This window comes from Flavobacterium lipolyticum (assembly GCF_020905335.1).
GTDB classification, from domain to species: domain Bacteria; phylum Bacteroidota; class Bacteroidia; order Flavobacteriales; family Flavobacteriaceae; genus Flavobacterium; species Flavobacterium lipolyticum.
In genome coordinates, this window is sequence record NZ_JAJJMN010000002.1 from 1 (window position 1) to 115,343 (window position 115,343).

At 36.5% G+C, this 115,343-nt stretch carries 47 protein-coding genes and 3 pseudogenes; 35 read left to right on the plus strand and 15 right to left on the minus strand.

Annotation, left to right across the window (positions count from 1 at the left end; translation table 11 throughout):
- The 3 genes from LNQ34_RS17165 to LNQ34_RS17175 form a co-directional block, all read left to right on the plus strand.
- Nucleotides 1-4,578: MupA/Atu3671 family FMN-dependent luciferase-like monooxygenase (locus LNQ34_RS17165; protein ID WP_230000596.1), on the plus strand; the 4,578-nt coding region annotated here is incomplete at its 5' end.
- Nucleotides 4,579-4,660: 82 nt separating this feature from the next.
- Entirely contained in the window at nt 4,661-5,617 is a 957-nt protein-coding gene (locus LNQ34_RS17170; protein WP_202703863.1) for a TauD/TfdA family dioxygenase, read from the plus strand.
- A 187-nt stretch (nt 5,618-5,804) separates the two neighbouring features.
- On the plus strand, nt 5,805-7,436 hold the full coding sequence (locus tag LNQ34_RS17175) for an MBL fold metallo-hydrolase (protein ID WP_202703862.1): 1,632 nt from the start codon (nt 5,805-5,807) through the stop codon (nt 7,434-7,436).
- Nucleotides 7,437-7,623: 187 nt separating this feature from the next.
- Here LNQ34_RS17175 and LNQ34_RS17180 read toward each other — a convergent pair whose 3' ends face one another.
- The 6 genes from LNQ34_RS17180 to LNQ34_RS17205 form a co-directional block, all read right to left on the minus strand.
- Entirely contained in the window at nt 7,624-8,277 is a 654-nt protein-coding gene (locus tag LNQ34_RS17180; RefSeq protein ID WP_230000597.1) for a YceI family protein, read from the minus strand.
- Between the two features lie 97 nt (nt 8,278-8,374).
- Nucleotides 8,375-9,400 (minus strand): LLM class flavin-dependent oxidoreductase, encoded by a 1,026-nt coding sequence (locus LNQ34_RS17185; protein WP_202703860.1) that lies wholly within the window; start codon nt 9,398-9,400, stop codon nt 8,375-8,377.
- 176 nt (nt 9,401-9,576) lie between these two features.
- A complete protein-coding gene (locus LNQ34_RS17190) occupies nt 9,577-9,960 on the minus strand; it encodes a hypothetical protein (protein WP_230000598.1) in 384 nt (127 codons plus the stop codon).
- Nucleotides 9,961-9,967: 7 nt separating this feature from the next.
- Nucleotides 9,968-12,328, minus strand: coding sequence for a penicillin acylase family protein (locus LNQ34_RS17195; protein WP_230000599.1), 2,361 nt, complete (start codon nt 12,326-12,328; stop codon nt 9,968-9,970).
- Nucleotides 12,321-12,962, minus strand: coding sequence for a 4'-phosphopantetheinyl transferase family protein (locus tag LNQ34_RS17200; protein ID WP_202703857.1), 642 nt, complete (start codon nt 12,960-12,962; stop codon nt 12,321-12,323). The genes LNQ34_RS17195 and LNQ34_RS17200 overlap by 8 nt, the downstream gene beginning before the upstream one ends.
- Nucleotides 12,955-13,656 (minus strand): thioesterase II family protein, encoded by a 702-nt coding sequence (locus tag LNQ34_RS17205; RefSeq protein ID WP_202703856.1) that lies wholly within the window; start codon nt 13,654-13,656, stop codon nt 12,955-12,957. Before LNQ34_RS17205 ends, LNQ34_RS17200 begins: the two co-directional genes overlap by 8 nt.
- Nucleotides 13,657-14,801: 1,145 nt before the next feature.
- Here LNQ34_RS17205 and LNQ34_RS17210 point away from each other — a divergent pair.
- From LNQ34_RS17210 to LNQ34_RS17250, 9 genes are all read left to right on the plus strand, one after another.
- Nucleotides 14,802-23,192 carry a non-ribosomal peptide synthetase gene (locus LNQ34_RS17210; protein ID WP_230000600.1) on the plus strand — a complete coding sequence of 2,797 codons (8,391 nt, stop codon included), beginning with the start codon at nt 14,802-14,804 and terminating at the stop codon, nt 23,190-23,192.
- A 141-nt stretch (nt 23,193-23,333) separates the two neighbouring features.
- Nucleotides 23,334-26,417 (plus strand): type I polyketide synthase, encoded by a 3,084-nt coding sequence (locus LNQ34_RS17215; RefSeq protein ID WP_230000601.1) that lies wholly within the window; start codon nt 23,334-23,336, stop codon nt 26,415-26,417.
- Between the two features lie 3 nt (nt 26,418-26,420).
- Complete coding sequence (locus LNQ34_RS17220; protein ID WP_230000602.1) at nt 26,421-37,385, plus strand: non-ribosomal peptide synthetase/type I polyketide synthase; 10,965 nt, start codon at nt 26,421-26,423, stop codon at nt 37,383-37,385.
- Entirely contained in the window at nt 37,385-40,756 is a 3,372-nt protein-coding gene (locus LNQ34_RS17225) for a non-ribosomal peptide synthetase (RefSeq protein ID WP_230000603.1), read from the plus strand. Before LNQ34_RS17220 ends, LNQ34_RS17225 begins: the two co-directional genes overlap by 1 nt.
- Nucleotides 40,756-48,636 (plus strand): non-ribosomal peptide synthetase, encoded by a 7,881-nt coding sequence (locus LNQ34_RS17230; protein WP_230000604.1) that lies wholly within the window; start codon nt 40,756-40,758, stop codon nt 48,634-48,636. Before LNQ34_RS17225 ends, LNQ34_RS17230 begins: the two co-directional genes overlap by 1 nt.
- The gene (locus LNQ34_RS17235; protein ID WP_230000605.1) at nt 48,633-64,274 is read left to right on the plus strand and encodes a non-ribosomal peptide synthetase; all 15,642 of its coding nucleotides are present in this window, start codon (nt 48,633-48,635) and stop codon (nt 64,272-64,274) included. The genes LNQ34_RS17230 and LNQ34_RS17235 overlap by 4 nt, the downstream gene beginning before the upstream one ends.
- Nucleotides 64,275-64,335: 61 nt before the next feature.
- Complete coding sequence (locus tag LNQ34_RS17240; RefSeq protein WP_230000606.1) at nt 64,336-68,643, plus strand: non-ribosomal peptide synthetase; 4,308 nt, start codon at nt 64,336-64,338, stop codon at nt 68,641-68,643.
- Between the two features lie 72 nt (nt 68,644-68,715).
- Entirely contained in the window at nt 68,716-70,728 is a 2,013-nt protein-coding gene (locus LNQ34_RS17245; protein ID WP_230000607.1) for a glycoside hydrolase family 13 protein, read from the plus strand.
- 51 nt (nt 70,729-70,779) lie between these two features.
- Complete coding sequence (locus LNQ34_RS17250) at nt 70,780-72,342, plus strand: glycogen synthase (RefSeq protein ID WP_230000608.1); 1,563 nt, start codon at nt 70,780-70,782, stop codon at nt 72,340-72,342.
- Between the two features lie 738 nt (nt 72,343-73,080).
- Here LNQ34_RS17250 and LNQ34_RS17255 read toward each other — a convergent pair.
- Nucleotides 73,081-74,742 (minus strand): cyclic peptide export ABC transporter, encoded by a 1,662-nt coding sequence (locus LNQ34_RS17255; RefSeq protein WP_230000609.1) that lies wholly within the window; start codon nt 74,740-74,742, stop codon nt 73,081-73,083.
- Between the two features lie 716 nt (nt 74,743-75,458).
- Here LNQ34_RS17255 and LNQ34_RS17260 point away from each other — a divergent pair.
- The 4 genes from LNQ34_RS17260 (at nt 75,459) to LNQ34_RS17275 (ending at nt 78,938) form a co-directional block, all read left to right on the plus strand.
- Nucleotides 75,459-76,571 (plus strand): ligand-binding sensor domain-containing protein, encoded by a 1,113-nt coding sequence (locus tag LNQ34_RS17260; RefSeq protein WP_230000610.1) that lies wholly within the window; start codon nt 75,459-75,461, stop codon nt 76,569-76,571.
- A 286-nt stretch (nt 76,572-76,857) separates the two neighbouring features.
- Nucleotides 76,858-77,649 (plus strand): SDR family oxidoreductase, encoded by a 792-nt coding sequence (locus LNQ34_RS17265; protein WP_230000611.1) that lies wholly within the window; start codon nt 76,858-76,860, stop codon nt 77,647-77,649.
- Between the two features lie 66 nt (nt 77,650-77,715).
- Nucleotides 77,716-78,123 carry a GlcG/HbpS family heme-binding protein gene (locus LNQ34_RS17270; protein WP_202704027.1) on the plus strand — a complete coding sequence of 136 codons (408 nt, stop codon included), beginning with the start codon at nt 77,716-77,718 and terminating at the stop codon, nt 78,121-78,123.
- Between the two features lie 11 nt (nt 78,124-78,134).
- The gene (locus LNQ34_RS17275) at nt 78,135-78,938 is read left to right on the plus strand and encodes a helix-turn-helix domain-containing protein (RefSeq protein ID WP_230000612.1); all 804 of its coding nucleotides are present in this window, start codon (nt 78,135-78,137) and stop codon (nt 78,936-78,938) included.
- A 19-nt stretch (nt 78,939-78,957) separates the two neighbouring features.
- Here the strand turns inward: LNQ34_RS17275 and LNQ34_RS17280 are convergent.
- A pseudogene (locus LNQ34_RS17280) lies at nt 78,958-79,320 on the minus strand (ferrochelatase); the annotation flags it as partial.
- Between the two features lie 199 nt (nt 79,321-79,519).
- Between LNQ34_RS17280 and LNQ34_RS17285 the strand changes: the two are divergent.
- The 9 genes from LNQ34_RS17285 to LNQ34_RS17320 all read left to right on the plus strand — a co-directional run bounded on the left by LNQ34_RS17285 (nt 79,520) and on the right by LNQ34_RS17320 (nt 92,819).
- Nucleotides 79,520-81,919, plus strand: coding sequence for a serine hydrolase (locus LNQ34_RS17285; protein WP_230000613.1), 2,400 nt, complete (start codon nt 79,520-79,522; stop codon nt 81,917-81,919).
- A 173-nt stretch (nt 81,920-82,092) separates the two neighbouring features.
- Complete coding sequence (locus LNQ34_RS17290; RefSeq protein WP_230000614.1) at nt 82,093-82,962, plus strand: DoxX family protein; 870 nt, start codon at nt 82,093-82,095, stop codon at nt 82,960-82,962.
- 56 nt (nt 82,963-83,018) lie between these two features.
- Nucleotides 83,019-83,273 carry a two-component regulator propeller domain-containing protein gene (locus LNQ34_RS23635; protein ID WP_428979064.1) on the plus strand — a complete coding sequence of 85 codons (255 nt, stop codon included), beginning with the start codon at nt 83,019-83,021 and terminating at the stop codon, nt 83,271-83,273.
- 645 nt (nt 83,274-83,918) lie between these two features.
- Nucleotides 83,919-84,752 carry a universal stress protein gene (locus tag LNQ34_RS17295; RefSeq protein ID WP_230000615.1) on the plus strand — a complete coding sequence of 278 codons (834 nt, stop codon included), beginning with the start codon at nt 83,919-83,921 and terminating at the stop codon, nt 84,750-84,752.
- Nucleotides 84,753-85,287: 535 nt separating this feature from the next.
- Nucleotides 85,288-85,977: a sensor histidine kinase gene (locus LNQ34_RS17300; RefSeq protein WP_230000616.1), complete on the plus strand. Its 690-nt coding sequence runs from the start codon at nt 85,288-85,290 to the stop codon at nt 85,975-85,977.
- A gap of 1 nt (nt 85,978) precedes the next feature.
- Nucleotides 85,979-86,734 carry a LytR/AlgR family response regulator transcription factor gene (locus tag LNQ34_RS17305; protein WP_230000617.1) on the plus strand — a complete coding sequence of 252 codons (756 nt, stop codon included), beginning with the start codon at nt 85,979-85,981 and terminating at the stop codon, nt 86,732-86,734.
- Nucleotides 86,735-87,067: 333 nt separating this feature from the next.
- Nucleotides 87,068-88,186: an efflux RND transporter periplasmic adaptor subunit gene (locus LNQ34_RS17310; protein WP_230000618.1), complete on the plus strand. Its 1,119-nt coding sequence runs from the start codon at nt 87,068-87,070 to the stop codon at nt 88,184-88,186.
- A gap of 71 nt (nt 88,187-88,257) precedes the next feature.
- Nucleotides 88,258-91,407 (plus strand): efflux RND transporter permease subunit, encoded by a 3,150-nt coding sequence (locus tag LNQ34_RS17315; RefSeq protein ID WP_202704120.1) that lies wholly within the window; start codon nt 88,258-88,260, stop codon nt 91,405-91,407.
- Between the two features lie 2 nt (nt 91,408-91,409).
- Complete coding sequence (locus LNQ34_RS17320; protein ID WP_230000619.1) at nt 91,410-92,819, plus strand: TolC family protein; 1,410 nt, start codon at nt 91,410-91,412, stop codon at nt 92,817-92,819.
- Nucleotides 92,820-93,091: 272 nt separating this feature from the next.
- On the opposite strand, the gene LNQ34_RS17325 is transcribed toward LNQ34_RS17320, so the two are convergent.
- The 3 genes from LNQ34_RS17325 to LNQ34_RS17335 form a co-directional block, all read right to left on the minus strand.
- The gene (locus LNQ34_RS17325; protein WP_230000620.1) at nt 93,092-93,682 is read right to left on the minus strand and encodes a hypothetical protein; all 591 of its coding nucleotides are present in this window, start codon (nt 93,680-93,682) and stop codon (nt 93,092-93,094) included.
- A 75-nt stretch (nt 93,683-93,757) separates the two neighbouring features.
- Nucleotides 93,758-94,792 (minus strand): hypothetical protein, encoded by a 1,035-nt coding sequence (locus LNQ34_RS17330; RefSeq protein ID WP_230000621.1) that lies wholly within the window; start codon nt 94,790-94,792, stop codon nt 93,758-93,760.
- Between the two features lie 456 nt (nt 94,793-95,248).
- Nucleotides 95,249-95,878, minus strand: coding sequence for a nitroreductase family protein (locus tag LNQ34_RS17335; RefSeq protein WP_230000622.1), 630 nt, complete (start codon nt 95,876-95,878; stop codon nt 95,249-95,251).
- A 267-nt stretch (nt 95,879-96,145) separates the two neighbouring features.
- On the opposite strand from LNQ34_RS17335, the gene LNQ34_RS17340 reads away from it, so the two are divergent.
- The 4 genes from LNQ34_RS17340 to LNQ34_RS17355 all read left to right on the plus strand — a co-directional run bounded on the left by LNQ34_RS17340 (nt 96,146) and on the right by LNQ34_RS17355 (nt 100,102).
- Nucleotides 96,146-97,198 carry a DUF1852 domain-containing protein gene (locus LNQ34_RS17340; RefSeq protein ID WP_230000623.1) on the plus strand — a complete coding sequence of 351 codons (1,053 nt, stop codon included), beginning with the start codon at nt 96,146-96,148 and terminating at the stop codon, nt 97,196-97,198.
- A gap of 30 nt (nt 97,199-97,228) precedes the next feature.
- A complete protein-coding gene (locus LNQ34_RS17345) occupies nt 97,229-98,260 on the plus strand; it encodes a methionine synthase (protein ID WP_230000624.1) in 1,032 nt (343 codons plus the stop codon).
- A gap of 166 nt (nt 98,261-98,426) precedes the next feature.
- The gene (locus tag LNQ34_RS17350; protein ID WP_230000625.1) at nt 98,427-99,419 is read left to right on the plus strand and encodes a bile acid:sodium symporter family protein; all 993 of its coding nucleotides are present in this window, start codon (nt 98,427-98,429) and stop codon (nt 99,417-99,419) included.
- Nucleotides 99,420-99,649: 230 nt separating this feature from the next.
- Nucleotides 99,650-100,102: an Lrp/AsnC family transcriptional regulator gene (locus LNQ34_RS17355; protein WP_202703776.1), complete on the plus strand. Its 453-nt coding sequence runs from the start codon at nt 99,650-99,652 to the stop codon at nt 100,100-100,102.
- A 220-nt stretch (nt 100,103-100,322) separates the two neighbouring features.
- Here LNQ34_RS17355 and LNQ34_RS17360 read toward each other — a convergent pair whose 3' ends face one another.
- Nucleotides 100,323-102,218 carry a flavin monoamine oxidase family protein gene (locus tag LNQ34_RS17360; protein WP_202703777.1) on the minus strand — a complete coding sequence of 632 codons (1,896 nt, stop codon included), beginning with the start codon at nt 102,216-102,218 and terminating at the stop codon, nt 100,323-100,325.
- Nucleotides 102,219-102,935: 717 nt separating this feature from the next.
- On the opposite strand from LNQ34_RS17360, the pseudogene LNQ34_RS23640 reads away from it, so the two are divergent.
- Both LNQ34_RS23640 and LNQ34_RS23645 read left to right on the plus strand, forming a co-directional pair.
- A pseudogene (locus tag LNQ34_RS23640) lies at nt 102,936-103,028 on the plus strand (hypothetical protein); the annotation flags it as partial.
- A 1-nt stretch (nt 103,029) separates the two neighbouring features.
- A pseudogene (locus LNQ34_RS23645) lies at nt 103,030-103,206 on the plus strand (IS6 family transposase); the annotation flags it as partial.
- Between the two features lie 207 nt (nt 103,207-103,413).
- On the opposite strand, the gene LNQ34_RS17365 reads toward LNQ34_RS23645, so the two are convergent.
- The 3 genes from LNQ34_RS17365 to LNQ34_RS17375 all read right to left on the minus strand — a co-directional run bounded on the left by LNQ34_RS17365 (nt 103,414) and on the right by LNQ34_RS17375 (nt 108,979).
- A complete protein-coding gene (locus LNQ34_RS17365) occupies nt 103,414-104,316 on the minus strand; it encodes a leucine-rich repeat domain-containing protein (protein ID WP_202703778.1) in 903 nt (300 codons plus the stop codon).
- 56 nt (nt 104,317-104,372) lie between these two features.
- A complete protein-coding gene (locus tag LNQ34_RS23565) occupies nt 104,373-107,018 on the minus strand; it encodes an alkaline phosphatase PhoX (RefSeq protein WP_230000626.1) in 2,646 nt (881 codons plus the stop codon).
- Between the two features lie 131 nt (nt 107,019-107,149).
- Nucleotides 107,150-108,979 carry a cytochrome-c peroxidase gene (locus LNQ34_RS17375; RefSeq protein ID WP_230000627.1) on the minus strand — a complete coding sequence of 610 codons (1,830 nt, stop codon included), beginning with the start codon at nt 108,977-108,979 and terminating at the stop codon, nt 107,150-107,152.
- 938 nt (nt 108,980-109,917) lie between these two features.
- On the opposite strand from LNQ34_RS17375, the gene LNQ34_RS17380 reads away from it, so the two are divergent.
- The 4 genes from LNQ34_RS17380 (at nt 109,918) to LNQ34_RS17390 (ending at nt 114,767) form a co-directional block, all read left to right on the plus strand.
- Nucleotides 109,918-111,420 (plus strand): WG repeat-containing protein, encoded by a 1,503-nt coding sequence (locus LNQ34_RS17380; RefSeq protein WP_230000628.1) that lies wholly within the window; start codon nt 109,918-109,920, stop codon nt 111,418-111,420.
- Between the two features lie 177 nt (nt 111,421-111,597).
- Nucleotides 111,598-111,843, plus strand: coding sequence for a transposase DNA-binding-containing protein (locus LNQ34_RS23650; RefSeq protein ID WP_428979065.1), 246 nt, complete (start codon nt 111,598-111,600; stop codon nt 111,841-111,843).
- Between the two features lie 1,725 nt (nt 111,844-113,568).
- On the plus strand, nt 113,569-114,375 hold the full coding sequence (locus LNQ34_RS17385; protein WP_230000629.1) for a hypothetical protein: 807 nt from the start codon (nt 113,569-113,571) through the stop codon (nt 114,373-114,375).
- A 17-nt stretch (nt 114,376-114,392) separates the two neighbouring features.
- Nucleotides 114,393-114,767 carry a YegP family protein gene (locus LNQ34_RS17390; protein WP_230000630.1) on the plus strand — a complete coding sequence of 125 codons (375 nt, stop codon included), beginning with the start codon at nt 114,393-114,395 and terminating at the stop codon, nt 114,765-114,767.
- The last annotated feature ends 576 nt before the right edge of the window (nt 114,768-115,343 follow it).

Consider the following 115,343-nt stretch of genomic DNA (forward strand, 5'->3'; position numbering starts at 1 on the left):
GCACTTGTACCTGAGATTACCTTTAATTATTTGGGTGATTTTGGTGTAAATGTATCCAATGAGGAAGATTCCTTGTTTGAATATGCCTCAGAGCATATGGGATCAGATACTTCTAAAGAGAATAAAATGCATGCAATTCTGGATGTATCGGGGATGCTGGTAAAGGGGGAACTGGGTATATCGATCCGTTATTCAGGTTTGAGGTATGATGCGGCAACGATTAAAAACCTGGCGGGATCTTACAAGAAACATCTGGAGTTTTTAATCGCAGCATTGGCTAAAAGCAAAGAGCAGCATCTGACGCCATCGGATTTAACTTTCCAAGGATTGAGCGGGGCAGAGCTCTTAGAGCTTAACGCAGATAATACACTTGAAGATGTCTATGAGTTATCCCCTCTTCAGGAAGGCATCTACTACCACTGGCTGGCAGAAGATTCCGGTTCGCTTTATTTTGAGCAGACCTCCTACAGGGTTCGTGCCAAAGTGTTGGATATAGAAAAGTTAAAAGGAGCTTATGATGATTTAACAGCCAGACATGCTGTTTTACGCAGTAGTTTTAGTACTGAATATGCAGGGAGATCTTTGCAGATTGTAAGGAAAGAGGTAGCGAGTAATTTTACTTATCAGAAACTTGACGGTTCGGCAGACCAAGATTTGCAAGTAGCACTGATCAAACAACAGGACAGGGAAAGAGGTTTTGATTTGGGCAGTGGTTCTCAGATGCGTTTGCAGGTTGTTGATCTGTCGCAAGGGGAGTATGAGTTTATCTGGAGTCATCATCATATCCTGATGGACGGTTGGTGTGTAAGTGTGCTTATCAATGACTTTAATGAACTGTTGAGTGCCGCAATAAAAGGCAGTACAGCTGATCTGTCACCGGTAATACCTTATTCCAATTATATCAATTGGTTGAAAACCATAGACAGAGAACATTCACTGGGTCACTGGAAGGAGTACCTTAAAGGTTATGCAGAACCGGCAGAGATTCCTTTTAAGACAAGAGCTGTAGACACTACTTATGTCGAATACAGTGAACGCCTTGAAATAGGGGGAGCTGTGTTTAAGCAAGTAGACACACTTTGCACCACTTTAGGCATTACCCACAATACTTTTATGCAAGGTGTTTGGGGCTATTTATTGTCACGCTATAACAACACGAGTGATGTGGTGTTTGGGGCTGTGGTATCAGGTCGCCCGGCCGATTTAGCAGGAGTTGAAGATATGATCGGACTGTTTATCAATACTATTCCGGTCAGAGTAAAGTATGATGTTGATACTACGGCTGCTGACCTGTTAAAAATGCTGCAAGAGCAATCGATACAAGGTACATCACATCATTATATGAACCTGTCGGAGGTTCAGTCTCAGAGTGAACCGGGCATGGATCTGATCAATCATATTATGATATTTGAGAACTATGCAGTAAAGGAACTGGAAAACGAAGGCGTATTCAATAGCCGGGAAGAAGAAGCACTTTCGATAGAAGCAAAGGAAGTTTTTGAACGAACCAATTATGATTTTAATATTATAGTTGTTACATCCGCTTTTTCATTAGAATTAGATATCAGATACAATAGCAATCGTTATGATACAGCATCGCTGAGACAGTTGGTAAATCATATTGATACCGTAATCACGGCGTTTGCACAAAACGCGGATCAGTCTTTAACAGCATTGGATTATGTATCGGAAGAAGAGAAACACAAACTGCTGTTCACCTTCAACGATACAGCGGTAGCGTATCCGAAGGACAAGACGATTGTAGATTTAATTGAAGAACAGGTTGCAAAGACACCGGATGATATAGCCATAGTCTTTGAAGATACAGAACTGACCTACAGGGAACTCAATGAGAGATCCAATCAACTGGCGCATTACCTGATAGCTAATTACAGCATTCAGCCGGATGATCTGATAGGGATACAATTGGAGCGAAGTGAGTGGATGATTGTGGCGATACTGGGCGTATTAAAATCAGGAGGAGCTTATGTTCCTATCGATCTGGAATACCCTCAGGAAAGAGTTCAGGCAATTGTTGAAGATAGTAAATGTAAAATTCTACTGGATTTAGAAGAATTATTGAGGTTCCAAGAATTTCAGGAAAAGTATTCAGTAAACCAAATAATAACAGCTACCCAATCATACAATCTTGCTTATGTAATATACACATCTGGCTCTACAGGAAATCCTAAAGGAGTAATGGTAGAGCATCATAATGTCACTAATTTTTTTACTGGAATAACAAATATTTTTGGAGAAGAGAAAGGGGTCTTTTTATCTATGACCAATTTTACATTTGACATATCTGTATTGGAACTTTTATGGACACTGAGTAAGGGATACAAAGTTGTTATACAAGGAGACATCAGGCAGATTAATGATGAAACGAATAACAGTAAGCCACTAGATTTTAGCCTGTTTTATTTTGGCAATTACGAAAATGGAGAAGACAAGTATAAGTTGTTGATGAATGGAGCTAAATATGCAGACGAAAATGATTATTTGGCAGTTTGGACCCCTGAGCGCCATTTTAATGAATTTGGAGGATTATATCCAAATCCTGGTTTAATGGCTGCAGCACTGTCTTCTGTTACTAAAAAAGTTTGTATTAGAGCTGGAAGTGTTGTACTCCCACTTCACCATCCAATTAAAGTTGCTGAAGATTGGTCTGTTATTGATAACCTGAGTAATGGACGTGTGGGAGTAGCATTTGCTTCAGGATGGCATACAGATGATTTTGTGTTAACACCCGATAATTATGAAAAACGCCATAAAGTAATGTATGAATCAATTGATACATTGCGAAAATTGTGGAAAGGAGAAAGTGTAACATTTGAAAACGGAATTGGAAATTTAAAAGAGACAAAAATATTTCCCAAGCCTGTACAAGACGAATTACCTCTTTGGATTACTTCAGCCGGGAATAAGGAAACATTTATTTCAGCAGGAAAGATCGGTGCTAATATCTTAACACATTTATTAGGAAATTCCATGGAAGATCTTGCAGAGAAGATTGCAGCATACCGAGAAGCTTATGCGGAAAATGGATATGATGTCAAGAAATCGAAAGTAACTATAATGCTGCACACCTATATTGATACGGAAGCGAATATTGAGATAAATGCTCGTCAACCATTTATTGACTATATAAAAAGCTCTGCAGAACTGATTCGAAATTTAATTCCTGATCTCGATCAAAATACAGAAATAAATCGATTCTCTGAAGATGATTTAGATGATTTATATGAATACGCATATAAAAGATTTATTTCTACCTCAAGTATGGTTGGAACAAAGGAAAAATGCTTTAAAATGCTACAAAAGTTAAGTGTTATTGGGGTAGATGAAATTGCTTCATTAATTGATTTTGGAGTTGATTATGATTCGACTATGCAAAGTTTGAAACGATTAACGGAACTTAAAGATAGCTATAATAATTCACAGAATAATTATTCGGTTTATTCGCAAATTAAGAAACACAAGGTAACGCATTTACAGATTACCCCTTCTATGGGAACATTGTTGAATCAGCATTTTTCAGAAAATGAAGGTTGGAGTTCAATTACGAATATCCTTTTGGGAGGAGAACCAGCTACTGCTTCATTAGTAAATGATATTTATCAAAAATTACCCAATGCGAAACTATATAATATGTACGGTCCAACAGAAACAACAATATGGTCCACTGTAAAACCATTGGAGAAAAACACTCAAAAAATTGAGATTGGTGAGCCGATTGCAAATACCAGAATCTATATTTTGGATGATAATCGTAAGCTGGTTGCAGCAGGTGTTCAAGGAGAGATATATATTGGAGGCAAAGGAGTTTCACGTGGATATACAAGTAAAGCGCTAACCGATCTGAGTTTTATTGAAAACCCTTTTATAGGCGAAGATCGTTTATATCGAACCGGAGATTTTGGGTTCTGGTTAAACAATGGCGCTCTCTATTGTTCCGGTCGTAAGGATCAACAGGTCAAGATTCGGGGATATCGTATAGAGCTTGGAGAAATAGAGAATGCTCTGTTAAAAAATGAATTAATAAAGGAGGCCGTAGTTATATCCAAAGAGAATATATCAGGAGAAAAACAGTTGGTAGCCTACATTACTTCCAAAAAAGAACAGAACGTAGGTGAATTGAGGTTGCTTTTAAAAGAGTTTCTACCGAATTTTATGATTCCAAATCATTTTGTTCAATTGGAAGAATTACCTCTCAATGTTAATGGTAAAATTGACAAGAAATTATTGCCGGCTCCTGAAGGATTGGGATTAGCAAGTGGCGTAGAATATGTAGCTCCGCGTAATGAGACAGAAAGAAAGTTGGTAGAAATTTGGGAAGAAGTATTGCAAAGAGAAAATATTGCGATAAACGAGGACTTTTTTGCTTTAGGTGGTCACAGCTTAACAGCAATACAGCTAATCATCAGGATTGAGAAAAATTTTGGAGTTAAAATTAATATTAGAAATCTGCTCTCTAAACCTACAATTGATAGTCTGTCTGAAGAAATAAGTACTTTAAAATGGATAAAGGAAAGAAGCGGAGTAGTACTTGTTGAAGGAGACGAATTAATAATATAGAGTCAGTTGAAATTGTTCAGCCTTTTATCAATGACTCAGTATAAAATTAAAGACATAAATATATATTAAATAAAATGATGCTATGAATTTAGATGATATTAAAATTATTTCAGGAAAAAAGATGTTGCTGGAGATAGATACCAGTTATAATAATCCCTTGATATGGGCAGAAGAAAATAAAAAGGATGTTGAAAATTTTTTATCAACCAGCGGAGCACTACTGATACGTGGCTTAAATATAAATGGCAGCATTGAATTCGGACAGGTACTAAAAAGTCTGTTTGGTGAGGAATTAGTTAATTATACTTATAGATCTACTCCAAGAACGGAAGTCAATAACAATGTTTATACTGCAACAGAATATCATGCTTCAGAAATAATCCCTCAGCATAATGAAAATGCCTATTCTAATGCATGGCCTATGAGAATAGGTTTTGTTTGTATGGTTCCGGCTGCTAAGATGGGGAATACCCCTATTTCAGACAGTCGTGTTGCCTATAATGAGATCCCTAAAGAAATTCGGGAAGAATTTGAACGGAAAAAAATTATGTATGTTCGAAACTACTCAGATATGGATTTGCCTTGGCAAGAAGTATTTCAAACTGACACAAAAGCAGAGGTTGAAAAATTTTGTAAAGACAATCGTATTGATTATCAGTGGACTGCTAATGGTTTGAGAACAAAGCAAGTCAACCAGGCATCCATATTACACCCTGTTACAAATGAAAAATTGTGGTTTAATCAGGCCCATTTGTTCCACTTGAGTAGTCTGGATATAGAACTGCAAGAAGGTTTGATTGAGCTATTGGGAGAAGAGAATATCCCCAGGAACACATTTTTTGGAGATGGAACTCCTATAGATGTAGAGGCTCTCACTGTAATCCGTGATGTCTACGAAAGGACAAAGTTTACATTCGACTGGAAAAAGCAAGATCTACTCTTGCTTGATAATATGTTATATACCCATGGTCGTGAACCGTATGAAGGAACAAGACAGGTACTCGTTGGTATGGCTAAAAAGTACAGTCCCATTATCTGATCTAATAAAGGTTAATTTAGAGCGGCACATGAATAGTCACGTTAAAGTTTCGTGCTATTTTTGTTGCTACTCTTACTTTCTCTTTACGGGGAAGAAAAATTTTTGTTGCTAAAAACAACAAAAAAATCTGACGAGTTGTCAAAAAATAGTATAAATTGAATTCAAATAAAATTAAACCAAAATTGTAATGGAGGCTACTCAAAACAAGTATTATTTAAAACCGAATGTGGCGCTTGAAGCGTTGTTTGACCGATGGTATGCATGGTCGCATTTAATTTCCCCAGCTACAGCGGCAATGAATGTAAAGGACAGGCATTTAAAAATCATGGATTCTTATGTTAAAAATCCAAAGATTCATGCAGCAGCTGTTAAGAAACCTGAAATGTTGGGAGGACCTTTTATTGATTATGATGGTAAAAGGGTGGATGAAATAAAAGATTTAGCAGATCAAATAAGAGATAAAAGAGCGCATCTGTTGAATCTGGCAGATGCAGTGAATGAGTTGAATGAACTTTTGCAAGTACACGCAAAAGGATATTCTCTTACGCCTTTATACGAAAAGGTTCCTGAGATTTTAAAAGGTTATGTTGAATTATACTATGATTTAAATGACCAGCCAAATTTTAGATTTTTCGAAGCACTACTGTATAGGAGTGAATTCTATGATGATTCGGCCCAAACAATTGCGCTGCAGTTGGTAGAATCTGATACGCAGAGAAGTTTTGTACTGAGTACTCCCAGACTCGATGATGAAATAACTATTCATGCAGAAATTCCTTTTAGTCATTCTGTTATAGATCAGTTGTTCAAAATGAAAAGAACTCCCGGGGATTATGCTGAAATCAAGAAAATTTTGCAAATAAAAGAGGGACAAGAAGAGTTATTTGATAGCTTTTTTACTTTAGAAGCTCCTAAACAATATGAACAGTATACGGGGAACGGAATCAGAACAAGATATTTTGGCCATGCCTGTGTACTAGTGGAGACAAACGAGATTTCACTTTTGGTTGATCCTGTGGTTAGCTATGATGGTTATGAAAACGATGTACCCCGTTTTACGACGGAACATCTCCCGGACGAAATCGATTATGTTTTAATCACTCATAATCATCAGGATCATGTTTTGTTTGAAACTTTACTTCAACTAAGACACAGGATAAAGAACATAGTAGTTCCCTCTTCAGGAAAAGGAAATTTACAGGATCCAAACTTGAAATTGATGTTCAAGAATATAGGATTTGATAATGTGATAGAATTGGATGACATGGAGTCCGTAGAGTTGGATAAATGTGTAATTACCGGGCTTCCTTTTTTAGGAGAACACTGTGACCTAGATGTAAGATCTAAGTTGTGTGTTCATGTTAATTTGCATAATAAATACAAAGTATTATTTGCGGCAGATTCTCAAAATATAGAGCCAAAATTATATGAAAGAGTACATAACATAATGGGTGATGTCGATGTGTTGTTCTTAGGAATGGAATGTGATGGCGCTCCATTGTCTTGGTTGTATGGACCACTTTTACCTAAAAAAGCAGATCGCGACAAAGATCAATCCAGAAGATTGGCCGGTAGCGATTGTAATGAAGGAATGTTTATTGTAAATCAATTCAATCCAAAAGATGTCTTTGTTTATGCAATGGGGCTTGAACCTTGGTTAGAATTTATCAGTTCTATTAAATATACTAACGAATCAAGACCAATAGTTGAATCCAATCTTTTAATTGAAAAGTGCAGGGCCATTGGGATAACTGCGGAGCGCTTGTTTGGTGAAAAAACTATTGAATATTTTGAACTGCCGGAGCTTGTCAATAATTAAAAAAGCTAGTAAGTAAGTTCTACTTGTTCCTCCGATTTTTTATTTTAAAAGATCGGAGGGAGAAGTATTTATCGCCCATTTTAATAGCACTGAGCCACAAAATGCGGGATTAATTGTTAGCTTTTACATGGGAGTAAACAGAAGCATTTTTTGCAGCTGTTTATCTTGTGTAAATTAGGAATGGGATTTAATTTTTTGCGATAATATTTACAGTGAATTCAATAGAATCCGACATCGTTTGATCAGGTAAAAGATCAAAGAATTTCCCTGATTTATAGCGGACATTCCATTTTGTCCGGTCAATGACCAACTTGCCATTCATCTGGACAATTCCGTCTTTAATTTCAATTTTAGCCGGAAAAGAGACAGGATTTGTAATACCTTTTATCGTTAGGTTTCCTGTAACATTTTTATTCTTACCATTTATTGATGTAACCTTGATTGCTGTAATGGTAGAAGTGGGAAATTTTTGAACATCAAAAAAATCAGACGATTTTAAATGTTCAACAAGTTCATTATCACTTTTATGTCTTTTATCTGCAATTGTATTCATGTCTATTTCAGCGGTACCATCTATAAGCTGACCGTTTTTGATTATCAGTTCTCCTTCTGATATAGAGACGTATCCTGTATTGGTGTCAGAACCAATTAACATAGAGCCTTTCCATGTTACAACACTTTTTTTGGTATCAATACTATATTCTTCATTCGCACCATGCTCTGAGGAAAAAGTGCTTGCTCCCGCATTGTCTATGTTTTCTTCTTTTATAGGTCCACGGCAACCTAAGAACAAAGGAATAATAATTAAAATTAAGTAAGTGATTGATGCCTTAGGGTTCATAACTATAGAAATTATATTGATTAATAATAATTGACAAAAAAATAAACTAACTATACCTTAATATTTGCTGGTCAATACTGCTAGGATAAAACCAGACTTAATAGATTACAGGGGACTCCTGTTTTACTATCGGAATAACTTTGTTTCCAATTACCTCAATGCATTGTAATAGTTTTTCGTGGGGTAGCGAGGCATAATCCAATTGAAAACAAAATCTGGATATCCCGCCAAGTGCTTCTGATAAATGGAGAATTTTTGCTGCAACCTCTTCTGGATTTCCTACCAATAAGGCACTTCCCGTTGATTTCAAATCGATTTCAAATCGAGAAAGACTCTTTGGTAAACCATGCATTTTACTCATAGAATTAGACCAACCAGGATAGAAATCTTTAATTGCTTCCTCTGTGGTATTCGCGACATATCCCATAGAGTGTAATCCAACTTTTAATTGATCTTTACTAAAACCGGCATCCTCTCCGGCTTCGCGGTAGAGCTCCACTAAAGGAATTATCTGGTCTATTTGACCATCAATGATAGCCACCATTAAGGGTAGGCCAAGCTCTCCTGCACGAATAAAAGAGGCTGGTGTTCGCAAAGCAGCATGCCATATTGGTAGAGAAGCTTGTAAGGGGCGCGGGTAGACACTTACATTGTCTAAAGAAGGTCGAAATTTACCCGACCAGGTAATGGTATCATTGTCTCGAATTTTAAGCAAAAGTTCAAGTTTTTCTGTAAACAATTCTGCAGAATCCTTGATATTTAGTCCAAATAATGGAAATGCATCAAGAGAAGCTCCTCGACCAGCGATAATTTCGGCACGTCCTTTTGATACTAGATCCAGTGTTGCAAACTCTTGAAACAATCGAACAGGATCAACCGTACTTAATCCGGTTACTGCACTTGTAATCCGTATTCTATTGGTAATCGATGCCGCCGCCGCCATCAATACTACAGGTGCTGAATCCAGCTTGTCTTTACCATGGTGTTCACCAATTCCGTATAAATCAAAGCCTAGCTCGTCTGCAAACTTTATTCGCTCAAGTAAGTTTTCAATTGCTCGTTCATCTCTTTCCACAATTGTCCCTCCGCCAGACGAAACAAAAGTGTCAATTCCAATTTCCATAAATGTGATTTTAGATATTATTTTAAACCATTATCAATTAAAAAAGTAAATCTCCTGCATTTTCAATAGAAACGATCCATTGAAGGTGAAAGGGTACTTGGATTTTGGCGTGATGTGTTTTATGGAAGAAAGCGTTTTTCCATCACAAAAGCAGCCAGTACGATAAACGTTATTCATCATTCGGATTTTGTGAGTTGCAATTCAAGAACCTCTCTTCCGTTTCTAAATAGATATCCGGAGTACACTCCCAATCCCGTTAAAACACCTCCAATAAGACCTATTATGAGATGCAATAAATAAATATGTAATGACATGAGTTTAGCCACAGACGACATTATTTCACCTTCATAAATGATCTCGAAATAGATAGTTGATAAAAACCACGCCATAAAACCCGATATAAAGCCCCATACAAAAGAGGAAATATTCCATTTTTTAAAGGGGAGTGTTGCCCCTAATACAAACATTGGCACCGAAAAACTCCACCAAGGAAAGAAATCTAACATCCCCATGAAGATTAAAACACTAAATAGTATTGCGAAGGTTATTAATTTTTTCATTATTAATTTATTTTAAAGACCATTTATACTTTGCTTCTGCATTTCCTTCGATTAAATTACCGAAGAATTTGAGTTCATAATACTGACCATTTCTCCAGGTGTCAACGAAGTGATCGTATTCATCCGATGACGGATTTCCTGATTGTCCTCCGGCATAAACAGCATATCCTTTAGGTCTTTTTTTCATTTCCACAATCATTCTTAAAGAAGGCCCCCATCTTTTAGAAATGGCATTTAATGCTTGTGGATGTCCTCCTTGTGGTAAGCCCTTCTTGCTGAAATATTCAATATTGGACAAATGCATGATATCTATTTTATTTGTATTTCCCCAGTTCGAACGTTTGGTGGTATCATTCAGCATTTGATTAAATGAAAGAGCAATAATATCAGAAGCTGTTTCTGTTTTTTCGGTCGAAAGCAGATCGAAATATTTATTATTTGGATCGTTAGAAATCATATCTAGTAATACCAAATCATCAGGAACCAGTTTAGTCATCTTATATCGGAGTAATTCATCCCATGTATTATTTTTAATCTTAGTCCACCAAAGCTCAAATAATGGTGCCAGGTTAGAATCTTTATCATACTTGCAATTCCAAAGAGAAAATTCTTTTAAATATTTGTTTTTACCTGAAGGCATTCTTTTTAATAAAACAGGAATCGCTAACTCTGCCAGACTGTTCGTATTATCCAGTTGCATTGATTTCATGTCTTCGACAGACAGTTTTTCTTTGGCTGACAAATAGGAGTCAATTTTATTGGCTCTTAATTCCAGATAGTGGCCATAAATTAGGGGTGAGTTACTGATCTTATAAGGATTATTGTTTGCTGAAAACACATAGCCCTGATCTGGATTGTAAGAATAAGGTAACTTGTCTAATACCGCTGTAGAAAACTGATCCGATCTGGTTCCGTCCATGACAAACTTACCTTGATTCTTCCATTTTTTTGCAAGAATTTTTCCTTGATGGTGAATCGAGATATTCCCTTCAACATCGGCATAAGTGAAATTTTGCGAAGGGCATTTGTAATATTGAATGGCGCTCTTAAATTGCGTATATTTTGTTGCTTTGTTCAGCTTGATAAGAGCTAAAATTTCATTAGAAGGATCTTGCAAGGTCCAATTTAAAGCATAGCCTTCTAGCTCCGGCTCTCCCTCGCGAAAATCAGAAGGTATAGGTCCATGTTTGGTGTAGTAAACGGTGTCTAAAAATGGTTTATCACCTCTAATTTTGATTTCTTCGACAACACTGTCCGTTTTTACCCATTTACCATCATACTTGTAATAAGAATAGTTGTCTTTAACCTCCAGTTTGTAATAATCACGTACATCATCAGAACCATTTGTTAATCCCCAGGAAATTTTTTCATTAAATCCTATTACCACCCCCGGAACCCCCGGTATTGAATACCCGTAGACATTTTGTTCATTCGACTTTAATTGTAGTTCATACCAAACTGCCGGAAACGAAAGGTTTAGGTGTGGGTCATTGCACAACATGGCGAATCCCGATTTGCTTTTTTTAGGCCCAACGGCCCAACTATTACTCCCTAAATTGGGATTGTAAGCACTTGAGGATATTTGTGAAGCCGACGCAAGAAATGAATAATCAATATATTCATTCTCCGGCAGGGAGTCAAAAATTCGCTGAATAGCAAACTTTTCTTTAGTTTTCTTTAAATAGTAATCCGGAAACAGCTTATTGTATTCTTTTGATCCAAGAATCATCTGTAAGTAAGAAGCCGAAACATCTTCTTCGAAGCCCGATAAATTGGCTGACATATACTTCATGATTAAAACAGATTTTAAATTGGTCCATGGCTCCGGAGAATAATCCATAAGTTTATATTCAATAGGTAGATCAGCATATGACAAACTGTTGATCCAAGCATTTACGCCGGCCGTATAACTGTCTAGTGCTCTTTTTGTTTCCTGGTCCTTTTCGATGTGTTTTAAGGTGTTTATAGCCGAAGTAAGGATTCCGTCTCTTCTTGTTTTTCGGTCGTGGACAAAGAATTCTTTCCCCAAAATTTCACACATTCTTCCGGCAGACACATAGGACAAAAAATCCATTTGCCATAACCGATCAGATGCGCAAACATAACCTTGTGCAAAAAACATATCCTTTTGATTGGCTGCAAATATGTGAGGAACAGCTCTGTCATCGAAAATTATTTCAGTTTTCTGGCTGACTTTGATACTTATGTCTTTATTGCTGTTAGAAGTCTGTTCATTTTGAACAGCACCTATAAACGGATTTAGAAAAGTACCCAGCGGAGGTACCATATAAACTTTTCGATCCAACACTACTACTAGCATTATCAAAGCAACTAACGGAAAAAGAAATTTTACGGATATTTTATTCATTATAAAAGAGGGTTGGATCTAATTCTAGTTTATTAATTTGAATATTTGGTATTTGAGAACATAGTGCTAATTTATAATTTGCCGCAATCGATAGCGATGTTGTAAACCATTTGTTTTCAAAACCTATTGATGGTTCCAGACAGTTTTCATGATGTAAGCCTTCTACAATTCCAATTCCTTTTGCTTTTAAATAAGCTTCCTTGCGGGTCCACACAGTAAAGAAGGCGTCACTGGAATCATTAGCGTCAAGAATGAATTCTTTCTCCTGAACATGAAGATAGTCTAATACAGTAGAGATATCAAAATCGGAGCATTTTTCAATGTCTATTCCAATTTCTTTATCTGAAAATGCTACAGTTACAAAGCTACCGGAATGAGAAATATTAAATTTTTTTCCTCCGGAATAAAAAGGCTTTCCTCCGGGAGATATTTGCCAATTTGACCAAGAAAATGTTCTGTTTGAAACTTCAAAATATTTCTTCACCATTAATTTACTATACAATTTTAATCGCCTATCTTGATGATTTTGAAATCGCATAATTTCTTTGTGCATGTTATTTGGAAGTGACTTAAGCATACTCTCCATGTCAATTTGACTAACGTTTACAGTGTCAAGATACCAGAGATCAATCATCTAGATTTGTTATGATTCGTACTAATTCTGCCGGGTGATCGTGTATGAAAAAATGATTACCTTCAAGTAAATGGGACTTTAATGCAATAGAGGTGAAATGTCTCCAGTTTTCAATATCTTTTGCTGTTTCTTCTTCATCTCCCATTACCGCAACAATAGGTGTATTTACTTTAAAATTGGAGTCTAAGCGAGGGCTTTTTTCTAATATTTCAAAGTCAGACCTCATGATGGGGGAGAAAAAATTGAATAGTTCCTCGTTCTCCAATACTTCGGTGGGAACACCGCCTAAACTGATTAGTTCTTCTTTTAATTCCTTGTCACTTATTGTAGAACGACATCTGTCTTCATCGCCTGTTCCCGGACCGGCATTTCCTGCTACAATGAGTTTTTTTGGGGAATCACCCAGTTCTTCCATTTTTTTGGTTACCATAAGTCCCAATTGTGCCCCCATGCTATGACCAAAAATGATATAAGGTTTATCATTTCTCAATGAATTAATTTGATGTAGTAAGTCGTCAACTGCTTCTGATTGAGTAGATAATAAGTTTTCCTTAATTCTTTTTCCCCGGCCTGGTAATTCTAACAGATGGAAATCAAAATTTATGGGTAAAAAGGGTTTTAAAAAATTGAATGAATTGGAACTACCACCAGCAAAGTGCAATAAAAAAACTTGCATATTTTTTTTAAATATCATTTTATATTTTTTAATAGAATAGAAAGAGCCGCCATGGTCAATCTGTTATCATCGATTTTATATAATTTCATTATTAATCGATAAAATCCAAAAAACAAATCAAATGTACCTGCTGGTGTCACCCAGTATCGGTGTTCTATTTTGTTTTTTCAGCAAACCAATAACGATAGGATCGAAGAGTATACAATTAAACCAGTCGGATGAACACTTGTTATATACTCTTACATTGTCATAAGACTTTATTTTTTTATAAAGTTTTACGCACTTATAAGGATATCATTAAGGTACAATGTTACAATTATTCAAATTAAAAACAAAATTTAAATCTAAGTATATAGGTAATTTGTGAAAGTTTTTTTTGTAAGGGTAAAATGTTTCAGGAGATGCTTCTCGGGGACAAAAGTCAATAGGCAGACCCTGCATCGTGACAAATAGTAATGTGGCTTAGTATTTCTTTTCGTTGTAAGGTTGAAGATTGGTATTGTCCAATTAAAAATGCTATTGTGCCGATAACTTTAGACCTTAAAAAAATCATTTTTGCCTGATCACGCGACGAATTTCAGTGGGGTTAAATATTGTTGTTTTTTCTAATAGCAAGGCATAAGGTAGGTTGGAGATATTTTACATATGGATTGGGATAGTTAATCAAATACTACCTATATATAGTTGCTGCATGTAAAAATATTATTATTAAAAAATTTGTTGTTTTTCACTTTGCTTTTATCTAACTTAGCCACAGTCTATCAAATTTAATTTCTTGAAAAGAAAAAATAGATATACAATTGAATAGGGTTTTTGTAGTACTCCAGGTTTTAATAGAGCATAGTGTTAATGCAGTTGCACAGGAGTTTTTAGATAGTATTATCTAAGTGCAAGACCTTATTTATAGACAAAAGAACTTTTGCAAAAAGCAATAGAAGTCGAAATTTACGAATTGTAATTGAAATAATGGATTCCGACTTATTCTATGGTATTGTTTAATAAAATGATACCTATTTAAAGGCTCTTCATATTTGGTGAAAACAAAAAATAGGAAGAAAGTAAATAAGAAGCCCTGTAGTAGAACTATTTGCGTTTCTATGAGTTTTAAAAACCTTAAGTAAAATAAAGTATAGGACCGGAATTGCACAAAATTAATAAGAACTATGTTATATGATTCCGAAGTACTTTCATTATTGACTAAATTAAAGGCAAAGCAGATCGCAATAGCTCTGGATGATACTTTTGAAAATTTGAGAGTCAGAGGTGATTTGAAAAAATTAACGCCTGAAGAGAAACAAGCACTAGTTGATAATAAAGCTGAAATTATTCTTTTGTTAAAAGATAGTCTGTCGGGAATTCAAACTATTGAAGCTGCAAAAGTACAATCTTCTTACCCAATTTCTGATGCCCAACGTAGAATCTGGATATTAAGTCAATTCAAAGATGGGTCTGTTGCGTACAATATGCCTACGCATATTCATTTGAATAAGGACCTTAATATAAGTTACTTTAAGCAGGCTATAGAGGCTACCTTAGAGCGGCATGAAATGCTTCGAACGGTTTTTAGAGAAAATGAAGAAGGTGAAATTAGGCAGTGGATATTAAGCAGGGAGGATTTAGATTTTGAAATAGGTTATCGAGATTATCGGGAAGAGGAGTTTAAGCATGAGAAAGTCTTAAGTTTTATTGGTACGGATTCCTATAAGGCATTTGACCTGAAAAACGGACCTTTATTACGGGCTGCTCTGCTTCAGACAGCTGATAATGAATACGTATTCTATTTCAACCTGCACCATATTATTAGTGATGGCTGGTCAATGAAAATTCTCTATAGCGATGTGTTTTTCTATTATGAAAAATACATGGAAGGAAACAATCAAAATTTGCCTTCTTTGAAGATTCAGTATAAGGATTATGCTTGTTGGCAGTTAGACCAGATTGAGAATGATTCATTTAAAGTTTATAAAAAATATTGGTTAGATAAATTATCCGGTAAACTGGGAATCTTGGATTTACCAGGTGTCAACGTGCGGCCTAATGTGAAAACTCACAAAGGAAGAACAGTTGCTACTTACTTAGATAAAGATTTAACAAACAGATTTAAGAATTATGCATTGCAAAGATCAGGAACTCTGTTTATGAGCCTTGTATCAGTGCTGAAAGCTTTTTTGCGCAGGGAAACGGCTCAGGATGATCTTATTGTAGGAACCCCTGTTGCGGGAAGAAATTTACTGGAATTGGAAAACCAAATCGGGTTTTATGTAAATACGCTAGTATTAAGAACCCGGATAGATGAAAAAGATAATTTAGAAGATATTTTTCGAAACGCAAAGCATACCATATTAGATGCTTATGCCCATCAAGCCTATCCTTTTGATCGCTTAGTGGAAGATATAGGACAAAGTAGACAAACTAGTAGAAGTGCTATATTTGATATTTTGGTGGTGCTACAGAATACGGATGAAAAAATGAAGGAGATATCAATCTCTGAATCCAACATTGATGATATAGTTGAGATTAGAACAGGGACGAGTATCTACGATATTAAATTTGAGTTTCAGGAGAACGAGGATTATATCGCATTTTTAATTGAGTACAATCAGGATCTCTACAAGCCTGCAATAATAGAGAGGTTTATAAAACATTTTAAAACGTTTTCGAGCTTAGCCTTAACAAACCCTGCTCAGGAGATCGGATCTCTGGATTATCTGTCGGTTCAGGAAAAAGCAGAGTTGAAGTTGCTTGACAAACAAGTTTTTACAGCTGTTTCTAATACTACGATTGTAAGTCAGTTTCATGAACAGGTTAAAAGGAATAGTTTAAAAACAGCGTTGCGATGTGGTAATGAAAGTTATAGCTACGAGGAGTTAAATCGATGCGCAAATCAGGTTGCTCATTTTTTGCTGGAAGAAGCTGCTATCAAAAAGGAAGAAAAGATAGGATTAGTATTAAATAATGGATTCTACAGCATCGCTTCCAGGTTAGGAGTGTTAAAAGCTGGAGGATCCTACTTAGTTTTAATGCCGACAGCCCACGAAAACCATTTAGCATCGATGATTTCTGATTTTGAAATCCAAACATTAATCATTGAGAAGGAATTTATAGAACAGTCAAATAGGCTTCAATGGAGCTCAGCTACTCTGAAAAATTATTTATGTGTAGACAGCAATGATGTAAAAGCGGAGAAGGAGTATCGTGATAATATAATGATGAGCCAAGAACTTTGGGACCATGTGGGGAGAAGGGCTGATGATCAAATAACAAGTGGGGGATGGATAAGTAGTTATACAGGAGAAGCCATTTCGGATATAGAGATGGAGGAATATTCCATGAACGCCTATAATAAGCTCAGGAATAGTCTTCATTCTGACATGAGAGTACTGGAAATAGGATGTTCTTCCGGAATAACCTTAAGTAAGATTGCTCCTGAAGTTGCCCTGTATTACGGAACAGATTTATCTCCGATTATTCTCTCCGGAACTGAAAAAATGATTGCTGAGAACGGAATTAAAAATGTGAAATTAAAGCAACTGGTAGCGCATGAAATAGGAGAGCTGGAAGAGAAGGACTTTGATCTCATCATTATAAATAGTGTAATCCAAAATTTTCACGGGCATAATTATTTTCTTAAGGTGATAAAGGAAGGAGTTAAGTTGCTTAAAGAAGATGGAAAAATCTTTATTGGTGATATTATGGACATCAATAAGAAGTCTGAAATGCTAGAGGACTTGCATCAATTTAAACAAGATAACAAGGATAAAGGCTATACTACGAAGACTGATTTTTCGTCAGATTTTTTTGTGTCGAAAGGATATTTTGAGGACCTTATTATAACCGAAAAGAACATCGTAGAGGTGTCTGTTAGTGATAAGATAAGAACAATAGAGAATGAATTGACTAAATATCGTTATGATGTCATCTTGCAAATTGATAAGAGGCAGGTAAAAATAGTAACGGAAGAAGAAAATATTCAACAAAGAAAAATAAAAAGACAATATGACAGGACGGATCTGGTAGTAAGATCTGAAGTAAACCCGGAGATACAGGTTTCAGCAGACCAGGTAGCGACCATCATTAGTAATTTTGATACTGTCGACGAGCAAAAATCCTTGCTCATTCGTCATAGTGATGTAGTAGGGTTATTTAAAATGGATAGCACCTTATTTGACTATGGAAGTAGTAACAAATGGGCAACTTTCCTTCAAAGAACCCCTTCGATATTGGAAATTTATGGGACGCTATTGTTTGGATCTGAGCTTGTCTTGGTTCCGGAATTGCTTCAGCATAATGAATCATTATTAGAGTTTCTGGAAAAAGAAAGCGTAACACATCTGAGTGTAGAAGCCTCTGCTGTTTCTAATTTATTATTGGCGAAAGAGTTGTATAATAAAGATTTAGAAATCTGCAGTTTGATTGTGGATGATGAAGTAGTAACAGACGATAAATTTCAGGAATCTATCACGAATTCAGCATTTAGAATAATCAATAAGCGCGAAATAACAAATGATTCATTTCCGACTTTTGATTGGATTTTCACAAAAGAAGAAGAGCACGAACTATTGTTCACTTTCAACGATACAGCAGTAGCCTATCCGAAGGACAAGACAATTGTAGACTTGTTTGAAGAACAGGCTGCAAAGACACCGGATAACATCGCCATAGTCTTTGAAGATACAGAACTGACTTACAGGGAGCTTAATGAGCGATCCAATCAGTTGGCGCATTACCTAATAGAAAATTACAACATTCAGCCGGATGATCTGATAGGGATACAATTGGAGCGAAGTGAGTGGATGATTGTGTCGATACTGGGTGTGTTAAAATCGGGAGGAGCTTATGTTCCTATTGATCCGCAATACCCTCAGGAAAGAATAGACTATATTAAAGAAGATACTCAGTGTAAGGTTTGCCTGGATGAGCAAGAGTTAAGCAAGTTCAAAGAAAATCAGGAGCGTTATGCTAAAGATGCAGAGACTCGCAGGTCTCAACCGGAGAACCTGATTTATGTGATCTACACCTCAGGTTCGACAGGGAATCCAAAAGGAGTAATGCTCGAACATAGCGGTCTGGTAAACAGAATGCTTTGGATGAAACGTGACTTAGAAGTGAAAGAGGCAGATGTGTTTTTACAGAAAACACCTGTAACGTTTGACGTTTCGGTTTGGGAGTTATTCCTCCCATTGGTTTGTGGCAGTAAGCTTGTTTTTGCAAAACCGGAAGGGCATAAAGACCCGGTCTACTTAGAGGAGCTATTAGAATCACAAAAAATAAGTATTATTCACTTTGTTCCTTCGATGTTGAGTGCAGCGTTGGACACTATAAAGTGGGATAAACTGGAATGTTTGCAGCATGTAATATGCAGTGGAGAAGCTTTATCAAAAAGAATCGAATCATCCTTTAAAGCAAAGGCTCCTTTTTCGAGCTTGCATAATTATTATGGACCAACGGAAGCTTCGATAGATGTCACCGCAATAAACTTAAGCCAACACCCAACTGTGGGTCATGAAGTTTTGATAGGCAAGCCTGTTGACAATACACAGATTTACATCGTAAATGAAAAGAATTCGCTTCAGCCGGTTGGGGTTTTAGGCGAGATTCTGATTGGAGGAGATCAGGTAGCACGAGGTTATTTAAATAAGGAAGCGTTAAGTCAGGAGAAGTTTATAACAAATCCTTTTAGAGCAGGAGAGCGTTTGTACAAAACAGGCGATTTGGGTCGTTGGCTACCCGATGGCAACATTGAGTTCATAGGGAGAAAAGACGATCAGGTAAAAATAAGAGGACACAGGATAGAACTTGGAGAGATAGAACATGCTTTAGTAAAACATGAAGATGTAAACCAGGCAGTTGTTTTAGCCAGAGAGAACGAGTCAGCAGAGAAAGAACTTGTGGCGTATATCGTTTCTAATATTGAGCAGAACGCAAGTGATTTACGAACTTATTTAAAACAGTCGTTGCCGGAATATATGCTTCCGACGTACTTTGTTCAACTCGAGGCCATCCCATTAACAGCCAGTGGTAAAATAGACAAAAAAGCATTACCGAATCCTGAGGGTGCGGGACTATCAAGTGGTGTTGCCTATGTAGCGCCACGAAATGAGCTGGAAGAGAGACTGGTAAATATTTGGGAAGAAGTACTGGAAAGAGAAAATATTGGGATCAATGATGACTTTTTTGCATTGGGAGGCCATAGCTTAAAAGCAGTTCGTCTGAGCAATGAGTATCAAAAGAAAATAGCAGTTAATTTATCGTTAGAAGAATTATTTGCGCACACCAGCGTAGCTTCTCATGTGGCTCTGATAGCATCTTCAAAAAGAGAAGAATTCATTAAAATTAAAACAATAACTCCTCAGTCGGATTATGCGCTCTCAGATGCTCAAAGAAGACTATGGATTGTGAGTCAATCTGAAAAAGGATCGATAGCCTATAATATGCCTGATAGTATTAATCTAACGGGAGACTTCAATATCGAAATTCTTACCAAAGCGATAAAGGCAACAATTGACCGTCATGAATCTTTAAGAACGATCTTTAGAAAAAATGAGTCGGGTGAGATAAGACAATGGGTGCTTAACAGAGAAGAATTAGATTTTGAAGTAAAATATCAAGATTTCAGAAGTGATTTGGCTGGCCTGGAAAAAGCAGCAGCGTTTATAAATGAGGATTCATTTAAGCCCTTTGATTTGGAAAATGGCCCTTTATTTAGAGCTAATTTTATGAAAGTCACAGAGGATAGTTGTATTCTTTATTTCAATATGCATCATATCATTAGTGATGGCTGGTCAATGGGGGTATTGACTAAAGATGTCCTGACTTACTACGATGCATTTATCGGAAACAAAAAGCCGGAATTAATTCCGCTGAAAATTCAGTACAAGGATTATTCAGCCTGGCAGTTAGCGCAATTGAACGAGGTGTCTTTTCAAGCACATAAGACATTCTGGCTGAACAGACTCTCAGGAGAATTACCATTACTGGATCTGCCAAGTACAAAGCAAAGACCAAAAGTTAAAACCAACAACGGTCATTGTCTCCAAGCCTATATTAATGCAAATCTTACTGATAAATTAAGAAAATATTCGGAAAAGAATGGAGGAAGTTTATATATAGGGTTGTTGGCCTCTTGGAATATTCTAATGTACCATTACACCAACCAGAGAGATATAATAATCGGATCTTCTGTTGCCAGTAGAAATCACCCTGATCTTGAAGGTCAAATAGGTTTCTATTCTAACACGCTGGCACTTAGAACGCAGATTGAACCGGAAGAAAGTTTTCATGATTTTTTTAGGTCTGTAACAGATTCAACATTAAAGAGCCTTAACCATCAAATGTATCCTTTTATCAGGTTGGTAGAAGATTTAAATTTTCATGGTGATCCCGGTAGAAATGCCATTTTTGATGTTATGTTATTTCTTCAGAATAATGGTGAAAAAGTTAATAGAAATGAACTAAAAGAAACGGAAGTAGAGGCCATTACAGACAAAGGGCATCGCGTATCTAAATTTGATATAAACGTTGCACTTCAGGAAGTAAATGATTGTGTATCCCTGGATGTGACATTTAATCCCGATGTCTACGACAAAGACATGATAGAGGGGGTAATAAAACATTACAAACAATTATTAAATGCGCTATTAGAAACCCCTGAAGAAAAGATTTCACAAATAGAATATTTGTCTCACCAGGAAAAGTATGATCTTCTTCATTTTAATGCTGCAGAGGATTTACACTATCCCGAGAACAAAACAATTATAGCATTGTTTGAGGAACAGGTGTCAAAAACGCCGAATAATATAGCACTCGTATTTAGAAATAAAAAGTTCACTTATAACGAACTGGATAAATTATCAAACCAGTTGGCACATTATCTGGTTGAAAATTATAAGATCAAGCCTGATAATTTAATAGGGGTGATGCTCAACAGAAACGAATGGTCTATTGTTTCAATTCTGGGTATTTTAAAAGCAGGTGCAGCTTATGTTCCGATCGATGCTCAGGACCCTTCTGGCAGAAAAGATTTTATAATTAATGATGCCTCACTAGTATTATTAATCACAGAAGTTAATTTTATTCATGATATTGATTATTATGAAGGAGATATTTTTGCAATTGATGTAGAATTTGACCCGGAAAACTATGCTTCGGATAGGCTTTCTGTAGTGCCTGAAGCGGATAATCTGGCTTATGTGATCTATACTTCAGGTTCAACAGGGAAACCAAAAGGAGTAATGATTACTTCAAGAGCAGTTGTAGATTATGCTTTTGGGGTATTAGATAAAACTAACATTAGCACATGTAAGTCATTTGGGCTCGTTTCTACAATTTCAGCCGATTTGGGTAATACAGTTATTTTTACTTCATTACTAATAGGTGCAGCACTTCACGTTATTGTCAAAGAGGATATCATCGATGCACATAAAATGCGGGAATTTGATTTGGATTGTATTAAGATGACTCCTTCACACTGGAAAGCATTGCAAACCAGTGAGGACGTTTTTATGCCTAATAAATGTTTGATTCTGGGTGGGGAACCATTTTCAGAAGAAATAATAAAATATATAAAACGCAGTGTTAGTACTTGTGAGGTATACAATCACTATGGGCCAACCGAAACTACGATAGGTAAATTAATAAACAAAGTTGATAAGAGTCAAAATGTAGCTAGAGTCGCTTTAGGAAGACCCATTGGAAACAATAAGGTCTATATTTTAGATGCCAATCAACAACTTCGTCCTGTTGGTTTACCGGGTGAAATCTGTATTAGCGGAGTAGGTTTGGCTAAGGGATACTTAAATCAAAAAGAATTAACCAAGGAAAAGTTTGTCAATAATCCTTTTGTTGTCGGAGAACTTTTATACAGAACTGGAGATTTAGGAAAATGGCTGCCAAATGGAGAGATAGAGTTTATCGGAAGGATAGATGAGCAAGTAAAAATACGAGGATATAGGATAGAATTGGAAGAGATTAAACTTGCACTACTAAAATTGGATGTTATAGAAGATGCCGTTTTGATAGTCAGGGAAAATCAAAACAATGAAAACGAACTTGTGGCCTATATGGTCACCAAATCAGAGCAAAATGGGAATGATCTGAGAGCCCGTTTAAGAAAAACTCTCCCCGAATATATGCTTCCGGCCTACTTTGTAGTACTTCAGAGTATTCCGTTGACACTAAACGGTAAAGTAGACAAAGATTCCTTACCAGATCCACTAATAGCAGGTATTGATAATGGTGTAGAATATATTGCTCCCCGAAACGAAGTAGAAAGGAAAATTATTGAAATTATTGCAGACATTTTAGGAAAAAATAAAAGTCAGATAAGTGTTCATGATAACTTTTTTGATCTTGGAATCAGTTCATTGGGATTAATGAAATTATATGTTTTTATTCATAAAGAATTGAATTCAAATCTTCAGGCGGTTTCTGTATTTGAATTTACCTCGGTTAGCACATTAGCGGCATATTTAATCAATGGAGTACAATCCAACGTTGCCGTGTTGGCAAAGAGTAGTATTGCTTCTGAAATGGATGATATGATTGATTTGATTTGATTTACAGTCATCAAGTCATTTCAAAGAAGGATTTAGACATCACCATACGAAGACTCTACTATGTCTCAGTTACGAAGTAAGTAGTTTGAAGTTTTTGTATTTTGAGATGTAATTTTATTTCAATAAAGCCTGAATAATAATATGAATAATAGATCTATAAAAAAGGATATCGCGATAATCGGTATGTCGGGACTATTCCCGAAGTCAAAAAGTATAATGGACTTTTGGAAGAATCTGGTAGACGGTAAGGAGTTAATCCAATTTCATGAAGATGAAGACCTGGAAAAGGCAGGAGTAGACCGGGATCTTATCCGTAATCCGAAATATGTAAAGGGTAGTTGTTTAATAGAGGAGCCCGGAAGTTTCGATTTTTCTTTTTTTGGATACACAAAAGAAGAAGCGGCTTTGATGGATCCACAAACCAGAATCCTACACGAACAGGCTTGGAAAAGTTTAGAAGATGCAGGATATAATCCTCATAATTATTCTCAGAAAATAGGGAGTTTTTTTAGTGCAAGTGATAATATAAATTGGAGGAATTATGTATCTCTTTCCACCACATTAAATGTAAACCCTTTTTTCATTAAGCATATATCAAATGTTAACTCTGTAAGCAGATTAATTTCTTACTCCCTAAATTTAAAAGGTCCAAGTTACTTTGTTGACACAGCGTGTTCAAGTTCATTAGTGGCAGTTCATATTGCTTGTCGAAGTTTGTTAATGAAAGAATGCACCATGGCAATAGCAGGCGGGGTAAGTATTGGATCAAATACAGCTGTTGGCTATTTGTATGAGGAAGGTTCTATTCTGTCTAAGGATGGTCATTGTAAAGCATTCGATCAGGATTCTTCGGGTACAGTACAAGGAGAGGGTGCAGGGGTTGTGGTTTTAAAAAGACTGGCAGATGCCTTAACTGACAGAGATCATATTTATGGCGTAATCCGATCCACTTCTGTCAACAATGACGGTAGCTTGAAGGTAGGTTATGTAGCTCCAAGTATTATCGGACAATATGAATGTATTGATACCGCCTTAAAAATTGCTGAGGTTGATCACAAAGCTATTTCGTATATCGAAGCGCATGGAACTGGTACTAAATTAGGTGATGCGATAGAGATAGAAGCGTTGAATAGAGCTTTTAATTATGATACATCACATCAATGCAGCATAGGATCTCTAAAGACTAATTTTGGACATATGGATGCTGCTGCAGGAGTTAGCGGATTAATTAAAACAGCACTGTCTTTAGAAAAAAAAATGTTGCCGGCCTCTTTGCATTTCAAGACATCAAATCCGGATATTAAATTTAAATCAGGACCATTTTCCGTCAATGACAAGTTAACGGAATGGGAGAGCGATAAGCCTCGATTAGCGGGCGTAAGTAGCTTTGGTATTGGGGGTACGAATGCACATGCAATTCTGGAAGAACCGCCTTTATCACAATTGGCAAGCGTTCCTACAGTATATCAACTTTTCCCATTTTCTGCTAAAACAAGATCTTCTTTAGAAAGTTATGGTCATTCTTTGAAAGATTTTTTAAGGGAAAATCAAAAAGTGAATATGGCAGATTTAGCCTATACACTTAAAACGGGAAGATATAGCCATAAGTTTCGAAATTTCATTATTGGAAAGGACTCTAAGGAGGCCATTGCACAATTAGAGGAGTTAGATTTTCGCCAGACTTTCAACGATAGTAAGCAGAAAGAAATCGTATTGATGTTTTCCGGTCAGGGAAGCCAGTATTACGGAATGGGGAAACAATTGTATTTGCAGTATCCTGATTTTAAATTAATTATAGACGAAGGTTTAAGGATTTTAAATGACGAAACAGGAGTCGACTATAAAGGTATCCTGGGGTACCATGAAGAAAGTGGTTCAGAAAGAGATAAGATAAATGACACCTGTTATACGCAACCGCTGCTATTTCTGTTGGAATACGGTTTTGCTAGTTTTTTGCTGAAGTTAGGGGTTAAGCCATCACAAATGATAGGCCATAGCCTTGGTGAATATGTAGCTGCCTGTATTAGTGAAGTTTTTACTTTTGAAGAGGGGATTAGACTAGTGGTTAGACGGGCGCAGTTAATGAGTGAAGTAGAACGCGGTGCTATGTTGAGCGTTCCGCTTTCGGCTAAAGAAGCTATTGAGATGAGTCCGCCGGATATCGCTATCGCTGCAATTAATACAGAGAATTCCTGTGTTATTTCGGGGAGTTCTGCAAGTATTAAGACAGTTGAAGATTTACTTTCTGCTAAAGGAATAACATTTTCGAGACTTAGAACCTATTACGCCTTTCACAGTGCGATGATGGATCCAATTTTAGAGGCCTACGAAAGGGAACTGAAAAAAGTAAACTTTTCATATCCTAAATATTCATTCATCTCCTGCACTACCGGGGAACCGATTAAAAAAGAAGAAGCAGTTTCTCCTAAGTACTGGGTAAAACATTTGCGGGAAACCGTCAATTTTTCTAAAGGGTTAGATTTTTTATTGAAAGAAGGCAATTCCATTTTTATTGAGATTGGATCTGAAAATACCTTATTGGACTTTTTACGACATAATACAAATTTTTATTCCGGTTTAGTTTTGGCTTCCGTACTCAAACATCCGACAGCCACAAAAGATGATTCTTATTATTTATTAAAAGCATTAGGGACTTTGTGGAGAAGTGGAGTACCTGTTAATTGGGATGAATATTATTCCGGTCAATCAAGAAATAAAGTTTCAGCGCCGACTTATTCATTTGATAAAATAGTTTTTCCAGCCAGAGTGAATCCAATGCAAATACTGATCAACTTGTATACCTCTGGTTCGATAGATAAGCTGAATAATGGAGAGGTTATTTCGCAAGTTGGCCGGGCTTTAGAATCGGATAAGGAAGCGTCAGAGATGTTTTTAGAAAACTTAGAAAGACCGGATATAGAAACTTTGTATGCTGAAGCCAAAACAGAAATAGAAAAAGAATTAGCAGAACTATGGAAATCTTCCTTTGGATATGATAAGATAGGTGTAAATGATGACTTTTTTGAGCTGGGAGGAGATTCATTGAAGGCAATCACATTACTGAAAAGAGTTCACAAATCCTTTGATATTGAGATTACCGTGGGCGATTTTTTTGAAAATAGTAGCATAAGAAAACTTGCGAGAGAGATTGATTTAGCATTAGAAGTTAAAGAATTAAATAAAGCTGAGAACAAATCGGCGACGTCCAACCAAATACGATTGTAATTTATGAAAGAGTTGATTAGCGAACTTAAATCAAAAAATATTTTTTTATCCGTAGATAAAGAAGAGTTAGTTATTGATTTTGATGGCGATAACTTATCTCATGATTTAATCTCTAAGATAAAAGATAATAAGTTAGCGCTTATTAATTACTTAGGAAAGTATCACAACGATCGTAAATACACTGAAATTCCTGTACTTTCTTTAAATAATCATTATTCAATCTCTGATGCCCAAAGAAGACTCTGGATTTTGAGCCAATATGAAGGAGCCTCAGCTGCTTATAACATGATGGTAAGTATAACGTTAGAGGGAAAGTATAAATTGGCTTTATTTGAAAAATCATTTGATAATCTCATCGACCGCCATGAGATCTTACGAACCGTTTTCAAAGAAGATGAGTCAGGAGAGATCAGGCAATGGATACTTGAAAGGGAAGATTTAGGGTTTACGATCGATTATCAGGACTTTAGAGAAGAAGCTGATAAGAAAGAAAAAGTAGAAGCCTATATAACAGCTGACTCCCATCAGGTATTTGATCTGGAAAAAGGACCTTTACTCAGAGCGGCCTTACTTCAGGTAGAGGAAGAGGAATATTGGTTCTACTTCAACATACACCATATTATTAGTGATGGCTGGTCAATGGAGGTATTAACCAAAGATATATTCAAGTACTATGTAGCCTGTAGGGAAGGGAAAGAACCTGATATGGAGGAATTGAGAATCCAGTACAAGGATTATTCAGCCTGGCAGCTGACTCAATTGAATCAGGAGTCATTTAAGGCGCATGGAGAATATTGGCTGGACAAACTCTCAGGAGAGCTGCCATTACTGGAGCTTCCAAGCAGCAAACAGCGACCAAAACTAAAAACCTATAGGGGGCATAGCTTAGGCGCTTATCTTGACAAAGCAACAACAGCTAAGCTAAAGGGATATGTGCAGGAGAATGGCGGCAGTCTTTTCATGGGCTTACTGGCCTCATGGAAGGTTTTAATGTACCGTTATACCGGTCAGCAGGATATCATCGTAGGAATTCCGGTAGCGGGTAGAGATCATGCTGATCTGGAAGACCAGATCGGTTTTTATGTAAACACGCTGGCTTTAAGAAACAGGGTTAATCCTCAGGAAAGTTTTGACGGTTTTTACCAGTCTGTAAAAGAGCATACTTTAAAGAGCTATAACCACCAGATGTATCCTTTTGATCGATTGGTGGAAGATTTAAATCTTCAAAGAGATACAAGCAGAAGTGCGGTATTTGACGTCATGCTTACCGTTAAAACTAATAGCGAAAGAATTGCAGGAGCTGAAATATCAGAAGAAGCTTTAAATCAGGTAGTTGATCAGGGTTATAGCACAGCAAAATTTGATATAGAGATTACTTTTCAGGAGGTGGGCGATTGCCTGTCCTTGAATTTTATATTCAACTCGGATGTGTACGAGAAGGAGATGGTTGAAGGACTGATAGGGCATTACAAGCAGTTGTTAAATGGGCTGTTGGAAACCCCTGAAGAGAAAATAGCACAAATAGATTATGTATCGGAAGAAGAGAAACACAAACTGCTGTTTACCTTCAATGATACAACAGCAGCTTATCCGAAGGACAAGACAATTGTAGATTTAATTGAAGAGCAAGTAGAAAAGACACCGGATAACATCGCCATAGTCTTTGAGAATACAGAACTGACTTACAGAGAGCTTAATGAGCGATCCAATCAGTTGGCGCATTACCTAATAGAAAATTACAACATTCAGCCGGATGATCTGATAGGGATACAATTGGAGCGAAGCGAGTGGATGATTGTGTCGATACTGGGTGTGTTAAAATCAGGAGGAGCTTATGTTCCTATTGATCCGCAATACCCTCAGGAAAGAATAGACTATATTAAAGAAGATACACAGTGTAAGGTTTGCCTGGATGAGCAAGAGTTAAGCAGGTTCAAAGAAAACCAGGAGCGTTATGCTAAAGACGCAGAGACTCGCAGGTCTCAACCGGAGAACCTGATTTATGTGATCTACACCTCAGGTTCAACAGGGAATCCAAAAGGAGTAATGCTCGAACATAGCGGTCTGGTAAACAGAATGCTTTGGATGAAACGTGACTTAGAAGTGAAAGAGGCAGATGTGTTTTTACAGAAAACACCTGTAACGTTTGACGTTTCGGTTTGGGAGTTATTCCTCCCATTGGTTTGTGGCAGTAAGCTTGTTTTTGCAAAACCGGAAGGGCATAAAGATCCGGTCTACTTAGAGGAGCTATTAGAATCACAAAAAATAAGTATTATTCACTTTGTTCCTTCAATGTTGAGTGCAGCGTTGGACACTATAAAGTGGGATAAACTGGAATGTTTGCAGCATGTAATATGCAGTGGAGAAGCTTTATCAAAAAGAATCGAATCATCCTTTAAAGCAAAGGCTCCTTTTTCGAGCTTGCATAATTATTATGGACCAACGGAAGCTTCGATAGATGTCACCGCAATAAACTTAAGCCAACACCCAACTGTGGGTCATGAAGTTTTGATAGGCAAGCCTGTTGACAATACACAGATTTACATTGTAAATGAAAAGAATTCGCTTCAGCCGGTTGGGGTTTTAGGCGAGATTCTGATCGGAGGAGATCAGGTAGCGCGAGGTTATTTAAATAAGGAAGCGTTAAGCCAGGAGAAGTTTATAACAAATCCTTTTAGAGCAGGAGAGCGTCTGTACAAAACAGGCGATTTGGGTCGTTGGCTACCCGATGGCAACATTGAGTTCATAGGGAGAAAAGACGATCAGGTAAAAATAAGAGGACACAGGATAGAACTTGGAGAGATAGAACATGCTTTAGTAAAAAATGAAGATGTAAACCAGGCAGTTGTTTTAGCCAGAGAGAACGAGTCAGCAGAGAAAGAACTTGTAGCGTATATCGTTTCTAATGTCGAGCAGAACGCAAGTGATTTACGAGCTTATTTAAAACAGTCGTTGCCGGAATATATGCTTCCGACGCATTTTGTTCAACTCGAGGTCATCCCATTAACGGCCAATGGTAAAATAGACAGAAAAGCATTACCGAATCCTGATGGTACGGGACTATCGAGTGGTGTTGAATATGTAGCGCCACGAAATGAGCTGGAAGAGAGACTGGTAAAAATTTGGGAAGAAGTACTGAAAAGAGAAAATATTGGGATCAATGATGACTTTTTTGCATTGGGAGGCCATAGCTTAAAAGCAGTTCGTCTGAGTAATGAGTATCAAAAGGAGTTAGCGGTAAAGCTGACTTTAAGAGAGGTATTTGTTCATACCAGTATAGCTTCGCAGGCAGAACTGATAGCTTCTTCAAAAAGAGAGGAGTTTGTTCCAATAGAAAAGTCAATTGATCAGGCAAATTATCCAATCTCTGATGCCCAAAGAAGGTTATGGGTTTTAAGTCAGTTTGAAGGAGGTTCGTCCGCGTATAACATACCGGGAAGCACTTATCTGAGAGGAATCATTGAAATTGAAAACATCAGGCGGGCTATTGAGGCTACAATTGATCGCCATGAGATCTTAAGAACCGTTTTCAGGGAAGAGGAATCGGGAGAGATCAGGCAATGGATACTTGAAAGGGAAGATTTAGGGTTTACGATCGATTATCAGGACTTTAGAGAAGAAGCTGATAAGCAAGAAAAAGCAGAAGCCTATATCGCAGCTGACTCCCATCAGGTATTTGACCTGGAAAAAGGGCCTTTACTCAGAGCGGCCTTACTTCAGGTAGAGGAAGAGGAATATTGGTTCTACTTCAACATACACCATATTATTAGTGATGGCTGGTCAATGGAAGTATTAACCAAAGATATATTCAAATACTATGAAGCCTACAGAGCAGGAAAAGAACCTGATTTAAAGGGATTAAGAATCCAGTACAAGGATTATTCAGCCTGGCAGCTGGCTCAATTGAACCAGGAGTCATTTAAGGCACATGGAGAATATTGGCTGGACAAGCTCTCAGGAGAGCTGCCATTGCTGGAGCTTCCAAGCAGCAAACAGCGACCAAAACTAAAAACCTATAAGGGTCATAGCTTAGGCGCTTATCTTGACAAAGCAACAACAGCTAAGCTAAAGGGATATGTGCAGGAGAATGGCGGCAGTCTTTTCATGGGCTTACTGGCCTCATGGAAGGTTTTAATGTACCGTTATACCGCTCAGCAGGATATCATCGTAGGAATTCCGGTAGCAGGTAGAGATCATGCTGATCTGGAAGACCAGATCGGTTTTTATGTAAACACACTGGCTTTAAGAAACAGGGTTAATCCTCAGGAAAGTTTTGACGGTTTTTACCAGTCTGTAAAAGAGCATACTTTAAAGAGTTATAACCACCAGATGTATCCTTTTGATCGATTGGTGGAAGATTTAAATCTTCAAAGAGATACAAGCAGAAGTGCGGTATTTGATGTCATGCTTACTGTTGAGAATAATGACGAAAGAATTGCAGGATTTGAAATGTCAGAAGAGGTTTTAAATCAAGTAGTTGATCAGGGTTATAGCACAGCAAAATTTGATATAGAGATTACTTTTCAGGAGGTGGGCGATTGCCTGTCCTTGAACTTAATATTCAACTCGGATGTGTACGAGAAGGAGATGGTTGAAGGACTGATAGGGCATTACAAGCAGTTGTTAAATGGGCTGTTGGAAACCCCTGAAGAGAAAATAGCACAAATAGATTATGTATCGGAAGAAGAGAAACACAAACTGCTGTTTACCTTCAATGATACAACAGCAGCTTATCCGAAGGACAAGACAATTGTAGATTTAATTGAAGAGCAAGTAGAAAAGACACCGGATAACATCGCCATAGTCTTTGAGAATACAGAACTGACTTACAGAGAGCTTAATGAGCGATCCAATCAGTTGGCGCATTACCTAATAGAAAATTACAACATTCAGCCGGATGATCTGATAGGGATACAATTGGAGCGAAGCGAGTGGATGATTGTGTCGATACTGGGTGTGTTAAAATCAGGAGGAGCTTATGTTCCTATTGATCCGCAATACCCTCAGGAAAGAATAGACTATATTAAAGAAGATACACAGTGTAAGGTTTGTCTGGATGAGCAAGAGTTAAGCAGGTTCAAAGAAAACCAGGAACGTTATGCTAAAGACTTAGAGACTCGCACGGCTAAAAGCGATCATTTGGCTTATGTGATCTATACTTCAGGTTCGACAGGAAATCCGAAAGGAGTCATGATTGCTCACGGAAATTTATATTCATCTACGTGTACAAGAAATGCATATTATGATTTTGTAGAATCGTATTTATTGATACCTTCTTTTTCTTTTGATTCGTCTGTAGCGGCTTTATGGGGTTGTCTTACCGGCGGTAGCACATTATACATTGTAGTGGATAACCACCTGAAGGATATTTTTAGTATCAGTAGTTTTATAAGTGAGTATGCAATAGCATGTATATTGTGTGTACCCTCGTATTATCAGCTGCTGTTGTCACATTCAGCATCAGGCAAGTTACCTTTTAAGAGGGTGATTTTAGCGGGTGAGACATTAAGTGGCAGTTTAGTAGAAGAGCATTTTATCGGATTGCCGGAATGTGTTTTATTTAATGAATACGGTCCGACGGAAAACACGGTATGGTCAACAGTAGCCAGTATAGGAAAAGAAACCAGAAGAGTACATATTGGGAAACCCATAGGTAATACCCGCATATATCTATTGGATAACAGCAATAAGATGGTACCAACAGGGCTAACAGGAGAAATATGCATAGCTGGAACTGGTTTAGCCAGAGGTTATTTGAATCAAAAAGAGTTAACGAAAGAGAAATTTATAGCGAATCCATTTGAATCAGGAGAGCGTTTGTACAAAACAGGTGATTTAGGTCGTTGGCTGCCGGATGGCAACATCGAGTTCATAGGCCGAAAAGACGACCAGGTCAAGCTCAGAGGGTACAGGATAGAGCTTGGAGAGATAGAGCATGTTTTAGTAAAACATGAAGCTGTAAGTCAGGCAGTAGTCTTAGCCAGAGAGAACGAGTCAGCAGAGAAAGAACTCGTGGCGTATATCGTTTCTGATATTGAGCAAAACACAAGTAATTTAAGAGTTTATTTAAAACAGTCGTTGCCTGAGTATATGATTCCGGCACATTTTGTTCAACTCGAGGCCATCCCATTAACGGCCAATGGTAAAATAGACAAAAAAGCATTACCGAATCCTGATGGCCTGGGACTAAAGAGTGGAGTAGAATATGTGGCCCCAGGTAATAACATAGAAGAGAAGCTGGTAAAGATATGGGAAGAAGTATTGAAAAAGGAAAATATTGGAATAGATGAAGGCTTTTTTAATGCAGGAGGTAATTCAATTAAGTTGATTGCATTAAAATCAAAAATTGGTAAAGAGTTTCACAACGACTTTCCATTGGCATCATTATTTGAATTTAGTACGATTCGTCAACAGGCAGCTGTGCTATCTGGGGATAGTTCGGAAGAAGACAGGGAAGAGTTGGCTCAACAGACTTCAGTATTCCAGAGAGAAGAATATGAGACGGAAATTGCTGTTATCGGGATGTCTATTAAAGTTCCGCAGGCCAAAAACATTTTTGAATTCTGGGAAAATTTAATAAGGGGTAAGGAGTTCATTACTCATTTCAGCAAGGAAGAATTACTTTCTTATGGTGTTTCCAGCGAGCAGCTTAATAACGAAGCTTATATCAGAGCCAGTTCCGTTTTAGAAAATAAAGAATGCTTTGATTCCGGTTTTTTTGGTTATCTGTCCGATGAAGCAAAGTTGATGGATCCACAGACGAGAGTTTTTCATGAAGTGGTATGGTCTGCGCTAGAGGATTCAGGTTATGATCCTTTTAGCTATAAAGGTTTGATAGGGCTTTTTGCTGGAGCAGGAAGCAATTTGAGATGGGAGGCTTATAGCTTGCTGAAGAATGATGGAAAAATTGACCCGTTTCAGGCAAACAATTTGAGTGACAAAGATTTTTCGAATACACTGATTGCTCATAAACTAAATTTGCGTGGACCGGTACATAGCATAAATACTGCCTGTTCTACCTCTTTGGTAGCGATACATCAGGCCGTACTAAGTTTACTTTCCGGAGAAAGTCATATAGCCGTTGCCGGAGGTGTATCGATAAAAAATAACATAAAAGAAACGGGGTATTTGCATCAGGAAAACATGATCTTTTCAAAAGACGGACACAACCGGACATTTGACAGAGAGGCTAGTGGTACAGTTGTTTCAGAAGGAGCAGGAGCGGTGGTATTGAAACGATTAGCTGATGCCATTAAAGATGGCGATCAGATTTATGCTGTGATTAAAGGCAGTGCGGTAAATAATGACGGAAACAGAAAAGTGGGGTATACAGCTCCAAGTGTGAATGGTCAGGCAGAAGTGATTCAAATGGCCCACAGATCGGCTAATGTTGTTCCGGAAAGTATATCTTATGTCGAGGCTCATGGCACAGCGACGAAACTGGGAGATCCGGTAGAGATTCGGGCTTTGGCGCAGGCCTTTAACAATAATAAAGAGAAATATTGTGCCGTGGGTTCTGTAAAGAGCAACCTGGGGCATTTGGATACAGCAGCAGGGGTCGCTGGTTTTATAAAAACAGTTTTGTGTTTAAAGAATAAAAAATTGGTTCCTTCTTTACATTTTAAATCTCCCAACCCAGAGATCAATTTTGAAGAAAGTCCGTTTTATGTTAATTCAGAATTAAAAGAATGGAAGAACGAAAAATTTCCGCTTAGAGCCGGGGTCAGCTCATTTGGAATAGGGGGAACTAATGCCCATGTTATTTTGGAAGAGTCACCGCTTGAAGTAAGTCCGGTAAAAGAGCCTTCCTTCGAACTAATAACGCTGTCAGCCAATAGCCCGGAAGCACTGGCGAGACAACAAGAGCAGTTGAAAAAATACCTTATCGCAAATCGGGAACTCGATTTTGTTGATATAGCCTGGACGTTGCAGATGCGCCATACTTTTGACTATCGGTCAGCATTTGTTGCCGGGCACACAAACGAGGTAATTGAGTTGCTGGAAAGTAAGTCCGTTGCATCAAACAAGAAACCGGTTAGTAAGAAGAAAATCGCCTTTATGTTTTCAGGCGGAGGATCTCAGTATGAGAATATGGGACGGGGATTATACGAAGACAAGAACAGTGTATTTAGAAAAACACTCGACAACTGTTTCGGCCTTGCCAGGAAAGAAAGTACAACAGATTTCAAGCAGATCATCTACCCCGATCAACCAGGTTCAAGTGATCTGATCAATGAGACTATAAACATGCAGCCTTTGTTGTTTATGTTTGAGTATGCATTGGCAAAGCAACTGGAATATTATGGCATCAAGCCGGATATTATGATTGGGCATAGCTTAGGGGAGTATGTAGCAGCCTGTTTTAGTGGAGTACTCACTTTAGAATCTGCGCTAAAGATGATTATTAGACGGGGAGCACTGGTGCAGAATCTTCCTGAAGGGGATATGTTGGCGGTAGGCCTGCCTGCTGCACAGGTTAAGGCATATTTAGTACCAGGCGTAGACATAGCAGCAATCAACACTGCTGAGAGTTGTGTAGTGTCTGGAGAACCCTCAATGATAGCAGTACTTCGAGAGCGCTTTGAAAGGGAAGGGATTCTTTCAAGGATCTTATACATCTCTCACGCTTCACATTCTCTGATGATGGATCCTGTTCTGGAGGAATTCACTTCCATTGCATCTTCAATAAAATTGGGTAAACCTAAAATTCCATACCTCTCCAATGTAACAGGTAAAAGAATTGATATCAGTGATTTAAAAAAGAGTTACTGGTCAGATCACCTGCGAGGAACCGTAGAGTTTTCTGCTGGGATAGAGTGTATATTATCGGAAGGAGATACGATCTTGATAGAAGTTGGCCCGGGTAATACGCTTAGTACGCTGGCACGCTTGCACTTTAAAGCAACAGGATTATCAGAAGTTCATCAGCTGATCAGGCATCCTAATACAGAAACAGCTGATATGTTATTTATGCTGGAAAAACTCTCAGGTCTATGGGAATCAGGCATAAACCTGAACTGGGATCGTTTGGAGGAAGAAAAAATCAGGAAAAAAATTTCCCTGCCAACCTATAGCTTCCAGCCAACAAAATACCCAATGGCAACAGCTCTTGAGGAAATGTTGTCCGGCTCGTTATTGAAGGGTGCAGGTCAAAAAAATGAAAATATTTCTGATTGGTTCTTTGAATCTTCATGGAAACGATCCAGATTATTACCAATAACCGGACAGACTGCAAATGTATCTACATACCTGATATTTTGTGATAATGAGGGAGTGGCAGAACTGTTGATTAACCGGATAAAAGAAAATACAAACGTTAAGGTTGTCCGCGTAATTCAGGGGACTCATTTTGAAGAAAAAGAAGATTATACGTTTAAATTGAATTTTAAAAAAGAAGAAAACTATCTGAAACTCATTCAAAGACTGGCAGAAAGTTCGCTTCTTCCTGAAAAGATTGTTCATCTATGGAATTTTTCTAAAGAACAAGAAGAAACTACCTATCAATCTACAGTAGAGGATCTGGATCTTGGGTATTACAGCTTATTGAACATAGTCAGATCTATAGAACAGGTGAGTCCATTTCATCAGGTAAGTATAGATATGATTACAAGTTTTGCTGCAAGAGTAAATGATGGAGATATCGAAATTCCTGCCCGTACAGCAATTTTAGGCTCTGTTCTATCTATTCCTAAAGAGTACAAGAAAATTTTATGCAGACTAATAGATTTTAAGCCAAGTGATAAACAAGAAGAAATATTGTGCCACTTGTTCAATGAAATAATTACAGAATATGCTGAGCCATACATCGCATATCGTCAGGCAACGAGATGGTCACAATTTCATGATTCTGTCAAATTGGAATCAGATAAAAATCTGCCAGCACTGATAAAGGATGGAGGAGTGTATTTAATTACCGGTGGAATGGGCGGAATGGGTTTTGTATTTAGCGAATATTTACTTAAGCAATATAACGCGAAGCTTATTTTGACAGGAAGGAAACCTGAATCAGATGCTATCACTTCCAGGCTAAAAGAAATAGGCGGGAAAGTCATTTACCTTAACGCAGATGTCTCAGATGTTGGTCAAATGGAGTTGTTGGTGCGTGAAGCCGAGGGGCATTTTGGAAAGATTGATGGGATTTTTCACACGGCAGGAATAGGGGATTATGCCGGTATCATTCAAAATCGAACAAGAGAACAAAGTGAAGAAGTTTTTGCCTCAAAAATCTACGGAACGATTGGTTTATATGAGATGGCCAGGAAAGCAGCTGCCGATTTTTTAGTGATTTGTTCTTCTGTATCTTCAGTAACTGCTCCTTTTGGTCAGGTAGCCTATACTACAGCAAATATTTTTCAAGATAGTTTTGCACGCTCTAATAGCAACGGGCTGCCGGTATATAGTATCGGATGGGATGCCTGGTCGGAAACAGGAATGGCTATAGTCTCCTCCCTCGCTCATAAAGCGAAGTATGGGAATGAATTAAATTTAAAGCATGGATTGACCAATGCTGAAGGGCTTGAAGTGTTGCGCCGCATACTGAAATATGGAATACCAAGTCTTTCTATTTTCACGCGGGACCTTACCCAGGCTATTGGAAAGATGGACGTTGACCTGAATGTTGAAACGGAGGAAGTGCAGATAGTTCAGGAGCGGTTTGCTTTGTCTGATGAATATAAAGCACCTGAAACAGAAACGGAACAGCATATTTGTGCACTGTTTGAGAGCTACTTTGGAATTAAAGAGATAGGAATTAAAGATAATTTTTTTGATTTAGGTATGGACTCATTAAGGGCAATGAGAATGGTCAATTTAATTCATAAAAAATTAAATGTTGAATTAAGAATTAATGACATGCTTGAGAATACAAACATACATGATTTAGGGAGGATAATTGATGCAAAGCTGGAGTTTAGTCTAATGAAACGTAAGAGCGCAGAGACACAATTTGAACACGAACTTGAAATATAATGGATAAATTAATCGCTAAATTACTGAAAGAAGGAATTTTTTTGTTAGTTGAACAAGGAAGCTTAAAGATCAAATACAATGGTGATTTGATATCTGATGCGTTATTGGAGCAAATCAAAAAGAATAAAATAGAGTTGATCGCTTATCTTAGTGCAAATGGCACCGATACCGATTATCAGGACATTAAGCCTGTTGAGGGCAATAATCCATTTAAATTATCATCAGGCCAACACAGGTTATGGGTATTGAGTCAATTTAAAGAAGGTTCGTTAGCTTATCATATATCAAAGCCTACTTACCTGAATCAAGAAATTGAAATTGAAAGCTTCAAAAGAGCTATAAATGCTACAATAGATCGTCATGAGATTTTAAGAACCGTCTTCAGGGAAGAGGAGTCAGGGGAAATTAGACAATGGATACTGAAAAGGGAAGAGTTGGGCTTTGAAATCGACTATCAGGACTTTAGAGAAGAAGCGGAAAGGAGAGAAAAAGCAGAAGCCTATATCGTAGCCGATTCTTACCGTGCGTATAATTTAGAAAAAGGACCTTTATTGAGAATATCTTTACTTCAGTTAGCTGAAGATGATTATATATTTTATTACAATATTCACCATATTATCGGCGATGGCTGGTCAACAGAGGTATTGACTAAAGATATATTCAGATATTATGAAGCCTACAAGGCAGGAAAAGAACCTGAAATGGAGGAATTAAGAATCCAGTACAAGGATTATTCAGCCTGGCAGTTATCTCAATTGAATCAGGAGTCGTTTAAGGCTCATCGAGAGTATTGGCTTGACAAACTCTCAGGACAATTACCCCTACTGGATCTGCCGGCTAGCAAACAGCGGCCGAAGGTTAAGACCTATAACGGTCATGGCTTAGCCACTTATCTGGACAAAGCAACAACAGCTAAACTGAAGGGATATATCCAGGAGAATGGCGGCAGTCTTTTTATGGGCTTACTGGCCTCATGGAAGGTGTTACTATACCGCTATACATCTCAGCAGGACATCATCATAGGAAGTCCGGTAGCGGGTAGAGATCATGCAGATCTGGAAAACCAGATTGGCTTTTATGTAAATACCTTAGCTTTAAGAAATAAAGTTAATCCTGAAGAAAGCTTCCATGAATTTTACCAAGCTTTAAAAGAGAATACCTTAAAGAGCTATAGTCATCTAATGTATCCTTTTGACCGATTGGTAGATGAATTAGAGCTTCAGAGAGATATAAGCAGAAGTGCAGTTTTTGATGTCATGCTTACTATTCAAAACAGTTGGGATAGAATCGAAGGGGTAGAATTATCAGATGAAGAATTAAATGAGACCGTTGATAAAAGCCTTAGTACATCAAAATTAGATATAGAAATTACCATTCAACAGATAGGTGATTACCTGTCTTTAAAGTTTGTATACAACCCGGATGTGTATGAGAAGGTGATGGTTGAAGGACTGATAAGACATTACAAACAGTTGTTAAATGCGCTGTTGGAAAAACCTGAAGAGAAAATAGCACAAATAGATTTTATATCGGAAGAAGAGAAACACAAACTGCTTTTCACTTTTAATGATACAACAGTAGCTTATCCGAAGGACAAGACAATTGTAGATTTAATTGAAGAACAGGTTGCAAAGACACCGGATAACATCGCCATAGTCTTTGAGGATACAGAACTGACCTACAGGGAGCTTAATGAGCGATCCAATCAGTTGGCGCATTACCTAATAGAAAATTACAACATTCAGCCGGATGATCTGATAGGGATACAATTGGAGCGAAGCGAGTGGATGATTGTGTCGATATTGGGGGTGTTAAAATCAGGAGGAGCTTATGTTCCTATTGATCCGCAATATCCTCAGGAAAGAATAGACTATATAAAAGAAGATACTCAGTGTAAGGTTTGCCTGGATGAGCAAGAGTTAAGCAAGTTCAAAGAAAACCAGGAACGTTATGCTAAAGATGTAGAGACTCGCAGGTCTCAACCGGAGAACCTGATTTATGTGATCTACACTTCAGGTTCGACAGGGAATCCAAAAGGAGTAATGCTCGAACATAGCGGTCTGGTAAACAGAATGCTCTGGATGAAACGTGACTTAGAAGTGAAAGAGGCAGATGTGTTTTTACAGAAAACACCTGTAACGTTTGACGTTTCGGTTTGGGAGTTATTCCTCCCATTGGTTTGTGGCAGTAAGCTTGTTTTTGCAAAACCGGAAGGGCATAAAGACCCGGTGTACTTAGAGGAGCTATTAGAATCACAAAAAATAAGTATTATTCACTTTGTTCCTTCGATGTTGAGTGCAGCGTTGGACACTATAAAGTGGGATAAACTGGAATGTTTGCAGCATGTAATATGCAGTGGAGAAGCTTTATCAAAAAGAATCGAATCATCCTTTAAAGCAAAGGCTCCTTTTTCGAGCTTGCATAATTATTATGGACCAACGGAAGCTTCGATAGATGTCACCGCAATAAACTTAAGCCAACACCCAACTGTGGGTCATGAAGTTTTGATAGGCAAGCCTGTTGACAATACACAGATTTACATTGTAAATGAAAAGAATTCGCTTCAGCCGGTTGGGGTTTTAGGCGAGATTCTGATTGGAGGAGATCAGGTAGCACGAGGTTATTTAAATAAGGAAGCGCTAAGTCAGGAGAAGTTTATAACAAATCCTTTTAGAGCAGGAGAGCGTCTGTACAAAACAGGCGATTTGGGTCGTTGGCTACCCGATGGCAACATCGAGTTCATAGGGAGAAAAGATGATCAGGTAAAAATAAGAGGACACAGGATAGAGCTTGGAGAGATAGAACATGCTTTAGTAAAACATGAAGCTGTAAGTCAGGCAGTTGTTGTAGCCAGAGAGAACGAGTCAGCAGAGAAAGAACTTGTAGCGTATATCGTTTCTAATGTCGAGCAAAACACAAGCGATTTAAGAGTTTATTTAAAACAGTCGTTGCCGGAGTATATGCTTCCGGCGTACTTTGTTCAACTTGAGGCCATCCCATTAACGGCCAATGGTAAAATAGACAAAAAAGCATTACCAAATCCTGAGGGTGCGGGACTATCGAGTGGTGTTGCCTATGTAGCGCCAAGAAATGAGATGGAAGAGAGACTGGTAAAAATCTGTGAGGAAGTCCTGAGAAGGGAAAAGATTGGAGTATTGGATGACTTTTTTGGTTTAGGCATGAATTCATTAATGGTAATCAGGTTAGTAACTTTAGTTCATCGGGAAATGAATATAGAACTAAGAATTAATGATATATTTGAGAACACAAACATTGGTAATTTGAGCAATAAGATTGAATCGATTATGAAGGTTATTCAAATGAATCGCGGGAGTAACGATATTGAATTTAAATACGAATTTGAAATATAATGGATAAATTAATCACCCAATTACTGGATAATGGAATTTTTCTGTCGGTTGAACAAGATCGATTAAAAGTCAAGCACAATAGTGATTTGATGTCTGATGAGTTATTGCAGCAAATCAAAGCGAATAAATTTGAGTTGATAGCCTATCTTAGTGCAAAGGATGCCTACGCAGATTATCAGGACATCATGCCAATAAAGAGAAAGGGGCCGTTTAAATTGTCATCAGCCCAAAGAAGAATGTGGATCTTGAGCCAATTCGAAGCAAGTTCGGTAGCGTATAATTTACCAGAGAGTACCTACCTGAATCAGGACATTGAAGTTGAAAACTTCAAGCGGGCGATTGATGCCACAATCGATCGTCATGAGATTTTAAGAACCGTATTTAGAGAAGAGGAGTCAGGTGAGGTCAGGCAATGGGTACTGGAAAGGGAAGATCTGGGCTTTAGCATTCACTCCTTGGATTTTAGAGAAGAGGATAATAAGAAAGATAAGGTACAAGCTTATATCGCGGCCGATTCCCATCAGACATTTGATCTGGTCAAAGGGCCTTTATTCAGAGCAGCCTTACTTCAGGTAGAAGATGAGGAATATGTATTCTACTTCAATATGCACCATATTATCAGCGATGACTGGTCTATGGAGGTATTGACTAAAGATGTATTGAAATACTATGAAGCATATCAGACAGGCAGAGAGCCCGATTTAAAGGAATTAAGAATCCATTACAAAGATTATTGCGACTGGCAGTTAGCTCGGTTGAATGAGGATTCATTTGACGTACATAAAATATATTGGCTGGATAAGTTCTCTGGAGAATTGCCATTAGTGGATCTACCGGGTGCTAAACAACGTCCTCATGTTAAGACCTATAACGGTCATGGCTTAGTCACTTATGTGGATAAAGAAACAACGGACAAACTCAAAGAATATACCCGAGAGAAAGGGAGCAGCCTATTCATGAGCTTACTGGCCTCCTGGAATGTGTTGATTTACCGTTACACAGGGGAGAAGGATATCATCATAGGAACTGCTGTAGCTGGTAGAGTTCATGCCAATTTGGAAGACCAGATTGGGTTTTATGTAAATACACTGGCTTTAAGAAATGAGGTTAATCCTGAGGAAAGCTTTGACAGTTTTTACGAAAGCTTAAAAGAACAAACCTTAAAGAGTTATAGCCATCAAATGTATCCTTTCGATCGTTTGGTAGAAGGCTTAGGCCTTCAGAGAGATATGGGTAGAAATCCAGTCTTCGACATATCAATCACTTATCATAATACTACAGAAATTAAAGGGATAGAGGGACTGAATCATGACGTCATAAATCAAGTGTCGGATAATGGTTTTTCTAAAGTGAAGAATGATATAGAATTGCATTTCAAAGAGGTTGGGGATTATATTCATTTCAAATTAATATATAATGTAGATATCTATGAGCGGGAGATGATAGAACGCTTAATGATACATTTCAAACGTATTCTAAATTCGCTATTATCTCATCCGGAACAAAAAATCTCGCATATTGATTACCTTTCTGAGAAAGAGAAATGCGAACTGTTGGTAACTTTTAATGACACAGCAGTAGCTTATCCAAAAGATAAGACGATAGTAGACTTGTTTGAAGAACAGGTGGAAAGGACACCCGACAACATAGCTGTAGTTTTTGGTGAAAAACAACAGACTTACCGTGAGCTCAATGAGAAGTCAAATCAGCTGGCTCATTATTTAAGGGATAATTACGACATTCAGCCAGATAATCTAATAGGAATACAATTAGACAGAAGTGAGTGGATGATTATTTCGATACTGGGGGTATTAAAAGCTGGAGGCGCTTATGTTCCGATCGATCCGGAGTACCCATCTTCCAGGAAGGAATATATTGTAAATGACACCGGTTTAAAATTATTGATAACAGAGGCTAGTTTCATTTATGATATTGATTATTATGAGGGAGAAGTTTTTGCCATTGACGTTGAGTTTGATTCAGAGAACTATGGTTCAGAAGCATTATCAAAATTTTATACTCCAGGTAATCTGGCCTATGTAATTTATACGTCTGGTTCAACAGGGAAACCTAAAGGTGTGATGGTGGAGCATAGAAGTGCAGTCAATCTGTACTGGTGGTATATAACAAGTCATGAGATTGATACTAACACAAGATCTCTAATCGTCATCCCTTTAGGATTTGATGCTGCCAGTAAAAATATCTTAGCCCCTTTATTCAGAGGTGGGATGTTGGTTATGGCGCCTACGGGAGTTTTTATTCCGGAAGTTATTCTTAGTGAGATTTTGCTGAAAAAAGTAACGCTTTTAAATTGCGTACCTAGCGTGTTTAATTCTTTACTTAACTCCAATAATGATAGTGTCAATATGCTTCGGTCTCTAAAGAATCTGGCATTAGGTGGAGAGCCTCTTGACATAAAGCCAATTACAAGATTATTTACAGAAGGTAGCAAATGTATTGTTACCAATGTTTATGGACCTACGGAAGCTACTGACATTTCAATAAGTTATATAGTAAGTAAAGCAGATACACGCAATAGTAATATACCAATAGGCAAGCCAATCAATAATGTCAGTGTGTATGTTCTTGACGTGAATATGCAGCCTGTTGCAATAGGGGTGACAGGAGAGTTGTACATAGGAGGAGTTGCATTAGCAAGAGGATATTTAAACAACACAAATTTAACACAGGAACGATTTATTGTAAATCCATTTGCTACTGAAACAGATAAGTCAAAAGGTTTTACGCGGTTATATAAAACAGGCGATTTGGGTCGTTGGCTACCCGATGGAAACATCGAGTTCATAGGGAGAAAAGACGATCAGGTAAAAATAAGAGGGCACAGGATAGAGCTTGGAGAGATAGAATATGCTTTATCGAATCACGAAGAGATAAAGCAAGGAGTAGTTTTAGCAAGAGAGAACGAGTCGGGGGAAAAAGAACTCGTGGCGTATATCGTTTCTAATGTCGAGCAGAACGCAAGTGATTTAAGAACTTATTTAAAACAAACGTTGCCAGAGTATATGCTTCCGGCGCATTTTGTTCAACTCGAGGCCATCCCATTAACGGCCAATAGTAAGATAGATAAAAAAGCATTACCGGACCCTGGAATTGCGGGATTATCAAGTGGTGTTGAATATGCAGCACCGGGAACAGAACAGGAAGAGGTTTTAGTTTCGGTATGGTCAGAGGTATTAAAAAAAGAAGGTATCAGTATCAAGGATAGTTTTTACAATCTGGGTGGAGATTCCATCAAGTCAATTCAGGTGGTAGCCAGATTAAAACAGCTTGGCTACAGACTTAAAGTAGAGCATCTTCTTCGAACGCCTATACTGGAAGAGCTGGCGCGGTTAGTAGAACTGACCACCCAGGTTAGCGATCAAAGTGAAGTGAGTGGTGCTGTTGTGCTGACCCCAATTCAGGAATGGTTTTTCAAATCAGAGGAGATACAAGCACATGAGTACTTCAATCAATCTGTTTTACTGTATAGTAAGGAAGAGCTGGATAGCAGTATACTGGAGAAGAGCATAGAAGATTTGACGAGGCATCACGATGCCCTTCGTATGGTTTATAAACAGAATCAGGGAGTATGGGAGCAGTTTAATGGAGCTGTAAGCTCCAATCGCTGCATGATTCACTTCTATGACTTAAGGGAATCAGAAGCTGCTCAGGCTGAGATGGCACAACTAGGCGAAGCCCTGCAATCAAGTATCAACTTGTCTGAAGGTCCATTGTTGAAGGTAGCACATTTCAGGTTGCAGGACGGAGACCGTTTGGGTCTGATTGTTCATCACCTGGTGGTGGATGGCGTTTCCTGGCGTATACTTTTAGAAGATTTATCGAGTCTGTATTCCGGTTATAAGGAAGGTGAAAAAACAGCCTTACCGGCAAAGACCGATTCTTTCCAGCGATGGGCTTTGCTTCAAAAGGAATATGCATCAGGCCGCAAACTTGAAAAGGAGCGTGTTTACTGGCAGCAGGTTTGTGATCATCAGATTACAGGCTTGGCGCAGGATAAAGCGGTAGAAGAAGGTCGTGCAGCTGTAATTGATTCTTCGGAATCTTTCGCTCTGGATCAGCATACCACCGGGCTTTTGCAAACCCGTGTTCACGGAGTTTATAACACAGAGATAAACGATGTGTTACTGACAGGTCTTGGTTTAGCGCTGAAAGAAGTTTTGTCAGCAGCTAGAAGTGTCTTACAGATGGAGGGTCATGGAAGAGAGGAGATCATCGATGGAGTAGATATCAGCAGAACGGTTGGCTGGTTTACAACGGTTTATCCGTTTGTACTGGATGTATCGGGTTCTGGTAATGAAGCAGCGCATTTAGTGGCAGTAAAAGAAGCTTTACGCCGTTTGCCTAATAAAGGAATTGGTTATGGTATTCTGACCCACTTAAGTCAGGAAAGACTTGAGAGTGCACTTGTGCCGGAGATTACCTTTAATTATTTGGGTGATTTTGGTGTAAATGTATCCAATGAGGAAGATTCCTTGTTTGAATATGCCTCAGAGCATATGGGATCAGAGAGCTCTAAAGAGAATAAAATGAATACAATCCTCGATGTATCGGGGATGCTGGTAAAGGGGAAACTGGGTATATCGATCCGTTATTCAGCTTTGAGGTATGATGCGGCAACGATTAAAAGCCTGGCAGGATCTTACAAGAAACATCTGGAGTTTTTAATAGAGGAATTGGCTAAAAGCAAAGAGCAGCATCTGACCCCATCGGATTTAACTTTCCAAGGATTGAGCGGGGCAGAGCTCTTAGAGCTTAACGCAGATAATACCCTTGAGGATGTCTATGAGTTATCTCCTCTTCAGGAAGGCATCTACTACCACTGGCTGGCAGAAGATTCCGGTTCGCTTTATTTTGAGCAGACCTCCTACAGGGTACGAGCCAAAGTATTGGATATAGAAAAGTTAAAAGGAGCTTATGATGATTTAACAGCCAGACATGCCGTTTTGCGCAGTAGTTTCCGTAGTGAATATGCAGGGAGATCTTTGCAAATTGTAAGGAAAGAAGTAGCAAGTAATTTTACTTATCAGAAGCTTGATGACGAGGTACAGCTTGGACTGATCAAGCAACAGGACAGGGAAAGAGGTTTCGATTTGGGCAGTGGTTCTCAGATGCGTCTGCAGGTTGTTGATCTGTCGCAAGGGGAGTATGAGTTTATCTGGAGCCATCATCATATCCTGATGGACGGTTGGTGTGTAAGTGTGCTTATCAATGACTTTAATGAGCTGTTGAGTGCCGCAATAAAAGGCAGTACAGCTGATCTGCCACCGGTAATACCTTATTCCAATTATATCAATTGGTTGAAAACCATAGACAGAGAGCATTCACTGGGTTACTGGGAGGGTAATCTTAAAGGTTATGCAGCACCGGCAGAGATTCCTTTCAAGACAAAAGCTCTAGACACTACTTATGTCGAATGTAGTGAACGCCTTGACATAGGGGGAGCTGTGTTTAAACAAATAGACACACTTTGCACCGCTTTAGGCATTACCCACAATACTTTTATGCAAGGTGTTTGGGGGTATTTATTGTCACGTTACAACAACACGAGTGATGTGGTGTTTGGGGCAGTGGTATCAGGTCGTCCGGCCGATTTAGCGGGAGTTGAAGATATGATCGGACTGTTTAGCAATACTATTCCAATCAGAGTAAAGTATGATGTTGATACTACGGCTGCTGACCTGTTAAAAATGCTGCAAGAGCAATCGATACAAGGTACATCACATCATTATATGAATCTGTCGGAGGTTCAGTCACAGAGTGAACCGGGCATGGATCTGATCAATCATATTATGATATTTGAGAACTATGCAGTAAAGGAACTGGAAAACGAAGGCGTATTCAATAGCCGGGAAGAAGAAGCACTTTCGATACAAGCAATGGAAGTTTTTGAACGAACCAATTATGATTTTAATATTATAGTTAGTTCATCGGATGTTTCATTACACCTAAATATCAGATACAATAGCAATCGTTATGATACAGCATCGCTGAGACAGCTGGTAAATCATATTGATACTGTAATCAAGGCGTTTGTACAAAACGCGGATCAGTCTTTAACAGCATTGGATTATGTATCGGAAGAAGAAAAACACAAACAGTTGTTCACCTTCAATGATACAGCAGCAGTATATCCGAAGGAAAAGACAATTGTAGACTTGTTTGAAGAGCAGGTTGCAAAGACACCGGATCATGTAGCCATAGTTTTTGAGAATACAGAACTGACCTACGGGGAGCTTAATGAGCGATCCAATCAGTTGGCGCATTACTTAATGGATAATTACAGCATTCAGCCGGATGATCTGATAGGGATACAATTGGAGCGAAGCGAGTGGATGATTGTGTCGATACTGGGTGTGTTAAAATCGGGAGGAGCTTATGTTCCTATTGATCCGCAATACCCTCAGGAAAGAATAGACTATATAAAAGAAGATACTCAGTGCAAGGTTTGTCTGGATGAGCAAGAGTTAAACAAGTTCAAAGAAAACCAGGAACGTTATGCTAAAGACTTAGAGACTCGCACGGCTAAAAGCGATCATTTGGCTTATGTGATCTATACTTCAGGTTCGACAGGAAATCCGAAAGGAGTCATGATTGAGCATAAGAATGCATATTCTTTTATTCAATGGAGTCATGATGAATTTAAAAACTCTGATTTTGACACCGTTTTATTCACCACCTCACTGAATTTCGATTTATCGGTTTTTGAGATCTTTCATCCGCTGACAAGAGGTAAGGAGTTGAAGGTTCTTAAAGATGGCTTATCGATCCCTGGGAATTTAAATTCAGGGAAAAAACTTCTGATTAATACGGTTCCAAGTGTTGTGGGTGCATTGCTTCAGCAAGGGATGAGTTTTGAGTCTGTTTCGGTATTAAATATGGCCGGAGAGCCGATTCCTTCTAATTATAAGAAAGAGTTAAAAGGAAAAGTAAAAGAGATACGAAACTTGTACGGACCATCTGAAGACACAACTTACACGACAGTTTTCAGAGTAGATAAAGATGATCTTGATCTGATTGGTAAACCAATTTCTAATACAGAGCTCTACATTTTAAACAGCAAAGAGGAATTACAGCCGATAGGAGTAGTCGGAGAGATTTGCATAAGTGGAAACGGTTTGGCCAGAGGTTATTTAAACCAGGAAGGGTTAACTAGAGAGAAGTTTATAGCAAATCCTTTTAAAGCAGGAGAACGTCTGTACAAAACAGGCGATTTGGGTCGTTGGCTACCCGATGGCAACATCGAGTTCATAGGGAGAAAAGACGATCAGGTAAAAATAAGAGGGTATAGGATAGAGCTTGGAGAGATAGAGCATGCTTTAGTAAAACATGAAGCTGTAAGTCAGGCAGTTGTTTTAGCCAAAGAGAACGAGTTGGGAGAGAAAGAACTCGTAGCGTATATCGTTTCTGATATTGAGCAAAACACAAGCGATTTAAGAGTTTATTTAAAACAGTCGTTGCCGGAGTATATGCTTCCGACGCATTTTGTTCAACTCGAGGCTATCCCATTAACAGCCAATGGTAAAATAGACAAAAAAGCATTACCGAATCCTGATGATGCGGGACTATCGAGTGGTGTTGAATATGTAGCGCCACGAAATGAGGTGGAAGCGAAACTGGTAAAGATTTGGGAAGAAGTACTGGAAAGGGAAAACATTGGGGTCAATGATGACTTTTTTGCTCTTGGTGGCCACAGTTTAAAGGCTTTAAAAGTGATGTTTAGAATTAGTAAGGAATTCAATATAGATGTTAAAGTTGCGGATTTGTTTCATACCTCTTCAATAGAAGGTTTTGCAATTCTTATTGCCTTTGCATTAAACAAGAAAAAAGATAAAATAAAAAGTAAAGAAGTCGATTTATGATAAAGTTGATTCAAAAGATATTAGCAGCTGATATAGTATTAGATATTGTTGACGGGAAGCTTAAATTATATTCAGAAAACGAAGTTGATTCAGAAATTTTAAATGAAATAAGAGCAAATAAAGAAGAGTTAACGCGCTATTTAATTCAAAGTAATATTGTTGAAGCATCGAGTACTCCGAGTGAGTCGATTTTTGCTGTTCCTTCTCAGCCGAGTTATTCCATTTCTAATGCCCAAAGAAGGTTATGGGTCTTAAGTCAGTTTGAAGGAGGTTCGTCCGCGTATAACATACCGGGAAGCACTTACCTGAGAGGAATCATTGAAATTGAAAACATCAGGCGGGCTATTGAGGCTACAATTGATCGCCATGAGATCTTACGAACCGTTTTCAGGGAAGAGGAATCGGGAGAGATCAGGCAATGGATACTTGAAAGGGAAGATTTAGGGTTTACGATCGATTATCAGGACTTTAGAGAAGAAGCTGATAAGCAAGAAAAAGCAGAAGCCTATATCGCAGCTGACTCCCATCAGGTATTTGATCTGGAAAAAGGACCTTTACTCAGAGCGGCCTTACTTCAGGTAGAGGAAGAGGAATATTGGTTCTACTTCAACATACACCATATTATTAGTGATGGCTGGTCAATGGAGGTATTAACCAAAGATATATTCAAATACTATGAAGCCTACAGGACAGGAAAAGAGCCTGATTTAAAAGAATTAGGAATCCAGTACAAGGATTATTCAGCCTGGCAGCTGGCTCAATTGGAACAGGAGTCATTTAAGGCGCATGGAGAATATTGGCTGGACAAACTCTCAGGAGAGCTGCCATTATTGGAGCTTCCAAGCAGCAAACAGCGACCAAAACTAAAAACCTATAAAGGTCATAGCTTAGGCGCTTATCTTGACAAAGCAACAACAGCTAGGCTAAAGGGATATGTGCAGGAGAATGGCGGCAGTCTTTTCATGGGCTTACTGGCCTCATGGAAGGTGTTACTATACCGTTATACCGCTCAGCAGGATATCATCGTAGGAATTCCGGTAGCAGGTAGAGATCATGCTGATCTGGAAGACCAGATCGGTTTTTATGTAAACACACTGGCTTTAAGAAACAGGGTTAATCCTCAGGAAAGTTTTGACGGTTTTTACCAGTCTGTAAAAGAGCATACTTTAAAGAGCTATAACCACCAGATGTATCCTTTTGATCGATTGGTGGAAGATTTAAATCTTCAAAGAGATACAAGCAGAAGTGCGGTATTTGATGTCATGCTTACTGTTAATAATGACGAAAGAATTGCAGGAGTTGAAATATCAGAAGAGGTTTTAAATCAAGTAGTTGATCAGGGTTATAGCACTGCAAAATTTGATATAGAGATTACTTTTCAGGAGGTGGGCGATTGCCTGTCCTTGAACTTAATATTCAACTCGGATGTGTACGAGAAGGAGATGGTTGAAGGACTGATAGGGCATTACAAGCAGTTGTTAAATGGGCTGTTGGAAACCCCTGAAGAGAAAATAGCACAAATAGATTATGTATCGGAAGAAGAGAAACACAAACTGCTGTTTACCTTCAATGATACAACAGCAGCTTATCCGAAGGACAAGACAATTGTAGATTTAATTGAAGAGCAAGTAGAAAAGACACCGGATAACATCGCCATAGTCTTTGAGAATACAGAACTGACTTACAGAGAGCTTAATGAGCGATCCAATCAGTTGGCGCATTACCTAATAGAAAATTACAACATTCAGCCTGATGATCTGATAGGGATACAATTGGAGCGAAGCGAGTGGATGATTGTGTCGATACTGGGTGTGTTAAAATCAGGAGGAGCTTATGTTCCTATTGATCCGCAATACCCTCAGGAAAGAATAGACTATATTAAAGAAGATACACAGTGTAAGGTTTGTCTGGATGAGCAAGAGTTAAGCAGGTTCAAAGAAAACCAGGAACGTTATGCTAAAGATGTAGAGACTCGCATGGCTAAAAGCGATCATTTGGCTTATGTGATCTATACCTCAGGTTCGACAGGGAATCCAAAAGGAGTCATGGTGAGTCATCAAAACTTGACGAATAAATTAATTGAAGAGAAAACCCTATTATCAATAGATAATGAAAGCATTAGTTATTGTCTAACTAATTATGTTTTTGATGTTTCTCTATTAGAAATATTTCTGGTGTTAATCGCAGGAGGAACAACTGTTGCTTCGGCAGGGAATATTGTTAATAATGCACAGGCAGCAATTAGAACGATAATAGATCGCAAAGTCACGATTTTGCAAGGAACACCCACGTATTTTGCTCAATTCGTATCAGAGTTAACACAAGAGACAGCTAAGGAATTGAATAAGTTCTTAAGGACGATAGCTATGGGAGGAGAGTCACTTAATGCGAATTTAGTTAAAAGCATAAAAGAACTCCTGCCAGACGTTAAATTAAATAACCATTATGGGCCTACTGAAATTACGATAGATGCAATCGTAAATAAAGATGTAAGCTCATTTGAAGCCAATATTATAGGCAGACCGCTTGGAAACACGATTGTCTATATTTTAGACGAGCATCAAAAATTGGTTGCGGTCAATGTTACGGGTGAAATTGTGATTTCAGGTCAATCGGTTGCTCAAGGTTATTTAAACCAGGAAGCGTTAAGTCAGGAGAAGTTTGTAGCAAATCCTTTTAAAGCGGGAGAGCGTCTGTACAAAACAGGCGATTTGGGTCGTTGGCTACCTGATGGGAGCATTGAGTTCATAGGGAGAAAAGACGATCAGGTAAAGATTAGGGGGTACCGAATAGAACTTGGAGAGATAGAGCATGCTTTAGTAAAACATGAAGCTGTAAGTCAGGTAGTAGTTTTAGCCAGAGAGAACGAGTCAGCAGAGAAAGAACTTGTAGCGTATATTGTTTCTAATGTCGAGCAGAACGCAAGTGATTTACGAGCTTATTTAAAACAGTCGCTGCCGGAGTATATGCTTCCGGCGTACTTTGTTCAACTCGAAGTCATCCCATTAACGGCTAATGGTAAAATAGACAAAAAAGCATTACCGAACCCTGAAGCTATGGGACTATCGAGTGGTGTTGAATATGTAGCGCCGGTAACAGAACAGGAAAAGGTTTTAGTTTCGGTATGGTCAGCTGTATTGAAAAAAGAAGGCATCGGTATCAAGGATAGTTTTTACAATCTTGGTGGCGATTCCATCAAGTCAATTCAGGTGGTAGCCCGATTAAAACAACAGGGTTACAGACTTAAAGTTGAGCATTTGTTGAGCACACCGGTACTGGAAGAGCTGGCAGGGTTAATGGAGCTGACCACCCAGGTTAGCGATCAAAGTGAAGTGAGCGGTGCTGTTGTGCTGACCCCAATCCAGGAATGGTTTTTCAAATCAGAGGAGATAACAGCACATGAGTACTTCAATCAATCTGTTTTATTGTATAGTAAGGAGGAGCTGGATGGCAGTATACTGGAGAAGAGTATAGAAGATTTGACGAGGCATCACGATGCCCTTCGTATGGTTTATAAACAGAATCAGGGAGTATGGGAGCAGTTTAATGGAGCTGTAAGCTCCAATCACTGTATGATTCACTTCTATGACTTAAGAGAATCAGAAAATGCTCAGGCTGAGATGGCACAACTAGGCGAAGCCCTGCAATCAAGTATCAACTTGTCTGAAGGTCCATTGTTGAGGGTAGCACATTTCAGGCTAAAAGACGGAGACCGTTTGGGTCTGATTGTTCATCACCTGGTGGTGGATGGCGTTTCCTGGCGTATACTTTTAGAAGATTTGTCGAGTCTGTATTCCGGTTATAAGGAAGGTGAAAAAATAGCCTTACCGGCAAAGACCGATTCTTTTCAGCGATGGGCTTTGCTTCAAAAGGAATATGCATCAGGCAGCAAACTTGAAAAGGAGCGTGTTTACTGGCAGCAGGTTTGTGATCATCAGATTGCAGGCTTGGCGCAGGATAAAATGGTAGAAGAAGGTCGTGCAGCTGTAATTGATTCTTCGGAATCTTTCGCTTTGGATCAGCATACCACCGGGCTTTTGCAAACCCGTGTTCACGGAGTTTATAACACAGAGATAAACGATGTGTTACTGACAGGTCTTGGTTTAGCGCTGAAAGAAGTTTTGTCAGCGGCTAGAAGTGTCTTACAGATGGAGGGTCATGGAAGAGAGGAGATCATCGATGGAGTAGATATCAGCAGAACGGTTGGCTGGTTTACAACGGTTTATCCGTTTGTACTGGATGTATCGGGTTCTGGTAATGAAGCAGCACATTTAGTGGCAGTAAAAGAAGCTTTACGCCGTTTGCCTAATAAAGGAATTGGTTATGGAATTCTGACCCACTTAAGTCAGGAAAGACTTGAGAGTACACTTATGCCGGAGATTACCTTTAATTATCTGGGCGATTTTGGTGTAAATGTATCCAATGAGGAAGATTCCTTGTTTGAATATGCCTCAGAGCATATGGGATCAGATACCTCTAAAGAGAATAAAATGAATACGATCCTTGATGTATCGGGGATGCTGGTAAAGGGGGAACTGGGTATATCGATCCGTTATTCAGCTTTGAGGTATGATGCGGCAACGATAAAAAGTCTGGCGGGATCTTACAAGAAACATTTGGAGTTTTTAATAGAGGAATTGGCTAAAAGCAAAGAGCAGTATCTGACCCCATCGGATTTAACTTTCCAAGGATTGAGCGGGGCAGAGCTCTTAGAGCTTAACGCAGATAATACACTTGAGGATGTCTATGAGTTATCTCCTCTTCAGGAAGGCATCTACTACCACTGGCTGGCAGAAGATTCCGGCTCGCTTTATTTTGAGCAGACCTCCTATAGGGTACGGGTCAAAGTATTGGATATCGATAAACTGGCTATTGCTTACCAGGGTTTAACAGCCAGACATGCTGTTTTGCGTACTAATTTTAGTACTGAATATGCAGGGAGATCTTTGCAAATTGTAAGGAAAGAGGTCCCGAATAATTTTACTTATCAGAAGCTTGATGACGAGGTACAGCTAGAGCTGATCAAGCAACAGGACAGGGAAAGAGGTTTCGATTTGGGCAGTGGTTCTCAGATGCGTCTGCATGTTGTCGATCTGTCGCAAGGGGAGTATGAGTTTATCTGGAGCTCTCATCATATCCTGATGGACGGTTGGTGTGTAAGTGTGCTTATCAATGACTTTAATGAGCTGTTGAGTGCCGCAATAAAAGGCAGTACAGCTGATCTGTCACCGGTAATGCCTTATTCCAATTATATCAATTGGTTGAAAACCATAGACAGAGAACATTCACTGGGTCACTGGAAGGAGTACCTTAAAGGTTATGCAGCACCGGCAGAGATTCCTTTCAAGACAAGAGCTGTAGACACTACTTATGTCGAATACAGTGAACGCCTTGAAATAGGGGGAGCTGTGTTTAAGCAAGTAGACACGCTTTGCACCACTTTAGGCATTACCCACAACACTTTTATGCAAGGTGTATGGGGCTATTTATTATCACGTTACAACAACACGAGTGATGTGGTGTTTGGGGCTGTGGTATCAGGTCGTCCGGCCGATTTAGCGGGTGTTGAAGATATGATCGGACTGTTTAGTAATACTATTCCGGTCAGAATAAAGTACGATGTTGATACTACGGCTGCTGACCTGTTAAAAATGCTGCAAGAGCAATCGATACAAGGTACATCACATCATTATATGAACCTGTCAGAGGTTCAGTCACAGAGTGAACCGGGCATGGATCTGATGGATCATGTCATGATATTTGAGAACTATGCAGTAAAGGAACTGGAAAACGAAGGCGTATTCAATAGTCAGGAAGAAGAATTTATTTTAGAATCAATGGAAGTCATTGACCGAAGTAACTATGATTTTAATATCTTAATTGCTCCCTCCCCCGTTTCATTAAACTTAAATATCAGATACAATAGCAATCGTTATGATACAAGATCATTAAAGCAGCTGGTAAATGATATTGCTACCGTAATCAAGGCGTTTGCACAAAACGCGGATCAGTCTTTAACAGCATTGGATTATGTATCGGAAGAAGAGAAACACAAACAGTTGTTCACCTTCAATGATACAGTAGTAGCATATCCGAAGGACAAGACAATTGTAGACTTGTTTGAAGAGCAAGTAGAAAAGACACCGGATAACATCGCCATAGTCTTTGAGGATACAGAACTGACCTACAGGGAACTTAATGAGCGATCCAATCAGTTGGCGCATTACCTAATGGAAAATTACAACATTCAGCCGGATGATCTGATAGGGATACAATTGGAGCGAAGTGAGTGGATGATTGTGGCGATACTGGGCGTATTAAAATCAGGAGGAGCTTATGTTCCGATCGATCCGGAGTACCCATCTTCCAGAAAGGAATATATTGTAAAAGACAGTGCTATAGCATTACTGATAACCGAGGCAGGCTTCATCTACGATATTGATTATTATGAAGGAGAAGTTTTTGCCATTGATGTAGAGTTTGATTCAGAGAATTATAGTTCAGAAACAGTATCGAAACGAGATGCATCGGATCATCTTGCCTATGTGATCTACACCTCAGGTTCTACGGGTAATCCCAAAGGAGTGATGGTAGAGCATCAGGCTATTGTTAATACTATTTTGTCACAAATAACTGATTTTAATGTAAATAGTGGAAGCAGGGCACTTCAGTTTGCATCATTTTCATTTGATGCTTCTATTTCAGAAACATTTATCATTTTACTTTCGGGTGCTCGCTTATTTATTGCTACCGAATCACACCGTAAGGATCCGGATTTACTAGTATCCTTTATCAGGTCTAATGCAATTGATATTGCTACACTTTCTCCGTCAATTCTGAACAGAATAGAAATTAGTGAATTGACAGGATTAAAGACACTTATCACAGCGGGAGAATCAGCTCAGTACGAAAAGGCTATTGATTACCTTAAATATGGCACGTATTACAATGCATACGGTCCAACTGAAGCAAGTATTTGTGGAACGATATTTAAGCTGGACCACAGAGAAAAGATAGTAGCTGATAGTATTCCAATTGGTAAGCCTATTGGCAACACGCAGATTTATATTTTAAACGAAAAAGAAGAATTACAAGCTATAGGAGTAGTTGGAGAGATTTGTATAGGCGGTAATGGTTTAGCCCGAGGTTATTTAAATCAGGAAGGGTTAACTAGAGAGAAGTTCATAACAAATCCTTTTAAAGCGGGAGAGCGTCTGTACAAAACAGGCGATTTGGGTCGCTGGTTACCCGATGGCAACATCGAGTTCATAGGCCGAAAAGACGATCAGGTAAAAATAAGAGGACACAGGATAGAACTTGGAGAGATAGAACACGCTTTAGTCAAACATGAAGCTGTAAGTCAGGCAGTTGTTTTAGCCAGAGAGAACGAGTCAGCAGAGAAAGAACTTGTAGCGTATATTGTTTCTAATGTCGAGCAGAACACAAACGATTTACGAGCTTATTTAAAACAGTCGTTGCCGGAATATATGCTCCCAACGCATTTTGTTCAACTTGAGGCCATCCCATTAAACACTAGTGGCAAAATAGACAAAAAAGCATTACCGAACCCTGAGGCTATGGGACTATCGAGTGGTGTTGAATATGCAGCACCGGTAACAGAAAAGGAAAAGGTTTTAGTTTCGGTATGGTCAGCGGTATTAAAAAAAGAAGGCATCGGTATCAAGGATAGCTTTTACAATCTTGGTGGAGATTCCATCAAGTCAATTCAGGTGGTAGCCAGATTAAAACAACAGGGTTACAGACTTAAAGTAGAGCATTTGTTAAGTACACCGGTACTGGGAGAGCTGGCAGGGTTAATGGAGTTGACCACCCAGGTTAGCGATCAAAGTGAAGTGAGCGGTGCTGTTGTGTTGACCCCAATCCAGGAATGGTTTTTCAAATCAGAGGAGATAAAAGCACATGAGTACTTCAATCAATCTGTTTTACTGTATAGTAAGGAGGAGTTGGATGGCAGTATACTGGAGAAGAGCATAGAAGATTTGACGAGGCATCACGATGCCCTTCGTATGGTTTATAAACAGAATCAGGGAGTATGGGAGCAGTTTAATGGAGCTGTAAGCTCCAATCGCTGCATGATTCACTTCTATGACTTAAGGGAATCAGAAGCTGCTCAGGCTGAGATGGCACAACTAGGGGAAGCCCTGCAATCAAGTATCAACTTGTCTGAAGGTCCATTGTTGAGGGTAGCACATTTCAGGCTAAAAGACGGAGACCGTTTGGGTCTGATTGTTCATCACCTGGTGGTGGATGGCGTTTCCTGGCGTATACTTTTAGAAGATTTATCGAGTCTGTATTCCGGTTATAAGGAAGGTGAAAAAACAGTCTTACCGGCAAAGACCGATTCTTTCCAGCGATGGGCTTTGCTTCAAAAGGAATATGCATCAGGCAGCAAGCTTGAAAAGGAGCGTGTTTACTGGCAGCAGGTTTGTGATCATCAGATTGCAGGCTTGGCGCAGGATAAAGCGGTAGAAGAAGGTCGTGCAGCTGTAATTGATTCTTCGGAATCTTTCGCTCTGGATCAGCATACCACAGGACTTTTGCAAACCCGTGTTCACGGAGTTTATAACACAGAGATAAACGATGTGTTACTGACAGGTCTTGGTTTAGCGCTGAAAGAAGTTTTGTCAGCAGCTAGAAGTGTCTTACAGATGGAGGGTCATGGAAGAGAGGAGATCATCGATGGAGTAGATATCAGCAGAACGGTTGGCTGGTTTACAACGGTTTACCCGTTTGTACTGGATGTATCGGGTTCTGGTAATGAAGCAGCGCATTTAGTGGCAGTAAAAGAAGCTTTACGCCGTTTGCCTAATAAAGGAATTGGTTATGGTATTCTGACCCACTTAAGTCAGGAAAGACTTGAGAGTACACTTGTGCCGGAGATTACCTTTAATTATTTGGGTGATTTTGGTGTAAATGTATCCAATGAGGAAGATTCCTTGTTTGAATATGCCTCAGAGCATATGGGATCAGAGACCTCTAAAGAGAATAAAATGAATACAATCCTTGATGTATCGGGGATGCTGGTAAAGGGGAAACTGGGTATATCGATCCGTTATTCAGGTTTGAGTTATGATGCGGCAACGATAAAAAGTCTGGCGGGATCTTACAAGAAACATCTGGAGTTTTTAATAGAGGAATTGGCTAAAAGCAAAGAGCAGTATCTGACCCCATCGGATTTAACTTTCCAAGGATTGAGCGGGGCAGAGCTCTTAGAGCTTAACGCAGATAATACCCTTGAGGATGTCTATGAGTTATCTCCTCTTCAGGAAGGCATCTACTACCACTGGCTGGCAGAAGATTCCGGCTCGCTTTATTTTGAGCAGACCTCCTACAGGGTACGAGCCAAAGTATTGGATATAGAAAAGTTAAAAGGAGCTTATGATGATTTGACAGCCAGACATGCTGTTTTGCGTACTAGTTTCAGTACTGAATATGCTGGGAGATCTTTGCAAATTGTAAAGAAAGAGGTAGCGAGTAATTTTACTTATCAGAAGCTTGATGACGAGGTACAGCTTGGACTGATCAAGCAACAGGACAGGGAAAGAGGCTTTGATTTAAACAGTGGTTCTCAGATGCGTCTGCAGGTTGTTGATCTGTCGCAAGGGGAGTATGAGTTTATCTGGAGTCATCATCATATCCTGATGGACGGTTGGTGTGTAAGTGTGCTTATCAATGACTTTAATGAGTTGTTGAGTGCCGCAATAAAAGGCAGTACAGCTGATCTGCCACCGGTAATGCCTTATTCCAATTATATCAATTGGTTGAAAAACATAGACAGAGAGCATTCACTTGGTTACTGGGAGGGTAACCTTAAAGGTTATGCAGTACCGGCAGAGATTCCTTTCAAGACAAAAGCTGTAGATACTACTTATGTCGAATACAGTGAACACCTTGACATAGGGGGAGCTGTGTTTAAGCAAGTAGACACGCTTTGTACCGCTTTAGGCATTACCCACAGCACTTTTATGCAAGGTGTTTGGGGGTATTTATTGTCACGTTACAACAACACGAGTGATGTGGTGTTTGGTGCTGTGGTATCAGGTCGTCCGGCCGATTTAGCGGGAGTTGAAGATATGATCGGACTGTTTATCAATACCATTCCGGTCAGAGTAAAGTATGATGTTGATACTACGGCTGCTGACCTGTTAAAAATGCTGCAAGAGCAATCGATACAAGGTACATCACATCATTATATGAACCTGTCGGAGGTTCAGTCACAGAGTGAACCGGGCATGGATTTGATCAATCATATTATGATATTTGAGAACTATGCAGTAAAGGAATTGGAAAACGAAGGTGTATTCAATAGCCAGAAAGAAGAAGGGCTTTCGATACAAGCAATGGAAGTTTTTGAACAGACTAATTATGATTTTAATATTACAGTTAGTTCATCGGATGTTTCATTACACCTAAATATCAGATACAATAGCAATCGTTATGATACAGCATCATTAAAGCAGCTGGTAAACCATATTGATACCGTAATCAAGGCGTTTGTACAAAACGCGGATCAGTCTTTAACAGCATTAGATTATGTATCGGAAGAAGAGAAAGATAAACTGCTGTTCACTTTCAACGATACAACAGCAGCATACCCGAAGGACAAGACGATTGTAGACTTGTTTGAAGAACAGGTTGCAAAGACACCGGATAACATCGCCATAGTCTTTGAAGATACAGAACTGACCTACAGGGAGCTTAATGAGCGATCCAATCAGTTGGCGCATTATCTAAGAGAACGAGGCGTACAAGAAGAGACTTTGGTGCCCATCTGTATGGATCGGGGAGTGGAGATGCTGATTGGTATTTTAGGGATCCTGAAAGCGGGTGGTGCTTATGTGCCTATTGATCCGGCTTATCCTCAGGAGCGTATAGGTTATATGCTTTCTGATACAGCTGCCCTACTGGTAGTGAGCACTTTTGAGAGCCAGGCCGTTTTACCTGAAGATTACACCGGACTTTTGGTAGTTGTAGATAGGGATTGGTCTTTGATCAATGAACATCCTACAACGCCTCTTGATGCAGCGCTAAGCTCAGCGAGTCTGGCCTATGTTATTTATACCTCTGGTTCAACAGGAAAACCAAAGGGAGTACTGATTCAGCACAACAATTTGGTTCGTCTGTTCTTTAACGATGCTTCCTTGTATGATTTTAGTGAAAAGGATACCTGGACGTTGTTTCATTCTTTTTGTTTTGACTTTTCAGTGTGGGAGATATTTGGAGCTCTTTTTTATGGAGGTCGTTTGGTGATTATACCCAAAATTATTGCCCAGGATGTGGCTGCCTTTTCAGAGTTATTGGCAGAACAGCAAGTTACGGTACTCAACCAGACTCCTTCTGCATTTTATGCCCTTTTGGGATATGTTAGTGGTAAAGAAATGGCGTTATCATTACGTTACGTTATTTTTGGAGGAGAAGCCCTTAACCCGGCAAAGATCAAGTCATGGAAAGAAGAGTTTCCGGCCTGCCGTTTAGTAAATATGTACGGTATAACCGAGACAACAGTTCACGTTACCTATCAGGAGATTGGTGATGAGCATCTGGAGAGCAGCAAAAGTGTAATTGGTAAAGCCATTCCTACCTTAACCATTTTTATTTTAGACAATGCACAGCATTTAGTACCCATTGGTATAGAGGGAGAACTCTGTATTGGCGGAGCAGGTTTGGCGCGTGGCTATCTGAACCAGCCGGGATTGACAGCAGATAAATTTATTGCCCATCCGTTTGTGGAAGGAGAACGTCTTTATCGCAGTGGGGATTTAGGGCGTTGGCTTGCTGATGGGAACATCGAATATTTAGGCCGAAAAGACGATCAGGTAAAGATCAGAGGACACCGTATTGAGATTGGCGAGATAGAGTACGCTTTAGAACAGCATGAGCAAATCAAGCAAGCTGTAGTTTTAGCGATAGAAAACCAATCAGGGGAGAAAGAGTTGGTGGCCTATATTGTTTCTAATGTCGAGCAAAACACAAGCGGTTTAAGAGTTTATTTAAAACAGAGATTGGCTGAGTATATGCTTCCGGCTTATTACATCCAACTGGAAGAACTTCCCTTAACCTCTAATGGAAAAGTAGACAAGAAGTCCTTGCCGGATCCTGAAGGTTCTGGTTTGTCAAGTGGTGTAGAATATGTAGCTCCACGTAACGAGTCAGAAGAGAACATGGTCAGGATATGGAGTGAAATATTACGTGTAGATAAGGAGAAACTGGGTATTAAAGACCGTTTTTTTGAATTAGGAGGAGATTCAATAAAAGTGATTCGTTTGCTGGCAGCAGTAAGAAAAGAAATGCTTTATCAATTGTCTGTAAATGAGATTTATAATAACGATACTGTAGAAGCACTTTTAGAGTATGCTAAAGGAAATAAAGATGAAATTGATTTAAAGAATCAATGGCGATTAGAAAAAGAAAAAAGCATTAGAAGTGAAATAGAAGATTTAAAGCAGCGCATTTTATCTTCCGATTCGTTTTTAGACCAAGAGAATATCGAGGATATATATCCGATGAGTGATATCGAGAAAGGAATGGTGTTTGGCTATTTAATGAATAAAGGGACAGGTACCTATCATGACCAAATGGTACACCGATGGGTTGTTGATGAATTTGATAGTACCCGATTCACTCAGGCTTTGGATTTACTTACCGAGAAACATTCTATATTAAGAACAAGTTTTAATTTGAGTGATTTTGAACGTGAAGTTCAAATAGTACACAAAGCAGTTAAAACCAGCCTTACTATCAAAGATCTTTCTGCTTTAAGCAAAGAGGAGCAAGAAGAAGAGATTAAAATATTTATGGAATCAGAACTGGATACCATAGATATTTCAAAAGCTCCATTGTGGAGCATGAGTGTGTTTTACATAGGTAAGGATAACTATATTTTTATATTTCAATTTCATCATGCAATCATTGATGGATGGAGTCAGGCTTCTTTTCTAACGGAATTAAATAATTTATATCTGAAGTTAGGAGAAGATAAAAACTATAAGCCTTCTGTTTTAAAATCAAGTTATAAGGAGACTGTTGTTCAGAATGAAATAAACAAAGTAGATGATTCAATCAAAAAATATTGGAAAAACGAGTTGGCTGACTATGAGAGATTGGATTTACTTACAGATCAGGAAGAATCAGCATTCTATTCCTATACTTATGATAATACGTATTTAGAAAGAATAGAAAATCTGGCCAAGACTTTGAATACAAACGTCAAAGTTGTATCGCTGAGTGCGTATTTGTATATGCTCAAAATAGTAAATAACACTTCTGAAATAGTAACGGGAGTTGTTACCAATACGAGACCCAATACAGAAGATGGAGATAAAATACTAGGTTGTTTTTTAAATTCAATCCCATTAAAATTTGAGATAGATGAAAACCTGCAATGCGCTGATTTTGTCATGGATGTTCATAAAAAGCTAATTGAGCTTAAAAACAATGAGACCCTAAGTCTTTTAGAAATTGCTTCAATTACGAAAGAATCGTATGGATCTAATCCATTTTTTGACATACTGTTTAACTATGTTGATTTTCATATATATAAAGATTTTGAAGGGAACGAATCAGAAGAAAGTATTCCCGCTTCAACCGCATCAAATTTGGATGTTTCAGCGCATGAAAGAACCAATACATTTTTCGATTTTACAGTTTCTACAACAGGAGGAGTCTATAATATAGAAATCGACGCTACTAAGAAACTGAAATCTAATTTGTCATTAGAGTATGTGGGTAAGCTGTTCTTTAAAATAATAGACTTTATTTTAAAAGATCAGAATAAACCATTAAAGGATCTGGATTATGTATCGGAAGAAGAGAAACACAAACAGTTGTTCACCTTCAATGATACAGCAGCAGTATATCCGAAGGACAAGACGATTGTAGACTTGTTTGAAGAACAGGTTGCAAAGACACCGGATAACATCGCCATAGTCTTTGAGGATACAGAACTGACCTACAGGGAGCTTAATGAGCGATCCAATCAACTGGCGCATTACCTAATGGATAATTACAGCATTCAGCCGGATGATCTGATAGGGATACAATTGGAGCGAAGCGAGTGGATGATTGTGTCGATACTGGGTGTGTTAAAATCAGGAGGAGCTTATGTTCCTATTGATTCGCAATACCCTCAGGAAAGAATAGACTATATTAAAGAAGATACACAGTGCAAGGTTTGTCTGGATGAGCAAGAGTTAAACAAGTTCAAAGAAAACCAGGAGCGTTATGCTAAAGACTTAGAGACTCGCACGGCTAAAAGCGATCATTTGGCTTATGTGATCTATACTTCAGGTTCGACAGGAAATCCGAAAGGAGTCATGATTGCTCACGGAAATTTATATTCATCTACGTGTACAAGAAATGCATATTATGATTTTGTAGAATCGTATTTATTGATACCTTCTTTTTCTTTTGATTCGTCTGTAGCGGCTTTATGGGGTTGTCTTACCGGCGGTAGCACATTATATATTGTAGTGGATAACCACCTGAAGGATGTTTTTAGTATCAGTAGTTTTATAAATAAGTATGCAATAGCATGTATATTGTGTGTACCCTCGTATTATCAGCTGCTGTTGTCACATTCAGCATCAGGAAAGTTACCTTTTAAGAGGGTGATTTTAGCGGGTGAGACATTAAGTGGCAGTTTAGTAGAAGAGCATTTTATCGGATTGCCGGAATGTGTTTTATTTAATGAATACGGTCCGACGGAAAACACGGTATGGTCAACAGTAGCCAGTATAGGAAAAGAAACCAGGAGAGTACATATTGGGAAACCCATAGGTAATACCCACATATATATATTGGATAACAGCAATAAGATGGTACCAACAGGGGTAACAGGAGAAATATGCATAGCTGGAACTGGTTTAGGCAGAGGCTATTTGAATCAAAAAGAGTTAACGAAAGAGAAATTTATAGCGAATCCATTTGAATCAGGAGAGCGTTTGTACAAAACAGGTGATTTAGGTCGTTGGCTGCCCGATGGAAACATCGAGTTCATAGGCCGAAAAGACGACCAGGTCAAGCTCAGAGGGTATAGGATAGAGCTTGGAGAGATAGAGCATGTTTTAGTAAAACATGAAGCTGTAAGTCAGGCAGTAGTTTTAGCCAGAGAGAACGAGTCTGGAGAAAAAGAGCTGGTTGCTTATATTACGTTAAATGTTGAGCAGAACGTAATAGCTTTAAAAACCTATTTAAAAGAAAGGTTACCTTCTTATATGATTCCGGCGCACTTTGTTCAAATGGAAATAATGCCGTTGACAGCTAACGGCAAAATAGCAAAGAAGTCCCTACCTGATCCCGTAGGTGTAAGTCTGGTAAATGTTGTAGAATATGCGGCTCCAAAAAATAAAACAGAAGAGAAGCTTATTGAAATTTGGGAAATGGTATTGAATCAAAAAAATATTGGAATGAATGATGATTTTTTTGATTTAGGAGGATTTAGTATGAGAGCAATTGGTCTTGTGGCTGAATATAATAAAAGTTTTAATGTACAATTAACCATTCAGGAACTTTTTGAAAGAACAAAATTATATGAACATGCCAAGATAATTGAAACTCGAATGTGGCTTAACAAGAGCTCGGAGGAAAAAACAACGAGTATTGAAACCATTGAGTTTTAAAGTTAAATTTATATAATTGTAGAAAATTAAATTTTTATAAAAAAAATAATACCTTTTTTAAATGGATGATGTTTATGATTTGTTAGTTGAAATAAAGAATTTAGGTGGAAGGCTTTATCTTGCCGACGATCGAATAAAGTTGGATATTAAACCCGGCATTCTTACTCCGGAAATCTCTGATAAAATTAAATATCGTCGAGAGGAAATCTTAGTACTATTACAAGGGTCAGAAATAAAATCGGATTTTGTCAAGATAGAAAAACTCCCTTCTCAAGAAAGTTATGCGCTTTCAGATGGGCAAAGAAGACTTTGGATCTTAAGTCAATTTGAAGGAGGGGCAGCAGCTTATCAGGTTATAGGGGATGTTTACCTTGATTCTAAAGTAAATGTAGAGGCTGTTAAAAAAAGCTTGTGGTCTATGCTTGAACGACATGAAAGTTTACGAACTGTTTATAAAAAAGATGATTCCGGAGAGTTAAGGCAATGGATTTTGAGTGTAGAGAATTCAGGGTTTAAGATAGATTATCAGGATTTCAGAAGTGAAGAAAACAAGGTAGAATTGATGGAATCTTATTTAGGAAAAATTAGTCAGGAAGAACCTGATTTAGAAAATGGACCATTATTTAAGGTTAGTTTAATCAGATTAGAAGAAGAAGACTATGTTCTTTATTATAATTTGCATCACATTAATACAGACGGCTGGTCAATGGATGTATTTATGAGAGATCTAAGGAAATTTTACGATTTTTATCAGGCAGGTCAGACTCCAGATTTGGCTCCGCTAAAATTCCAGTACAAAGATTATGCTGCCTGGCAATTGAATATGCTCGAAAATGAGTCTGCAAATTCTCATAGAAAATACTGGTTAGATAATTTAAAGGGAGAATTACCAAGATTAGATTTACCAAGGGATAAACCGCGGCCAAAAGTGTTGACTTATAAAGGAGAAGCTTATAAAGGTTCTTTCATAGGAGCGCAAACTATTGCCAAGTTAAAAAAATATTCTGAAAAAAATGGTGGAAGTCTCTTTATGGGGTTGATCGCCGCATGGAATGTGTTAATGTATCGGTACACTTCTCAGGAAGATATCATCATAGGAACTCCACTAAATGGGAGAGATCATGCAGACACAATTGATCAGATCGGATTTTATGTGAATACGCTTGTCATAAGAAATAAGCTAAGTCCTGAAGAAAGCTTTGGTTCAGTACTTAAAAAGGTCAGACAAAATATGCTCGATGCTTATTCTCATCAATCATATCCATTCAATAGGTTAGTGATGGAATTAAACTTACCAAAAGATATTTCCAGAAATACACTCTTTGATATAATGTTGGTATTTAACAGTTCTGACAGGGAAAGTGATTCGACACCGGCTGATAATCAGTCTTATCAAATGATCCAAATTGGAAATCTTACGTCAAGATTTGATCTTGAAATAGGGTTTAAAGAAGTAGATGACTATATTCAAGTTTGGGGAACATTCAATCCGGATGTCTATGATAAGGGCATGGTTGAAGTATTGATAAAACATTACAAGCAACTGTTAAACGCCTTGCTTGAAACCCCTGATAAGAAAATTTCCCAAATAGATTATCTGTCTGAAGTAGAAAAGAATAGACAGTTAGTATTGTTCAACAATACAGCGGCAGCTTATTCAAAAGAGAAGACAATAGTAGACCTTTTTGAAGAACAGGTGGAAAGGACACCAGATAATATTGCATTAGTTTTTGGTAAAAAAAGGCTGACTTATCAACAGCTTAACGAAAAGTCCAATCAGCTGGCTCATTACCTTAGAGATAATTACAATATTCAACCTGATACTCTGATAGGAATACAGTTGGACAGAAGTGAGTGGGTAATTATATCGATACTGGGAGTATTAAAGGCAGGGGGCGCTTATGTTCCGATCGATCCTGAATATCCATCTTCCAGAAAGGAATATATTGTAAAAAACAGTTCTTTAAATTTGCTGATAACAGAAGCCAATTTCATTTACGACATCGATTATTATGACGGAAAAGTTTTTGCCATTGATATAGAATTTGATGAAGAGAATTATCATTCTGGAGAACTTTCAAAAAAATGTAGCCCATCTGATCTTGCTTATGTGATGTATACTTCAGGCTCAACCGGGAAACCCAAAGGAGTGATGGTAGAGCACAGAAGTATTGTCCGATTGGTTTATAATACGAACTTTTTTACACCTGCTTCCAATGACAGGCTTGTTCTTACCGGAGCATTGTCATTCGACGCTACTACCTTTGAGATATGGAGCATGCTTCTGTTTGGAGGCCAGTTACATCTGCTGTCACAAAACACACTCATGAATGTTGCAGCATTCAAAGAAGTTATGCAACAAGAAGAGATCAATGTTCTATGGCTCACAGCTCCCTGGTTCAATCAGATTGTCGAAACGGATCTGTCATTTTTTAGTTCCCTGAGGTACCTGGTGTCAGGGGGGGATAAAATGTCAGCTATCCATGTCAATGAAGTAAAGAAAGCCTACCCAGAACTTGAAATAGTAAACGGTTATGGGCCTACAGAAAATACGACATTCTCAACTTGTTATAAAGTAGAAAATAAAGAATACAACGAGAATATTCCGATTGGCAAGCCTATTGCAAACTCCCAGACGTATATCATGGATTCGGAAATGCAACTTGTACCTATTGGAGTTATGGGTGAAATCTACGTAGGAGGAGATGGGTTAGCAAGGGGGTACCTGAACCAGGAAGAGCTGACCAAAGAGAAGTTCATTGCAAATCCGTTTAAAGAAGGCGAACGTATTTACAAAACAGGAGATTTAGGCAAATGGCTGACAAATGGAAATATAGAATTCATAGGCCGAAAAGACAATCAGGTAAAAATCAGAGGACATAGGATAGAACTTGGAGAAATAGAGAGTCAAGTACTGCAGAGTGGTTTATGTGTCCAGAGTATTGTTTTGGCAAAGCCAGATGCTTCGGGGAACAAACAGTTGATCGGTTACGTTATTCCCGCTTCGGGTTATACCAGAGAAGCGCTTGTTAGCTATCTTCAGGAGTGTTTACCAGTATACATGGTTCCCCAGCTGTGGGTCGAACTGGAATCGATCCCGCTGACGGTCAACGGTAAGATAGACCTGCTTCGACTTCCTAATGTGGATAAATCGGTTTTTGATAAAGGGTATTCTGAGCCTCGTAATCCGGTAGAGAAGACGCTGGCAGATATATGGCAGGAGGTGCTGGGAATTGAACTTGTTGGTATTGATGATAACTTCTTTGAGTTGGGGGGACATTCTTTAAGTGCAATACAAATGACAAACCAAATTAATAAAAAAATGGGAGTGTCAATCTCAACATCAATAATATTTGATTTGTTTACAATAAGAGATTTTTCAGATAAAATTCATAAACTCAATGGTTGGGCAAATTATTTTGAACCGGAATATAAAGCCTTAAAAAAATCTAAACATGTTAAAATTGCCGCTACTAGTAAAAATGAAAAATTACAGAAATTCTTTTTTTGTGCTCCATTAGGCGGAATATTACCATCTACAAGTATAATAGGGATTATGGATATGTCAGTTTCTTTAGAGGAATATTTGACATTTTACAGTATACAAGCGCCGGCTATTAAACCCGAGATAAATGAGTTTTTAGAAAGTAACAAAGAAATAATAGTAGACAATATTATTTATGATCCCTCAAGATTATCTGAAATAGCGGAAGAAGCTGTTGAAGAACTATTAATGATTGACAATGAAGGCCCATTTTCTTTAGGAGGATTTTGTAGCGGTTGTTTATTAGCAGCTGAAATAGCTAGTAAGCTAATAAGTAAAAACAAAGAGGTGAAAAAATTGATTCTGATTGATCCTCCACTATGGGTAGAAAGTATTTCTAGAGAAGAGATTAAATCAAATTACACAAAGGAAGAAATTGTGTGGTTTATCGAAAAAGATTTGGCGTGGAGTTCTACATTGATGAATGCGGATGAATTATTTAGCAATCTGGAAAAAGCTACTGATGACGAAACAACCATTTGGGATATTTGTAACAACTACTTAGAAAAAATTAATCTTTTTCAGTTTAAGGTGGAATCCGATGAGTTGAAGAGGGCTTTTCAGAATAAATTTTACAATGATTTAGTTTTAAAATCTTTCTTTGCAAATATCAATTATAATTGGCCTTCGTTAGCTGTTAAAAATACAATAATATTGTCTGTTGATGATATCGCGGCCGAAGTCAAAGAAGGAAATTCGCAGCGAAATATTTTTAATGGAGATTTGGATATAGAAATAATTCCTGGCGAGCACAATACTTTATTTCAAAGTGAAAATCTACATAAATGGGTGAATAGGATTCCGCACCATTTAAATGAAAAGTAATTTTAATAGGGGGCTTTCCATATCAAAAAAGGATAGAATATAATTTTAAACAAAGAAAGTGAAGAGTAAGTTATGAATCAAATATATAATGAAGTAACAAATAAGAAAGCTAAAAATTCAATTTGGAAAGAAATTATATTCAAATTATCGGATGAGTCTGTAAAGACGGTTCATATTGGAGTATATCCTTCTCACGGAAGGTACTTCAGAAAAAAAATGAAATATAAAGGCGGAGGGATTTTTAAAATAGGAATAGATCTTCCTAAAGGAAAATTCTTTTATCATTTTTTTTTTAATAACAAATTTGATTCACCAAAAAATGATGAACAGTTTGTCATATCTAAATACGATTATCAAAAGAAAGCATCATTTGTACTGGAAACAGAAATTTTCTGTCCGATTCAATTTTCAAATAAGCCACATTGCATAAGTCATATTAAAGATGATATTTGGGAGGTTCGACTAATAACACATCAAAAATGGATAAGTCATGTAGCTTTAGTAGAAGGCACGGAGGAGTATCCGTTTTCGATCGCTTACACGGAAAAAAATGTAACATTTTGGTTTGCCAGACTTAAATTTGTAAAAAGTGAAATTAATTTCTGTATAAAATTTAACGGATCTAATCAAACGAAATATCTTCATGACAATCATAAAATATGTGATAGTCCAATCACAGAATTCCTTTTTACAACCCCGCTTGAAAAAAGGAATGATTATTTGCCATTTAGAGTAGGGTATCAGGTTTTTCCTGATCGTTTTCATCGTATACCGGAAGAAAAGAATAGTTTGAACTTGGTTGAATGGGGAGGAGAACCTACCTATTCTAGTCTGTTTGGAGGAAACATAAAGGGTATTATTTCAAAACTTGATTACATTGCCGGATTAGGGTTTGATTTCATTTTTCTGAACCCAATTTTTTTTTCCAAGAGCTATCACCGTTACGACTGTATCGACTATGAGAGGATTGATCCGGTTCTGGGAGACGAAGCAGACTTTAATGAATTGATAGAAAAGGCGCATCGTTTAGGTCTTAAAGTGATACTCGATATATCCCTTAATCATTGTAGTACAGATTTTTTCGCTTTTAAAGATATTTTAGAAAACCAGGCAAAATCGGCCTATTTAAATTGGTTTGAAATTGAACAGTTTCCTCTTTTTGATGAAACCAGGCATTATTATAGTTCGTGGCATGGGTACAAAGATATGCCTCAGTTTAATTTCGATGAAAAAGAAGTACAGCAATATTTTATGAATGTAGCGAGATATTGGCCCCAAAAATTTAATATTGATGGTTGGCGATTAGATGTAGCTTCGGAGATGCCTGTTTCTTTCATAAAAGAATTTGTAACTTCCAGTAGAAAAGTGAAGCCTGATCTAATGATTATTGGGGAGTTATGGGACAATAGTTTATCAGACTTTGTTGTAGATTCAGGTTTGGACGGAATAACTAACTTTTCCTTATACCTGGATAGTCTTATTCCGTTTTTTCAGTATGAAAGTGTCTCGATATCTAATTTAGTGCTGTCCATTATGAAAGTTCAGAGTAGAAATTCGTTCAGCGTGAATCAATCCTCCTGGAATTTTTTAAGCAATCATGACATAGCGAGATTTTATTCAATAATAAAAGATAAACGAAAATATTCACTTGCTTTTACACTTATTTATGGCATTTTTGGTACACCAATAATATATTACGGTGAAGAAAATTGTATGAATGGTCTTGCCGACCCGGACAATCGACAATGTATGGAATTTGAGTCTGGTGAAACAAGTGATTTTGTTCATGAGACAATAAAAAAATTGAACAGAATAAAAGCGGCATATGAAAATATATTTAATTTTGGCAGCATCGCTTTTCCTTTGGTAGATAATAAAAATAAAGTAATGATCATTCAAAGATCTTACGCCAAGGATTCTATATTTCTTGTATTCAATTTTGATGACATCGACCATCAGTATTTACATCCAATTACATATAGCGCTAACAAGGAGGCGGATGCTTCAATGGTAGCAAAAATCAAAAGATATTCGGCGGAAATATTTTTTATAAATGAAGAAAATGGAACATTCGAGTTATTGTAAACTCTGGAACGCTGTCCCTTTTCTTAATAAACAAACTAATACTTTTATTAAATGATAATTCATTTTACTTCTGAAGTTGCACCTTTTTACAAACGCGGAGGGCTTGGGGACGTTGTCGGGGCCCTGCCAAAATATTTATCGGAAAGTACACATAATGTGGTAATCTCTTTTTATTACGAAAAGCGAATGATGATAGAGAATATTGATTTTAAGGAATCGTTTAAGATTGAAATTCAAAATATCGAATATGAATTTGACTACTATTATTTAAATCAGGACAATGTTGACTATTATTTCCTTAATATGTCCGATGAATTAATTTTTAGTGATCTGGAATCATCAGAAAGTGATCTGGAATCATCAGAAAGTGGCGACAGGCCTTATGATAATAAATCATCCTATATTGTTTATTTGTATTTTGCAAAAGCAGCTTTACAATTGATTTATAATTTAAAGCTGCTTCCTGATTTTCTTCTATTTCATGACTGGCATGCATGCGGTTGTTTTGCGTTTTCTAAATTAATGAATGAAATATATTCAAGAAAAAGGTATTCAACAATTCTAATAATTCATAATTATGAATATCAGGGCGATATTTTCCCGGATACACTTGAATTTTTAAACGAAGAAGAAAGTGCTGAAATAAAAGAAATATTTAGGGAGTATAAAACAGCTTCATTACTTTCAATTGGGTTAAAAAATGCGGATTATGTTGGGACTGTCAGCAAAAATTATGGGAAAGAACTCTTAACAGGAAACCTTCCTCACAAAGGACTCGCATACTTAAAGTCAATAAAAAAGAAAAAGATTTTTGCTCTGCCAAATGGTATAGATCAAACAATTTGGTCCCCAGAAAAAAGCCCTTATATTCCGGGTACTTATAATAAATCTTCGGTTAACATCATGAAAGCAAAGGCAAAGGAAATTCTTCTTAAGCGTGCCGGTTTTGTTGATTCTTCAGACCCGGTGATTTTATTGATGTCACGTTTAACGGATCAGAAAGGAATTGGTATTATAATTAACTCATGGGACACAGAAGAAACTTCACTCGAAAAATTTGAAGCCCTCTTGAATACGGGAATAAAACTAATTGTGTGTGGAAGACCGGGTGGAGGGCTTAATGGTAATATTAATAAACGGTTTGCACTTGCTCAAAAAAAGTTTCCTCATAAATTTTGTTATATACCAACTTATAATGAACCGGATGCACATCTGTTTTTAGCCGGCTCTGACGCTATATTATGCCCCTCTTTATTTGAGCCTTGTGGCTTGGTTCACTTGTACGGAATGTCGTTTGGTACTGTTCCTGTTGTAAGACCAGTAGGAGGATTGCGTGATACCGTAATATCGCATAACGAATACCCCGAAATAAGTACTGGATTTTATATTGATGAATTTAATTTCAAAAGCCTTATTGAAGCACTTAGAAAAACAGTTCATACCTATAAATTCCAAAATGATATCTGGCAAAAAATAATGCTAAGGTGTATGGAAGAAGATTATTCATGGGAGAAAGCAAGGCACAACTATTTGCAACTGTTCGATAGTATCAAAAAAGAATATCACACAGATGATTTAGAAACCATAAATAATGATAGAGATGGAATGTTTTAAATAGGACACCGTTTATCATCTGTAAATCGAACCTGATTATCGAGAGAAATAGTGTTTTCTACACTTTAAAAACGAATTTGATGGTGGGAAGTTCCTTTTATAATATATTCTTAAAACACTAAAAATACTGTTTAAAAATAAATGTGTCACTTCTTGAAAATAAACGGAAGTTTTTTATAGACTAATACAAATAGTAGTATTCATTGCGAGAAGTACTAGTATAGTACTTTCTTGTTTATCTTGACAATACTACTATTACATGGTTGTTTAACTTGTAAATATTGTCATTGAGTGAGGTATTATAGGTCTTCTGTATACATTCGGGAGCTAATACAGATGAATTGTCGCTGAAGTTTCTCAGAAATAAAAGCTTATCCTGTATACCTCCATCTATTTTATCAATTGATACTGTCGTTCATAATCCGACATTCGTATTTTATAGGCTGCTATAATAGGGATGAATTCATCAAAATTCCTTAAACTTTTTGATTAAAAAGTGTATTTCATGTCCTTTCAAGGTATGAAATTTCGGCAGCCTTGATACTTATACTTTTGCTAAAGCATATAAAAAATGATTCTATTTTTAACAAAAGCAGCTGATAATTCACTAAGTCATTAATACGACTGTAATTCTTTATCGCGGGGTATTAACATGCATGCAAATCAAGAAATGTTTCATGCAGGCTAAAGTTACTTTATAGCAATCTCTTTTACTGTTTTATATATTTCTTCTAACGATCATCTTACCATTTCTTTTTTTAGCGCTGATGTCACATTTAGGCTTAGTTGCCCATTCTCCATTTTGTATAATTTATCGGCAATATGATAATAGCTGTCATCGTGAGTAATTGCTATAATTGAGAAGCCTTTGTCTTTTAGCAGCGGGATAATTTCAGTATAGAATTTTTTACGAAAAAACGGATCTTGATCGGCGGCCCATTCATCTAAAACTAAAATTGGTTTAGACCTGATTAAAGCGACGATTAGTGCCAAACGTTTTCTTTGCCCGGTTGAGAGTTTATTTGATGAGAAAGAAAGGTTGTCAAAAGTAACTTTATCCTTTAACTCGAACAATTCCAAATATTCCTCTATTTGATCTTTGTCTATAGTATCAAAACCGTACAATTCATCAAAAAGATAAAAGTCACTAAAAACTACCGAAAATAAAGCTCTGTAATTTTTATAATTATTAGAATCGAGAATGATATCATTGTATTTTGTTATGCCCGAATGACCTTTTAAAGTTCCAAGTAAAACATTTATCATCGTCGTTTTTCCGCTTCCATTACCTCCGTAAATAAATATGATCTCACCTTTAGTAAGAGAGAAGTTTATTGGGCCGACAGAGAATCCTGAATTATTTTCTTTTGATTCATCATTTTCCGTATACTGGAAGCTCAAATCAGAAATAGTAAGCTCATTAAATTCATCTATCGACAATTGAGACGTTTCTTTGTGATTGTCAAAAGTTTCGTTATGCAACTCTTCACGTAATTGATTTATCTTACCGGAAGAAATTCGAACGTTTAGAATTTGTGGAATAATGAGCATAAGTGAATTTATCCCGCCTAAAAGGTACAAAAGAATAAATATGTACTTAACTATTGATTCTGGTGATTCTTTGATTAAATACGAACTAAAAAACAATACAGAGGCGATTAAGGAATAAAAAAGAACCTCACCTATTATTTGTACATTTAAAAAACTCGCAAATGCATTGGTGTTATTTGTATAAGATTCATTTGATATTTTTTGGATCTTTTGATTGTAAATATCGTGACCAATTGCTGGATTCATATGAATCTCTCTAAAGCCGTCTAGAATATCTAAGAGGTTTTTCATGAAACCATCTTCCAATTCTCTGGAATGTTTCAACCTCTTATTGTTAAAATGGACTCCAATCCAATAAACCACAACTCCCAGTAAAGAAACACCTATTGTCATTAATAATAAAGTTACTGATTGCATACCCATGTAAACAAAGCAGCCAATGGTCATAACTAAAGCGGAAAGAAAATTAATAATCGAAAGTGAAAAATCAGTTAGAGTGCGCACATCCTGTATTAGAGATGCATAAATCTTATCCTTATGTACGCTAATTTGGTAAAAGTTTGCAGCTAGAATGATACGTAAAACTTCGGATCTCAGTTGCCAAAATACTTGCTGAGAAAATTTGATTATAATATAAGATAATGCCCTCCTTGACCAAACAAAACACCATAAAAGAACACAGAAATAGATAATGTAGTTAAAGTTAGCAGGATTCTCTTTCGCTAAAATTACTCCCATCATTAAATTGATAAAAGACAGGAACAAAAAGCTAATCGCTCCAGACACTAAACCAAGTACGAATATATAAATAGCATTTTTTGTATCAATCAGTTTAGTAAAATGAAGCATATACTTATGGTTAAATTAGGTGTTTAATAGAGGAGGAGCCAGTTACTATTACCAACATAAAACAAAGTCATTTATTCAAAAGGTTCAAGAGACCGCCTTTACCGTAACGGTTAGAAACTTAAACCGGATAACAGATCTTGTCTTCCGTTAGTGATAGCTTACTTTTCAGAAAGCTACGAAATAATTCGTAAATCTTCTTAATTCAAAAAAACGATGTAATTTACGTGTTTACCCGATCCATTTATAAACCATCTGACTGTCTCATAATCAAAAGTTTAAATAAATTTGCTACTGGCCTATTAGGAAATGAAACAACACAAAGGTTTCAAATGTCTTAGGTTTAACACATGGTTGCAATGTTACAATTTTTCAAATTAAAAACAAAATTAAAACCTAAAGTATATTTAGTAACTGGTAAAAGGTATTTGCTGTAAAATGAAAAGTAGAATAAGAGTGCTTTCTGAATGCTAAAGTAAACGATTTTTAGAGAGCGTAGCTTTTCTTTTTTCTCCTTGGTTGCATATTCACATTCTATGTAAGGATTTAAAATATACATCACAATACTAGTTGTTCTTGATAATTTATAATGAAAATAGTATATATTTGAGGATAAATAATGTGTAATAATTATCATACAGATCTACCCGATTTTGGAGCTTTGTTTGGTTTTATCACCAATAAAAACAAGTTGTACGTCATAACTAAAAATCAAACGAATGAGAGTAAAATCAGATAGTCAAAACACAATTTTCTTTTGTTTTATATTTTTGATTGTTGTAGCAATCGCTTGTAATAATCGAAGTCAGTCAGATAGGGGAAATTATAAAGAACAGAATAAAAACGGTGCCCAACAACTTGATAAAGAAGCCAACTCTACAAGATTAAAATTCACAACAGGAGTTCGTTCAATTTTAGAGGATAGTAAAGGAAATATTTGGTTTGGTAGTTACGGCGAAGGGCTGTGTTTGCTTCATAATGGGAAGTTTCAATATTTTACAACAAAAAACGGATTAAGTGACAACCAGGTCAGGAATATTTATGAAGATAAAAATGGCATAATTTGGTTTGAATGTGGGAGAGGGTTGAGTACATATAATGGTAAAGAAGTAACAAAATACACAGAACGAAATTACAATTCAGAGAAGGAGTGGAAGTTAAATGAAAGCGACCTTTGGTTTAAAGGCGATAAAATTGAGGGCTACAATACACTTGAAAAGTATCCCGGGGTGTATCAATATGAAGGGCAAAAGCTTTCTTATCGTCTGTTTCCTGTTACACCTAAACATGAGGATGGGTTTAAGTATTACATTTCAACACCTTTTGTCAAAGGTAAAAATGGAACTGTTTGGTTTGGAACTTACGGTGCAGTAATAGGTTATGATGGTTCAAATTTTAAGATACTGGATAATGAATATCTTCGGCTAAACTCAAAAACGGGTTCTTTTCATGTTCGAAGCATAATGGAAGACAGGAAAGGAAATCTGTGGATCGGTAATAATGGGATGGGGGTTTTGAAGTATGATGGAAAAGAAATTGTCAATTTCACCGAACAACAGAAATTAGAGAAGCAGTATACGAAAGGTAATTCTCTTGAAAGGGTCTTCTCGATTGGGGAAGATACTATAGGAAACATTTGGTTTGGTACTGTAGAGTCCGGTGCATGGAGATATGATGGTAATTCAGTGAAAAATTTTACTAAAGAGGATGGACTTGAAACGAAACAGATTTGGATTATATATAAAAGCCGACAAGGCGAATTATGGTTTGGAGGAGCAAATCCAAGTGGTGTATATCGCTTCAATGGCAAGTCTTTTGAAAGAAAATATTAACTAAAAGAGGACACAACGGACGTTGGCAAAAGGGAGAGTTCAGTGATTCTAAATGTGCTAGCATGTGTCCTAAAAATGGATTGCAATTATAAAAATTGAAATATCCTTATTATCTTGAAAACTCATTTTTTAAGCATTAAAAAAACAACTTTACTTTTTTGACACAACTAAAGGCAACTCCAATGTTAGCCAATGAACGTTGTACCAATAAATATTTGAACTTTTTAGCAACAAAAAACAATTGTAATTAGGCCAAATTTGCTCTATACTTTTAAATCAATTTAAAATGAGCAAAACAATTTTAATTACAGGAGCTGCAAGTGGTTTTGGAAAAATCGCTGCATTTGACCTAGCAAAAAGAGGCCACAAAGTTATCGCAACGGCAGAAGTTTATCCGCAAATGAGTGATTTGATTCGTGAAGCTAAAGATTCAGGTATCGAATTAATTGCTGATAAATTAGATGTAACAGATTCCCGTGACATTGAATACATCATTAACAAATATGAAATTGATATTCTCATCAGCAATGCGGGAATTATGGAAGGCGGACCAATCGCGGAACAGCCTTTGGATTTAGTACGTTATATGTTTGATGTCAATGTTTTTGGCGGGCTGCAATTAGCACAAGGATTTATCAAAAAATGGGTGAATCAGAAAAAAGCGGCAAAAATCGTGTTCACCACATCAATGGGTGGTCTTTGGACGGTTCCTTATGTTGCGGCTTATTGTGCTTCCAAACACGCTATGGAATCCATTGCCGAAGGTTTGAAAACTGAATTGGTACAATTTAACATCAAAATTGCTACATGTAATCCCGGAGTTTTTGGTACAGGGTTTAACGATCGTGGCGTAGATTCTATTTTCCGTTGGTACAATCCGGAGAAAAATTTCACACCACCAACCGCATTTGATGGAGCGGCTGATTCACTGAAAGACCAGTTAGATCCACAATCAATGGCAGATACAATTGTGAATGTTGCTTTAGATGAAAATTCAAATTTTAGAAATGTGCATCCGAAAGAAACAGAAGATTTCGTAAAACAATTACAAGCAGAAGCCTGGACAGCAAAAAGTTAGATCATTTTTACAAAAGCACAGGCTAAAACCTGTGCTTTCTTTTCATTCAACAATAAACAAAACAATATGAATATTACCTATAAGGAAGCATCAAAAGTATTGAATGCTTCGATAGAAAAAGCAAATGAACTTAATATTCCTGTGAGTATTGCCGTGGTGGACAATGGCGGACATTTGATGGTATTTGCGCGATTGGACAGTGTGTATGGCGTGATTGATTTCGCCGTAAAGAAAGCTAAAACTGCCGTAATGTTTGGTGTGAACAGCGAAATCATGGGCACTATCGTTGGAGGTTCAGACATTCACGGTTACGGAATGCTTAATTCCAATGGTGGCCTTTTGACGATTCCCGGAGGTGCTGTAATTAAAGATGTTGATGGAAACATCATTGGAGCAGTCGGTTCTTCGGGTGGAACGGTAGAACAGGATAAAGAAATTGCGGAAGCAGGAGCAAATCGCTTGCATAATTTTTAGATATTTGTTGTATGGCAGAAAGTAGCGAAATTATATTCGATAAATTGGTGTATTCCTGTGCATTTGAAAAATACAGAGGACACGAAGAGTTTATACCCGAGCATTTTCTAGGATTTCAATTGTCGGGTGAAACCCACGCTTTTTATGCGGATGGCAATACCGTTATTTCTGAAAATCAGATTTTGCTGGTTAGAAAAAATCAACTTATTCGCACGATTAAATATCCCGGAAAATCGGGAAAATATCAGTTTATTTCTATTTCGTTAGACAGTGAAATTCTTCGTCAGTATGCATTGGAAAATAAAATAATCGGTGAACATAGTAAGCAACACAAACAAAAATTATTTTTTGAACCCGATGAATTTCTGAATGCCTATTTTCTTTCGCTTAGGCCATATATTAACAAAACGAAAGAAGCTAAACCCAAGCTGGCAAACTTAAAAATCAGGGAAGCCATTGAACTAATACTTCAAAGCAACCCTGATTTAAAAAACGTTTTATTCGATTTTTCCGAACCTTACAAAATAGATTTGGAAGAATTTATGAATCAAAACTATATGTTCAACGTTTCGGTGGAAACGTTCGCAAAGCTGACAGGCAGAAGTGCTTCAGGCTTCAAACGGGATTTTGCGAAAGCATTCAAAACGACACCCAAACAATGGTTAAGAGAAAGGCGTTTGGACGAAGCAGTGTACCGCATTAAGTACAAGAAGGAAAAACCTGCAGATTTCTATCTCGATTTAGGGTTTGAAAACCTATCGCATTTTTATTATGCCTTCAAACAAAAGTTCGGGCTTACGACTACTGAAATATAACTGGATATGGGCTTTTTTCAGGAATTGCCAAGAACTCTTTTTCCTCCGTTTTCTTTACTAAATCTTCTTTGGCACGGATAGCGATTTCTTCTAAAGTTTCCAGACAATCTGTAACAAAAGTGGGCGTTACAGCTGTTCGTTTTTTGATTTCTCTTGCTGGCATATTGTCAATTTCAACATTAGTGTAAGGGGCTAACCATTTGTCGCCTGCTAAATGAGATTGGAAAGATAAACTATACTTGACTTCCGAAATACCTAATAATGTAACGATTTGCCTGGTTGTTTCGTAACATTGATGGCGGTAACATAAATCATGTGCCGGCGAAGGTGTGTTACAGTAAGAACCGTCAATTTTACAATGAGATTTAGTTACATCGGGTTTTGAGAATATGACGGTTTTAATTCAAAATCTTTTTTTTCCACATTTAAAAAGTTACAGTAAAACCCCCAACCGAATACCCAAAAAAGCCTGTAGAATGAGTTCGTTTTTATAACATTGAACTCCTAAATTATAAACCATAATCTCTAAGCTATTTCATCATCACATATTTGCATGTAATTAAAAATTAAAAAACACAAATATGTACAAAGTAGTATCAATGTTCAGATTACGGCTTTTAATAAGCACTTGTTTTTGCTTATTTTCGGCCTTTATTTTTTCGCAAAACAAAATCCTATTTGTAGTTTCTAATCAGGACTACTATGGAACTTCACAGATTAGAACCGCTAATCACTTTGGGGAGATTGTTGTGCCCTACGACGTATTTTCAAAATCAGGATATACAGTAGATTTTGTAAGCCCAAAAGGCGGAGCTGTTCCAATTGGCTATATTAATGCTTCGGATAGTATTCATAAAAAATTCCTATACAATAATTTTTTAATGAATAAACTCAAAACTACGATGAAGCCTACTGAAGTTGTTCCTGAAAATTATAGTGCGATTTTTTATGGCGGAGGTGGCGCAGCTATGTATGGCGTAGCAGAAAATGTTAGCATTCAGAACCTTGCAAGACAGATTTTTCTAAAAAACGGGGTAGTTTCGGCTATTTGCCACGGTACGGCTGGCTTAGCGTATTTGAAAGACGAGTACGGTAAATCACTCTACAAAGACCGAAAAATAACCGGTTTTGCGGATAAATTTGAAGACAAACAAGAGGAGTATTACAAAACTTTTCCTTTTACCATTGATGGAGCCATTAAAAAGAATGAAGGCAACTTTGTGTATTCTGATAAATTAGGAGAAGGTTTTTATGTGGTCGATGGCCAGTTTGTAACGGGGCAAGATCCTAGCGCTGCCTCAAGAATGGCTTCCGAAATAATCACTCTTATAGAAAAAAACAAGTCTGTTATACAGCAAGAATCCATCAAAAAATTGGATAAAGTATTCTCTGAATGGGATAATTCTAAGGATAAACCGGGTGTAGCAGCAGGTCTTCTAAAAGAGGGACAAATTGTCTATGTAAAAGGTTTTGGCCGTGCAGATATAACCCACGAAATTCCCATCGATATAGATACCAAATTTCAAATAGGGGCTATGGCCAAGCAATTTACGGCCTTTACTATTTTATTGCTGGAAGAACAAGGGAAATTGTCTTTGTCTGATGATGTGCGCAAATATATTCCACAATTTCGTGATTTTGGTTCAAAAATTACTATAAAACATTTACTAAGTCAATCCAGTGGTTTGCACGACTTTCTGGCTCTAAAAGAAATTGCAGGTTGGCAAGAAAAAGATGTTTTTACGCAAAAAGACGCTTTGGATTTAATTTTCCGACAAAAAGAATTGGATTATGAACCAGGAACAAAATTTTCGCAGAGTTCATCAGGGCTTATTTTATTAGCTGAAGTAGTTAAACAAGTTACAGGTCAAACACTTGCTGAATTTTCTCAGAAATCTATTTTTCAGCCTCTAGGGATGACCAATACCTTGTTTTGCGATGATAATGAAATGATAATACCTAATGCAGCTACTTCGTATCAGGTATCTAAAAACGGATTGAAAAATAATCTTATCAATCATTCCATTTTTGGGACTACCAATCTTTATACTTCGGCGGCAGATTTGAGCCGTTGGTATCTCAATTTTGACAAACCCAAAGTAGGCAGTAAAAAGTTGATAGAAAAACTGGCTTCTCCGGTTACTTTAAATGATGGTAAAACTACTTTTAGTCCAACCTCAGGAAGACTTTTGTACGGGCAACAGTACTTACATGCAAGACGTGGCGTTCCAAAAATCTGGACGTATGGTTTAGAAGGAGGCTATGCAAGTAATATTTTTATATTCCCCAATCAAAATGTTATTTCGTTTGTGCTTGGAAATAATAACAGATATAACGGTAGTCTTGCTATGAACATGGCTATGGAAGTACTTGGAAATGTTTTTCCGCAGCCGCCAAGTATTGACTTTAGTAAGCTTAAAAGCATAAAAATGACACCCCAACAATTAGGCGTATACAATGGCTTTTATTGGGATGATGAAAGAGTGTCCGGGCGCAGGGTTTTTGTGAAAAATGACACTTTACGCTATCAGGTATTGGGCAGTGAAACTGAAAGTTTGTTAATACCTGTTACAGAGAAAAAATTTCAAATGGTAGTTGATGGAGATGATATAATTATGGTTGAATTTCGTAAGGAAGGTGAGCATTTTAAAATGATTTATACTTCTGGTGAAAGCGATGAGTATGCCTATGAATACTACACCCCAAAAACATATTCTACAACAGATTTAAATGAATTTTCAGGTACCTATTATTGTAAAACTTTGGGAGCAAGCTATACATTGGCTCAAAACGAAAAAGACTTATTCACAAGTAATAAGAGTCAAAGTAGGATCAATTTTACTCCCATTGAGTCAGATTTGTTTCTGAGTAGTGCCAGAAATTTAGGCAGCATTCGGTTTGTTCGTGATAAGCAACAAAAAATTACGGGATTTTATATTAACTCTGATAGGATTAAGAATTTACTTTTCGAAAAAATCTAAAAATAGTTTTAACAATTTAAAGCTATGAAATTCTCATGCCAGAAAAACAGCATAGTTATATCGACTATTTCTTAATATTAAAAAGATGAAGACCAATGGAAAATTATTCACAAAAGTTTCTCTTAGAAAGTTTTAAATCAAACAGACAAAAAGTAAAAACAAAATAAACAAAAATGAATAGACATGTTATAAGTTTGGCATTACGATTGGTATTAGGATTGAATTTTTTATTTGCTTCTATTGCACACTTGAAATTGTGGAGATTTTATGTAGAAGAACCATCAAAAATAACTTCATGGATTACAAATAATTTTGTTTTAGGAAATTGTATTGCAGCTGGACTTTTTATAATCTCTTTTTTCCTCTTATTAGGTTACAAAACAATTTGGGCAACAATTGTTTCAATTGCATTTTTATTAATAAATCATATTGCGTTATTATTTACTAAACCTGCAAACCAGGCTTTCAGCGGGCCATTTTATAATTCATTTCATCATTCTGTTCCATTTATTGGTTTTGCTATTGTTCTTTTATACGCCTTATCTGCAAAAAAAGACTTTTCTATAGACAAATTTTTAAAAAATGAGAATGAATTGAGTTCAAAGATAAAAGACGAAATAGTGTTTTTTAGTGCGCGAATTTTCATTGGGGTGCTATTTTTTGCACAAGGATTAGAGTTGCTGACAGGAAAGGCAACTTTAATGAGCTTTGCCGAAAATGTATACGTAAAATCGTATGATACGACATTTATTCCAACATCTTTATTGTGGTTTATGGGACTTTCTAATCCTTGGATTTTGTGTATCTGCGGGGCTTTACTAACACTTGGACTAAAAACAAAATGGGCTGCCTATTTGTTGTCGTTTTTTATGGTAAGTATTGTATTTGGACATTTATTGGACGATCCTTTTGAAACTTCGGGTTCCATCAGTATGTACGGATTTAATAATTTAGCCTTTGTTCTACTTGTACTGTGGCTAGAAAACGGACATAACAAATACAGTATTGACAGAATTTTGTATAAAAAACGAACAACAACTTAATGTCTCGTCCTAAAAAAGCGATACAGATTATTACATAAAAATAATTAATTAAACAGTTGCAAGAGGGTTCTTTTCATGTTCGAAGCATAATGGAAGACAGGAAAGGAAATCTGTGGATCGGTTTTAATGGAATGGGGATTTTGAAATATGATGGAAAAAAAATAGTCAATTTCACCGGACAACAGAAATTAGAGAAGCAGTATACGAAAGGTAATTCTCTTGAAAGGGTCTTTTCGATTGGAGAAGATACTAGAAGATACTATAGGAAACATTTGGTTTGGTACTGTAGAGTCCGGTGCATAGAGATATGATGGTAATTCAGTGAAAAATTTTACTAAAGAGGATGAACTTGAATCTAAACATATTTGGATTATATATAAAAGCAGACAAGGAGAATTATGGTTTGGAGGAGCAAATCCAAGTGATGTATATTGCTTCAATGGCACGTCTTATGAAGGAAAATATTAACAGGAAGTACAGCACACAACGGACGTTGGGCAAAGTGTGGGGTCAGTGATTCCAAATGTGCTAGCATGTTGTCCTAAAAATGGATTGCAATTGTAAAAATTGCAATGTGCCGTGGGAAAAAACCTGCGAATCCTTAGATTTGCAGGTTTTACCACTGTTATTTCGGGTTTTTGAGAAGATTGAAAAAGTGGCTTTTTTACTTCTTTTTCCTTTTTATTGGGGTTAATACAGTTTCGAACCTAAATTCGGTAAGTATTGATTTTTTAGGAATGAAAAAAAATATTTGTAAGCTCGTATTACATTAGATTTAGGTGAAATGAACAGAGTAAAAAAATAATTTTCAATAAAATAAAACGTTCTAGCTTCAATATTCCAGAATGTAAAAATTACGGTTGAGGTTAAAAATATGATTCTTCAGTAACTTAAAAATATGTTGAAAGCCATAATTAAACAATTTTGTCCTAATAATTGTTTAATTGATAAAACCTATGCTTTCTCCACTGACTATAATTGCCGCGACAAATTTTTCAGAAACATCAAATAATGCTGTTACTTATGCAGCTGGAATTGCAAAAACTGCAGGAGCGAAGCTGATTCTTTTTAATTCCTTTTCGTTAAGTTTTCACAGTGCTAATTCTCTTATTACTGCAGAAAACTTGCAGAAACAAATTGAAAAAGCAGCTTCCCGACTTGAAACACGGAGCGCAGAAATAGCTGATTTATACAAAATAGAAGTAAGTTCTGTATGTACTTATTCTTTTTTAGAAGATGAACTTTCTTATCTTATAGGCAGTACAGCGGCAAGTCTTGTGGTAATGGGAATGGCAGAGCGTTCTTTTGAACAGGAATTAATGGGAAATTCAACTACGGCTGTTATAAAAAATTTGAATATTCCGGTTTTGGCGGTGCCTTTAAAAGCCCGTTTCCATAGTATCAAAAAAATACTTTATGCTTCTGATACTTTGAGTTTATCAGCAATAAAAAGATTTAGCTGGATCAGGCAGATTGTTAATGATTTAGGAGCAGAAATTGAGTTCTTTAGTGTAGAAGAAAAACTGAATAATTTAAAAGAAGAACAAGATAGAATATTGCTGACTTCTACATTAGAGAAAGAATTTGAGCAAGTGAAATACATGTATAAAAGTGTAAAATCAAATGCCGTAATCAAGGAAATAGAGAAAGAAATCAAAAATTATGAGGCCGATATTTTAGTAATGGTACCTCAAAAATATGGTTTTTGGGATTCTTTGGTTCATAAAAGTAAAACCAGAATTATGGCGGCAGGTCTGGATATTCCGTTATTGTCTTTTCCAAATTATTAGAAAGAAATAAGCTAAGATCCTATAGGAGAAAGAAAATGGTTTTAGAAGTGTAATAGGCATTGTCAATTTTTATCTTTGTATCAATTAAAATGCATAAATTTAGTATTTAACCTATTATTAGTTAATGAATTCAAGTATTCAAAATAAACTATCCGGAAAGAATTTTTTCTATAAATACTATAGAGTTATTGTTATACCGGTGGTTTTCCTGATTTATTTATCCTCTTATTATTTTCTGAATCCCTATCAGGATTTTTAGCACAACACTTTATTGGTTATAGATTGGACGCTTGATATATTTATAATTCTGATATATTGTGCTGTACTTACAGAGTTGAGTCTCTTTGTTGGGAGAAGCCTAAATTATTGGATTAGTTGGGAACAAAAGCCAATATTTAGAGCTTTTGCACAATTTATATGCATTATTTTAGGCAATATTCTTTTAAACTATTTTTTTTCGTATTTGTGGGAATATTTATATTCGTGGACACCGCTAAAAGAAAGCGAACTTGTGCAGATCTGGCAGTCCAATTTAATGGCTGCGATATTATCCCTTTTTATAAGTTTTATTCATACCAGTATATTTTTGTTGAACCGTTGGCGTGTTACTTCTGAAGAAGCGGCAGAACTAAAAGTAAAAGCATCTGAACTTCAGGAAGCCGCAGCAAAATATGAATTGGAGTCATTAAAATTACAGCTTGATCCGCATTTTATCTTTAATAATTTCAGTGCCCTGACGGAGCTAATTCATGAAGATCCAAAAGCCGCCGCATCATTTTTGGAGAATATTACAAAGGTGTATCGTTATATGATTTCAAACCTAAATAAAGATACCATAACAGTAAAAGAAGAGATTGAATTTTTGAATGCTTATTTTTATCTTTTAAAGAAAAGACTTGGTGAAAAGGTTGATTTGAAACTTCAAATTGATATGACCTGTTTAGACCGTCATTTACCGCCATTAACTTTGCAGTTGTTGGTCGAAAATGCCGTAAAACATAATATGGCAACAGTGTCAAATCCGCTTACGATTTCTATTTATTCTGATCTTGGTGATCTTGTGGTTAGAAATAATCTACAACCAACAGCCGGAAAGAGTTTGGTTTCTACTGGAATCGGACATAAAAATATTGAGTTTCGATATAAAATTCTGCACGATAGAATGCCCGTTTTCTCGGAGTCAAATGGGGCTTATTGTGTACGTTTGCCTTTAATTTCAAAATAGTATGAAAATTTTAATTGTAGAAGATGAAAGTATCAACGCCAGCCGCCTAAAAAGACTGTTGGAAGAACTGGAACCTCAATGTGAGATTCTGGCCGTTATTGATACCGTTGCAGATTCTGTTAAATGGCTGAATTCAAACCCGGCGCCGGATTTAATCACGATGGATATTCGTCTGGCAGACGGATTGAGTTTTTCTATTTTTGATGAAGTCGAAATTACCTCTCCAGTTATCTTTACAACAGCTTATGACGAATATGCTATAAAAGCTTTTAAGGTAAACAGTATTGATTACCTGATGAAGCCAATTGAAAAAAACGAACTTGAATTTGCTTTAAAAAAGTTTAAATCTATTTCGAAAGTTGAAAATAACACCACAGATATTGCCGGAATTCTAAAAGGTTTTATGAATAAACCTTCTTTTAGATTACGTTTTTTAGTAACCTATCGCGACGGTTATAAAAGTGTAGATGTTGCTGATATCGATTTTATATATTCGGAATTTAAGACCAGTAATTTAGTGCTTAAAGACGGCACGGCCATTCCCGTAACTCAGACTATGGAAGAATTAGAGCAGGAACTTGATCCGGATGTTTTTTTTCGTGCCAACAGACAGTTTTTCATTCGAGTAGAAAGCATAAAGTCGATCTCAAACTATTTTAATGCAAAGCTAAAAATACAGCTTAAATTAGATGCTGACCGTGAAGTGATCATAAGCAGAGAAAAAGCGCCTGTATTTAAACAATGGATGGATCGCTAGTAAAGGTTCTGAGAGACTAAGTTGCTAAGGTTCTAAGTAAAATCATATTTTTTAGTTGCCTCCAGTTTTAACTGGAGGTAAAATAAATTCATTATCAAGGGGTTTAGCCAAAAGATGAGTTTGACTAAAGTCTTTTCCATCCTATCAATAACTCCAGTTAAAACCGGAGGCTATTCAATAAATTTAAACTTCGTGCCATTGTGTCTTTGGCATTATCATTCTCATTCGTTTCGGTATCGAAAAATTCCGTTTGGGTAACTTTCTTCTGTTTAAAGGTTGTTTTGTGCTGTTATTTTGCGGTCAAATTCTATGTATTCATTAAAGTGAAATAAAATGACAAAACAATTTTTTCAAAATTATAAAACACTCAATACCGTTGTAGTCTTATTGATTATCATTGGTTTTTCTTCATGCGGTAAAAGCGGATCAGAAGCAGATGCAATGGCGGTTCCAAAACCGGAAGTAGATTTTTTTCAGGCAAAATCTGTTACAGGTGAAGTAGAGAAAAAATACCCCGGAACTGTAGAAGGTACCGTAAATGTTGATATTAAAGCGCAGGTCTCAGGATACCTTGAAGCAATTTATGTAAAAGAAGGTGATTATGTAAACAAAGGACAATCACTTTTTAAAATTAAAGGAGATGTTTACACAGAGCAGGTTAACAGCAGTCGTGCAGCATACAAAAGTGCTTTGGCAAATTTAGCGAATGCTAAACTTGAAATTGAAAAAGTGAAACCTCTGGTAGATGCAAAAGTATATTCGGACATGCAGTTAAAAACAGCACAGGCAAATTACGATGCAGCACAAGCACAGACAGCACAAGCAAAAGCAGCTTTAGGATCTTCACAATTAAACGCTGATTTCTCTTTGATAAAAGCTCCGGTAAGCGGTTATATCAGCCGTATTCCAAATCGTGTCGGAAACTTGGTTACGCCATCAGATACTGTTCCGTTGACTATTTTATCAGACATTAATACAGTGTTTGTTTATTTCTCGATGAGCGAATCGGATTATCTGACTTTCTCCAAAGATTCAAAATCAAAGAAAACAGTAAGTCTTATTATGGCCGATGATAGTGCTTACGATCAAAAAGGAACATTAGAAATTGCCAGTGGAAACATTGACAGAACTACCGGAACAATTGCCTTAAAAGCGATTTTTCCAAATCCTAAAAAACTTTTGCGTGCAGGAGGATCAGCGAGAATTATTTTAAACAGCAATTTGTCTTCTGTTGTAACGGTACCAATGGCAAGTGTAAAAGATATTCAGGATAAGTTTTTTGTTTTTGTTTTAGGCAAAGGAAATAAAGTAGCCATGAAACCAATCGAAGTTGCCGGAAGTTCTGGTGTAAATTATTTTGTAAAAAACGGTGTAAAAAGCGGAGATAAGATTGCATTAAATTCTATCGATGCGCTAAGTGATGGTATCGAAGTAAGAGCGATAATCAAGTAACGCTAAATGCTACTATCGTCAAAGCTGTTAGTAAAAATAATTTTTAGTTTTTAATATAAATAACATTTTCCATGTTAAAAAAAATAATAGACAGGCCAGTATTGGCGACAGTAATTTCCATTGTTCTGGTGATCTTGGGTATTATTGGTCTAACAAGATTATCGGTTACCAGATTTCCTGATATTTCGCCGCCAACGGTAATGGTTAGTGGTTCATATCCGGGAGGGAATAGTGAAACAGTAATTCGTTCCGTAGTAACTCCGTTAGAAGAACAGATTAATGGTGTTGAGAATATGCAGTACATTAAATCTTCTGCCAGTAATGATGGATCTTTTTCGATCAGCGTTATTTTTAAACAAGGCGTAGATCCGGATCAGGCTGCGGTAAACGTTCAGAACAGAGTACAGCAAGCGACTCCAAAACTTCCGCAAGAAGTGATCAGAATGGGACTTACAACGTCGAAACAGCAAAATAGTATGATTGTTATTTTCAACTTGTATACAGAGGATAACAAAAAGTACGACGAGCTTTTTCTTCAGAATTATGCTAATATCAATTTGGTTCCGCAAATGAAACGTGTTCCCGGTGTAGGTCAGGTTCAGATTTTTGGTCAGAAGGATTATTCGATGAGAATTTGGCTTGACCCAAGAAAAATGGCAAATGCAGGTTTGGTTCCATCTGATGTTACGCAAGCCATTGCAGATCAAAGTTTAGAATCGGCTCCAGGGAAACTTGGAGAAGAATCAAAAGCGGCTTTAGAATACGTAATTCGATATAAAGGAAAGAAAAACAAACCGGAACAATATGAAAATATTGTGGTTAAAAATGACGGTAATAATTTGTTGCGTCTTAAAGATGTGGCAAGAGTAGAATTTGGTTCAATCTCTTATAGCGGTGACAACAAATCGAACAGTAAAAATGCGGTTACAATGGCAATTTTACAGACTTCGGGTTCTAATGCAAACGATATTGAAATCGGGATTAATAAAGAAGTAGAGCGATTATCAAAGTCTTTTCCTCCCGGAATTAAATACGTGAACGTAATGAGTACCAAAGAACGTTTGGACGAAGCGACAGGACAGGTAAAATCGACTTTGTTAGAAGCTTTTATTCTGGTATTTATTGTTGTATTTATATTCCTGCAGGACATTCGCTCGACGATAATTCCCGCTATTGCAGTACCAGTAGCGATTGTAGGAACCTTTTTCTTTCTATTGGTTTTTGGATTTACCATCAACATTCTAACACTTTTTGCCTTGGTTTTGGCGATCGGAATTGTAGTTGATGATGCTATTGTTGTAGTCGAAGCTGTTCACAGTAAAATGGAAGAAGATGCTGGGATTTCAGCCAAAGAAGCGACTCATAGTGCAATGGCAGAAATTACCGGAGCGGTAGTTTCGATTACTTTAGTCATGTCGGCTGTATTTATTCCAATTGGTTTTATGACAGGATCTTCAGGGATTTTCTATAAACAATTTGCTTATACTTTGGCAATTGCGATTATTATCTCGGCTGTAAATGCCTTGACGCTGACTCCTGCTTTATGTGCGCTTCTATTAAAAAATCATGACGACAAACACGGAAATCACGAACATAAAACCAGTTTTAAAGACCGTTTTTTTGTGGGGTTCAATACGGGTTTCAACAATTTTACCGGAAGATATATCAAAGGTGTTCGTTTCCTTGTGGGAAGAAAATGGATTGCAGCAGGATTAATTACCGGTATAACAGCTCTTGCAGTTTATATGATGATGTCAACGCCAAAAAGTTTCGTTCCGCTTGAAGATGATGGGTTTATGGTGTACAGTTTATCTATGCCACCGGGAACAGCGCTTGATCGTACAACTGAAGTAGTTCAGAGAATGGAGAAAATATTAGAATCAGAAAAAGCGATTGATGTTAATACCAGTATTACAGGATTTAATATTTTGAGTAACAGTTCCAGTACCGCATACGGATTAGGTTTTATTAAATTAAAGCCTAAAAAAGAAAGAGGTGAAGTTAAAGATATTGATGAAATTTTGAACAGTGTTACGGCCAAATTATCCACAATCAAAGAAGGTTCGGTTATGGTGTTTAGAATGCCGCCTGTAGAAGGATTTGGTGTAACAAGTGGTGCCGAAATTGTATTGCAGGACAGAATGGCAAGAAGTCCGGAAGTTTTAAAAGCAATGTCAGATAAAGTGATCGCACAAATTATGCAGCAACCCGGAGTTCAATATGCGTATACGACTTTTAGAGCCGATTATCCGCAGCTGGAATTGGAAGTTGATGAAGATAAAGCACGCCAAATGGGAGTGAACATAAAAGAACTGCTAGGAAATATCCAGACGTATTTTGCCGGAGATCAATCATCAGATTTTACCCGATTTGGTAAGTTTTACAGAGTTAATGTAAAAGCCGATGGAATATTCAGAATGGATGAGGATGCGTTTAACGAAATTTTCGTTAGAAATGCACAAATGCAGATGGTTCCTGTAAAATCAATCGTAAAATTCCATAAAGTGTACGGACCGGAATCGGTAGACCGTTACAACCTTTACAATTCGGTAAATATTACCGCAATGGCATTGCCGGGTTACAGTAATGGTCAGATTATGGTGAATTTAGAAAAGGTTTTAGATAAACTTCCAGCCGATTACAGTTACGAATGGACAGGTTTAAGTTTAGAAGAGAAAGCAGGAGGAAACCAAACGATTGCCATTTTCGGATTATGTCTGTTGTTTGTATTCTTTTTATTGGCAGCACAGTATGAAAGTTATTTACTGCCGTTGGCGGTTTTACTTTCAATTCCAGCAGGAATTTTAGGCGCTTTTGCCGGAGTAAAAGCTGTTGGTCTAGATAACAACATTTACGTTCAGGTCGGACTTATTATGCTAGTGGGACTTCTCGCCAAAAATGCCATTTTAATTGTAGAGTTTGCACTTCAAAGACGTCTGTCCGGTTTAAGTATTGTTGAAGCGGCAATTGAAGGCGCAAGATCAAGACTGCGACCAATTATCATGACTTCGCTTGCCTTTATTGTTGGTATGATTCCGTTGATGTTTGCTTCTGGAGGAACAGCAGTAGGAAACAAATCAATAAGTGTGAGCGCTTCAATCGGGATGTTGAGCGGAGTTATTTTGGGAGTTTTTGTGATTCCGTTGCTATTCATTGTATTTCAATATTTACAGGAAAAAGTTTCGGGCAAGAAAATCGTAGTTCAATCTATAAAAGAATAATAATGAAAATACTATATAAAATAGGAATTACTTTCTTTACCGGCTTGATTTTAACGTCATGTGTAGTAGGAAAAAAATATTCCCGAGCGGCATTAAATTCACCTGATAAATACCGTGAAGAAATTGCTGTAACGGGTGATACGGTTTTACTTCCGTGGAAAAGTTATTACAAAGATCCATTGCTGGTTGATTTAATTGAAAAAGCCCTCGTTAAAAATAACGAGGTGCTTATCGCAATGAAAAGCATGGAACAGCTGGATTTAAATTACAAACAGGCAAAATTAGCATTGCTTCCAACACTTGATTTTGATGCAGGAGCTAGCAGGACTTATCAGTCTAAAAACTCGCTGAATGGTTCCTTAAGTGCCCAATTTACAAGTAAAGATTATTTAGATGATTACAGTGCCAATCTTCGTATGTCCTGGGAGGTCGATATTTGGGGAAAAGCAGCAATGCAAAAAAGAGACGCAAAAGCCACTTATTTTGCTCAGAAAGAAAACCTTTCGGCATTAAAAACCAGAATCATTGTTCAGGTAGCGCAAGCTTATTATAACCTTTTAGGGTTAGACGAACAGCTTAAAATTGCTCAGAAAAATATTGAATTGAGCGATAGCACTTTAAACATGATGAAGTTGCAATACACCGCAGGATCAATTAGTTCTCTGGCAGTAAACCAAAGTGAAGCTCAGAAAAAAACAGCCGAATTATTGGTTCCTTTAGCAAAAGCGAATATCGCAGTTCAGGAAAATGCGTTACAGATTTTATGCGGAGAATATCCAAATACTGTAGCACGTGCAGGAAACTTAAATGTATCAGAATTTGCAGTTGAGGTTCCGGCAGGAATTCCAGCTTCGCTTTTAAGCAGAAGACCTGATATTAAAGCAAGTGAATATGCTGTAATGTCGGCTTATGCAAAAACAGGATTAGCAAAGGCTACGATGTACCCAACATTAAGTTTGAGTCCGTCGATTGGTGTAAATTCATTTGAGTTTGATACCTGGTTTAATTTTCCGGGATCAGTAACCAAATCGATTGCAGCAAATTTAGTACAGCCTATATTTAGAAAGAAAGAGTTAAGAACAGCCTATCAGGTTGCACTTTTAGAACAAGAAAAAGCAGCGATTCAATTTAAACGATCTTACATAACTGCGGTTGGTGAAGTAAATGATGCCTTGTCAAAACTAAAATATGCAGATGAGCGTATTATGCTTGTAACAGAAAAATCAGTTTCATTAGAAAAAGCAACTGCAGATGCAGGTCTTTTATACAAAAGCGGAATGGCGACTTATCTGGAGGTTATTGTAGCGCAAAATAGTTCTTTACAAAACGAACTTGAAGTTGTGACTATAAAATTAGAAAAGCTAGATGCAGCAATAAATTTATACCGCGCCTTAGGCGGAGGAGTGCAATAAAAATAATATTCAAGAGTTCATCATCTTTAGATTAATTTGTGGAGATGATGGATTTTTTGGTTACAATAGTACTCTAAAAAACAATTCGGATAATTCTGAGTATTTATACAGAAGAGTTTATTTTACAAATAAGAAAAGATTCTTATAAGAAGGAAATGATTTAAATTTATGGGTTTGAAACATAACGACTTACATAATAAATTTACATTGAGAGGCTTATTTAATCCTGTGAGGTAAATTCAGGTCGGGACAATTTTTAGATATTTTTAATTTTATAAATCGTTTAAATTTAATAGATCCAACACCTTTGGTGAAACTTTCAAATCGGATCGGAATTTTAAAACGCCCTTTATGAAATGTCTTTTTAATTCTTTTGCATTGCGTATTGAAAACGGAGTGTTGAATGTAATGGCTTTATACATTATTACGTTTCTGGAGTTATCGAAGTAATACACACAAATATCATGAGCGGCATCTTCTCCCGCTGATAAAACGATATCATAATTTTTCAGATCGGGAGTTGGACATAAAGACTCAAAAGTTAGGGATTCAATAACTATTTCATCTTTATAATGGTGCAAACCATTTTGATCCACTATTACTTTTGTGATTTTGTTTTTTTGGTGAATAATCATATCCTTTACTACAAAATACACCAAAAAAGATAAAAGAATTACAGACAGTACTGTAGAACAAATTTTAAATTCAACAGAAAGTTTAGATTCGATAATAATTATTTCTAAGTTAATTATTCCTAAAACGGTACCGGCAAAAATAAGGGACCCTAAAAACTTTACTATAAAAGTTGTTTTCTTTGATTCTAATGACTCTGTTTTTGAAAAATCATTATTCTGAAAATCCATTTCTTGTTAGGAGTTAGAAATTAAACATTACCGTTGTTGAAGCGAATTTAAGAAAGATAAATCTAATTTAGACAATTAGTAAAAGCTGTAGGTTATGTTTAGCATTCGATCCTCAAAATAGTGGCTCATTTTAGCTGTATCTGATTTTCTTTGTATTGTGGTAAGAAAGCCTTTTTTATCATAAGTCATTACTAATTCACTTACTTTTTGCAAACTCCATATATCCTCCATCAGTACCAGATTTTTATCCTTATTATAAGTGTATTTTTCGCTTTGGGGTTCAATGCTGTTTGGAACATCAGCCAGAACTGAAAGAAATCCTTCTTTAAATTGGTAAAGTTTAGATGGAGTGGTCTTATCGGCACAGCCATTATGAAGAAACAAAGCAACAGGGAGTCCGTCTAGATAATAATACGTTTTTTTCTGATTACAAGTCTCTTGATTGTCATTCTTCTTTAGAAAATCAAAGTATTCCGTGCACTCTTCGACTTCAAATCTATTCTCGTTATAATAGCGATAGTGCCATGAAGAAAAAGAATTTTCTTCGATCATTTTATTTAGCAGTTTTTCATTTGGTAAAGTACCAAGTGTTACTATTTTATCTACACCTGGGTATGATTCTCCCAGCCAACCGCTATTTTGGAGTCTATTAGGCATTTCGGAATTCAATGAAAAGAATCGGATTTTATCAATTCTGTTTTTTTCATCATATTGGTAAGAACTAATCTTTACGATGCCATTATTATAGTCAATCCTTGCTTTTTTATCAATCAGCCCTTTTGGATTGTAGTAATTTCTTATATAGAAAGTGGTGTCTGTTTTCTCTTTATTGTATCGTATGTTAGTTATAGTCACGACTTGACCATCCGGGTTAAAATTGTAAATATAATTTATCCCATTTTCGTCATTATTTTTTAGAACAATACTTTTTACCTTATTGTTCTTCATAAAAGAGGAATTGAAAGGAAAGACTGTTTTTGTAAAATAAATTTCTTCCTCAAAAGGCATGACAATGTAAAAAGGTTTTACCTGTGCTTTACCATTAAAGATGATACAGCAGATAAAAATGCTGGTTAAAAATGAAATAAGTTTGTATTTTGAGTATAACATTTTTTGCGAAATTCAAGAATAGTAACCTTATTTAAGGTCTTGTTATTAGCAAATGTATTCTATATTTATTTAGCATTAATAGCCCGCTTATAAACTTAACAATATAAAACTTAATTATATAGGGGGAGATTTTATATTTTCAGATGTTTAATATATTCGAACCGAGACTTCCGAAGGTCTTTATTTGATTGAATTTTCAATAGTTTAAAAAACATGGTGCCATGATTTTGTCACAAAAATAAAAATGGACAAAATTGCGATGAATAGCACTTAACTGCCTTAGCTTTTTGTGGCAAAATAGGAGGCAACTCCAAATCTTTTTTGCTGTGATTTTGCCACAAAACTTATGCAGTATAAAAACTGTATTAGTTGCCTTAGCTTTTTATAACAGAGAAGTATCAAGTCCACAAGGTTGAACGTATACTTTTTCCATGATAATTAATATATCTTATAACATTAGTAAATTTTCGTTATCATTTCATTTATAGGCAAGCGAACTTTTTTCATAGTTGCCATGTAGTCTTTTTCCAAATCACGGTATCCTAATGCAAGTATAACTGCGGAATGCAGCCCTTTCTCTTTCAAACCCAAAACGGCATCGATAATAGAAGCATTAAATCCTTCGATAGGAGTGGCATCCACTTTCAATTCTGCTGCAGCAATAAGTGCCGTTCCTAGTGCAATATAAGCCTGTTTGGCAGCCCAAAGTGCTTTTTGCTCTGCGTTGATAGTGCTAAAATAGGAATGCAATCCATTTCTAAATCCTGATAAGGCACCAGCATCAAGACCTCTTTGCTTTTCTGTCATTGCTATGTAATTGTCAATGTAAGTCGAAGACATGTCAGTGAATGCAGCAAAAACCAACAAATGAGAGCAAGAGTGAATCTGTCCATTATACGAATCAGCACCTAATTTCTTTTGAATTTCCGGATTGCTTACAACAAAGACACGGTAAGATTGCAGACCACAAGAAGATGCTGAAAGATTTATAGCCTCTAAGATCTGATCGACCTTCTCTTCTGTTACTTTAATGTTATTGTAAGCTTTTGTGGCGTAGCGCCATTTTAAATTTTCTATCAAATTCATTGCTATATCTATCTTAATTTTTGACAAATATAAATGATATTGTTTTCTTTTTCGAGTTTTTGAAGCGCTCTGGGAAACTCCAAATCACTCATCTTAGGTCACTAAAGAATAATTATCTGTTTCTCTTCATTTTGATGTGTTTTTAAAGATTAATAATCTTTAAAAACACATCAAAAAAGAATGATTAACTGATTTTGTGTGTAAATAAAAATATTTAATCTTTTATCTTCAAATTTGCAGGGTAAAAAAACTAAATAGTATCATCAGATGAAAGCAAACATACAAGAAGATAGGGGAATAAACGAAAAGCAGAATATTGAAAACACCCAGAATAGAATCAAGAATGGTTTTGCATTCACACTAAAGAGCACTTGTTTAGATGAAAATTATCACCCCTCAAGTGAAACGCGGTTGACAACCAATTTTGCAAACCTGGCTAGAGGAGGTAATCGCCAACAAAACTTACGTAATGCATTAAATATGATTAACAATCGATTCAATGCATTGGCTCATCTGGATAATCCAAAAGCGGATCGTTACCTTGTAGAACTTGAAATCATTACTGTAACGATGCGTATTGATGATCAGAATGGTGGTAGCAATCTGCCGTTGATTGAGGTTTTAAAAACGAATATTTTTGACCGCAAGACTAGTCAGCGTATCGAAGGTATTGCCGGGAATAATTTTTCGTCTTATGTTCGTGATTATGATTTTAGTATTTTATTGATCGAGCACAATAGAAATAAACCTAATTTTTGTATTCCTGAGAACTTTGGTGATTTGCACGGAAAACTTTATAAGTGTTTTGTGGGTTCCGCCACTTATAAAGAGCACTTTAAGATGTCACCGATTATTTGCCTAAGTGTATCGAGCAACAAAACGTATACTCGGACTGAGTATCAGCATCCGGTTCTGGGTTTTGAGTATTTGCAGGATCAGTATTCTATTACGGATGGATATTTCTCTAAAATGGGCTTGAAGGTTCGTTTTTTCATGCCTTTGAATAGTGTTGCACCAATGGCTTTTTATCATTCAGGAGATCTGCTTGCGGATTATACTGATCTTGGATTAATCAGCTCAATCAGCACCATGGAGACTTTCCAGAAGATTTATCGCCCTGAAATTTACAATGCAAATTCAGTGGCCGGGGAAATCTATCAACCTAGTCTTAAACACGAAGATTATTCACTGACTCGCGTAGATTATGACCGCGAAGAGCGCAGCCAATTGGCTGTTGAACAGGGTAAATATGCAGAAGAGCATTTCATTAAGCCTTACAAAAGTCTCCTGGAACAATGGTCTGCTAATTTTACCCTTTAATTGATTACAACGCATTAAAATTATATTATTATGAAGAAATTATTATTACCTACCTCTATTGTTGGAAGTTTACCAAAACCTGCCTGGCTAGCACCACCCGAAAAACTTTGGTCACCATGGAAATTAGAAGGCGATCAGCTGCTTGAAGGGAAACAAGATGCTTTACGCATTTCTTTCCAGGAGCAGCAATTGGCAGATCTGGATATCATTTGTGACGGTGAGCAGACGCGCCAGCATTTTGTAACGACTTTTATCGAGCATTTGAGCGGTGTAGATTTTGAAAACCGTAAAACCGTAAAAATCCGTAACCGTTATGACGCGAGTGTTCCAGTGGTAGTGGGTGAGGTTGCACGTCAAAAAGCAGTTTTTGTTGAAGATGCTAAATTTTTACGTAAACAGACTAATAAGCCTATAAAGTGGGCGTTGCCAGGCCCGCTGACAATGGTAGATACCTTGTACGACGACCATTATAAAAGCCGGGAAAAATTGGCGTGGGAATTTGCGAAAGCACTCAATGAAGAAGCAAGAGAACTTCAAGATGCAGGAGTAGACATTATCCAGTTTGATGAACCTGCATTTAATGTGTTCTTTGATGAAGTAAACGATTGGGGAATGGCGGCATTAGAAAGAGCCATTGAAGGTTTACACTGTCAAACTGCGGTTCATATTTGCTATGGTTATGGAATACAGGCAAATACTGATTGGAAAAAGACATTAGGTTCAGAGTGGCGACAATACGAAGAAATTTTTCCGAAAATTCAAAAATCTAAAATTGATGTGGTGTCTTTAGAATGTCACAACTCCAATGTGCCTTTAAATTTAATGGAACTTGTTCGCGGTAAAAAAGTAATGGTCGGTGCCATTGATGTAGCAACCAACACTATCGAAACACCAGAAGAAGTAGCTGCGACCCTGCGTAAAGCTCTTGAGTTTGTAGATGCCGAAAATCTTTACCCTTCTACAAACTGTGGTATGGCTCCGTTATCTAGAGATGTAGCCAGAGGTAAGTTAAATGCTTTAAGCGCAGGAGCAGAAATTATACGCAAAGAACTTGGGATTTAGTCTCAATTTATTAATTTGAATAAGGATTTCCTTGTTTGAAGCCTGCTGTCCGTAGAATTTAACAGAGCGACTCTGCGGACAACTAATGAATCTAGAGAATCCACGTTTATAGGCGTAAGATATTTTTGTAATCTTGACTCTACGGAGGAATAATATTTAAAACACATTGAAGAAATTATTAGAAGTATTAAAAAAAGCAGGTTTCGACGGTTTCCTGTTCATGATAGCCACCATGATTCTGATGGCTTATTTTTTGCCACATCCAGGTATGGTCAAAGAACCTGTTTCGCTGGAGGAGATTGCCAATGCAGGCGTTTCCTTGATTTTCTTGTTTTATGGTATGCGACTGAGTGTTGAGAAACTAAAAGCAGGACTTTCCAATTGGAAAATGCACATTGTCGTTCAGTTGACAACTTTTTTATTTTTTCCGCTCATCGTTTTGGCATTTCGCCCGTTGTTTGTCAATAACGGCTTCGAGCTGCTTTGGCTGGGTGTATTTTTTCTGGCAGCTTTACCATCTACAGTATCCTCTTCGGTAGTCATGGTTTCCATCGCCAAGGGAAACATTCCCGCAGCCATTTTCAATGCGAGTATTTCCAGTTTGATCGGAGTAGTGGTTACGCCGCTTTGGGTTGGGCTGTTTATAGCTTCTGCGACAGGCGATTTTGATGTTACTCAAATCGTCATAAAGTTGATTCTGCAAGTCTTGCTGCCTGTTATCATCGGCATATGCCTCAATTCCCGTTTCGGCGCCATTGCCGAAAAATACAAGAAACAGCTCAAATATTTTGATCAGTCAGTTATTCTAACGATTATTTACACATCGTTTTGCAAGTCATTTTCCGAACATCTTTTTGAAGGCTTCACCGCCCTTGAACTTGCTGGACTCGCTGCAGGGATGATGGCGTTGTTTTTTGTCGTATTCTTTTGTGTTGGACTACTCAGCCGTCTGCTTGGTTTTTCAGATGAAGACCGTATTACTGTTTTATTCTGCGGGTCAAAAAAGTCATTGGTACACGGCACCGTTATGTCAAAAGTACTTTTTCAGCACAGTACCATCACCGGCATCGTATTGCTGCCGCTCATGCTTTACCATGCTTTGCAATTGATTGCCGCCAGTATCATCGCTCAGGGTATGGCTCGACGAAAAGAAGTATAATGTTTATTTATGGTGTGGCCCTTTATCTTTTTTCGATAGAGGGCACCAAGGATAACGATTCCTGCGATAAAATAGTGTGTTTTAGATTTTTATACTGTTAAAACAAGTTTTTCAGTATGTTATGTTTTTAACTTCTATGAAATAAGATTTTGGTGTTGTTTTTGGTTACATTTGAAGAATTTTATTCTGATTTAAGAATAAATTAAAACCTGTTTAAAATAAAATATTCTATGGAACAAATAGACGATATTGATCTTCAGTTATTAAATATACTACACGATAATTCTAAATACACTGTAAAAGAGCTTGCTAAAATGGTAAATCTTTCGCCATCGCCTGTTTTTGAGCGGATTAAAAGATTGGAAAACAGCGGATATATTAAAAAATATATTGCCCTGCTTGATGCAGAAAAATTAAATAGAGGTTTCATTGTTTTTTGTAATATCAAACTTAAACAGCACGATCGTAATATCGGCCATCAATTTGTTAGTGATATTATGAAAATAGAAGAAGTTGTGGAATGTTACAATATTTCAGGAGATTACGATTTTTTAATGAAAGTTTCTGCCAAAGATATGAAGCATTATCAGGATTTTGTGTTTAATAAATTAGGATCAGTTGAAAGTATCGGAAGTACCCAAAGTACCTTTGTTATGTCGGAGATAAAAAATATGTATGGATAGTTCCGCGATGGCTTATTTATTTGAAATTCGCCTTAGCTTTTGTGACAGAAAATGTATTAAGTCCATTATGTTTAAATTTGATTTAATTCTTTCGTTATTGTAATACAATATTTATCTGTTTTTTTTAGTTGTTGTACTGATAATTTCGAATCAAACAGTATAATAAAAAAACGACGCAGAATACCTTCCGCGTCGTTCCATTCATTTCTATTTAATTGATTTAGATACCTTCCACCATCAAACGAGTGTCTGGTAAATTTTTCAATGGCTGTATTTTAATCTCTGGTTTTGCCATTCTCGAAATTGCATTTAATGCAGCTGCAATAGCGCCTTCTTGCCAACCGGGAAGGGAGGAAATTTGATCACCAACAATAAAAAAGTTAGCATTGCTCGCATTTTTTGTGTTCGGATCTATAATTCCGGACCCTTGTGCAATAGCGTTAAATTGTTTCGTTGAGTAGTTCGCATCTCCAACGGCTTGCCAATATGCCCAGCCACCCTTGATATTTGGCATATTTTGCCAAGCTATGGCAACGCCTTCTTCCAGGCCTTCGGCAAATTTATTACCGAATTTACTGGCATCATTTCGTGCTTTGGTAAGTCGCTCATTAACGGGTAATTTTCCCCAATCGTGTGCTACTTTATCAAAATTATAAGCGCCTGTGAGCACGCCTTTTTCGTCTTGATACGCTGTAGATGGATACCAAATTTGTTGAATTTCATTGTCTGTCCAAGAGATTCCTCCAAAAATAGGTACAACTCCTACTTCGGATTTTTCAACTGCCATTGTCTTGAGATTTATTGGGCTTCCTTGCCATAAAGATCGATTTGCCTGCCAGCCCACTTTGGAGGTACAGGCTAAAAAACGCGGAACGTATCCGTCTTCTCGCGGTTCATAACCTGGAGCTTGTGTTGGTTCAAATTGTGCCACAAAAACGGCTTCTAATGCATCTTTAAATTCAGGTTCAAGTCCCGAATTTAGGAGATCAGAGTCTAGAATGTTTTTCAAAAAAGGCATCGCGAGGTTGCAAACACAATAATCAGCTTCGTAATAGATCGGTTCTTCTGTTCCAACTTGTCCAACCGAAATGATGTACTTCTCTTTAGTTGAGTCCCATTTTATTTTTTTTACAGGACTATTCAAAAGAATATTTCCTCCCAAAGCTGCCACTTGTTGAGCAAAAGCGTGTTGCACCTGATCCATTCCTCCAACGGGTTGAAATAAAGTAGGTTGCCAAAGAAAATCTGTAGGCTGATAGAATTTTGTACCTTCCCAAAATTTTGATTCGAGCAATTTATCAAAACTCAAAACATCGGCTACAATTCCAGCCGCAACACCAGGTAAAACTTCATATCCAGCGCGTGTTTTTCCATCCTCGAAGCCGGGTGATCCAGCCGTTGCACTATAGGTTCCATCTGCATCAAGCTCTCCGAAACTGATCATCAAACTTTGTAATTCTTCAACGCGTGTATTAAGATTACTTTCACTAATTCCCACTTGTGAATTGCGAAGTAATTCTTCCGCATTTTTGTATACCATGTGCGCCAACCAACCTCTTGTATTATGATCCAAACGACGGTAAACCATAGGTTCACCTCCAAAACTTTCGTCCTTTTGAACCAAATTAGATTCAGAGTTCATCACATATATTTCAACGTCTACCGAAAAACGTTTTAAGTAAGAAAGGAGTCGTTTGTGACTGCTTGGAATACGACCAGGACCTGCATTAAGGTAAGGTTCTGAGTCTCCCACCGGGCGTTTAAATCGAACAACTTGAGGTTCTCCAGGTTTCGAATCGAACAAATCACTGTTTGCATCTTCAATGAGTGTATCCCCTGTGCGTAAGCTCATGCAGCGTCCTCCCGTTTTATGAGATGCTTCCAGAATGGTTACTTTTGCACCAGACTCCTGAGCGAGTAGTTCATACGCGGTGGTAAGTCCCCCAACGCCAGACCCGATGATTATAACCTCTTTTCCTTCTAGTTGATTTGGACTAAGTTTAATCGCTTGATTGGTAATCGTGTTTTGCGTTTTTGTTGCTTTAGCCAATGCGGCGAATGCAATTGATCTTGGATTGTTTTTTAAAAATTCCTGACGACTTTTGTACTGTCCCATTTTGTATAAATTTTATGTTAAAAAATAAAAAAAATGATTTCTATGGTATTGGTATTTTTTTGGGATAATCTCGAAAACGCTTTCTAGCTCTAGATTTTATTTTCTGAAATGAAATTAATGATTGAAAATAGAAAAAATGAAAAAGATGTCGTTAGTGAAGGTTTTTCTGTCGTGAAAGGATGTTTTTTTGTTGTGAATAAAATGGATTTATTCCAATAAAATAAATTGCTTAAGGTTATGGTATGATTGCGGTTTTATAAAGAAGATTAAAATGTAAAAAAGTAAAGCGTACAATTATTTTGTCAGCCTTTTACTTTTTTTTAATTAGATTTAAAAAGATTTCAAGAAGCTTTTGCTAATTGAATCTGCTTCTAAGTAATATCAGGTTCTGTTGCATCTAAAGCTAAGTTTTCTCTTTGCCTTTTTTTAATTTTTAAACTGATGAATACGAAAGGTCATTGCTATCCGAAGTCTATTATACTGCAGGCAGTATAATTTAAGCTTAGGTTTACATTAAGCTATCGGGATCTTGAAGAGATCATGAAAATGCGTGGAGTTCATGTTGATCATGCTACTATTCAGCGCTGGGTTTATAAGCTGAGACCTATCATTGAGTCAGTGATGAAGAAGAGAAAGGCTAAAGTAGGTACAAGTTGGAGATTGGATGAAATTTATATCAAAGTAAAAGGTATTTAGTGTTATTAATATCGAGCAGTAGATAAATTGGGCAATACAGTAGACTTACTTGTGACCCGAAAAAGACAGAGAATGAGTGCTCAGTCATTTCTAATTAAAGCAATTAGTAACTAACTGCAGGCCGAGAGTAATAAACATTGATAAAAACGGTTCTAATACCGCAGCGATCAAAGTATATAACAAGCGTTCGTTCTCAAAGATTAAAATCCGGCAGTGTAAATATCTCAACAATATTGTAGAACAGGACCATAGATTTATAAAATTTAGGATACAAAAACGGATTAGGCTTTAAAGCTTTGAATCGGCAAGACGAACATTGAGCGGAATTGAAGTTGTGCATATGCTGAGGAAGAATCAGATGATTGGACCAAAGACAGCTATGTTTAAATCATCCTGTAAATTGGCTGATTAACTTTTAGATTACATAAATTCTGATGTTTGATTTTGACAGATGCGACAGAACCTTTAATTTGCCTTAAAACATTAATTAAGGGGGAAATTAAAAATAAATATCTGTATGAGGCATCAGCGCTTTAAGTTTACCTATAGTTTCTTTATTCATAGGATTTCCAACTAAAATTAGCGTTTTAAGCTTTTTCATGTATTGAATTTCGTTGGGCAGATCTTTTAGTTTATTATTGGCTAAATTTACACTTACAGCATTTTTTAACTTCATAATTTTTGGAGAAATCCAAGATATCGCATTATCACTCAAATTTAGGTATTCTATATTTTGAGATTGAAATAATGTCCCGGGAACTTCTACAATACTGTTTTTTTGTAATTCAAGGTATTTTAATTTTTTTGGCAATTTCATTTCTCCTAAATCATTAATTTGATTCGAAGAGAGATTTAGGTATTTTAAGTTTTTTATTTTATCCAAACGTTCTGAAACAGTACTTATCTGATTACTATGGAGGTTTATTTCTTCAAGGGAAGGGATATCTAAAAGAGCTTCCGGAAAAACACTTAAATTATTTGATTCAAAACTCACCATGCGTAAGTTTTGAAGTTTTGAAATGTTTGAATTTATAGCGGTCAGACTGTTCAGGTTTATCGAAAAAGATTTTAGTTTTTTTAATTCACTTATTTCATCCGGAATAAATTTAATACTGTTTTTATTAACATTCAAAATTTCAAGTTGCTTTAGCGAAAATATTGCTTTATCCATTTTCTCCAAATGATTTCCCATTACATTTAAAAAAAAGAGAGAATCCATTTTTATAATATCCGGAGGAAGGTTGTATAATCCTTTATCTCTGAAGCTCATACTGTATACGGTTTTTTTACTCAAAAGCGCTGTATCAATATCGGTATAAGTTGGATATTTAACCGGGTCAATTTGTGCTTTAGCATTACAGACCGAAAAAACAATGAGAATAGATAAAAGTAATTTTTTCATAAATATATAAAAGCTGCCAACATTTCTATTGGCAGCTAAAAAATAAAATTAAATGTTTATTTTTTTAGAAGTTTTACAGTTTTTTGAAAACCGTCAGCTTCTATATTTAAAATCAACATATTTGAATATTGAAGTTGCGTTGTCAAATCTAATTCCGTAACCAGATTTTGTGAAAAAGCCTTTTTATACACAATCTGCCCTAACATGTTATAAGCGGTAACTTGCAGGTTGTTAAGGTTGCCAGAAGTAATCTGTACCATACCTGAAGTAGGATTAGGAGTTACTATAATCTCATTTTGATTGTGATCAATAATCCCCAATGAATTATCTACCCCTAAATTTTGCTTTAAAGCAATGACGATTGTAGCTGATTTCCCTCTGTAATCAATCGTATTTCCTGTAGCATCAACATCCTTATCGATACCTGAGCCAGGATGTTGAATAGAGAAAAATCCGAATTTATGATCTGGTGTAAAAGTAAGACCTGTAGGCTCAGATCCAGCTGGCATAGAAGCAAAAAGTTTTACTTTTGGATTTGCCTGAGTATGATCTGGTGCTATGACCCAAATATAATTTTTTCCACCATCCTGAAGAACCCAAAGATTTCCTAACTCATCAAAAGTTAAATTATCATTACCATCTCCCCAAGATTCCGTTTTAACTCCATCTGTTGTATGTAAAGTATAAACTGTTGATCCTCCACCTACAAAAACTTCCACTTCTGACGCGGTCGTTCCGTTATCTTTCATGCGATAAACTTTGTCTAACCCTTTTGCTGTAAAATATATTTTACCATCCAAAGGACTTATTTCAACATCTTCTATCCCGTTGAATTTCGTTCCTCCTAAAGATTCCGCCAAAGAAGTCGTATTGTTTTGATCTGCTTGCGTTTTGTTAGGAACCTGAATCCAGGTTGCTGTTGTAGTTACTGGATTTCCATTGGTTATGCCTTGGTCTAATTTCAAAACATATAAATTTCCTGAAGAAAGGTTATTTGGCGTATCCATGGTGTATTTGTATACCATGTGCGTTCCCCCATCTTCACCATAATAAGCTATAGTTCCGGCATTATTAACCACAACATTTTCGTGATTCATGATTCCCATTTGCCAAAGTTTTCCTTTTGTTCCATTAGCATTTTTAGAAGAAACCTGAGCTGTAACCGGATCAATTTCTACCAACCAGCCATAATCTTTATAACCATCACCATTTGTGTCATTGCCTGCTACAGATTCCTCTGCAGTGACGATAGTTCCCCAAGGTGTAACTCCTCCGGAACAGTTTCTGATCGTTTGCACCAAACTCGCGGATGAAAAATCTACCGCTCTTGATTTTGTTAATTGCCAAAGTTTTGTTGTTGCATTGTAATTAATTTCTGCCATTGTAACTCCACCCGGATTTGTTTCGTGGTTTACCGAAAGATAGCCATCTGTACTGCTAGATACACCATTTGTTTTTTTAGCTACATAACCAGTAAAGTCATTTAGGCCTCCTACAAATCCTCCACCTTCAGTGTAATTGTCCCCTTCTTTAAGAATCAATTGGTATTTGTGCTGTTTAGGAATAATTAATTTAGGCGTTTGTACTGTAGGCACAATAGAGGTAAAACAGCTAATATGATTTCCGTCGTTGCAAGAGGTATCAGGAGGTATAACTACTGGTGGAACTGCTTTTTTAAGATAGGCATCCATTCTTAAATCAGAACTGCTTGCACTTCTGTTATGTAGTTCAATCGAAATTCTGTTAACTCCTTGTACAAAATTAGTTTTTGGAATAGAGAAAATATTATAAATGCTTTCATTTGCTCCATCGACTGTTGTAGTTGAAAAAGTATCGTACAGAATTGCGCCCGCTGGCATATTATCTCTTACTATCTCAACGCCATTCAAAAAGACAATAATTCCGTCATCTCTCATTACTCCGAGCTCCATAGTGGCACTCAAATCTGATAAATTAACGGTAAAATCTTTAGTGAAATATGCTGCATTTAAAGGTTTTGCGATCGTAGTTGTCACAGGATCCCCATATCCTAATGGCCCATTTCCTGATTTCCAGGCTGAAATATCAAAACCGGGATTTTTCCATTGGTCAGCTAACTGTACACCATTGTCATTAAAACGCCATGGTGATTCTTTTTCAAAACCATTATCAGGAACTGTTTTAAGGTAGGCATCCACTCTTAAATCAGAACTGCTTGCTCCTCGGTTGTGTAGTTCAATCGAAATTCGGTTAACTCCCTGTACAAACTTTGATTTTGGAATGGAGAAAATATTATAAATACTTTCATTCGCCCCATCGACTGTTGTACTTGAAGGGGTATTATAGTCAATGCTACCTGCAGGCATATTATCTCTTACTACCTCGACACCATTCAAAAAGACAATAATTCCGTCATCTCTCATTACTCCGAGCTCCATAGTGGCACTCAAATCGGATAAATTAACGGTAAAATCTTTAGTGAAATAAGCTGCATTTAAAGGCTTTGTGATTGTAGTTGTCACAGGATCTCCATATCCTAATGGTCCATTTCCTGATTTCCAGGCCGAGATATCAAAATCGGTATTCTTCCATTGATCGGCTAACTGTACACCTTTGTCATTATAGCTCCATGATGAACCTTTATCAAAAACTGTAGTCTGAGCCTGAATTACCGAATTCGTTATTAATAAAAGAGCTGCAATTGAAAGTAATTTTTTTTTCACGGTATATAGTATGTTTTGTTATACTGTGCTAAGTTATTTTTCTGTTCCGAGCTTTGTATTACGCTTACTTTAAATAAACACATTAATAAGTTAGCAAATCTTAAGGTTAATGTTAACAGATTAATGTTAAGTTAGTATTGTGCTTTACTCGTATCAGTCAGGGAGTTAATAAAAGCGACAAGCTGCTTTATTTCTCTTTCGTCAAGATTAAGTTTAGTAGGAGACAAGGTTTGATTTTTAATTTCCAATCCCATTCCTTCAGCACCGCCTTCATTATAAAAGGCAATCACTTCTTCTAAAGTTGAAAAGGCTCCATTATGAAAATAGGGTTTTGTAAGAGCAGCATTTCTTACTGTCATTGTTTTAAAAGAATTTTCATAAATCCATGAGCTCTCTTTTTTTACATTGCTGTTTATTCTGCCTTTATCAGTGTCTATTTCAATTGGCAGAAATTGCAATGGATTCTTGGTTACCCCCAGAACTTCGGATTCATTTTCATTATAAAACGGAGGAACTAATCCTGAAAAATTAGGGGCAAAATGACAGGTTGCACAGGCTGCTTTTCCCATAAAAAGATTAAAACCTTTTTTTGCATCTTCAGAAATTTCTTTTTCATTTCTCATAAATTTATCAAAATCACTGTTGAAAGAATACAGTGATGCGACATAAGAACTCAGGGCTTTTGAGAAATTTTGTTTGTCGATGTTACCATTTTTAAAGGCCTTTTTGAAAGCTTTTTTATATTCAGGATTTATCTTTAGCTTTTTGATGATACTTTGGTAGCTGGTATTAAACTCTTGTTCATTGTAAATTACATGCTCAACTTGTTGTTCCAGATAGTAAGCACGCATATCATAAAAGAATCTTTTGGCAAAAACAGCATTATATAACGATGGAGAATTTCTTAAAACTGTTTTGCCTTCGACATTGCTTAATGACTTTGCTTTTAAATCGGTAAAAGCATTTTCGGGTAAATGACAGGAAGCACAGCTCATTTTTGTATTGTTACTTAAACTTTCATCAAAGAAAATCTCTTTACCTAAAGATCTTAAATTGGCATTATCTTCAGCTGGTTTTAAGAGCGTATAAAAATAGGGATTCAGAAAATCATCACTGAAGAAGTTTTTATTATTGGTATTCCAACCTGAGATTTCTTTTAAATCATCTGGAGAATTATCCCAATTTCCTAATTCTTCATACAAAGGCTGAAGGTAAGTTTTATAAAATTCTATTCGGTCAAAAGTTTCAAAATTGGTACTTTTAGAAAGGTATTCAATACTAGCCACCAATATTTTTTCGGCTTTTTGAGTGTCTATCTTTTTAAAATAATCATCCTTTTTTATGTAGTTCTCAATTCCTCTCAAAGCATGAATGGATTCTTCAAAAACATTAAGCGATCCTGGTGTGTCAAACCCCGTAACGCCCATGGTATAAATCCTGATTAGTTCGATACGCAATAGTAAAGTTTTGTTTTTTTCTTCCGATAAACCGTTTTTTACCGAACTCAGATAAAAATCATTATAACTATTGTAAAGGAAATCGGATAGTTCAACTATTTTATCTTTTTGGATATTGGCTTCTTCCGAAAAGATAAGTTCATCTAACACCTGTAACCCTTCAGGAGGTAATGTATTTGCTGCTGTCCCTGTGCTTTCTATATGAAATAGTGGTGCGGCATTAATAGTAGTTTTGGAAAATTCAGGGTAATGATACGCAATATAGAATTCTATTTCCTTATATGAATTTCTGGCTTTTTTTAACGACTCCTGCAAACCTTCTTTGGAAATTTTATTTTCTTGAAAAAGATGTGCATCCGATTTTAAAACTACCAATTGATCTTTGAAATTTTTTAATCCTTGACTAATTATAGCATTTGTAGTTGTGTATTCATTATAACCTGGGTTGAAAGACATTATTACAAAACCTATAAAAAGTACAATAAGAAACGAAAAAGATTTCATGTTTTTATTTACAAAAGTAATTTCTCCAGATTATCCAAATTTAAAATTTGGATTAAATAATTAACCTCTTTGGGTTAAATAAAAGGTCAGCCTTCAAAACACTTAATCTAGAATGTTATTCGTCTAAAGGAAGCTTGAGGATATAGAAAGAGATTAAATCCATTACATCTTAATGAAAAACACTAACAACTAATATTTTAGATGGAACGATTGATGATATTGTTTTTTAAATGAGACATGTTGGATTTATTTTACTCTCATAAAATTATCGAAGGATAAGAATTGATGTAACGGCTAGAACTATGTTTTTATTTTCAGGGGGTTAAATAGTGAAAAAAAGAATAGATCAGCAGGTTTCTGACTAGTCCCAAGATGCAGCGGGAACAGGATTCGAACTTGATAGCGGAATAAATAGCGAAAATAAAAATAGCGTCATACATATTGGAACCTAAACTTCTTAGGTATTAATTTTGCTGAATTTTTGATTGTTCACAGTACTTTGTATCGCGATTCTGCCGTAAAACTTGTGAAGGTGAAATATCTTTAAAAACCGCCTTAGCTTTTTGTGGCAGAGTAGGAGGCAACTCCAATAGCTTTTGGAATTGTTGCAGACGGTTAAACTGTTGAGGGATCGAACACAGATTTCTTTAATTATAAGGATATGAAAGAATTCTACAAAGAAGAAAATAAAGCATTATTAGAGTTTGAATTTCAATTTTATCCGCTATCATTGTATATTGTTTAATTTTAATGTTGATAGTATTGGTTTTTAGAATTTATCGAATTCAGTACTAAGTTAAAAGATGTTGTCTAACTTATTATTAAGGAAAAAATATAAAATATCGAAAATATGGTTTTTGAAGAGTTATAAAAACACTCCATTGAATGTCAATTTTATAATTGATTTATTAAAAAATATAATTGAAAAAAGGTAGGATATGGAAAAGAATAAATTATGCTGGGAGTTTATAATTATAGTTTCAATGGTGTTTTTTCCTGGAATAATAACTGCACAAAAAGCATTTTATGACGAAAAAAAGGACAAATGGGGTTTGATAGACCATAAAAATAAAATTATTTTGAAACCTAAATATTCGGATATAGATGAATTTATTGACGGACTTGCTCACGTTACATTATATTTTAAAGAAGGTTATGTAAATAAGGAAGGAGAATTTAAGTCATATTTTAAAGAAGGATATATAGATAAGAGAGGAAGAGAAATTGTTCCTGTTAAGTACTTTAAAGTAGGTGAATACGATAAAGACAGTTATGCAATCGCAATTTTAAATGGTAAATCAGGTTTTATTGATAAAACAGGTAAAGTAATTATTGACTTTAAATACGATGATTTATGGAATTTTTCAAATGGAATTGCAAAGTTTAGAATAATGAATAAGGGTGAAGGTCTTGTTGATGCTAAAGGTTATGAAGTTATACCTCCAAAATACGATAATATTGAATGGACAAACAGCGGTTTTTATTTAACTACAATTGATTCTAAATGGGGTTTGATTGATGATAAAGGAAAAGAAATTGTTATTCCTACTTATGATAGAATTAATGTAAGCAACGACGAAAATTTTTTCATCATAAGGCAAGGTACTAAATCAGTGTATACGGAAGGCGAAAGAAATAAGTACCCTAATAAGCATGATGTAAAAATAGGATTTATCGATAGAACGGGAAAAGTAATTGTTTCTCCAAAATATGACGAGATTTTTAAATTTTATGATAACCTTGCTATTGTTTATTTAGGCTCAAAGTATGGCATGATAAACAAGGCTGGCAAAGAAATAGTTCCTTTAATTTATGATGAAATCATTCGTGATAAGGAGAATAAAGAGAACTTGTATTACATATTGAATGATAAAAAGGGGGTTGCTAACAAAGAAGGAACTTTAATTACTCCTATACAATACGACGAGATTTATTTAGATGAAAAAATAGGATTATATAAGGTAAAGCAAAGTGGAAAATATGGATTTATAGATACGAATGGCAAGGAAGTTATTCCTGTTAAGTATGATCTAATCTATGATTTTGTGGGAGATGTTACAGGATGTAGTATTGATGGTATTAAATGGGGATTGATAGATACAAAAGGAAATATAGTTGTCGAACCAAAATTTGAAGGACTATCTGAGGTAATATTTGGAATAATCCTTTTTTCCGCCGGTAATAAAATAGGGATTTTGGATAAAAATATGGGAAAGGAAATAACACCTGCAAAATATGATAAAGTTTATCTTCCTTTGAGATTTCAGGATAAATTTATAATCGTAACAATTAATGATAAATGGGGATTTATTGATGAAGTAGGAAAAGAAGTTGTTTCTCTTAAATATGACTCAGTTCATTTTTTTACAAATGGAAAAGCAAAAGTAAAACTTAACGGAGAAGAATTTTATATTGATAGAAAAGGAGAGCGGATTCCATAAAAAAAAAACAACTTCTGGAAATTAGCCTTTTTATTGTCCAGCTTTCATTTTCGTTTTTGGACTAAAAATTTCTTTGAATTGTAGAGGTGTAAAGTCTTTGCGTCTTGCTAAATTCACTTCTGGAACCAATAAATTAAAGATTGTGTTTCCATGGAGAAAGAAGGTTCCTAAAAACTGATGTCTGGAACAAATACTTTCTTATTGTATTTGAGGAATGTGCAAACCATATATTTTGAGAATTTTAAAGATAAACGATTGTTAGATAGAGGTAATTCTATTCTCAGTCGCTTATTTGCGCATATTATTCATTCAATAAAACAATTAACAAAAAGTCAAAGTGAATCCAAAGCGATTTACCGATTTTTACAAAATTTCAATGTCAGTCAAGTAACCGTTATAGAGAATATGTCTTCTAAAAGTTGATTTTTATTTCTAGTTTCAAATAAAAAACTAATTTGTATTCAGCAACCTATTTTGAAATGTCGAGAAAAGGACTTGTTTAATTCGGTATCAATGTAAGCTGAAACTCTAATAAAATGTCTTGTTTTTTGAGTGTTGCTTTTAATGAAATTTAAAATATTAAAATACTTCGCATATTTTTTTATTTACCTATTTCCCATCTTGCCGTAAGATTAATTACCGGTGTAAAATCCAAAATTCTCTCTTTCAAAATTATAACTTGAATCTACTATCAAATCTAAGTATAAGAGATTTAAGAGAGCTGCTTTTAAACAGCTCTCTTTTCCCTTAATATTAAAAAAGTTGCTTACTAATTCAAACTACATTAAAATTTAAGGATATATCTTAATATTGCGAAATATCTTAGAGTATTGTAACTTTTTTTAAATCTGTAGTGTTTAAATTTTGTTACTTCTTAAGAATTCTCTTGTGGTTTTTCAAATGTAGAGTTAAAATTTCCTCAATTCTAAAATTTTAATACTCAGTTCTACGCAGTATAATTGAAAAAAGTTAATTGATTTATTTTTAGTAGAATATGATTTTTCCAAAAAAGGTTATTTAAAGAGAAATTAATTGAAAAGTTATTATAGTAAGGAGCAAATGTTGAAAAAATAATATTTATTTTGAGAGTTAAAGTTGATAATATGTTCCTAATTTTTAAAATTAAGAGTATATCCTATTTTAAATTACAGCTATAAGCTTAGGCAATTTAATATTGTTTTGGGAAAGTACAAGACTGTTTCTAAAACAAGTATGAAGATTTAGGAATTGCAATTGACAAAAACTTAAATTGAAGATAGATTTTAAGGAGATGTGTTTCTATTAAGGAGTATTCGGAAGATTTCTAAGAGGTAGTGTCTAAGAAAACAGTAAGTCTTCATTTCTCTTTCTCTCTGATTTAGTTATAGATGAGTATATAGCTTTACTTGTTGAAAAAAGATGCAAGGCAACTCCTGCTGTGTTTTTGTTAGAGTATGTATAATGAAATTAATTAATAATACTTGTTAATTATTTTTTATTCTACTGATAGAGTGATGATTTAAGTTGCTGATTTAGGTTTTTATATCTATAAAATCAATACTTTAAATGTGGTTTATTGTTTCTCGTAATTATCGATTTTTTTGTCCATATAAAGACTTTAATAGTTAGTAATGCTTCTTTAAACTTTCAAATTTGAGTTAATTTCATTTACTCTAAAAACACAGATTTATAGCTCATTGCCTTATTTTTTAGCAAGTTATTTTTCATTTTAAAACTTCGCGTATTATTGAGTAGTATATTTTTTGGTCAGAATATGATTAGTGCATTTAATTTGCATCATGGAAACTGATTATTTTAATGTAGGTCTTTTTTATTTTTTTTAATTCAAAAATTGAGTAGGTTTTTATGAATCTCTTGAATCTAATTGTGAAGCCATTTTGTGATTACTATTTTGAATTAATTGATAAAGTGAACGTTTGTGAATAAAAGAACTTCATGTAAGACTTATTAAGCTTAATTAATGTGATATAAAATGTTTACTTATCTATTGTTTCCTAATATACTTTTTAAGTATGTCTATTATTTTTTTTAGAATTTACCTAAGATCAATTTCACGTAAAATAAAAGTATGTTATGGACATATAATGTAAAAGTAGTTCAGATACTGAAGATGTGATCTATAATTATCATAATACAAAAACTTAAATAATGAAAAAAGTAATAATATTATTTGCTCTTAAAGGTATTTTAATACCAAGTATTTTTGCACAAGTTGCAAAATCTGGAATAAATACAGAAATACCGAATAGTACATTGACAGTTGGTGGTTCACTTGGAGCTGCTTATCGTGAGATTCATACTAGCACAACATTAACGGACCAGGACTATTATGTTACTTACAATGGGATGTTGGCTAATGCTATAATTACTTTACCGGGAATAAGTACTGTTACAAATCAAAAATTTACTGGCAGAGGATATAAAATTAAAAATTTATCAGGCCAAAGTATTACAGTACAAACTGTTCCTGGTAACACTATAAGATTTCGAAATAATCTATCCGTAAATTCTTTGATTATCGCTGATGGTGTTTATGCAGAGCTTGTGTGTACACAAGATGATACTAATTGGGATTTGTTATTTATTTCGGAAGGAGAAAATAAGTCCACAATCACCAAGGTAAATCTTAAATTACCAAGATATTATGGTCCAGGTGAATACGGTGTTTTCAATACAGGGAACGATTGGGTTCTTAAAAGTGTAGTTGGTGCAGGGAATTATGATTGGCAAACAAGATACGCCAAGATGACATATGAGTATCAAGGGCTTCCAGTTGATATTACTGGTATGGCAGCGATAGCTATTGTAGATAGTCCAATAAGTATATTGACAACATGTATTTTACGATTAAGTGGAGGTAAAGTTATTGTGGAGATTAATTGTAGACAGGCTAGTGCGGGAGACTGGACGAATGTGGGATATCCTGTTGATTTATTCTTCATAAAGGCAAGTTAATTATAAATTGAAATAAAATGTTAAAAACAGGAAAGTTTGTAATTACGAAAAAGTCAGACGCGGTGTTTCAATTTGATTACCGAGATAGTAATGATACAATAATACTTTACAGTGGAAATTACACAAGAAAAATGATGTGCTTAAATGGGATAGAATCTGTCAAGCGGAATTCAAAAGACAGCTTTAAATTTTTTAAAAAAACCTCTCAAAGTGGTACTTTTTACTTTAATCTTAAGTCTTTCAACGGTAAAATTATTGCGGTTAGTGAGTTTTTTGAAAATAGAAGTTTACGTGATAACGCAATTGATCTAATAAAAATAGAGGCTGTAAATGCTTCCATCGAAGATCAGTCGAAATTAAGAAAATATAGTTATGCAGTTGACAACGAGTAAAAATTACTCTCAATAAATTATTTAGTATCAATGATTATGGATTGAAGAAATTGTATCTATCATTTTGTAAAAGCTGCTTTTTAAGTAGCTTTTTGTGGTTTGGAATGTACATAACCATATAAATTACTTTTCAATAAAGTCCAAAAAAGGGTAAAGATTACCATCAATGGTATTGCGAAAATATAAGAACAAATGAAGAAAGAATATTTGGAATATCATTTTAGGATGTTGGTATTGTAGAAAATAGCACTTTATTTCTTTACAATAGCTTAATCATTTTTTTGACCACATGGTTTCTAATATACGATGTTGTTTGTTTAAGACATGTATGAAGTAAATTCGATAACTCGGAACAAACGTTTTTTAGATTAAGAGGGGAAAAATGAGCAGTAATTATTTAAATAATACCTGTTAATGTATTGTTAAAAAAATAATGGTTTGTTTCAAGGTATATGTTTATTTGAAGCTTAAAAGCTATAAAAAGGTTTTTTTATTTGTTTTTTGAAAGAAATAGGTTGTAAATTAATAGTTAATAAAATTTCATATCGTTTCAGGTACTTATCATTTATGAGTTCA

Bases quoted from the DNA above. Each gene is read 5' to 3' on its own strand.
- LNQ34_RS17170 (WP_202703863.1), top strand. From the start codon at position 4,661: ATGAATTTAGATGATATTAAAATTATTTCAGGAAAAAAGATGTTGCTG.
- LNQ34_RS17175 (WP_202703862.1), top strand. From the start codon at position 5,805: ATGGAGGCTACTCAAAACAAGTATTATTTAAAACCGAATGTGGCGCTT.
- LNQ34_RS17180 (WP_230000597.1), bottom strand. From the start codon at position 8,277: ATGAACCCTAAGGCATCAATCACTTACTTAATTTTAATTATTATTCCT.
- LNQ34_RS17185 (WP_202703860.1), bottom strand. From the start codon at position 9,400: ATGGAAATTGGAATTGACACTTTTGTTTCGTCTGGCGGAGGGACAATT.
- LNQ34_RS17190 (WP_230000598.1), bottom strand. From the start codon at position 9,960: ATGAAAAAATTAATAACCTTCGCAATACTATTTAGTGTTTTAATCTTC.
- LNQ34_RS17195 (WP_230000599.1), bottom strand. From the start codon at position 12,328: ATGAATAAAATATCCGTAAAATTTCTTTTTCCGTTAGTTGCTTTGATA.
- LNQ34_RS17200 (WP_202703857.1), bottom strand. From the start codon at position 12,962: ATGATTGATCTCTGGTATCTTGACACTGTAAACGTTAGTCAAATTGAC.
- LNQ34_RS17205 (WP_202703856.1), bottom strand. From the start codon at position 13,656: ATGATATTTAAAAAAAATATGCAAGTTTTTTTATTGCACTTTGCTGGT.
- LNQ34_RS17210 (WP_230000600.1), top strand. From the start codon at position 14,802: ATGTTATATGATTCCGAAGTACTTTCATTATTGACTAAATTAAAGGCA.
- LNQ34_RS17215 (WP_230000601.1), top strand. From the start codon at position 23,334: ATGAATAATAGATCTATAAAAAAGGATATCGCGATAATCGGTATGTCG.
- LNQ34_RS17220 (WP_230000602.1), top strand. From the start codon at position 26,421: ATGAAAGAGTTGATTAGCGAACTTAAATCAAAAAATATTTTTTTATCC.
- LNQ34_RS17225 (WP_230000603.1), top strand. From the start codon at position 37,385: ATGGATAAATTAATCGCTAAATTACTGAAAGAAGGAATTTTTTTGTTA.
- LNQ34_RS17230 (WP_230000604.1), top strand. From the start codon at position 40,756: ATGGATAAATTAATCACCCAATTACTGGATAATGGAATTTTTCTGTCG.
- LNQ34_RS17235 (WP_230000605.1), top strand. From the start codon at position 48,633: ATGATAAAGTTGATTCAAAAGATATTAGCAGCTGATATAGTATTAGAT.
- LNQ34_RS17240 (WP_230000606.1), top strand. From the start codon at position 64,336: ATGGATGATGTTTATGATTTGTTAGTTGAAATAAAGAATTTAGGTGGA.
- LNQ34_RS17245 (WP_230000607.1), top strand. From the start codon at position 68,716: ATGAATCAAATATATAATGAAGTAACAAATAAGAAAGCTAAAAATTCA.
- LNQ34_RS17250 (WP_230000608.1), top strand. From the start codon at position 70,780: ATGATAATTCATTTTACTTCTGAAGTTGCACCTTTTTACAAACGCGGA.
- LNQ34_RS17255 (WP_230000609.1), bottom strand. From the start codon at position 74,742: ATGCTTCATTTTACTAAACTGATTGATACAAAAAATGCTATTTATATA.
- LNQ34_RS17260 (WP_230000610.1), top strand. From the start codon at position 75,459: ATGAGAGTAAAATCAGATAGTCAAAACACAATTTTCTTTTGTTTTATA.
- LNQ34_RS17265 (WP_230000611.1), top strand. From the start codon at position 76,858: ATGAGCAAAACAATTTTAATTACAGGAGCTGCAAGTGGTTTTGGAAAA.
- LNQ34_RS17270 (WP_202704027.1), top strand. From the start codon at position 77,716: ATGAATATTACCTATAAGGAAGCATCAAAAGTATTGAATGCTTCGATA.
- LNQ34_RS17275 (WP_230000612.1), top strand. From the start codon at position 78,135: ATGGCAGAAAGTAGCGAAATTATATTCGATAAATTGGTGTATTCCTGT.
- LNQ34_RS17285 (WP_230000613.1), top strand. From the start codon at position 79,520: ATGTACAAAGTAGTATCAATGTTCAGATTACGGCTTTTAATAAGCACT.
- LNQ34_RS17290 (WP_230000614.1), top strand. From the start codon at position 82,093: ATGAATAGACATGTTATAAGTTTGGCATTACGATTGGTATTAGGATTG.
- LNQ34_RS17295 (WP_230000615.1), top strand. From the start codon at position 83,919: ATGCTTTCTCCACTGACTATAATTGCCGCGACAAATTTTTCAGAAACA.
- LNQ34_RS17300 (WP_230000616.1), top strand. From the start codon at position 85,288: ATGGCTGCGATATTATCCCTTTTTATAAGTTTTATTCATACCAGTATA.
- LNQ34_RS17305 (WP_230000617.1), top strand. From the start codon at position 85,979: ATGAAAATTTTAATTGTAGAAGATGAAAGTATCAACGCCAGCCGCCTA.
- LNQ34_RS17310 (WP_230000618.1), top strand. From the start codon at position 87,068: ATGACAAAACAATTTTTTCAAAATTATAAAACACTCAATACCGTTGTA.
- LNQ34_RS17315 (WP_202704120.1), top strand. From the start codon at position 88,258: ATGTTAAAAAAAATAATAGACAGGCCAGTATTGGCGACAGTAATTTCC.
- LNQ34_RS17320 (WP_230000619.1), top strand. From the start codon at position 91,410: ATGAAAATACTATATAAAATAGGAATTACTTTCTTTACCGGCTTGATT.
- LNQ34_RS17325 (WP_230000620.1), bottom strand. From the start codon at position 93,682: ATGGATTTTCAGAATAATGATTTTTCAAAAACAGAGTCATTAGAATCA.
- LNQ34_RS17330 (WP_230000621.1), bottom strand. From the start codon at position 94,792: ATGTTATACTCAAAATACAAACTTATTTCATTTTTAACCAGCATTTTT.
- LNQ34_RS17335 (WP_230000622.1), bottom strand. From the start codon at position 95,878: ATGAATTTGATAGAAAATTTAAAATGGCGCTACGCCACAAAAGCTTAC.
- LNQ34_RS17340 (WP_230000623.1), top strand. From the start codon at position 96,146: ATGAAAGCAAACATACAAGAAGATAGGGGAATAAACGAAAAGCAGAAT.
- LNQ34_RS17345 (WP_230000624.1), top strand. From the start codon at position 97,229: ATGAAGAAATTATTATTACCTACCTCTATTGTTGGAAGTTTACCAAAA.
- LNQ34_RS17355 (WP_202703776.1), top strand. From the start codon at position 99,650: ATGGAACAAATAGACGATATTGATCTTCAGTTATTAAATATACTACAC.
- LNQ34_RS17360 (WP_202703777.1), bottom strand. From the start codon at position 102,218: ATGGGACAGTACAAAAGTCGTCAGGAATTTTTAAAAAACAATCCAAGA.
- LNQ34_RS17365 (WP_202703778.1), bottom strand. From the start codon at position 104,316: ATGAAAAAATTACTTTTATCTATTCTCATTGTTTTTTCGGTCTGTAAT.
- LNQ34_RS17375 (WP_230000627.1), bottom strand. From the start codon at position 108,979: ATGAAATCTTTTTCGTTTCTTATTGTACTTTTTATAGGTTTTGTAATA.
- LNQ34_RS17380 (WP_230000628.1), top strand. From the start codon at position 109,918: ATGGAAAAGAATAAATTATGCTGGGAGTTTATAATTATAGTTTCAATG.
- LNQ34_RS23650 (WP_428979065.1), top strand. From the start codon at position 111,598: ATGTCTGGAACAAATACTTTCTTATTGTATTTGAGGAATGTGCAAACC.
- LNQ34_RS17385 (WP_230000629.1), top strand. From the start codon at position 113,569: ATGAAAAAAGTAATAATATTATTTGCTCTTAAAGGTATTTTAATACCA.
- LNQ34_RS17390 (WP_230000630.1), top strand. From the start codon at position 114,393: ATGTTAAAAACAGGAAAGTTTGTAATTACGAAAAAGTCAGACGCGGTG.